At 64.8% G+C, this 103,066-nt stretch carries 102 protein-coding genes, 1 tRNA gene, 2 pseudogenes and 1 riboswitch; of the genes and pseudogenes, 46 read left to right on the plus strand and 59 right to left on the minus strand.

From position 1 onward, the window contains the following. The first annotated feature begins 451 nt into the window (after window positions 1-451). Window positions 452-1,591, plus strand: a complete 1,140-nt coding sequence (locus tag A3M7_RS0123895) for an MFS transporter (protein ID WP_084302454.1) — start codon at window positions 452-454, stop codon at window positions 1,589-1,591. Between the two features lie 107 nt (window positions 1,592-1,698). On the opposite strand, the gene A3M7_RS0123900 is transcribed toward A3M7_RS0123895, so the two are convergent. After that, the gene (locus tag A3M7_RS0123900) at window positions 1,699-2,688 is read right to left on the minus strand and encodes a tripartite tricarboxylate transporter substrate binding protein (RefSeq protein ID WP_027546164.1); all 990 of its coding nucleotides are present in this window, start codon (window positions 2,686-2,688) and stop codon (window positions 1,699-1,701) included. Window positions 2,689-2,983: 295 nt separating this feature from the next. On the opposite strand from A3M7_RS0123900, the gene A3M7_RS0123905 reads away from it, so the two are divergent. Further along, window positions 2,984-5,821, plus strand: a complete 2,838-nt coding sequence (locus A3M7_RS0123905) for a winged helix-turn-helix domain-containing protein (RefSeq protein ID WP_027546165.1) — start codon at window positions 2,984-2,986, stop codon at window positions 5,819-5,821. A gap of 45 nt (window positions 5,822-5,866) precedes the next feature. On the opposite strand, the gene msrA is transcribed toward A3M7_RS0123905, so the two are convergent. From msrA to A3M7_RS47075, 4 genes and pseudogenes are all read right to left on the minus strand, one after another. Further along, complete coding sequence (msrA, locus tag A3M7_RS0123910; protein WP_027546166.1) at window positions 5,867-6,382, minus strand: peptide-methionine (S)-S-oxide reductase MsrA; 516 nt, start codon at window positions 6,380-6,382, stop codon at window positions 5,867-5,869. A gap of 180 nt (window positions 6,383-6,562) precedes the next feature. After that, window positions 6,563-6,985, minus strand: a complete 423-nt coding sequence (locus A3M7_RS0123915) for an OsmC family protein (protein ID WP_027546167.1) — start codon at window positions 6,983-6,985, stop codon at window positions 6,563-6,565. A 279-nt stretch (window positions 6,986-7,264) separates the two neighbouring features. Continuing rightward, window positions 7,265-7,954: a VOC family protein gene (locus A3M7_RS0123920; RefSeq protein WP_027546168.1), complete on the minus strand. Its 690-nt coding sequence runs from the start codon at window positions 7,952-7,954 to the stop codon at window positions 7,265-7,267. A 153-nt stretch (window positions 7,955-8,107) separates the two neighbouring features. After that, window positions 8,108-8,266, minus strand: a pseudogene (locus tag A3M7_RS47075) (sensor histidine kinase); the annotation flags it as partial. Between the two features lie 164 nt (window positions 8,267-8,430). Here A3M7_RS47075 and A3M7_RS0123930 point away from each other — a divergent pair. Both A3M7_RS0123930 and A3M7_RS0123935 read left to right on the plus strand, forming a co-directional pair. Further along, the gene (locus A3M7_RS0123930; RefSeq protein ID WP_027546169.1) at window positions 8,431-9,138 is read left to right on the plus strand and encodes a hypothetical protein; all 708 of its coding nucleotides are present in this window, start codon (window positions 8,431-8,433) and stop codon (window positions 9,136-9,138) included. A gap of 350 nt (window positions 9,139-9,488) precedes the next feature. Further along, the gene (locus A3M7_RS0123935; RefSeq protein ID WP_027546170.1) at window positions 9,489-10,475 is read left to right on the plus strand and encodes a helix-turn-helix domain-containing protein; all 987 of its coding nucleotides are present in this window, start codon (window positions 9,489-9,491) and stop codon (window positions 10,473-10,475) included. Window positions 10,476-10,809: 334 nt separating this feature from the next. Here the strand turns inward: A3M7_RS0123935 and A3M7_RS0123940 are convergent, their stop codons facing one another. Further along, window positions 10,810-13,131, minus strand: a complete 2,322-nt coding sequence (locus tag A3M7_RS0123940) for a molybdopterin guanine dinucleotide-containing S/N-oxide reductase (protein ID WP_027546171.1) — start codon at window positions 13,129-13,131, stop codon at window positions 10,810-10,812. Between the two features lie 354 nt (window positions 13,132-13,485). Here A3M7_RS0123940 and A3M7_RS48820 point away from each other — a divergent pair, with 354 nt between their 5' ends. Next, window positions 13,486-13,704 carry a hypothetical protein gene (locus A3M7_RS48820; RefSeq protein ID WP_027546172.1) on the plus strand — a complete coding sequence of 73 codons (219 nt, stop codon included), beginning with the start codon at window positions 13,486-13,488 and terminating at the stop codon, window positions 13,702-13,704. A 308-nt stretch (window positions 13,705-14,012) separates the two neighbouring features. On the opposite strand, the gene A3M7_RS0123950 is transcribed toward A3M7_RS48820, so the two are convergent. Next, window positions 14,013-14,087, minus strand: a tRNA-Gln gene (locus A3M7_RS0123950). A gap of 255 nt (window positions 14,088-14,342) precedes the next feature. On the opposite strand from A3M7_RS0123950, the gene A3M7_RS0123955 reads away from it, so the two are divergent. Further along, window positions 14,343-16,121, plus strand: a complete 1,779-nt coding sequence (locus A3M7_RS0123955) for an acyl-CoA dehydrogenase (protein ID WP_027546173.1) — start codon at window positions 14,343-14,345, stop codon at window positions 16,119-16,121. 263 nt (window positions 16,122-16,384) lie between these two features. Here A3M7_RS0123955 and A3M7_RS0123960 read toward each other — a convergent pair whose 3' ends face one another. Next, complete coding sequence (locus tag A3M7_RS0123960; protein ID WP_027546174.1) at window positions 16,385-17,623, minus strand: MFS transporter; 1,239 nt, start codon at window positions 17,621-17,623, stop codon at window positions 16,385-16,387. 300 nt (window positions 17,624-17,923) lie between these two features. On the opposite strand from A3M7_RS0123960, the gene A3M7_RS0123970 reads away from it, so the two are divergent. The 9 genes from A3M7_RS0123970 to A3M7_RS0124010 all read left to right on the plus strand — a co-directional run bounded on the left by A3M7_RS0123970 (window position 17,924) and on the right by A3M7_RS0124010 (window position 28,182). Continuing rightward, a complete protein-coding gene (locus A3M7_RS0123970; protein ID WP_027546175.1) occupies window positions 17,924-18,682 on the plus strand; it encodes an enoyl-CoA hydratase-related protein in 759 nt (252 codons plus the stop codon). Between the two features lie 93 nt (window positions 18,683-18,775). Beyond that, window positions 18,776-20,431, plus strand: coding sequence for a bifunctional UDP-sugar hydrolase/5'-nucleotidase (locus tag A3M7_RS0123975; protein ID WP_027546176.1), 1,656 nt, complete (start codon window positions 18,776-18,778; stop codon window positions 20,429-20,431). Window positions 20,432-20,565: 134 nt separating this feature from the next. Continuing rightward, on the plus strand, window positions 20,566-21,495 hold the full coding sequence (locus A3M7_RS0123980; protein WP_027546177.1) for a histone deacetylase family protein: 930 nt from the start codon (window positions 20,566-20,568) through the stop codon (window positions 21,493-21,495). A 75-nt stretch (window positions 21,496-21,570) separates the two neighbouring features. Then, window positions 21,571-21,822: an exodeoxyribonuclease VII small subunit gene (locus tag A3M7_RS0123985; RefSeq protein WP_008132970.1), complete on the plus strand. Its 252-nt coding sequence runs from the start codon at window positions 21,571-21,573 to the stop codon at window positions 21,820-21,822. A gap of 587 nt (window positions 21,823-22,409) precedes the next feature. Continuing rightward, the gene (gene dxs, locus A3M7_RS0123990; protein ID WP_027546178.1) at window positions 22,410-24,338 is read left to right on the plus strand and encodes a 1-deoxy-D-xylulose-5-phosphate synthase; all 1,929 of its coding nucleotides are present in this window, start codon (window positions 22,410-22,412) and stop codon (window positions 24,336-24,338) included. A gap of 39 nt (window positions 24,339-24,377) precedes the next feature. Next, window positions 24,378-24,932 carry a nucleoside 2-deoxyribosyltransferase gene (locus A3M7_RS0123995; RefSeq protein ID WP_027546179.1) on the plus strand — a complete coding sequence of 185 codons (555 nt, stop codon included), beginning with the start codon at window positions 24,378-24,380 and terminating at the stop codon, window positions 24,930-24,932. Between the two features lie 49 nt (window positions 24,933-24,981). Then, on the plus strand, window positions 24,982-25,716 hold the full coding sequence (locus A3M7_RS0124000) for a TlyA family RNA methyltransferase (RefSeq protein ID WP_027546180.1): 735 nt from the start codon (window positions 24,982-24,984) through the stop codon (window positions 25,714-25,716). Then, window positions 25,709-26,956 carry a class I SAM-dependent RNA methyltransferase gene (locus A3M7_RS0124005; RefSeq protein ID WP_027546181.1) on the plus strand — a complete coding sequence of 416 codons (1,248 nt, stop codon included), beginning with the start codon at window positions 25,709-25,711 and terminating at the stop codon, window positions 26,954-26,956. Before A3M7_RS0124000 ends, A3M7_RS0124005 begins: the two co-directional genes overlap by 8 nt. 161 nt (window positions 26,957-27,117) lie before the next feature. Next, a complete protein-coding gene (locus A3M7_RS0124010) occupies window positions 27,118-28,182 on the plus strand; it encodes a Tat pathway signal protein (protein WP_245284309.1) in 1,065 nt (354 codons plus the stop codon). A gap of 4 nt (window positions 28,183-28,186) precedes the next feature. Here the strand turns inward: A3M7_RS0124010 and A3M7_RS0124015 are convergent, their stop codons facing one another. Further along, a complete protein-coding gene (locus tag A3M7_RS0124015; RefSeq protein WP_027546183.1) occupies window positions 28,187-28,789 on the minus strand; it encodes a hypothetical protein in 603 nt (200 codons plus the stop codon). A gap of 254 nt (window positions 28,790-29,043) precedes the next feature. Here A3M7_RS0124015 and A3M7_RS0124020 point away from each other — a divergent pair, with 254 nt between their 5' ends. Beyond that, entirely contained in the window at window positions 29,044-30,102 is a 1,059-nt protein-coding gene (locus A3M7_RS0124020; RefSeq protein ID WP_027546184.1) for a class I SAM-dependent methyltransferase, read from the plus strand. A 6-nt stretch (window positions 30,103-30,108) separates the two neighbouring features. Here the strand turns inward: A3M7_RS0124020 and A3M7_RS0124025 are convergent, their stop codons facing one another. The 4 genes from A3M7_RS0124025 to A3M7_RS0124040 form a co-directional block, all read right to left on the minus strand. Next, window positions 30,109-30,564 carry a GNAT family N-acetyltransferase gene (locus tag A3M7_RS0124025; RefSeq protein ID WP_027546185.1) on the minus strand — a complete coding sequence of 152 codons (456 nt, stop codon included), beginning with the start codon at window positions 30,562-30,564 and terminating at the stop codon, window positions 30,109-30,111. 44 nt (window positions 30,565-30,608) lie between these two features. Beyond that, window positions 30,609-30,992, minus strand: a complete 384-nt coding sequence (locus tag A3M7_RS0124030; protein WP_027546186.1) for a VOC family protein — start codon at window positions 30,990-30,992, stop codon at window positions 30,609-30,611. A 371-nt stretch (window positions 30,993-31,363) separates the two neighbouring features. After that, window positions 31,364-31,999 carry a hypothetical protein gene (locus A3M7_RS0124035; protein WP_027546187.1) on the minus strand — a complete coding sequence of 212 codons (636 nt, stop codon included), beginning with the start codon at window positions 31,997-31,999 and terminating at the stop codon, window positions 31,364-31,366. Window positions 32,000-32,169: 170 nt separating this feature from the next. Then, on the minus strand, window positions 32,170-33,033 hold the full coding sequence (locus tag A3M7_RS0124040; RefSeq protein WP_027546188.1) for a DUF1194 domain-containing protein: 864 nt from the start codon (window positions 33,031-33,033) through the stop codon (window positions 32,170-32,172). Window positions 33,034-33,354: 321 nt separating this feature from the next. Then, window positions 33,355-33,432, plus strand: a riboswitch (Fluoride riboswitch). A 117-nt stretch (window positions 33,433-33,549) separates the two neighbouring features. Between A3M7_RS0124040 and A3M7_RS0124045 the strand changes: the two genes are divergently transcribed. The 7 genes from A3M7_RS0124045 (at window position 33,550) to A3M7_RS0124075 (ending at window position 38,769) form a co-directional block, all read left to right on the plus strand. Beyond that, complete coding sequence (locus A3M7_RS0124045) at window positions 33,550-34,758, plus strand: MFS transporter (RefSeq protein ID WP_027546189.1); 1,209 nt, start codon at window positions 33,550-33,552, stop codon at window positions 34,756-34,758. A 19-nt stretch (window positions 34,759-34,777) separates the two neighbouring features. After that, on the plus strand, window positions 34,778-35,167 hold the full coding sequence (gene crcB / locus A3M7_RS0124050; protein WP_027546190.1) for a fluoride efflux transporter CrcB: 390 nt from the start codon (window positions 34,778-34,780) through the stop codon (window positions 35,165-35,167). A gap of 7 nt (window positions 35,168-35,174) precedes the next feature. Next, window positions 35,175-35,600 (plus strand): fluoride efflux transporter CrcB, encoded by a 426-nt coding sequence (crcB, locus tag A3M7_RS0124055; RefSeq protein WP_027546191.1) that lies wholly within the window; start codon window positions 35,175-35,177, stop codon window positions 35,598-35,600. 2 nt (window positions 35,601-35,602) lie between these two features. After that, a complete protein-coding gene (locus A3M7_RS0124060; RefSeq protein WP_027546192.1) occupies window positions 35,603-35,944 on the plus strand; it encodes a DUF190 domain-containing protein in 342 nt (113 codons plus the stop codon). Between the two features lie 44 nt (window positions 35,945-35,988). Continuing rightward, window positions 35,989-36,294 carry an ATP-dependent Clp protease adapter ClpS gene (gene clpS, locus A3M7_RS0124065; RefSeq protein WP_027546193.1) on the plus strand — a complete coding sequence of 102 codons (306 nt, stop codon included), beginning with the start codon at window positions 35,989-35,991 and terminating at the stop codon, window positions 36,292-36,294. A gap of 124 nt (window positions 36,295-36,418) precedes the next feature. After that, window positions 36,419-37,429 (plus strand): ABC transporter substrate-binding protein, encoded by a 1,011-nt coding sequence (locus A3M7_RS0124070; protein ID WP_027546194.1) that lies wholly within the window; start codon window positions 36,419-36,421, stop codon window positions 37,427-37,429. 35 nt (window positions 37,430-37,464) lie between these two features. Beyond that, entirely contained in the window at window positions 37,465-38,769 is a 1,305-nt protein-coding gene (locus A3M7_RS0124075) for an FAD-dependent oxidoreductase (RefSeq protein WP_027546195.1), read from the plus strand. Window positions 38,770-38,843: 74 nt separating this feature from the next. Here A3M7_RS0124075 and A3M7_RS0124080 read toward each other — a convergent pair whose 3' ends face one another. The 6 genes from A3M7_RS0124080 to fabI form a co-directional block, all read right to left on the minus strand. Then, on the minus strand, window positions 38,844-40,034 hold the full coding sequence (locus A3M7_RS0124080) for an adenylate/guanylate cyclase domain-containing protein (RefSeq protein ID WP_027546196.1): 1,191 nt from the start codon (window positions 40,032-40,034) through the stop codon (window positions 38,844-38,846). 137 nt (window positions 40,035-40,171) lie between these two features. Beyond that, a complete protein-coding gene (aroC, locus tag A3M7_RS0124085; protein WP_027546197.1) occupies window positions 40,172-41,260 on the minus strand; it encodes a chorismate synthase in 1,089 nt (362 codons plus the stop codon). 37 nt (window positions 41,261-41,297) lie between these two features. Further along, window positions 41,298-41,585: an HU family DNA-binding protein gene (locus A3M7_RS0124090; RefSeq protein ID WP_027546198.1), complete on the minus strand. Its 288-nt coding sequence runs from the start codon at window positions 41,583-41,585 to the stop codon at window positions 41,298-41,300. A gap of 503 nt (window positions 41,586-42,088) precedes the next feature. Continuing rightward, window positions 42,089-42,673 carry a hypothetical protein gene (locus A3M7_RS44870; RefSeq protein ID WP_049823654.1) on the minus strand — a complete coding sequence of 195 codons (585 nt, stop codon included), beginning with the start codon at window positions 42,671-42,673 and terminating at the stop codon, window positions 42,089-42,091. A 233-nt stretch (window positions 42,674-42,906) separates the two neighbouring features. Beyond that, window positions 42,907-43,506 carry a histidine phosphatase family protein gene (locus tag A3M7_RS0124100; protein WP_027546199.1) on the minus strand — a complete coding sequence of 200 codons (600 nt, stop codon included), beginning with the start codon at window positions 43,504-43,506 and terminating at the stop codon, window positions 42,907-42,909. Window positions 43,507-43,518: 12 nt separating this feature from the next. Next, entirely contained in the window at window positions 43,519-44,334 is an 816-nt protein-coding gene (fabI, locus tag A3M7_RS0124105; protein ID WP_027546200.1) for an enoyl-ACP reductase FabI, read from the minus strand. Between the two features lie 172 nt (window positions 44,335-44,506). Between fabI and A3M7_RS0124110 the strand changes: the two genes are divergently transcribed. Both A3M7_RS0124110 and A3M7_RS0124115 read left to right on the plus strand, forming a co-directional pair. After that, complete coding sequence (locus A3M7_RS0124110) at window positions 44,507-44,995, plus strand: sigma-70 family RNA polymerase sigma factor (RefSeq protein ID WP_011085414.1); 489 nt, start codon at window positions 44,507-44,509, stop codon at window positions 44,993-44,995. A gap of 106 nt (window positions 44,996-45,101) precedes the next feature. Further along, complete coding sequence (locus tag A3M7_RS0124115; RefSeq protein WP_027546201.1) at window positions 45,102-45,872, plus strand: anti-sigma factor; 771 nt, start codon at window positions 45,102-45,104, stop codon at window positions 45,870-45,872. A 325-nt stretch (window positions 45,873-46,197) separates the two neighbouring features. Here the strand turns inward: A3M7_RS0124115 and A3M7_RS0124120 are convergent, their stop codons facing one another. Further along, complete coding sequence (locus tag A3M7_RS0124120; protein WP_027546202.1) at window positions 46,198-47,160, minus strand: DnaJ C-terminal domain-containing protein; 963 nt, start codon at window positions 47,158-47,160, stop codon at window positions 46,198-46,200. Window positions 47,161-47,270: 110 nt separating this feature from the next. Next, window positions 47,271-47,678 carry an RT0821/Lpp0805 family surface protein gene (locus A3M7_RS0124125; RefSeq protein WP_027546203.1) on the minus strand — a complete coding sequence of 136 codons (408 nt, stop codon included), beginning with the start codon at window positions 47,676-47,678 and terminating at the stop codon, window positions 47,271-47,273. Window positions 47,679-47,791: 113 nt separating this feature from the next. Between A3M7_RS0124125 and pdxH the strand changes: the two genes are divergently transcribed. After that, window positions 47,792-48,433 (plus strand): pyridoxamine 5'-phosphate oxidase, encoded by a 642-nt coding sequence (gene pdxH / locus A3M7_RS0124130; RefSeq protein ID WP_027546204.1) that lies wholly within the window; start codon window positions 47,792-47,794, stop codon window positions 48,431-48,433. Between the two features lie 76 nt (window positions 48,434-48,509). Next, window positions 48,510-49,262 carry an SDR family NAD(P)-dependent oxidoreductase gene (locus A3M7_RS0124135; protein ID WP_027546205.1) on the plus strand — a complete coding sequence of 251 codons (753 nt, stop codon included), beginning with the start codon at window positions 48,510-48,512 and terminating at the stop codon, window positions 49,260-49,262. Between the two features lie 250 nt (window positions 49,263-49,512). On the opposite strand, the gene A3M7_RS47080 is transcribed toward A3M7_RS0124135, so the two are convergent. Together A3M7_RS47080 and A3M7_RS0124140 are read right to left on the minus strand one after the other, a co-directional pair. Beyond that, a complete protein-coding gene (locus A3M7_RS47080; RefSeq protein ID WP_074077209.1) occupies window positions 49,513-49,731 on the minus strand; it encodes a hypothetical protein in 219 nt (72 codons plus the stop codon). A gap of 185 nt (window positions 49,732-49,916) precedes the next feature. Further along, entirely contained in the window at window positions 49,917-50,894 is a 978-nt protein-coding gene (locus tag A3M7_RS0124140; RefSeq protein ID WP_027546206.1) for a magnesium transporter CorA family protein, read from the minus strand. A gap of 337 nt (window positions 50,895-51,231) precedes the next feature. Here A3M7_RS0124140 and A3M7_RS0124145 point away from each other — a divergent pair, with 337 nt between their 5' ends. Then, the gene (locus A3M7_RS0124145) at window positions 51,232-51,912 is read left to right on the plus strand and encodes a L,D-transpeptidase (RefSeq protein ID WP_027546207.1); all 681 of its coding nucleotides are present in this window, start codon (window positions 51,232-51,234) and stop codon (window positions 51,910-51,912) included. Window positions 51,913-51,948: 36 nt separating this feature from the next. Here the strand turns inward: A3M7_RS0124145 and A3M7_RS0124150 are convergent, their stop codons facing one another. Continuing rightward, complete coding sequence (locus A3M7_RS0124150; protein ID WP_027546208.1) at window positions 51,949-53,019, minus strand: extensin family protein; 1,071 nt, start codon at window positions 53,017-53,019, stop codon at window positions 51,949-51,951. A gap of 65 nt (window positions 53,020-53,084) precedes the next feature. On the opposite strand from A3M7_RS0124150, the gene A3M7_RS0124155 reads away from it, so the two are divergent. Both A3M7_RS0124155 and A3M7_RS0124160 read left to right on the plus strand, forming a co-directional pair. Next, a complete protein-coding gene (locus A3M7_RS0124155) occupies window positions 53,085-54,713 on the plus strand; it encodes a fatty-acid--CoA ligase (protein WP_027546209.1) in 1,629 nt (542 codons plus the stop codon). A 219-nt stretch (window positions 54,714-54,932) separates the two neighbouring features. Then, entirely contained in the window at window positions 54,933-55,787 is an 855-nt protein-coding gene (locus A3M7_RS0124160; RefSeq protein WP_027546210.1) for a DUF1499 domain-containing protein, read from the plus strand. 115 nt (window positions 55,788-55,902) lie between these two features. Here A3M7_RS0124160 and A3M7_RS0124165 read toward each other — a convergent pair whose 3' ends face one another. From A3M7_RS0124165 to A3M7_RS0124180, 4 genes are all read right to left on the minus strand, one after another. Next, complete coding sequence (locus A3M7_RS0124165) at window positions 55,903-56,820, minus strand: MBL fold metallo-hydrolase (protein WP_027546211.1); 918 nt, start codon at window positions 56,818-56,820, stop codon at window positions 55,903-55,905. A 189-nt stretch (window positions 56,821-57,009) separates the two neighbouring features. Further along, the gene (locus A3M7_RS0124170) at window positions 57,010-58,224 is read right to left on the minus strand and encodes an acyl-CoA dehydrogenase (RefSeq protein WP_027546212.1); all 1,215 of its coding nucleotides are present in this window, start codon (window positions 58,222-58,224) and stop codon (window positions 57,010-57,012) included. A gap of 133 nt (window positions 58,225-58,357) precedes the next feature. Continuing rightward, window positions 58,358-59,434: a 3,4-dihydroxy-2-butanone-4-phosphate synthase gene (gene ribB / locus A3M7_RS0124175; protein WP_027546213.1), complete on the minus strand. Its 1,077-nt coding sequence runs from the start codon at window positions 59,432-59,434 to the stop codon at window positions 58,358-58,360. Window positions 59,435-59,623: 189 nt separating this feature from the next. Further along, the gene (locus A3M7_RS0124180) at window positions 59,624-61,354 is read right to left on the minus strand and encodes a cation:proton antiporter (protein ID WP_027546214.1); all 1,731 of its coding nucleotides are present in this window, start codon (window positions 61,352-61,354) and stop codon (window positions 59,624-59,626) included. 67 nt (window positions 61,355-61,421) lie between these two features. Between A3M7_RS0124180 and A3M7_RS0124185 the strand changes: the two genes are divergently transcribed. Next, window positions 61,422-61,943, plus strand: a complete 522-nt coding sequence (locus A3M7_RS0124185) for a DUF3124 domain-containing protein (RefSeq protein WP_027546215.1) — start codon at window positions 61,422-61,424, stop codon at window positions 61,941-61,943. An 89-nt stretch (window positions 61,944-62,032) separates the two neighbouring features. Continuing rightward, entirely contained in the window at window positions 62,033-63,265 is a 1,233-nt protein-coding gene (locus tag A3M7_RS0124190) for a PLP-dependent aminotransferase family protein (RefSeq protein ID WP_027546216.1), read from the plus strand. A gap of 7 nt (window positions 63,266-63,272) precedes the next feature. Here the strand turns inward: A3M7_RS0124190 and A3M7_RS0124195 are convergent, their stop codons facing one another. After that, on the minus strand, window positions 63,273-63,545 hold the full coding sequence (locus A3M7_RS0124195; protein ID WP_027546217.1) for a helix-turn-helix domain-containing protein: 273 nt from the start codon (window positions 63,543-63,545) through the stop codon (window positions 63,273-63,275). 170 nt (window positions 63,546-63,715) lie between these two features. Between A3M7_RS0124195 and A3M7_RS0124200 the strand changes: the two genes are divergently transcribed. Both A3M7_RS0124200 and A3M7_RS0124205 read left to right on the plus strand, forming a co-directional pair. Beyond that, window positions 63,716-64,156 (plus strand): hypothetical protein, encoded by a 441-nt coding sequence (locus tag A3M7_RS0124200; RefSeq protein ID WP_027546218.1) that lies wholly within the window; start codon window positions 63,716-63,718, stop codon window positions 64,154-64,156. A 95-nt stretch (window positions 64,157-64,251) separates the two neighbouring features. Then, window positions 64,252-64,476, plus strand: coding sequence for a hypothetical protein (locus A3M7_RS0124205; protein WP_027546219.1), 225 nt, complete (start codon window positions 64,252-64,254; stop codon window positions 64,474-64,476). 66 nt (window positions 64,477-64,542) lie between these two features. Here A3M7_RS0124205 and A3M7_RS0124210 read toward each other — a convergent pair whose 3' ends face one another. The 5 genes from A3M7_RS0124210 to A3M7_RS0124230 all read right to left on the minus strand — a co-directional run bounded on the left by A3M7_RS0124210 (window position 64,543) and on the right by A3M7_RS0124230 (window position 69,683). Further along, the gene (locus A3M7_RS0124210) at window positions 64,543-65,361 is read right to left on the minus strand and encodes an aldo/keto reductase (RefSeq protein ID WP_027546220.1); all 819 of its coding nucleotides are present in this window, start codon (window positions 65,359-65,361) and stop codon (window positions 64,543-64,545) included. 271 nt (window positions 65,362-65,632) lie between these two features. Further along, window positions 65,633-67,198: an alkaline phosphatase gene (locus tag A3M7_RS0124215; RefSeq protein WP_027546221.1), complete on the minus strand. Its 1,566-nt coding sequence runs from the start codon at window positions 67,196-67,198 to the stop codon at window positions 65,633-65,635. 153 nt (window positions 67,199-67,351) lie between these two features. Then, a complete protein-coding gene (locus tag A3M7_RS0124220) occupies window positions 67,352-67,771 on the minus strand; it encodes a hypothetical protein (protein WP_027546222.1) in 420 nt (139 codons plus the stop codon). A gap of 110 nt (window positions 67,772-67,881) precedes the next feature. Beyond that, a complete protein-coding gene (locus tag A3M7_RS0124225; protein WP_027546223.1) occupies window positions 67,882-68,883 on the minus strand; it encodes a nitronate monooxygenase family protein in 1,002 nt (333 codons plus the stop codon). Between the two features lie 62 nt (window positions 68,884-68,945). Then, complete coding sequence (locus tag A3M7_RS0124230; RefSeq protein WP_027546224.1) at window positions 68,946-69,683, minus strand: SDR family oxidoreductase; 738 nt, start codon at window positions 69,681-69,683, stop codon at window positions 68,946-68,948. Between the two features lie 159 nt (window positions 69,684-69,842). On the opposite strand from A3M7_RS0124230, the gene A3M7_RS0124235 reads away from it, so the two are divergent. Further along, on the plus strand, window positions 69,843-70,307 hold the full coding sequence (locus A3M7_RS0124235; RefSeq protein ID WP_027546225.1) for a helix-turn-helix domain-containing protein: 465 nt from the start codon (window positions 69,843-69,845) through the stop codon (window positions 70,305-70,307). A 303-nt stretch (window positions 70,308-70,610) separates the two neighbouring features. Here A3M7_RS0124235 and A3M7_RS47085 read toward each other — a convergent pair. Next, window positions 70,611-70,712 (minus strand): annotated as a pseudogene (locus A3M7_RS47085) (PRC-barrel domain containing protein); the annotation flags it as partial. A 92-nt stretch (window positions 70,713-70,804) separates the two neighbouring features. Between A3M7_RS47085 and A3M7_RS0124245 the strand changes: the two are divergent. Continuing rightward, a complete protein-coding gene (locus A3M7_RS0124245) occupies window positions 70,805-71,032 on the plus strand; it encodes a hypothetical protein (RefSeq protein WP_027546226.1) in 228 nt (75 codons plus the stop codon). A 190-nt stretch (window positions 71,033-71,222) separates the two neighbouring features. On the opposite strand, the gene A3M7_RS0124250 is transcribed toward A3M7_RS0124245, so the two are convergent. Together A3M7_RS0124250 and A3M7_RS49820 are read right to left on the minus strand one after the other, a co-directional pair. Continuing rightward, window positions 71,223-71,414 (minus strand): hypothetical protein, encoded by a 192-nt coding sequence (locus A3M7_RS0124250; RefSeq protein ID WP_027546227.1) that lies wholly within the window; start codon window positions 71,412-71,414, stop codon window positions 71,223-71,225. Continuing rightward, window positions 71,398-71,556: a hypothetical protein gene (locus A3M7_RS49820; RefSeq protein WP_167771294.1), complete on the minus strand. Its 159-nt coding sequence runs from the start codon at window positions 71,554-71,556 to the stop codon at window positions 71,398-71,400. Before A3M7_RS49820 ends, A3M7_RS0124250 begins: the two co-directional genes overlap by 17 nt. Window positions 71,557-71,729: 173 nt before the next feature. Between A3M7_RS49820 and A3M7_RS0124255 the strand changes: the two genes are divergently transcribed. After that, entirely contained in the window at window positions 71,730-71,990 is a 261-nt protein-coding gene (locus A3M7_RS0124255; protein ID WP_027546228.1) for a hypothetical protein, read from the plus strand. Between the two features lie 141 nt (window positions 71,991-72,131). Here the strand turns inward: A3M7_RS0124255 and A3M7_RS0124260 are convergent, their stop codons facing one another. The 3 genes from A3M7_RS0124260 to A3M7_RS0124265 all read right to left on the minus strand — a co-directional run bounded on the left by A3M7_RS0124260 (window position 72,132) and on the right by A3M7_RS0124265 (window position 72,893). After that, window positions 72,132-72,353, minus strand: coding sequence for a hypothetical protein (locus A3M7_RS0124260; RefSeq protein WP_027546229.1), 222 nt, complete (start codon window positions 72,351-72,353; stop codon window positions 72,132-72,134). A gap of 96 nt (window positions 72,354-72,449) precedes the next feature. Next, on the minus strand, window positions 72,450-72,581 hold the full coding sequence (locus tag A3M7_RS51065; RefSeq protein WP_256374878.1) for a hypothetical protein: 132 nt from the start codon (window positions 72,579-72,581) through the stop codon (window positions 72,450-72,452). Window positions 72,582-72,698: 117 nt separating this feature from the next. Continuing rightward, window positions 72,699-72,893 (minus strand): hypothetical protein, encoded by a 195-nt coding sequence (locus A3M7_RS0124265; RefSeq protein ID WP_027546230.1) that lies wholly within the window; start codon window positions 72,891-72,893, stop codon window positions 72,699-72,701. A 95-nt stretch (window positions 72,894-72,988) separates the two neighbouring features. Here A3M7_RS0124265 and A3M7_RS0124270 point away from each other — a divergent pair, with 95 nt between their 5' ends. From A3M7_RS0124270 to A3M7_RS0124280, 3 genes are all read left to right on the plus strand, one after another. Beyond that, window positions 72,989-73,498 carry a DUF4142 domain-containing protein gene (locus A3M7_RS0124270; protein ID WP_027546231.1) on the plus strand — a complete coding sequence of 170 codons (510 nt, stop codon included), beginning with the start codon at window positions 72,989-72,991 and terminating at the stop codon, window positions 73,496-73,498. Window positions 73,499-73,768: 270 nt separating this feature from the next. Beyond that, window positions 73,769-80,056: a HAMP domain-containing protein gene (locus A3M7_RS0124275; protein ID WP_027546232.1), complete on the plus strand. Its 6,288-nt coding sequence runs from the start codon at window positions 73,769-73,771 to the stop codon at window positions 80,054-80,056. 13 nt (window positions 80,057-80,069) lie between these two features. Further along, window positions 80,070-81,560: an HWE histidine kinase domain-containing protein gene (locus A3M7_RS0124280; protein WP_027546233.1), complete on the plus strand. Its 1,491-nt coding sequence runs from the start codon at window positions 80,070-80,072 to the stop codon at window positions 81,558-81,560. Here A3M7_RS0124280 and A3M7_RS50630 read toward each other — a convergent pair. Continuing rightward, window positions 81,557-81,985 carry a hypothetical protein gene (locus A3M7_RS50630; RefSeq protein WP_245284311.1) on the minus strand — a complete coding sequence of 143 codons (429 nt, stop codon included), beginning with the start codon at window positions 81,983-81,985 and terminating at the stop codon, window positions 81,557-81,559. The two genes, A3M7_RS0124280 and A3M7_RS50630, sit on opposite strands and share 4 nt — an antisense overlap. On the opposite strand from A3M7_RS50630, the gene A3M7_RS0124290 reads away from it, so the two are divergent. Continuing rightward, window positions 81,918-82,187: a hypothetical protein gene (locus tag A3M7_RS0124290; protein WP_027546235.1), complete on the plus strand. Its 270-nt coding sequence runs from the start codon at window positions 81,918-81,920 to the stop codon at window positions 82,185-82,187. The two genes, A3M7_RS50630 and A3M7_RS0124290, sit on opposite strands and share 68 nt — an antisense overlap. Before the next feature lie 95 nt (window positions 82,188-82,282). Then, window positions 82,283-82,522 carry a hypothetical protein gene (locus A3M7_RS0124295; protein ID WP_027546236.1) on the plus strand — a complete coding sequence of 80 codons (240 nt, stop codon included), beginning with the start codon at window positions 82,283-82,285 and terminating at the stop codon, window positions 82,520-82,522. A gap of 93 nt (window positions 82,523-82,615) precedes the next feature. On the opposite strand, the gene A3M7_RS49830 is transcribed toward A3M7_RS0124295, so the two are convergent. Both A3M7_RS49830 and A3M7_RS49835 read right to left on the minus strand, forming a co-directional pair. After that, window positions 82,616-82,825 carry a hypothetical protein gene (locus A3M7_RS49830; RefSeq protein ID WP_027546237.1) on the minus strand — a complete coding sequence of 70 codons (210 nt, stop codon included), beginning with the start codon at window positions 82,823-82,825 and terminating at the stop codon, window positions 82,616-82,618. Between the two features lie 19 nt (window positions 82,826-82,844). Beyond that, a complete protein-coding gene (locus tag A3M7_RS49835; RefSeq protein WP_027546238.1) occupies window positions 82,845-83,066 on the minus strand; it encodes a hypothetical protein in 222 nt (73 codons plus the stop codon). A gap of 114 nt (window positions 83,067-83,180) precedes the next feature. Between A3M7_RS49835 and A3M7_RS0124310 the strand changes: the two genes are divergently transcribed. Together A3M7_RS0124310 and A3M7_RS0124315 are read left to right on the plus strand one after the other, a co-directional pair. Continuing rightward, window positions 83,181-83,375, plus strand: coding sequence for a DUF3072 domain-containing protein (locus A3M7_RS0124310; protein WP_027546239.1), 195 nt, complete (start codon window positions 83,181-83,183; stop codon window positions 83,373-83,375). A 93-nt stretch (window positions 83,376-83,468) separates the two neighbouring features. Continuing rightward, on the plus strand, window positions 83,469-83,735 hold the full coding sequence (locus A3M7_RS0124315) for a DUF6496 domain-containing protein (RefSeq protein WP_027546240.1): 267 nt from the start codon (window positions 83,469-83,471) through the stop codon (window positions 83,733-83,735). 12 nt (window positions 83,736-83,747) lie between these two features. Here the strand turns inward: A3M7_RS0124315 and A3M7_RS0124320 are convergent, their stop codons facing one another. Beyond that, entirely contained in the window at window positions 83,748-84,110 is a 363-nt protein-coding gene (locus tag A3M7_RS0124320) for a hypothetical protein (RefSeq protein ID WP_027546241.1), read from the minus strand. Between the two features lie 266 nt (window positions 84,111-84,376). After that, a complete protein-coding gene (locus A3M7_RS0124325; protein WP_027546242.1) occupies window positions 84,377-85,924 on the minus strand; it encodes a Do family serine endopeptidase in 1,548 nt (515 codons plus the stop codon). 213 nt (window positions 85,925-86,137) lie between these two features. Between A3M7_RS0124325 and A3M7_RS0124330 the strand changes: the two genes are divergently transcribed. Further along, complete coding sequence (locus tag A3M7_RS0124330) at window positions 86,138-86,974, plus strand: universal stress protein (RefSeq protein WP_027546243.1); 837 nt, start codon at window positions 86,138-86,140, stop codon at window positions 86,972-86,974. Between the two features lie 19 nt (window positions 86,975-86,993). Here A3M7_RS0124330 and A3M7_RS0124335 read toward each other — a convergent pair whose 3' ends face one another. The 10 genes from A3M7_RS0124335 to A3M7_RS0124380 form a co-directional block, all read right to left on the minus strand. Beyond that, on the minus strand, window positions 86,994-87,206 hold the full coding sequence (locus tag A3M7_RS0124335) for a hypothetical protein (RefSeq protein WP_027546244.1): 213 nt from the start codon (window positions 87,204-87,206) through the stop codon (window positions 86,994-86,996). 387 nt (window positions 87,207-87,593) lie between these two features. Then, window positions 87,594-89,450 (minus strand): bifunctional diguanylate cyclase/phosphodiesterase, encoded by a 1,857-nt coding sequence (locus A3M7_RS0124340; RefSeq protein ID WP_027546245.1) that lies wholly within the window; start codon window positions 89,448-89,450, stop codon window positions 87,594-87,596. Between the two features lie 232 nt (window positions 89,451-89,682). Further along, window positions 89,683-90,420, minus strand: a complete 738-nt coding sequence (rpe, locus tag A3M7_RS0124345) for a ribulose-phosphate 3-epimerase (RefSeq protein ID WP_027546246.1) — start codon at window positions 90,418-90,420, stop codon at window positions 89,683-89,685. Next, complete coding sequence (cbbX, locus tag A3M7_RS0124350) at window positions 90,417-91,349, minus strand: CbbX protein (RefSeq protein WP_027546247.1); 933 nt, start codon at window positions 91,347-91,349, stop codon at window positions 90,417-90,419. The genes rpe and cbbX overlap by 4 nt, the downstream gene beginning before the upstream one ends. A gap of 99 nt (window positions 91,350-91,448) precedes the next feature. Next, window positions 91,449-91,853 carry a ribulose bisphosphate carboxylase small subunit gene (locus A3M7_RS0124355; protein ID WP_027546248.1) on the minus strand — a complete coding sequence of 135 codons (405 nt, stop codon included), beginning with the start codon at window positions 91,851-91,853 and terminating at the stop codon, window positions 91,449-91,451. Window positions 91,854-91,864: 11 nt separating this feature from the next. Beyond that, window positions 91,865-93,325 (minus strand): form I ribulose bisphosphate carboxylase large subunit, encoded by a 1,461-nt coding sequence (locus tag A3M7_RS0124360; protein ID WP_027546249.1) that lies wholly within the window; start codon window positions 93,323-93,325, stop codon window positions 91,865-91,867. A gap of 31 nt (window positions 93,326-93,356) precedes the next feature. Next, a complete protein-coding gene (gene fba / locus A3M7_RS0124365; protein ID WP_027546250.1) occupies window positions 93,357-94,442 on the minus strand; it encodes a class II fructose-bisphosphate aldolase in 1,086 nt (361 codons plus the stop codon). Between the two features lie 12 nt (window positions 94,443-94,454). Beyond that, on the minus strand, window positions 94,455-96,473 hold the full coding sequence (gene tkt / locus A3M7_RS0124370; protein ID WP_027546251.1) for a transketolase: 2,019 nt from the start codon (window positions 96,471-96,473) through the stop codon (window positions 94,455-94,457). Between the two features lie 16 nt (window positions 96,474-96,489). Next, a complete protein-coding gene (locus tag A3M7_RS0124375) occupies window positions 96,490-97,365 on the minus strand; it encodes a phosphoribulokinase (RefSeq protein WP_027546252.1) in 876 nt (291 codons plus the stop codon). A gap of 11 nt (window positions 97,366-97,376) precedes the next feature. Then, the gene (locus A3M7_RS0124380; protein ID WP_027546253.1) at window positions 97,377-98,414 is read right to left on the minus strand and encodes a class 1 fructose-bisphosphatase; all 1,038 of its coding nucleotides are present in this window, start codon (window positions 98,412-98,414) and stop codon (window positions 97,377-97,379) included. Window positions 98,415-98,534: 120 nt separating this feature from the next. On the opposite strand from A3M7_RS0124380, the gene A3M7_RS0124385 reads away from it, so the two are divergent. Beyond that, window positions 98,535-99,512: a LysR family transcriptional regulator gene (locus tag A3M7_RS0124385; RefSeq protein ID WP_027546254.1), complete on the plus strand. Its 978-nt coding sequence runs from the start codon at window positions 98,535-98,537 to the stop codon at window positions 99,510-99,512. 257 nt (window positions 99,513-99,769) lie between these two features. Here the strand turns inward: A3M7_RS0124385 and A3M7_RS0124395 are convergent, their stop codons facing one another. From A3M7_RS0124395 to A3M7_RS0124410, 4 genes are all read right to left on the minus strand, one after another. Further along, a complete protein-coding gene (locus A3M7_RS0124395) occupies window positions 99,770-99,979 on the minus strand; it encodes a hypothetical protein (protein WP_027546255.1) in 210 nt (69 codons plus the stop codon). 138 nt (window positions 99,980-100,117) lie between these two features. Further along, on the minus strand, window positions 100,118-100,537 hold the full coding sequence (locus tag A3M7_RS0124400) for a DUF4118 domain-containing protein (RefSeq protein WP_027546256.1): 420 nt from the start codon (window positions 100,535-100,537) through the stop codon (window positions 100,118-100,120). Window positions 100,538-100,665: 128 nt separating this feature from the next. Then, window positions 100,666-101,859 (minus strand): MFS transporter, encoded by a 1,194-nt coding sequence (locus tag A3M7_RS0124405; protein WP_027546257.1) that lies wholly within the window; start codon window positions 101,857-101,859, stop codon window positions 100,666-100,668. A 51-nt stretch (window positions 101,860-101,910) separates the two neighbouring features. After that, complete coding sequence (locus A3M7_RS0124410) at window positions 101,911-102,465, minus strand: TetR/AcrR family transcriptional regulator (RefSeq protein WP_027546258.1); 555 nt, start codon at window positions 102,463-102,465, stop codon at window positions 101,911-101,913. Window positions 102,466-103,066 lie beyond the last annotated feature (601 nt).

Below are 103,066 nucleotides of genomic sequence, written 5' to 3' on the forward strand. Positions count from 1 at the left end.
TCGACGGAGCCGGAAACCTGCTGGCGAGACGAACCTGTCAGCGCCGTTCGTCCGCACGAAGCCTTGGGGCTCACGGAGAGCAATCCGCCCTGCCCCACGCCTCTCGTGCCCGACGCTGCCGCGTCCACCGCAAGCCCGGCTCGCGAAAATGACGACCACATGATCGCCCCTCAAGGATGAGCCGGGATGGGCGACACATACGACAAATCCGAATTTCGGTAAAGTGGAATATATTTGCAAGAGGGGATTGACGGGGCGGCGAGACAGGGCCGGCGTTTTGCCCGACGGGCGAGCCCTGGGGCCTGCGCCTCCGCTTGCAGCGTTCCTTGCAGCGTTCCTTGCAGCGTTCGGGGAACTGCTGCGACAAATCGTGCACATCAGGACATAAAGTCGCGGCAATCGTCGGGCTTGTCGATCGCGCCCTCCTTGCCCCCTGCTTCCCGGAGTTCTCATGATTTCTGCCGACCGGCCGGCGACACGGCTTGCGACGCGACTTGCCTTCCTCGTCGCGGGCTTCGGCATCGCGTGCTGGGCGCCGCTGGTGCCGTTTGCGAAGGCGCGGCTCGGCGTCGACGACGGCGTTCTCGGCCTGCTGCTGCTCAGCCTCGGCATCGGCTCGGTCGTCGCAATGCTTCTGACCGGAATCATGAGCGCGCGCTACGGCAGCAGGCCGATCATCATCGCCGGCGGGCTCGGTCTCGCCCTGGTCTTGCCGCTGCTGGCCATCGCGAGCTCGCCGGCAGCGCTGGCGCTGGCACTTTTCGGCTTCGGCGCCGCGCTCGGCTCCATCGACGTCGCCATGAACATCCACGCGGTGGAGGTGGAGCGCGCGGCGAGACGTCCGCTGATGTCCGGCTTCCATGCGCTGTTCAGTATCGGCGGCTTCGCCGGATCCGCGCTGATGACCGCGCTGCTCTCCTTGCAGTTCGGCGCCCTCGCCTGCACGCTGATCTGCTCCGTCCTGATGCTGATTGCGATGCTGGTCGCCTGGCCGCGCCTGCTCCGCTCCGTGCAGGTGCAGGACGGGCCGCTGTTCGTGCTGCCGCACGGCTCCGTGCTTCTGCTCGCGCTGCTCGGCGCCATCACGTTCCTGGTCGAAGGCGCGGTGCTCGATTGGGGCGCATTGCTGATCATCGGTGCGGGCCTCGTCTCCGAGTCGCAAGGCGGGATCGGCTATATCGTGTTCTCGATCGCGATGACGATGGGGCGGCTCGGCGGCGACGCCGTGGTTGCGCGCATCGGGGATCGCACGACCCTGTTCTGGGGGAGCATCATTGCGGTTGTGGGCTTCGCGGTGTTGCTCACCGCTCCGGTTGCGGCGGTCGCCATAGCCGGCTTCCTGCTCATCGGCCTCGGCGCCTCGAACCTCGTGCCGGTGCTGTTCCGCCGGGCAGCCCGGCAGACGGTGATGCCCACCGGGCTCGCCGTCGCGGCGATCACGACCGCAGGCTACGCCGGCATCCTCGTTGGTCCCGCCGGCGTCGGCTTCGTCGCACGTATCGGCGGATTGCCGACGGCGTTCTGGCTTCTGGCTGTGCTGATGGGACTCGTGACGCTGTCGGCGCGCATCGTCACGCGCCCCGCGACGTGACTAAAGCGCGATGAGATTGGGATGAATCGTCATCGCGCTTTAGGTTATTGTTTGAGCATGATCTTTTCGGAAAACCGCTTCACACTTTTCCGGATCATGCTCTAGTCTCAAAACCTCTCCAGCCCGATCGATTTGATCATGCGCGCCAGGCTCGCCGAAGTCGCCGCGACAAGGCGCTGGAATTCGGCCGGATTCGAGTCGCTGTCTGGCTCCATGCCCTCGGCACGGTAATTGGCCTGCATCGCCTTGTCGGCCATGGCAATGCGCGTCGCCTGCGCGATCCGGTCGATGATCGCATCGTCGGTCTGCCGGGGCGCGAACAGGCCGAACCAGCCGTCATAGCGGAGGCCCGGCATACCGGATTCGATGGCGGTCGGAATATCAGGGGCCACGCTCAGCCGCTTCTCGGTGGCGACCGCGATCATCCGGATCTTGCTGGCCTCGCTCCACTGCTGCAATTGCACCGACATCACGGCAATGATGAAGGGGATCTGGCCGGCGAGGAGGTCGTTGCTGGCCTGCGCGATGCCCCGATACGGGACATGGACGATGTCCAGCCCGCCCGCCTGCTGCTTGAAGGCTTCGCCGACGAGATGATTTCCGCTGCCGATACCGGGTGTCCCGTAGGACAGCTTTCCCGGATTGGCTTTCGCGTAGGCAACCAGCTCACCCAGATTTGTGACGGGCACCGACGGATGGACAACGAAAACAAGCGCGCTGGTGATGAGGCGGCAGATGGCGCGGAAATCGTCCATCGCATAGGACGGATTTTGCGATAGCAGCGGAATGGCCGCCTGCGTGCTGTCGTTTCCAAGCAGCAGGGAGTAGCCGTCGGGCTTCTCGCGCGCGACCGCCGCCGTCCCGATCGCGCCGCCCGCACCGGTGATGTTTTCGATGAAGACTGGTCCGAGCAGCGACGACATCTTGTCTGCCCAGGGACGACCGATCTGATCGCCCGATCCGCCAGCCCCGTACGGGATCACCAGGCGAATGGGACGTGATGGATAGTCGGCAGTGTGTCCGCTGCACGGAATCGCCGCCAGCGCCGCTGCGCCCGATAACGCATGGACGAATCGTCGCCGCGAGAAGGAAGGCATGTCCGAATTCCGGAAGTCGGTAGTCATTGTCGAGGCGGGACCGGCTCGCGGACCAACCAATCGCAGCAATCCGCCACCGGCGTCAATGCTCCGCCCGGACAAGTCCCGGCACGGTCGCCATGGCGTGGCCACCTAACCCCTTACGTTCCAAGTCTTATTTTCGGCGAGCCGGTGACGATCCAAGCGATCTGCGCAGATCTGCCAGCCATGCTGCTTTCGGACAGTTTACTGTACGCTTCGTTCTGCTAGACCAAAAAGTAATACCTTTTGACTCCCGTGGCGGGGACGATGGCGCGTGCCAGAGCATAACGAAGACTCGGCCATTTCGTTTGGGCCATTTCGGCTGTTCCCAAAGTCCCGGCTCTTGGAGAAGGAGGGCTCGCCCCTTCATGTCGGCGGCCGCGCGCTCGACATCCTCATTTTCCTGGCCGAGCGGCCCGGTGAAGTCGTCGACAAGAGAGAACTGGTCAAGCGCATCTGGGCCGACGTCAATGTCGACGAGGGCAGCCTGCGCTTCCATGTCGCAGCGCTGCGCAAAGCCCTCGGCGATACCGGCAAGTCGGCGCGCTACGTCGTCAACGTGCCCGGCCGTGGCTATTGCTTCGTCGCCTCGCTCACCTCGCCGGCCTCGCCTGCCGCGCAGCCTACCATCGACATCCTGCCTCCCCGTCCCCTCCCTGCGGCGCTCTCGAAAATGGTCGGACGGGAGGAGGTCGTCGAAAAGATATCGAGCGGACTCTCGCTCCATCGCTTCATGACCCTGGTCGGGCCGGGCGGCATCGGCAAGACGGCCGTCGCCATCGCTGTCGGGCATCGCCGCTCCCAGGATTTTCGCGGGCGCGTCTTCTTCGTCGACTTCGGCCCACTCCGGGATGCCAGCCATGTCGCAACCACCATTGCCTCCGCGCTCGGACTAACCATCAGCGCAGAGAATCCGACGCCGGCCCTGCTGACGTTCCTCAAGGTCGGCCCGGCGCTACTGATCCTCGACAGCTGCGAACACGTGCTGGACAATCTGGCCCCGCTCGTCGAGCACGTCGTTCGCGAGGCGCCGCAGCTTCGTGTTCTCGCGACCACCCGCGAATCGTTCCGCAGCGAAGGCGAGCGCATCTTCCGGCTGTTCCCGCTGGATTGTCCGCCCGAGCGCGAGGGGCTCGATGTCGCCGAGGTCCTCGCCTATCCTGCCGCCCAGCTCTTCGTCGAGCGCATCGCGCAGAGCTCCGGCCCGTTCCAGCTCAGCGCGGAGGAGGCACCGCTGGTCGCGAGCATTTGCCGGCGCCTCGACGGCATTGCGCTGGCGATCGAGCTCGCGGCGGGACGGGTCAACGCCTATGGCATCGCCGGCACCGCCTCGCTGCTCGACAGCCGCTTCTCGCTGCAATGGCGTGGCCGGCGCACCGCCGTGCCGCGGCACCAGACCCTCGCCGCCGCGCTCGACTGGAGCTACGACCTGCTGCCTGCGGCCGAGAGCGCGGCCTTGCGTCGGCTCTCGGTGTTCGCCGGGCCTTTCGCCCCGGAGGCGGCTGCCGCGGTTGCATCCGGTGACGGCCTCAGTGCATCGGAAACGCTGGAGGCGATCGACAGCCTGGTCACCAAGTCGCTGATCTCACCGTCCGGCGCGCGGACGCTGCGCTATCGCCTGCTCGACACGACGCGGGCCTACGCGCATGGAAAGCTCAGCGAGCTCGGCGAAACCAGGCAGTTCGCGCGGCGCCACGCGGAGCATTTTCGCGATTTCTTCGCGCACGCGGAGGCCGACACGTCGACGCCGCTGCCCGAATGGCTCGGCATCTATGGCGCCGAGCTGGACAATGTGCGCGCAGCGCTCGACTGGGCCTTCGCGCCCGACGGCGACGCCGAGCTCGGAATCGCGCTGACGGCGGCCGCGGTCACGCTATGGGTGCGGCTTTCCCTGTTCGCCGAATGCCGCGAACGATGCAGGACGGCACTTGCGGCGCTCGGCGACACCGGCGACGACCGTATCCGAATGCAGCTCCTGTCGGCACTCGGCTGGTCGCTGATGTATGGCGAGGGCCGCGCGCGCGAGGCGCGCCCGATCCTCGAGACGACGCTCGAGCTCGCCGACAGGCTCGACGACAAGGATTTCCGCCTGCGCGCGCTCTGGGGCCTTTGCATCGACCAGTTCAACAACGGACAGTTCGGCAAGGCCCGTGCGTTCGCCGATCGTTTTGCGAACGCGGCGGCGAACTCTTCCGACAGGACCGACGTGATGCTGGGCGACCGGCTGACGGCCGTCGCGCTGCACTATCTCGGCGACCAGAACGACGCACGGCTGCGCATCGACCGGGTGCATGCATCGCTGCATGTGCTGGCGGAGAAGCCGAAGATATTCCCGCTCGACCTCAGGATCTCGACGCAATATTTCCGCGCCCGCATCCTGTGGCTGCAAGGCCTCGCCGACCAGGCCCAGGCGCTGGCCGCACGAACCATCGAGGAAGGCCTCGCCAACGGCCACGCGCTGACCTTCTGCAGCGTGCTGGGACAGGCGGCCTGCCCGATCGCCTTCTGGGCCGGCGATTTCGACGCCGCGGAACGCCACGGCACCGAGCTGCTCGAACACACCGAGCGGCACGCGATCCGGCTATGGGGCCTGTGGGCACGCGCCTTCAACGCGGCAGTCGCTGCCAAGCGCGGCGACGCCGCGACCGGCCTGCCGCTGCTGCGCGAAGAGCTCAACCGCGCCGGTGATGCACGCTTCCTGCCGCGCTTTCTTCCTCTGCTCGGCGAACTTGCCGCCTGTTTCGGCGAGGCCGACCAGGCCGATCGCGGCCTGGAGATGGTCGAGGACATATTGGCGCGTTGCAACGACCGCCAGGAACACTGGTATCTGCCGGAGCTGATCCGCATCAAGGCCGAATTGATGCTCAAGCAGACGAAGAGCCTGCCCGCCGCCGAAGCGGCTTTTCGCGAGGCGATGGACATCGCAACGCAGCAGGGCGCGCGATCGTGGGAGCTGAGATGCGCCATCAGCCTTGCCCGGTTCAGACTGGGACAAGGCCGCGATGCAGAGGCGCTGGAGGTTCTGGAAACCGTTTGCCGGCCGCTGACCGAGGGATCCCGCACCGCCGACATGCGCGAGGCCCAAGGTCTGATTGCGCGGCTCCGGAGCTGAGGCTCACCGCTCGGCCTGTCCCCCGGCCATACGCGACGAAGCGATCTAGCCTCCCACGGCGGCCGCGCGCCGCGGCAGCTTCCAGCCGGGCCGGATGAAGTGACAGGTGTAGCCGTCCGGATAACGTTCGAGATAATCCTGGTGCTCCGGCTCGGCCTCCCAGAAATCGCCGGCGGGCGTGACTTCGGTCACCACTTTGCCGGGCCACAGATGCGAGGCCTCGACGTCGGCGATCGTGTCTTCCGCGATCCGCCTCTGCTCGTCGCTCGTCGTGAAGATCGCGGAGCGATAGCTCGTGCCCCAGTCATTGCCTTGACGGTTGAGCGTGGTGGGATCGTGGATCTGGAAGAAGAACTCCAGCATCGTCCGGTAGCTCGTTTTCGCCGGATCGAAGACGATCTCGATCGCCTCGGCGTGGCCCTCGTGATTGCGATAGGTCGCGTTCTTGACCTCGCCGCCGGTGTAGCCGACGCGCGTCGAAATCACCCCGGGCTGCTTGCGGATCAGGTCCTGCATGCCCCAGAAGCAGCCTCCCGCCAACACTGCGCGCTCTGTCGTCATCCGATGCTCCCAATTGATCGCTCCGCTCGCCCGCACCAGCCATTCGATACGCTCTATATCACATGGCGTGAGCCGGGCATTCTCGCAAATCTCCATCCGGCTCTTCTCGGGTCTGCCGAAGCCCGCACAGCTTCAGTCTTCCTGATCAGGGCCGGATGGGCAACTTGTTTGACGACGCGGTCAGGTCAGCTTGGCGTCGAGCGTGATCGCGGCGTTGAGCACCTTCGACACCGGGCAGTTTTTCTCGGCCTCGCCGGCGATCTTGGCGAAACCTGCGTCGTCAAGGTTCGGCACCTTGGCGCGCAACGTGAGCGCCGACTTGCTGATCTTGAAGCCCTTGCCTTCGGGCTCGAGCGTAACCGCGGCTTCAGTCGAGAGCTCGTCCGGCGTGAAACCGGCGAGCTGAAGACCGAAGGCGAGCGCCATGGTGAAGCAGCCGGCATGGGCCGCCGCGATCAACTCTTCGGGGTTGGTGCCCTTCTCGTTCTCGAAGCGTGTCTTGAACGAATAGGGCGTATCAGTGAGCACGCCGGACTCGCTCGACAGATGGCCAGTGCCATCGCGGCCGGTGCCCTTCCAGACTGCTGTTGCTTTGCGGATCATCTCAATTCTCCTTGTTGGTTTCAGCACCGGCGCTCGGTACCGGAGGAAAGCGACATTGGCACGACCGCCTGTCACCATTCCAACCGGCCGAACGCCGCAGCGGTTCCGTTAGTTACCGATCTGCCGACGTGGAAGCCGAGCCGGTTCACGACGCGTTAGCCGTTGCGAGTCTGCGCGATTGAGGCGAACGATCGATGATCTTGCGATGGGCGCGATACAACGCAAAACGGCGCGCGACGACCAAGCCATCGCGCGCCGTGAACGGACAATGCCGCAACTTCAGGACGGCAGTGGCTGACCGGCCTGCTCTCGCACGATGTAGTCGGCGTACCAGTCCGCCCAGTTGTCGTCGTGCCCGCCGGTTCGCTTCTCGTGCTCGCCATGCGCCACCGCCGCGCGGCGCAGTGCCGCCGCCAGATCGGTCTGCGAGGCGAAACTCGCGCCGTCGCCTGCGATGCGTCCGGGCAGTCGTGCGGTGACCTCCTGGAACAGCCAGCCATTGCCGTCGGGATCGCTGAACGAGGCGAAGGAGCTGTAGCTGCCGCGCTTCGGGTCAGCGCCACTGACCCGGACACTGCCGAACAGATATGGCTCGTCCGGCCCGGCGTGAACATCGCCGCCGCCGTGGAACGGTTCGCTGACCGCGATGCTGCGGTCGAGCAGATCTTGTCGCGCGGCCTCCAGATCGGAGACGATCAGATACAGGCCGCGCGCCGAGCCGGGCGCTGCCGCCGTGACGTTCCTGCCGAAGATCACCGAGCAGGCCGAGCCCGGCGGCGTGAACTGGATCACGCGCCAGTCGTCGCCAGAGGCAAAGTCGGCGTCCAGTCGCCAGCCGAGGCGCATGTAGAACGCCTTGGCGCGGTCGACATCGGACACCGGGATGACGACGACCTCGAGCTTCAGATCAACGCCGCGCGGTGGCGAGGGCCTGGTCCCGGCTTCGCGATCAATTTCGAGTGTGGCCATGTCGAACTCCCTGGTGTGAGGCACGGGTTCGCAACCGAACCCATTTCTTTGCAGGCTCAACTTTGCTTTGCAGGCTCAACTTTGCGCAGACCGGCGAATGTCGCTCGTTATCGAATGCTTGGGCTCGTTAGCGGTTCCGGACACAGTCGAACTTCAAGCAGCCGGGATCACGATGGTCACCCGCGTGCCGCCCTCTCCCGCCTCGCCATGCAGCCGCGCGTGGATGCTGCGTGCGAGCCCTTCGAGAAGGCGGCTGCCGGTGCCCTGGAGCGGGCCTGTTGCGCCGACCCCGTTATCGGCCACCGTGCAGACCCGCGATCTGTTAGCTGCCAGGGAGCTCCTGGGTGCGCTGAATTGAGAGTATCTTCAACGAGATACCGCCATACTACCTGCTCGCAACTCCTAACAACTTCTAACACGCCAAGCCGCATGCGCCCCGCCATGGTGGTGACGTTTCACGGTGGATATGGCGGGACATGGCTCTCCTTGACGATGTAATCGATGCCAGCGGCGGTTTGGACCGCTGGAGCAGCTTGAACCGTTTCACGCTCCACCTTTCCGTCGGCGGAACGCTGTTCTCCAGTGCCGGACATGCCAGAGAGTTCAAGGATGTGACCGCGGAAGGCTCGACCCGGACGCAATCCGTCCGCTTCACCGGCATCACCGGGGGAGAACACTCAGGCTCCTTTCAACCGGACGCGATCACGATCGAAAGCCTGGATGGCGAGGTGCTGCGGACCTGGCGCAATCCGAGCCTTGCATTTCCCGAGGCCAGCGCCCCCGCGCTTGCGGACGAACTGCATCTCGTCTTCTTCTGCGGCGTCGCGATCTGGAATTACCTGACGATTCCATTCCTGCTCGCTCATCCCGATGTCGTGTTGGAGGAACTGTCGCCCTGGTCTGAAGGCACTGAGACCTGGCGGCGGCTGCGGGCGCAATTCCCCGCGCACCTGATCACGCTCGCGCCCAAGCAGATCTTCTATTTCGACCAGAACGCTTTGCAGCGGCGGACGGATCACGATCTCTTCGGGATGAAGGTCGCGCATCATTCCTGGGCCCATGACAATTTCGGCGGCATCGTGGTGCCGACGCTTCGGCGCGTGCAGACGCTGCAGGCTGATGGAACCGTGATTGCCAAGCCCATGCTGATGGACGTCGAGATCTTCGACGCCGTGTTCGAGTAGCAGCGGCGACACGCCACCCTCGCAACGTCTACGCGAGGCCCAGTGAACGCAGAGCACGAAACTCACACCAGTGTGTCGATCGCCACGTCGCGTCCCGCCTGCCCTCGCACTACGCCAATCGGCGCAAAGAATTGAAAAGGCTGACAAAGTCGGCCTCTCTGCGACGGGCTGTCACACCATATTCGCGCACACAAAATCTAACACATCCTAATCATCACTAACGGGCTTCTTGTCCGGCTCATGCCTATCCTCCGAGCATCGAAAACCTTCTTGAAAGCCTTGTTGAAAGCTTTGGGCTTGAGAGTTTGCCGGTCGCCGCCAGCGGCCGTGATGCCAAGAGAGGACGAGCGATGTTTACCGACTTGCAGGCGGCGCCTGCCTGGATTGATCTTCAGGCCGCCCCACGCGATCACCAGGTCCGCCAGGCGGCACAGGCGATCCCCAGGGAACGCGGATGGCGCCGCCTCGACCGCAGCCCGGAGGCGGCGGTCGAGGACATCACGATCTCGCGGTGGGAGGATCTCAGAGACAGCTCGTCGCACGACGCGACGACGCCGGAGGATCGTTACTTCGTCGGCATTGCCCTGCAGACCACGCGCGCGAAATTGACCCGCGACCGCCAGGTCATCTTCGACGGCACCATGCCCGCAGGGACACTTTATGTCAGCGCGCCGTCGAAGCCTCTCGCCGCACAATTCCAGGCGCCTTGCGCCTTCCTGCACTTCCACATCTCCGCTGATCATTTCCCGGCGCAATTGCCTGCCGCTGAAGGACTTGGCGACCTCGTCCTGCTGCGCGACCCGCTCGCCGCCGAACTCGCCAGGGCGCTGACCGAGCACAGCGATGCCGCGGACCAGCAGTTCGCACGCTGCATCGGCCGGACCCTTGCGATGCACCTCGCCCGGCTGGAGCCGCCGCGCGCCAGGGTCAACGCCTTGCCGAAATGGCGGCTGCGGCGCGTCGAGCAATACATCGCGGACAATTTCGACCGCTGCATCAGCCTGTCCGAACTCGCCAATGTCGCCGGCCTGTCCAGGATGCACTTTGCAGCACAGTTCCGCGCCGCGACCGGCTACCGTCCGCGCGAATATTTGCTCAATCACCGGATCGAGCACGCGAAGACGCTGCTCGCAACGACCGGGCGGCCATTGGCCGAGATCGCGCTTGCAGTCGGTTTCAGCACGCAGGCGCATTTTTCGACCGTCTTCAAGCGCATCAGCGGCCAGTCTCCGGCACGCTGGCGCCTCGCCAGCAAGGCCGAGCCTCTCGCAGTCGAAGCGATGCCGCGGCGCCGTCCTGCTGCGGACAGGGATTGGATGGCCAGCGCGGCCGCGTAGCGCGTCCTTATCGACACGCCAGGCGACCTTGGAATTGCGGAATACGCGTCTGGATTGGTCTGCAACGTTTCGAACGCAAGTGCCCCTCCACTTGCGCCGGCTCGCGCCCTCCTCCCGGGCCTACGAGCCACTCGGGGCCGTCCCTGCTCCCCCACAGGACGGCCCCCTTTTCTTGTCTGTTGACGGGGATGAAGTTGCGCTCACAGCCTCCACATCGTCATTGCGAGCGCAGCGAAGCAATCCAGGCTGCTACCGCAGAAAGACGCTGGATTGCTTCGCTGCGCTCGCAATGACAGCAGAATGCGCGAAGGCAGTAGAATGCGCGAACTATCCTCTACACCGGATCGAACGCGCGGATCGGCGGCAGATTGCCGGTGAACTTCTCCACCTCCACCGTCGTCAGCTGCCCCGTGCAGCCCTGCGCGAAGGACGAGGTGCCGATGTCGCGGGTGAGCACGTTCGGATTGCCGTGGACGCAGAGCGGCGCGTCGTCCTCGGGGTCCATCGGGTCGTACCAGGCGCCGGTCGGGAGCTGGACCACGCCGGGCGCGATGCCGTCGGTGACGTGGACTGCGGCGAGGCAGGCGCCGCGCGCGTTGAACAGGCGGATAATGTCGCCGTCCTTGATGCCGCGCGCGTCGGCATCGCGCGGGTTCATGCGCGCGACCTCGCGTCCCCGATGTTTGCTTTGAAGCGAATGTCCGCCGAAGTCGAGCTGGCTGTGCAGGCGCGTCACCGGCTGGTTGGCGACGAGGAAGCACGGCGCGCCGGGCGTGGGCATGTCGGTCTTCTCCAGCCAGACCGGATGACCGGGACAATCCGCATCGCCATGGCCGGCGATCTTTGCAGAGAAAATCTCGATGCGGCCGCTCGGCGTCGGCAGGGCGTGAGCGACCGGATCTTCGCGGAAGCGGCGCAACCGGCCGCCGTCGTCGGGCTGTTGCGGCACGACCAGGCTGCCGCGCTGCCAGAATTCGTCGAAGCTCGGGGCCTCGAGGCCGCGCGCTTCGAGCGAGGCGCGGGTCGGCTCGTAGAGATGTTTTAGCCACTCCCGCGACGTGCGTCCTTCGGTAAAGGGTTCGCGAGCGCCTAGACGCTCGGCGAGATCGGCGAAGATCTCGTAGTCGTCGCGCGCGAGGCCAAACGGCTCGGCGATCCGGTGCATCGCGACCATGAGGGGATCGTTGGTGGAATAGCCGATGTCCTCGCGTTCCAGCGTCATGGTCGATGGCAGCACGATGTCGGCATGCCGCGCGGTGGCGGTCCAGGCCAGCTCGTGCACGACCAGCGTGTCGAGTTGCGCAAAGGCCTTGCGCAGGCGGTTGATGTCCTGATGGTGATGGAAGGGATTGCCGCCGGCCCAGTAGACGAGGCGGATGTCCGGATAGGTGCGCGTCTCGCCATTGTAGCGATAGGTGGTTCCGGGATTGAGCAGCATGTCGGCGATGCGCGCGACCGGGATGAAATCACGGACGCCGTTACGGCCCTGCCCGAGCGTCGGCCCCGGCACGTCGTTGACGCGGCGGCCGTAATAGCCGATCGCCCCCAGTGAATAGGCATAGCCGCCGCCGGGCAAGCCGATCTGGCCGAGGGCTGCCGCCAGCACCATGCCCATCCACACCGGCTGCTCGCCATGCTCGGCGCGCTGCAGCGAATGCGAGACGGTGATGAGCGCGCGCTTTCCGGCAAGGCGGCGGGCGAGCGTGCGGATCGTGTCCGCGCCGACGCCGGAGATCGCGGCGGCCCACTCGGCGCTCTTCGGCTGTCCATCGCTGTCCCCGGTGAGATAACGCAGGAAGACGGGCCAGCCCTCGGTGTAGCGATCGAGGAAGGCCTGATCGTGCAGCTTCTCGCTGACCAGCGTGTGGACGATGCCGAGCATCAGCGCGGTGTCGGTGCTGGGCAAGCAGGTCATCCACTCGGCTCCGGCCTCGACCGGCAGGTCTTCACGCAACGGGCTGACCAGGATGAACTCGCAGCCGCGACGGCGCGCCGTTTCCATGGCGCCGCGCTCGACATGCTTGCTGATCGAGCCGCCGGCCACCATGGAGTTCTTCAGCGCCATGCCGCCGAACGCCAGCACGATGTCGGTCTCAGTCGCAATCTGCTCCCAGGTGACGTTGCGCTTGGTGATGTCCTCATAGCCCGCCAGGATCTGCGGCAGCAGCACCGAGGACGCGCCGGAGGAATAGGTGTTCACCGAGCGCACATAGCCGCCCATCGCGATGTTGAGGAAGCGATGCACCTGGCTCTGCGCGTGGTGAAAGCGGCCCGCGCTCGACCAGCCATAGGAGCCGCCGAACACGGCGCCGGGCCCGCGCGTGTCGCGGATGCGGCCGAGCTCGTCGCCGAGGAGGTCGAGCGCCTTCTCCCAGCTCACGGAGACGAATTCGTCGCGGCCGCGGCGATCGTCCGGGCCGGGACCTCGCTCGAGCCAGCCGCGGCGAATCGCGGGCTGGGCGATGCGCGCCTGGTGCCGCAGCGCGCCGGGGAAATTGTCGATGATGCCGTTCGGATCAGGATCGCCCGCATAGGCCCTGACCTCAAGGCCGGCTGCGCCGTTGCGCGCCGAGAACACGCCCCAATGCGAGGTGTGCGGCTTGAAACCGTCGGACAGGTCGAGGCCGGGGTCGGGGAAGCCAATCGTATCGTCCATCGTCTGATCCTTGCTCCGGTGCATGGCGGCAGTATACCGATCTACGTCCCGATGTCGTCGAGATCAGGGTTGACGGAAACGCTGGGCTCCCAAGCGCGACGCAGGCAGGTGGGGATCTGTGGCGGAACGAGCGGCGGCGGATCCGAGATGTTCGTGCACTGCCAGTTCGAGCCGATGCTCTAAAGCCCGGGCGGCGCACCAGCGCTCGAGCCTGGGGCCCGCGGAATAAGAGCACGTTCCGGAAATTCTCGCTCCACAGCACGCAGGTATCCGTACTAACATGACAGCCAAGTCGTTGGTTTCGACCGCGGCTTGATATTTGTGGATGTACCACCCTCGAGGTCACGTCGTTGCATGCAAAAGAGCAACATCAAAGAACTTGAAAAGACGGCGCGTGCTTTGGCCGAGGGAGCTTCCGCCGAAACTCGAAATGCCATTGAGACCGTCATTCGAGAAGCCAGGAAGTACGAAACGGTAAGAGAATCCAACCCCGTCCGCTTACCGCTCTACTTGAAGCTATCGTTATGTCTTGCTGCGTTGATTACCGCGTTGCTGCTGATAGTGATGCGGTGAAGCGGGTCTGGCGTCTGCTATGGCGGATCGTTCATCATTCGCGCAGTACGCTTAACCGATGCAAAGGATCGACGGCTCCTTGTCCGCGAACATCAGAGGCGGGAACGCCACGCGCAGATGGCGTTCAGGCGCTCAGTTCGCTTTTTGAGAAGTCGCGCCGCGTTGTAATTCGGCGAACGCTTCCATGGGCTCGACGAAAACGAACCCAACACAGAATTGCCAAATGCGGGGCAACATGAATTTCCCGACGCGTTGCAGCTTCCAATTCGAATAACGAAATTTACTTAGTCGAATCAGCGCGTTGGCTGTGGCTGGGGCGGGAGGGATCGAACCTCCGAATGGCGGAATCAAAATCCGCTGCCTTACCGCTTGGCTACGCCCCAACAGGCGACCCGGGGTCGGTGGAAGAACTGGCTACCGCAGATTCCCTTCGGTCGCAGCCGGTCTATAGGGTGCGACGCGGCATTTCAACCGCCTGGAGGCGCAAAATACCACAGCTTCCGGGACCAGTCGCACCACACTCTATTCTAGGCCGGGCGAAGGCCCGTTCCGGGCCGGAGCCGTCAGGCGTCCAGGCAGTTGAGACCTCCTGCGTTTCATGGGAAGACGGCGCCAATATCAGTCCACGGGAGTGAGCCATGACCTACCGCGCGCCGATCTCTGACATGCTGCTGTCGCTCAATCACGGCGCCGGCCTGAAGGCCGCCGTGGAAGCCGGCCATTACGGCGATTTCGACGCCGATATCGCGGCCGCCGTGCTGGAGGAAGCCGGCAAGTTCGCAACCGACGTGCTGGCGCCGCTCAACCGTGTCGGCGACGAGCACGGCATCAAGCTCGACGCCGGGAAAGTCACGACCGCGCCGGGCTGGCCCGATGCCTACAAGCGCTGGACCGAGGGCGGCTGGAACGCGGTGTCAGGGCCTGAAGCGTTCGGCGGCCAGGGCCTGCCCGTTGCGATCAACGCCGCCTGCACCGAGATCTGGAGCGCCGCCAACATCGCCTTCGGCCTGTGCCCGCTGCTGACGGCCTCGGCGATCGAGGCACTGGATGCGCATGGCAGCGACGAGCTAAAGAAAATCTATCTCGAAAAGCTCGTCTCCGGCGAATGGACCGGCACCATGCAGCTGACCGAGTCGCAGGCCGGCTCCGACGTCGGCGCGCTGCGCACCCGCGCCGAAAAGCAGGCCGACGGCACCTATCGCATCAAGGGGACGAAGATCTTCATCACCTATGGCGAGCACGACATGACCGACAACATCGTGCATTTCGTGCTCGCGCGTCTTCCGGACGCGCCTGCCGGCACCAAGGGGATTTCTCTCTTTCTTGTTCCCAAGTTCATGGTCAATGCCGACGGCTCGCTCGGTGCACGCAACGACATTTTTGCAAGCGGCGTCGAGCACAAGCTCGGCATGCACGCGTCCCCCACCTGCACCATGACCATGGGCGATCATGGCGGCGCCATCGGTTTCCTGATCGGCGAAGAGAACCAGGGCATGCGCTGCATGTTCACGATGATGAACCAGGCCCGCCTCGGCGTCGGCCTCGAAGGCGTCGGCGTTGCCGATCGCGCCTATCAGCAGGCCTTGTCCTATGCGCAGGAACGCAAGCAGGGCCGCGCCGTCGGCAAGAAGAGCGACGGCTCGGACGCGATCTTCGTCCACCCCGACGTCAAGCGCATGCTGATGCGGATGCGGGCGCAGACCGCGGCGGCGCGCACCATCTGCTACGCGACCGCGGTCGCAATCGACGTTTCGACCCGCGCCAAGGATCCAAAGGTCCGCGCTGACGCGGCCGCGCGCGCGGCGCTGCTGACGCCGATGGCCAAGGGCTACTCTACCGATATCGGCAACGAGGTCGCCTATCTCGGCGTGCAGGTGCATGGCGGCATGGGCTTCATCGAGGAGACCGGCGCCGCGCAGCACTATCGCGACGCTCGCATCACCGCGATCTACGAGGGCACCAACGGCATCCAGGCGATCGACCTGGTCACGCGAAAGCTCGCGGCCAATGGCGGCGCCGCGGTGTGGGCGCTGCTCGACGAGCTCTCGGCCATCGTCAAGCAGGTCGAAGCCTCCAACGATCCCGCTTTCGGCACCACGGGCGCAAAGTTGCGCGAAGCGCTGGACGCGCTGACGCGCACCAGCAAGTGGCTGCTCGAGCGCGTCGCGTCCGCGCCGAACGAGGCGCTTGCCGGCGCAACGCCGTACTTGCAGCAGTTCGGCGCCACGCTCGGCGGCTGCCTGCTGGCGTCCGAGGCCCTCGCCGCGAAGGGCGACGGCCTTGCCGACGCGCCGCGCTATGTCTCGCTCGCGCGCTTCTTCGCCGAGAACATCACGGTGCAGGCGGGCGCGCTGGAGCGCACCGTGACGGAAAGCGCGGAGTCGGTCGCGGCCGCGGATGCGGTGTTGCTGGGGTAAGGTGCTGCGACACATTCGGTGTCGTCCCGGCCTAGTGCGCAATTGCGCACGGGGGGCCGGGACCCATACCGCGTGATCCATCGATGGAGCGCAGCTCGCAGTACCGCGGGAAGACCGCTTAACTGCTAGTCTTCGTCAAACTGCATCCTGGGGTTATGGGTCCCGGCCTTCGCCGGGACGACACCGCATTTTTGACTCCCGCCTTCCCGCTTGCAGATCGTAGCGGGAACGGTCGTCCCGGATTGCGCTTCGCTCCGTCCGGGCTACGAAGCTGCGAGCTTCGCCCGTCTCCCCGGCCGCCACAGCACGATTCCCGCGGCCACGAGATCGAGCACCACGCACATCGCAAACGCCATCGTGTAGTCGCCGGTCAGGCTGCGCACGAGGCCGACGATGCCCGGGCCGAAGGCGCTGACGACGCCGCTGATCGACGTGCCCAGGCCCATCGCGGCGGCAAAGGAACCGGCGCCGATCTCGCGCTGGATGATCAGGGGCGGGAACGTGATCATGTTGCCGATCGAGAAACCGTAGATGGCACAGCACACCAGCAGCGCCGTCGGGCTCGTGCTCTGCACCAGCACGAACAGCGCCGCCGCCTGGCTCGTCATCGACGCCGCGCAGGCCAGTCGCGGATCGAGCCGGTCGACGAACAGGCCGAGCGACAGGCGCCCGACCACCGCCATCGCGGCCATGATGGTGACGGCAAGGCCGGCGCTGGCGCGCCCGATCAGCGGTTCGAGGAACGTCACCTGGTGGATGATGAATCCCATTTGCGCCAGCAGCGCGATCGCGATCGGCAGCACCATGGTCCAGAACGCCGCGTTGGCGAGCAGCGCCTTGCGGGAATGCGCCGGCGCGGGCGCATCACCATCGGCGGGGCGCTCACCCGATGCCGGCGGCAGCCCGGCCGGCCAGCGGATGAAGCCGACGACCACCGGCAGCACCAGCAGCACCATCACCATCGTGGCCGCCAGCATCGCCGAACGGAAGCCGATGCTGCCGGTCAGCGACAGCAGCAGCGGAACGAGGACGATGCCGCCGCAGGTCGCGCCGTTGAAGGCGAGGCTGAGCGCGAGGCCGCGGCGCCGATCGAACCAGGAGTTCAGCACCGTCGCGATCACCACGGTGCCCATGCCGGTCCAGCCGACCGACATCAGCGCATAGGCGAGATAGAGCTGCCAGGGCGTCTGCATCAGCGCCAGCAGCACGGTCGATGCGCCGAGCGCCGACAGGCCGCACAGGATCAGTGAACGCAGCCCGATACGGGCGAGCAGATCGTCGGTGAAGATGACGAGCACGGAGGTCAGGAGAAACGAGAAGGTGCTGGCCGCGGAGACCAGCGTGCCCGGCCAGCCATGGGCGCGCTGAAGTTCGGCGAGATAGACGCCCTGGCCGTAGAGGCCGAAGCCGAACATGAAGAAGGCCATCAGGAAACAGGCCAGCACGACGCGCCAGCCGCGATAATGCAGCGAGGATTCGTCGACACTCGTCGCGGCAATCATCAATCGGGCAATCGGCCAAATGGAACGGCGCGATCGTGCACCACAACCACCGGTTTTTCAAATTAAACATTGTAGCCATTTGTTGCATTGCGCAATGGAGCGTGCAAGACAATACAACCGGCGCGATCTGACGCGATGCGGTTCCGGGACGGAAGTTATGACAGCGGTGTCATCCACCGGGCTCACGGGATCGCTTTCGAAAAGGTCGCGCGGGCGGATTGGCACGCCTGCGAGATGATGTAGGCTGATGTTTGCGAGACTCGCCAAGGTCAAGCGTCGCGGCGAGCGCAGGGGGTCCTTATGCCGAATGGCAATATCATCGTCGCCGAAGAGCGTGGAACGCGCGTGATCACCCTGCGTCGCCCGGGCAAGAAGAACGCGATCACGCAGGACATGTATCGGGAGATGAGCCACGCGATCGACACCGCGCAGAACAACCCGGATATCCGCTGCATGATCATCACCGGCGGCTCCGGCGTGTTCACAGCCGGCGACGACATCGACGATTTTCTGAAGGCCGACACGGCACGCCCGGAGACGCTGTCGAACGGCGCCAGGTTTCTCTATTCGCTCGCCCTCAACGTCAAGCCGATCATCGCGGCCGTCGACGGCGCTTCGATCGGCATGGGCACCGTGATGTTGTTCCATTGCGACTACGTGCTCGCATCGAACGCGGCGACCTTCTCCGCACCCTATATCCACCTCGGGCTGGTGCCGGTCGGCGCCGCCAGCCTCTTGATGCCGAACACGATGGGTTACCAGCGCGCCTTCGCGATGCTGGTGATGGGACGGACCTTCACCGCCGCGGAGGCGCACGCTGCGGGCTTCGTCAACACCGTGGTCTCGCCGGGGCACACCGAGGTCGAGGCGCGCAAGGTGGCGCGCGAGATCTGCCGGCTGCCCGCCGAGGCGGTCGCGATCTCGCGCAGGCTGCTGCGTACCCCACCAGAGGAACTGACCCGCCGCATCGACCAGGAGACCCATCTGTTCGGCGAGCGTTTGAAGTCGGACGACGCCGTGGCTGCATTCAACGCGTTCGCGAACAGGAAGAAGCGATAGAGCCCGTCATTCCGGGCTCGCGACTTCCTCGCGCCCCGAAATGACGGCGAGAACCTTCGTGAAATCTTCGCGCTGAACGACTAATCTGGTTCCATGCGACATCTTCTCCTGACCGTCTTCGCCCTCGCGCTCGCCGCCCTGCCCGCCTCTGCCCAGACCGCCGCACCGGTCGAGCTGCGCATCCTTGCGATCAACGATTTCCACGGCAATCTGCGGCCGCCGCCCGGCGGCATCCGCATCAACGATCCCGAGGATCGAAGCAAGAAGGTCATGGTGGCGGCCGGCGGCGCCGAGTACATGGCGACGCTGGTGAAGCAATTGCGCGAAGGGCACAAGAACACGATCTTCGTGGCCGCCGGCGACCTGATCGGCGCGAGCCCGTTCCTGTCGGCGATGTTCCACGACGAGCCTTCGGTCGAGGCGCTCTCGATGATGGGGCTCGCGATCACTTCGGTCGGCAATCACGAGTTCGACGAGGGCAAGGCCGAGCTGCTCAGGATGCAGAACGGCGGCTGCCATCCGGTCGACGGCTGCCAGGGACCGCATCCCTTCACTGGCGCCAAATTCCACTACCTCGCCGCCTCCACCGTGGAGACAGCGACCGGTCAAAGCGTGCTGCCGCCGTTTGAGATCCGTGAGTTCGACGGCATTCCCGTCGCCTTCATCGGGCTGACCTTGAAAGGCACCGCCGGCATCGTGTCGCCCTCGGGCATTGCCGGCCTCGAATTCCGCGACGAGGCCGAAACGGTGAATGCGCTCGTGCCGCAACTGAAGGCGCGCGGAGTGGAAGCGATCGTCGTGCTGATCCACGAAGGCGGCGAGCCCGCCGGCGACTACAATGAATGCCCGGGCATTTCGGGGCCGATCGTCGAGATCGTGAAGAAATTCGATCGCGCCGTCGACGTGGTCGTCAGCGGCCACACCCATCGCGCCTATGTCTGCGAAATCGACGGACGGCTGGTGACGAGCGGCGACAAGTACGGCACGCTGGTGTCGGCGATCGATCTCAAGCTCGATCCGGCAACGCGCGACATCGTCGGCGCCAAGGCCGAGAACATCATCGTCGCCAATGCCTCGCTGGCGAAGGACGCGGAGCAGACCGCGCTGATCGAGGCCTATGACAAGCTCGCCGCGCCGATCGCCAACCGGCCGGCCGGATCGGTGACGCAGACGCTGTCGCGCATTCCGAACGAAGCCGGTGAAAGCCCGCTCGGTGACGTCATCGCGGACGCGCAGCTTGCCGCGACGAAGGATGCCAAGGATGGCAGCGCTGTCATCGCGCTCACCAATCCCGGCGGCATCCGCACCGATATCGTTCCGAAGGAGAACGGCGCGGTGTCCTTCGGCGAGCTATTCGCAAGCCAGCCGTTCCGCAACCGCCTCGTCACCATGACGCTGACAGGCAGCCAGCTCAAGGAGATGCTGGAGCAGCAATGGCTCGATCCGAAGCGGCCGCGAATTCTTCAGGTATCGAACGGGTTCAGCTATGCCTGGGATGCGTCGAAGCCGTTCGGCGAACGCGTGATGGCCGAGAGGATGACGCTCAACGGCAGGCCGATCGAACCTGGAAGCGGCTACCGCGTCACCCTCAACGATTACCTCGCCGTCGGCGGCGACGGTTTTACGGTCGCCAAACAAGGTACGGTCCCGCAATATGGCAGCTACGACGCGGACGCATTGTTCGCGTTCTTCCGGGCGCACGGGCCGATCGGCCCGCTGCCGCCGAGCCGCATCCTGCGCGTGAATTGATTCGGATCAAACGGGCCGGAACGGGACAACCCTTTGCCATTCCCGGTGAAGCGCATAGATTGGGTTTTGCATTGCGTTTTGGCGCCGGATGCGCCAAGCGACGTCAAGAGCCCGTTCCCAGTGAGCCCGACCTGATGAGCACGCTTCTCCTTTCCCACAAGGCCTGCCTCGACCACGTCACGCCGCCGGGACATCCCGAAAGGCCCGACCGCCTGCGTGCAGTGGAGGAAGCGCTGTCGCACGAGCGTTTCCAGTTCCTCGTCCGCGACCAGGCGCCGGAGGGCGATCTCGATCTCGTGACGCTGTGCCACAACGAGCATTACGTCACCGAGCTGCGCCACATCGCGCCGACCAGCGGCCTCGTCTATATCGACGGCGATACCTCGATGTCGCCGGGCACCTGGGAAGCGGTGATGCGCGGCGTCGGCGGCGCGGTCGCGGCGACCGAAGCGGTGATGGCGGGCGAGCACCGCAACGCCTTCGTCGCGGTGCGCCCGCCCGGCCATCACGCCGAGATCGGTAAGCCCATGGGCTTCTGCTTCTTCGACAATGTTGCGATCGCCGCGCGTCACGCGCAGCGTAAATACGGCATCAAGCGCGCGGCCATCGTCGATTTCGACGTGCATCACGGCAACGGCACGCAGGACATCTTCTGGTCGGACCCCACGGTGATGTACTGCTCGACGCACCAGATGCCGCTGTTTCCGGGCACCGGCGCGAAGGGCGAACGCGGCGACCACGACACCATCGTCAACGCGCCGCTGGCGTCCGAAGACGGTGGCCCGGAATTCCGCAGCGCTTTCGAGAACCTGATTCTGCCGCAGCTCGAAAAATTCAGCCCCGAGCTCCTCATCATCTCTGCGGGCTTCGATGCGCATTATCGCGACCCGCTGGCCTCGCTGAATTTGCGCGCGGAGGATTATGCCTGGGTGACGCGCAAGCTGATGGACCTTGCGGACAAGTCCGCCGGGGGCCGCGTTGTTTCGGTGCTCGAGGGCGGTTACGACCTGCAAGGACTGAAAGAATCTGTTACGGCGCATGTCGGCGCCCTGATGGGCGCCTGACGACACCCGCCACATTAAGCCCGCAAAACCCTGCTTCTTCTGCATGTGAAGCGAATCGGGCAATCGGAAACGGATATGGCCGAAAATACCCAAGTCGACGTCTCCAGGCTCACCTTCGAGCGCGCGATCGAGGAACTCGAGACGATCGTGAAACGGCTCGAGGACGGCAAGGTGCCGCTCGAGGAATCCGTGACGATCTACGAGCGCGGCGAAGCGCTGAAGCGCCGCTGCGAGGAATTGCTGCGCCAGGCCGAAGCGCGGGTCGACAAGATCACGACCGATGCGAGCGGCCAGGCCACCGGCACCGCGCCGCTCGACGTGCAGTAAGCGACGACGACCAAAGCCTCTTTCGGGCATCGGACGCCTGCAATTTTTTCATGATCGCACGCTGCTCGGTGTGCTCACGGGGGCGGACGGCCAGGTACTGAGATCGAAGAGTTCCCGCGTGGGAGCCGTTTGGCCCCGCGAATCGAGCGGAAATGGCCTTCCTCTCGCCCAAAATCCTGCCGGGGAACCGGGCAAGGCAGGAACCTCCCCGCGGGCGCCGCAGTTAACCACTCTGGCCCGGGGGTTGCAGGTGCATGCCCGTAATCGCCCCAACGGGTTGGCTTTGGCCCAAGCTTTGGTGTAAAGCTGCGCGGAGTGTGGCTTTTTGTTAGCCTTGCGTGGGCACCGATTACCGACGACAAGCGCTTCAAATTGCTAATGAAATTGGCTGGGACGGACGAAGCCGATCTAAGTGACAGGGATCACAGAGACTGAACCGGAGCATACTTAAGCTCACCTAAGCTTGAAGACGGGGCCTTGCCCCATGCAGGTGGCTCCGACGGTTTAAGGACTCGCGCTGCGCCGATATTGTGCAAACCCATCGCGCACCGGAACGACCTTCCGGCGCTGACAAATTGGAAATCGCCGTGAACGCATACAGTAAGACGCCGCTTCTCGACACCATCCGGACACCGGAAGACCTGCGCAAGCTCAAGATCGAGCAGGTTCGCCAGGTCGCCGACGAGTTGCGGCAGGAGACCATCGATGCCGTCTCGGTAACCGGCGGTCACTTCGGCGCTGGTCTCGGCGTGGTCGAGCTCACCACCGCGATCCATTACGTCTTCGACACGCCGCGCGACCGGCTGATCTGGGACGTCGGCCATCAGGCCTATCCGCACAAGATCCTCACCGGGCGGCGCGACCGCATCCGCACCCTGCGCACCGGCGGCGGCCTGTCCGGCTTCACCAAGCGCAGCGAGAGCGATTACGATCCGTTCGGCGCGGCGCATTCCTCCACCTCGATCTCCGCCGGCCTCGGTATGGCCGTGGCGCGCGACCTCTCCGGCGGCAAGAACAACGTTATCGCCGTCATCGGTGACGGCGCGATGTCGGCGGGCATGGCCTATGAAGCCATGAACAATGCCGGCGCAATGAACTCGCGCCTGATCGTCATCCTCAACGACAACGACATGTCGATCGCGCCGCCGGTCGGCGCCATGAGCGCCTATCTGTCGCGCCTGTATTCCGGCAAGACCTATCGCACGCTGCGCGAGGCGGCCAAGCAGATCAACAAGCGCCTGCCCAAGATCATCGCCAACCGCGCCAACCGCGTCGAGGAATATTCGCGCGGCTTCATGATGGACGGCGGCACGCTGTTCGAGGAGCTCGGCTTCTATTACGTCGGCCCGATCGACGGCCATAACCTCGACCACCTCCTGCCCGTGCTGAAGAACGTCCGCGACATGGAGGAAGGCCCGATCCTGGTCCACGTCGTGACGCAAAAGGGCAAAGGTTACGGCCCGGCGGAAGCCTCCGCCGACAAGTACCATGCCGTCGTCAAGTTCGACGTCGCGACCGGCACTCAAGCCAAGGCCAAGCCGAACGCGCCCGCCTACCAGAACGTGTTCGGCCAGAGCCTCGTCAAGGAAGCGCAGAAGGACGAGAAGATCGTCGCCATCACCGCGGCGATGCCGTCCGGCACCGGCGTCGACATCTTCAACAAGGCGTTCCCGGACCGCACCTTCGACGTCGGCATCGCCGAGCAGCACGCGGTGACCTTTGCCGCAGGTCTCGCGAGCGAAGGCTACAAGCCGTTCTGCGCGATCTACTCGACCTTCCTCCAGCGCGGCTACGACCAGATCGTGCATGACGTCGCGATCCAGAATCTCCCCGTCCGCTTCGCGATCGACCGCGCCGGCCTCGTCGGCGCCGACGGCGCGACGCATGCCGGTTCGTTCGACAACGCCTATCTCGGCTGTCTGCCGAACATGGTGATCATGGCGGCGGCCGACGAGGCCGAGCTCGTGCACATGGTGGCAACCCAGGTCGCGATCGACGACCGTCCGAGTTCGCTGCGCTATCCGCGCGGCGAAGGCCGCGGCATCGAGATGCCCGAGGTCGGCATTCCGCTCGAGCTCGGCAAGGGCCGCATGATCCGCCAGGGCAGCAAGATCGCCCTGCTCTCGTTCGGCACCCGCCTCGCCGAATGCGAGAAGGCGGCCGACGAGCTCGCCGCCCACGGCCTTTCGACCACGATCGCGGATGCGCGCTTCATGAAGCCGCTGGACACCGAGCTGGTGCTCAAGCTCGCCCGCGACCACGAGATCCTGATCACGATCGAGGAAGGCTCGGTCGGCGGCTTCGGCTCGCATGTCGCGCAGTTCCTGACCGATCAGGGCGCGCTCGACAGCGGCATGGTCAAGTTCCGCACGATGGTGCTGCCCGACGTGTTCCAGGACCACGACACCCCGGCCGCGATGTACGGCCGTGCCGGTCTCGACGCCAAGGGCATCGTCGCCAAGGTGTTCGAAGCGCTCGGCAAGGACGTGAAGACCGAGACGGTCAAGCTCGCCTGAGGGGCGAGCTTCGACCTTCAGCGAAGCAGCGCGACTTTCATGAAAATCTATCTGGCAGGCCCCGACGTGTTCCTGCCGGATGCGGTCGAGGTCGGCCGTCGCAAGGCAGAGATCTGCGCCCGCTTCGGGCTCACCGGCCTCTATCCTCTCGACAACGCGATCGATCTCACCGCGCCCGACGCCTCGCGGCAGATCTTCTGCGGCAACGAGGCAATGATGGATGCGGCCGACGCCATCATCGCGAACCTGACGCCGTTCCGCGGTGCCGGCGCCGATCCCGGGACTGTCTACGAGCTCGGCTATATGGCCGGGCGCGGCAAGGTTTGTCTGGCCTATTCCAACGATGGCGCCGCCTATGCCGACCGCGTCGGCCGCTTCATGGACGTCACCTCCGAGGACGGGCGGCTGGTCGATGCGCAGGGCCTGACGGTCGAGGATTTCGGCCTCGTCGACAACCTCATGATGATCCATGCGCTGGAACTGCACGGCTGCCCGCTGGTGACGCCGGCCACGATGCCGATCGACGTCTGGCACGATCTCGCCGCGTTCGAGGCTTGCGTCCGGATGGCGGCCGCGCGATTGATTGCACCATAAGCGCATCAATCGTCCCAAGAATCGTCAAGAAGCGTCTCATGAGAGCATGATGTCCCCTCCCCGCAAGCGCGCGGATATTCTGCTGGTCGAGCGCGGCCTGTTCGAGAGCCGGGCGCGGGCGCGCGCGGCCATCGAGGCCGGCCTCGTCATGGCCGACGACAAGCAGGTGACAAAGCCGTCGGAGACCATCGCCGAAGACGCGGTGATCCAGGCCGAGCCCGCGCACCCCTACGTGTCGCGCGGCGGCGTCAAGCTCGCGGGCGCACTGGAACGCTACCCGATCGAGATCGAGGACCATGTCTGCCTCGACGTCGGCGCCTCCACCGGCGGTTTCACCGAGGTGCTGCTGGCCAATGGCGCAAGCCTGGTGTTCGCCATCGATGTCGGCACCAACCAGTTGCATCCCTCGCTGCGCGGTCATCCAAAAATCGTGTCGATGGAGGAGACCGACATCCGCGCCTATGAAGGCAAACGCCTGCCGGCGCGGCCCGATATCGTCGTCATCGACGTCAGCTTCATCTCGCTGAAGACCGTGCTGCCCGTGGCGCTGTCGCTGGCGGCTGCACCGATGAGCCTGCTGGCGCTGATCAAGCCGCAATTCGAGGCCGAGCGAAAGCACAACAAGAAAGGCATCATCCGCGACGCCGCCGTGCATCGGGAGATCTGCGACGACATCGCGGCCTTCGCCGCCTCGCTCGGCTGCACCGACATCGAGGTGTTCCCCTCGCCGATCACCGGCGGCGACGGCAACAGCGAATTCTTCCTGGGCGCGCGCCGTGGTTGAGCGCTTGAGGATCGATCACGTCGGCCATCGCGGCGACGGCGTCGCGCTCGACGCCGGCGAAGCGATCTATGTGCCATATGCGCTCGGCGGCGAGACCGTCGAGGTCGACCATGTCGCGGGCAATCATCCCGACCGCCGCAAGCTGCTCGCGGTCGATGTCGCAAGCCCCGAGCGCATCGCGCCGTTCTGCCCGCATTTCGGCGTCTGCGGCGGCTGCGCGATCCAGCACTGGGCGGCCGAGCCGTATCACGCCTGGAAGCGCAGCATCGTGGTCGAGACGCTGGCGCAGGCCGGCATCGATTGCGAGGTTGCGCCGCTGGTCGACGCCCATGGCGTGGGCCGCAGGCGCGTCACGCTGCACGGCCGGTTCGGCACGCATGACATCCTCAAGGTCGGCTTCTCGGCAGCGAGCTCGCACGACGTCATCCCGATCCATCGCTGCCCGATCCTCGATCCCGCGCTCGACGGCGCGCTCGATGCCGCCTGGGCGCTGGCCGAGCCGCTGACGTCCAAAATGCCGGTGACGAAGCCGCTCGACATCCAGGTCACGGCGACCGCCAACGGCCTCGACGTCGACGTGCGCGGCTCCGGCCCGCTGCCGACGCCGCTGGTCACGGCGCTGTCGCGCGTCGCCGAGCAGCATCGCATGGCGCGGCTGACGCGGCATGGCGAGCTGGTGCTGCAACGCCTGCCGCCGACGGTGAAGATGGGGCGAACGGAAGTGACGCTGCCGCCGGGCTCGTTTTTGCAGGCAACCGTCGCGGGTGAAGAGACGCTGGCGTCTCTCGTCGCCGAGCGCGTCGGCAAGGCCAAGGAGGTTCTCGACCTCTTCTGCGGCGTTGGGCCGTTCGCGCTGCGGCTCGCCGAGAAGGCGCGCGTCACCGCCTATGACAACGACGCCGGCGCAGTTGCCGCGCTGGCAAAGGCCGCGCGCGCCCCCGGCCTGAAGCCAATCAAGGCCGAGCCGCGCGACCTGTTCCGCCGCCCCCTGGTGCCGCAGGAGCTGCGCGACTTCGACGCCGTCGTGTTCGATCCCCCGCGCCAGGGCGCACAGGCGCAGGCACTGAAGCTCGCCGCAAGCAAGGTGCCCGTCATCGTCGCGGTCTCCTGCAACGTCGCAACCTTTGCCCGCGACGCACGGCTGCTGATCGATGGCGGTTACAGGATCGACGGCGTCGTGCCGGTCGACCAATTCCGCCACACGCCGCATGTCGAGCTGGTGGCGCGGTTTGCGCGATAGTTGCAAGCCTCGTGGGACGGCCCGCAGCAAGCTCCTCACCAAATTGATCCGACGCCGATCCGAACCTTGATGCCGGTCAACCGCCCGAGCCTCCGGTGGCGCTAGAAGCGTCGTGCGAAAGGACCGTGGAGCGGATGATGGCAATCGACCGGCGACAACTCATGGCCAGCGCGCTCGGACTTTCGGCGGCAGCAGCCACCGCCCGCCCCTCGGCTGCGGCGACGGCGACCTATGAGGAAACGGTGCGAGCGTCGCGGGCACCGCTGCAACCGGCGCCGCGGGACCGCGAGCTCGTGCGTTTTGCGACGCTCGCCGCCAACAGCCACAATACCCAGCCCTGGATCTTTTCCGCCCGCGGCAATGAAATCATGATTGCGCCCGACTTTGCGCGCCGCTGTCCGGCGGTCGATCCGGACGATCACCACCTTTTCGTCAGCCTCGGCTGCGCCGCCGAGAACCTCGTCCTCGCGGCATCAGCGCTCGGCTGGCGCGCCAACCCGATCGTCGACGGCGACGGGATCGTGATCGCGCTGGAGCAAGCGCCGCCCGAAACAACCGCGCTTGCGAACGCGATTCCCTTCAGGCAATGCACCCGTGCAACCTTCGACGGCAAGCCGGTGGCGCCCGACATGCTGCGCCAGCTCGAAAACGCCTGCCGAGAGCCGAACGTCTCAGCAATCCTGATGACCGAACGCGCCGCCATCGCCGATGTCACCGACTACGTGCTCGAAGGCAATTCCGCGCAAATGCGCGACAAGGCCTTCATGAGCGAGCTTGTGAGCTGGATGCGCTTCAACGAGACGGATGCCGTCGCGACCATGGACGGGTTGTTCTCGCGGGCCTCGGGAAACCCGTCCCTGCCGGCATGGGTCGCGCGACCGCTGCTCAGGTTCTTCTTCACGGAAACCGGCGAGAACGGGAAATACCGCGCCGGGCTCGACAGCTCCGCGGGAATCGTCGTGCTTGCCGCCGATCGCAGCGACACCTCGCACTGGATTTCGGTCGGCCGTGCCTGTCAGCGGTTCGGCCTGCAGGCGACCGCGCTCGGGCTCAAATATTCCTTCATCAACCAGCCGGTCGAGGTGCCGGCATTAAGGCGGCAGTTCGCAGCCTCGCTCGGCCTAGGCGAGCGGCGTCCCGATATCGTGATACGTTTCGGAACCGGGCCGGACCTGCCGAAATCGCTGCGCCGCGCCCCGGAACTGGTGATGCGGTCTGCGCAATAGTCGCCTAGCGCCGAAGGCCGCCGAGCGCCGGTGACTCGCCGGGCAGCATGTTCGATCTGATATCGCTATCCATGCGGCTGGAGTCCTGCTGGGTGAACCCGGCCCCGAACGACAGGCTGAGGTTGGAGGTCGGCTTGAATTCGACGCCCGCGAACGCACCGTATCCGGGCGCGGCGCCGGAGGTGAGCGGCGCAAGCGAACTGCCAATGCCGTTGCCGTATTTCAGCGTGTCGAAACCGGCAAAGAACGTGACGGGCAACCCGCCCGCAGTCTTGGTGTTGTAACCGAACTGTGAGCTGTCATAGGAGAGCGCGCTGAAATTGCCGGCCTGTCCAGCCCGGCCGAGACCGCTCCAATTGAGGTTGCCACGCTGGCTGCCGACAAAGAAGCCGTTCGCAAAATTGGCGCGCCCGCCTGCGTCGCTGGCATTGAAGCTCGGAAAATTGCCGTAAGCGTCGGAGCTCTGGCCATCGCTGTCGCCAAAACCGAAAGGTCCGCCCGGTATCCAATACCGCAAGGGAGCAACTTGCGCATGAGCGGGCGCTCCGCCGAGGCAAAGCGCGGCGAAGAGAACTGCGAGACCGCAAGAACCTGCAAGGCTGGACATTCGGGCTACCGTCAAAATGCCCTCAAATTATACCCTCCGGATAGCGCGATTGCCAGCGAAGCAACGACGGTCCTCACGTCCCCGGTTCCGGGGTAGCGTCTTCCTGACGCGTTGAACCTCCAATCCGCCGGATTGACCCACATAGAGGACGCGCAAGCTCGAGCCGTCACCGTGATCGCCGAAGCCTCGCGCGATGCAACAATGCGCAGTTTGCGCTGACCATTGAAAATGCCCGACACAGCATGGAGGCCGTCATGGAGGTCAATTCCGACAGGTTGAACGCGTTCATGGGCAAGATGATTACCGAGGTCGGGGCAGCGATGAACGCATCGCTGGTCCTGCTGGGCGACAAGCTCGGCCTCTACCGCGCCCTTGCCGCCAAGGGACCGATGAACTCCGCCGAGCTGGCGAGCGCCACCGGAACGAACGAACGCTACGTCCGCGAGTGGCTGGCGAGCCAGGCGGCTTCTGGTTACGTCGAATACGATACCGCTTCAGGAAAATTCTCGATGTTGCCGGAGCAGGCGATGGCGCTTGCCGACGAGGACAGCCCGGTGTTCCTCGGCGCAGTCGGCAATGTCATTGCCGCAGCGTTTCTCGACGAGCCGAAGATTACGGATGCATTCAAGTCCGGCAAGGGCGTCGGCTGGAATCGTCGCAGCGAGTGCCTGTTCTGCGGCACCGCCCGCTTCTTCCGCACCGGCTACATGCATCATCTGGTGCAGGAGTGGCTGCCCGCGCTCGACGGCGTCGTGGACAAGCTCGAGCGCGGCGCCAAGGTCGCCGATGTCGGTTGCGGGCATGGCGTTTCGACGCGGCTCATGGCGAAAGCCTTCCCGAACTCCCGATTCTACGGCTTCGACTATCACGAGGGCTCGATCGAGGCCGCGCGAAAGGCGACCAATGAGGCCAAGCTGGGCGACCGGGTCAGCTTCGCTGTTCACTCGGCCAAGACCTATCCGGCCGAAGGCTACGATCTCGTCTGCTTCTTCGATTGCCTGCACGACATGGGCGATCCCGTCGGCGCCATCAGCCACGTGCGCGAATCCATGGCCAAGGACGGCACCTGCATGCTGGTCGAGCCGTTCGCCGGCGACCGCCTCGAAGACAATCTCAATCCGGTCGGCCGCGTCTACTATGCGGCGTCGACCATGATCTGCACACCGGCCTCGCTCGACCAGGAGGTCGGCCTCGCGCTGGGTGCACAAGCGGGCGAAGCAAGGCTGCGCAAGGTCGCGCGCGAAGGCGGCCTGACGCGCTTCCGCCGCGCCGCCGAAACGCCGTTCAATCTGATCCTGGAGGCACGGATCTGACGTCTCTCACGCCGGGCGCGCGGGCCTGTGCGCGACATAGCCGACCCGCAAGCCCGGCACGAAGCCGCACCCCTCGTAGAAGCGATGCACGCGCGGATCCTTGCGGCCGCTTTGCATCAGCACGTGATGGCAGTCCATCGTCCATGCGGCCTGAAGCGCCGCCACGACCACAGCCCGTCCATGGCCGCGGCCCTGATATTCTGGATGTGTCGCGACATTCTCGAGAAAGCCGTGGCGCTGGCCGGCGCGCAACAGGTTCGGCGCGGTGATGAGCATGCAGGTGGCGACGATCCTGTCCGCCTCTTCCGAGACCAATACCGCGAGATCATCGCGCGACAAAATCTGCCGCCAGATGTCCGCCGCTCGCTCCAGCGGATCGGCGGCCGCGCTGACCTCCGAGACGCGAAACAATTCGAGCAGGGCGGGAAGATCGGCTTCCCGGGCAAGCCTGGCGGTCGGCATTGGTCACTCTCCTGACTTGAGCCGGTCGCGCACGGCCGACGATGTCAGGTCGAGGCGTCCGTCCCCGTTCCGAATGTAAGCTGATTCCCGTCGAGATCGACGACGTCGAAATCGCGCATGTCGTAGTCGCGGTCCTGCGGCTGGTTGATCAGCTTGGCGCCGCGTCCCGAGACTTCGGCATAGAACCGGTCGACGTCCCTGACGAAGATGCAGACGCCGCCGTGCCCGGGCAACCGTTTCGTTGCCGCCGCCGCAAGCAGATGCAGCCCGACCTCGTCACGGCAGAGGCAGGCGTAGGACGGAGGCTGACCGTATTCGAAGGTGACCTCGAAGCCGAGCACGTCGCGGTAATAGGCGAGGCTGGCAGTGATGTCGGACACGACGAAGACGGTGGCGAAACCGGCCATCATCGGGTGTTCGTCGGTCATTGCAGTCTCCTCGGGTCGAAGTCTCTTGGGGTAAGGTCTCTTGGAGCCGAAGTCTCTTGGGGTCGCGGCCTCCGCGCAGTCTACCATGCGATCGCGGGGCCGGGGACCGAGCCGCCGCTGCCGCCGCTGGCGGCCAAGTAACTGCGCGCACGATCCACTCCAAATTTGAGAATGGGCTGGGTCATCGAGCACAATTCTATAACCGTCACCCTGAGGTGCGAGCCTTGCGGCGCAATTGCGTCGCGGGGCGAGCCTCGAAGGGCGACGGCCCGGCCGCATCGAGGCCGTACATCCTTCGAGGCTCTCCAAGGAGCGCGCTGCGCCCCTTGGCTCGCACCTCAGGATGACGGATTTGACAGTGACGTCAGAGGCTAGGCGGTCTTGTCGACCGAAGACGATGAATCGGCCGGCGGATATTTCGTCACGGGCACCATGAAGGACTTGGTGCCGACTTGGTAGATGATCTTGCCGTTCTTCCCGTCATCGGTCGCGATCTGCGCCTGCCCGAACATGATGACGTTCTTGTAGACGATGCCGGTGCCCTGGCGCGTGATGCCGTCGGTGGTGACGCTGACCTGCGCTTCGTTGCCGTTGACGGCGAGCACCTTGAAGCTCGCGCTTTTGCCGTTGTCGCTGGAATAGCCGCCCCAGCTTCCCATCAGTCGGCTGTCGGAGGCCGGCGGCGCCTGCTTCTCGAGATTGGCGGTCTGCTTGCCAGCGCCACCGGCGGAGAACAGGAGCACCATGTTCTTGCCGTCCTTGGTGCCGACCGTGACCCCGCCGAAGGTGATAAGCGAGCCCTGGACCTCGCCGAAGCCGCGTTCGGTATGCCCGTTATGGGTATACTCGACCTGCGCCCGGGCACCGCGGATGTTCACGACCTTGAAGCCGACGGGCTGGTTGTTGCCCACCCAATTGCCCTTCCAGTCACCGACCAGAGTGCTCTGGTGAAAGATGCGCTCGTTCGCGGGCGAAATCTGGCTGGTGCTCGATGTGACGATGGCCATTGGGTTGCTCGGCGGACAGGTTTGAAAAACCCGCTTTCGTTCGCTCCAACAATGTCAGGATGCTGGCCGGAAATGAACGGAAACCATCCGATTAGGGCCACGCGCAGGTTAATGAGCGGTTAAGTTCAACCGTCGGCTGAGACGGCAAAACGTCTCAGCCGGGGACTGCCTTAGCGTCCCCAGCGGTCCGACCAGATCTTCTCGCCGATCATGCAGCTGACGCGCGGCTCCTTGTCCGCAACGCGCACCACGGGACGCTCCGGCGTGCGGCCTGCGACCTCCATCAGGAGCTTGGTGCGGATCGCTTCCTTGAACTTCTCGCGGTCCTTGATCGTGATGACGAAGGAGCCGGGGCCGCCGATCACGCAATCCTCGTAGTAGTAGTCGAGATTGTCGATATCCATGGTCGAATAGGACGGCTCCTTGACCATGATCGGCAGGCCGTTGATGACGATGCCTTTCTCGAGCGCGGCGTCGCGCGCCACCGTGACCGGGCCGCCATTGTTGTTGGGACCGTCGCCGGAGATGTCGATGACGCGGCGCAAGCCCCGATAGGGATCCTCGTCGAACAGCGGCATCGCGAACGTGATCGCGCCGGAGATCGAGGTGCGCGAGGCGCGCCGGATCGGCGTCTTCAAGATTTCGGCGGCGACCGCATCCGCGGTCTCAGGTCCGTCGATCAGCCGCCAGGGAATGATGATCTTCTGGTCGCTGGAAGCAGCCCACTCGAAATAGGTCACCGCGATCCTGCCGTTCGGACCGAGCTTCAGCGCCTGCAAGAACTCCTTCGACTGGATCGCCTGCGCATAGCCTTCGCGCTGGATCGCGAGTTCGTCCATGTCCATGGAGTAGGAGACATCGACCGCAAGGACCAGTTCGACATCGACCGTCTGCGCGTCCCTGTCGGTCGCCAGCCGCTGCGGCCGATCCTTCGACGCCTCAAATTTAGGTCCTGGTGCAGCGAAGCCCGCAACATCCCCCCCGGCGAGCACGCCGGCCACCAGCACAGCCCCGATCGAGAACAGCAAGCGCATCGCAGCCTCCCGTCGTATGACGCGATGGTGACATGCAATCGCCTTGCCGCAAAGTGCGAAGATCGCTTGCACTTCACATTCAAGTTAGGAATTTGCGTCGTTGCGGCGACTTGCCGTCGTTTGGCCATAGCGATGACGTCGGAACGCGCGCAATCACCAGCGCCGTCATTCCAGGACTCGCAAAGCACGAAGCTCCGGCGCGCCCCTGCGTCCGGGAATCTCGAGATTTCGAGTTCGATACTGCGCGTCGCCCTGGAATGACGACTCCCGGGATGGAGCGTCCCGCCCACTTGTCCGACGCGATTTCCATGCTAGGCTGGCCGCACAGATGGGGATGGAGTCCCCCGACAACCGCCCGGCGGTCGGTGACCGTGATGGGCTGATGACTCCTGCTTGAGGTGGGGCAATTTTGAGCCTCTGCCTTTGGCGGGAGCATGGACAAACCCGCCGATGGCGGGTTTTTTTGTTGCCTGACGACGAAGGCCAGGACGTGAAGGCCAAGGGGAAATCCGAGGCGTGACGACGACGACACCGAATGCTGCGCGTGCCGGGCTGCCCAGAGGGATCTGGGTGCTCGGCTTCGTCTCGATGCTGATGGACGTCTCCTCCGAGATGATCCACGCGCTGCTGCCGGTCTATCTCGTCACCGTGCTCGGCGCCTCGACGCTCACGGTCGGCTTCATCGAGGGAATTGCGGAGGCGACGGCCTCGATCACCAAGATCTTCTCCGGCGCGCTGTCGGACTGGCTCGGCCGGCGCAAGCTGCTCGCCGCCCTCGGCTACGGGCTGGCCGCCTTCACCAAACCGCTATTCCCGCTCGCACCCAGCGTCGAATGGCTGGTGGCCGCGCGCTTCATCGACCGGGTCGGCAAGGGCATCCGCGGCGCGCCGCGCGATGCGCTGATCGCCGATATCGCCCCCATCGGCCTGCGCGGCGCGAGCTTTGGCCTGCGCCAGTCGCTCGACACCATCGGCGCCTTCGTCGGACCGCTCGCGGCGATCGGCCTGATGTGGTGGACGGCTGACAATTTTACCGCCGTGTTCTGGGTTGCCGTGCTGCCGGCCTTTCTGTCCTTCGGCCTGATCGCCTTTGCCGTGAGCGAGCCGGAGCCGGACCCAAGCCGGGAATCTGCGAAAAATCCGCTCAATCTCGCTGCGATGCGGCAGCTCGGAGCGGTCTACTGGCGCGTCGTGGCGGTCGGAATCGTCTTCACGCTCGCGCGCTTCAGCGAAGCCTTCCTGATCCTGCGCGCGCAGAACATCGGCCTCAATGCGATGTGGGTGCCTGCGGTGCTGGTGCTGATGAACATCGTCTACGCGCTGTCGGCCTATCCGGCCGGCGTGTTGTCGGACCGCATCAACCGGACCGCCCTGCTCGCGCTCGGTCTCCTCTTTCTCTGCGGCGCCGACCTCGCACTCGCGCTGCTGCCGAACCTTGGCGGCCTGGCGCTTGGTGTCGCGTTGTGGGGGCTGCATATGGGATTGACGCAAGGCCTGCTCTCGGCCCTCGTCGCCGACGCCGCGCCGCCAAGCTTGCGCGGCACCGCATTCGGCTATTTCTACCTGTTCACGGGCCTGGCACTGCTGGCCGCGAGCGTGATCGCAGGTGCGCTGTGGGACGCCTATGGTCCGGCCGGCACGTTCCTGGCAGGGCTCGGCTTCGCGCTGGTGTCGCTCGTGGGGCTGCTCGCCGTCGGCAACGGGCTGGCAGCGGAGGGCAAATGATGACGGGGAGCTGTTTGTCGTGTTGAGCGGGGTGCTTGCCATTACGATCGGCAGCGTGCTGGGCGGCTGTGCGCGCTATTTCATCTCCGGCGCGATCGCGCGGCGGCTGGGCGAGACGTTTCCGTGGGGCACCATGACCATCAACGTCACCGGCGCCTTCCTGATCGGCATTTTTGGCGCGCTGGCAACCCATCCCGGCTCGATGTTCGCCTCGCCCAATCCATGGCTGTTCGCGGTGACCGGTTTCCTCGGCTGCTACACCACGGTGTCCTCGTTCAGCCTGCAAACGCTGACGCTCGCCCGCAACGGCGAACCCATGCATGCGCTCGGCAACGTCGTCTTCTCGGTCGGACTGTGCCTCGCCGCCGTCAGCTGCGGCTTCCTGCTCGCTGACGGTCTTGGAGGGTAGCGGCCCGATGAATTCTCCCTCCGCCGAGCGCTGGCGCAGCGCAGTGCTCTATGCCTGGGTTTCCGCCGGCAGCGTCCTCGGTGGCCTGACGCGCTATCTGGTCGGGCTCTTGCTCGATACCGGTCCGGGCTTTCCCGTCGCGACGCTGTTCATCAATGCCACCGGCTCGCTGATCATCGGCTTCTATGCGACGCTGACCGGCCCGGACGGCCGCATGCTGGCACGACCCGAGCACCGGCAGTTCGTCATGACCGGGTTCTGCGGCGGCTACACCACCTTCTCGGCCTTCAGCCTGGAAACCTTCCGCCTGGTCCATGGCGGCATGAAATATACCGCGCTGGCCTATGTCGCCTCCTCCGTCGTCTGCTGGCTGGTATCGGTCTGGCTCGGCCATATGATGGCGAGTCGCTACAACCGCTTGAGAAGGAGCTGACCATGCAAATTCCCAATCAGGCCGTTTCGCTCCGCATCTTCATCGGCGAGAGCGACCATTGCGACGGCAAGCCGCTCTATGAAGCGATCGTGATGAAGGCGCGCGAGCTGCACCTCGCCGGCGCCACCGTGCTGCGCGGTCCGATGGGGTTCGGCAAGTCGAGCCGGCTGCACACCTCGAAAATCCTGCGGCTCTCGGAAGACCTGCCGCTGCTGATCGAGATTGTCGACAGCGAGGACAACATCAACGCATTCCTGCCCATCCTGGATGGCATGATGTCGAGCGGGCTGATCACCTTGGAGAAGGTGCAGGTCCTGCAATATGGTGAGAGGGCCGCGAGCTGATCGCTCCGGCAAGGAACCCTAGCCCGCCGTGTCCAGGAGGCGGAATGAACGACGCCGTCACCAAGCCGAAAACCAGGACCACGACCAAGGTCGAGCGACCGAAGCTGCACAAGGTCATCCTGATCAACGACGACTACACGCCGCGCGAATTCGTCACGATGATCCTCAAGGCCGAGTTCCGCATGACGGAAGATCAGGCCTACAAGGTGATGATCACGGCGCACAAGCTGGGCGCCTGCGTGGTTGCCGTGTTCACCAAGGACGTCGCGGAGACCAAGGCAACGCGCGCCACCGACGCCGGCCGCGCCAAGGGCTATCCGCTGCTGTTCACGACGGAGCCGGAGGAATAAGCCATCCGCGCCTTCCGACTTTGCATTCCCGCCGGAGATCGCCGACAATGCCGCAAAATCGGCGCAGGCCGGACAATAAGCAAAGCGGGAAACGACGGAAGTGGGCATATCAATAAGAAGCTTCGTGACAAGAGGCCAACCGGTCCTGACGCTGGCGGCGATCGCCTTCTTCACCACCGGCACGGCGCAAGCGGCCGAACGGGTCCGCATCGGGCTGTTGAAGCTCTCCTCGGCAGCCCCGTTGTTCCTCGCCAAGGAGCGCGGCTATTTCGAGCAGGAAGGGATCGAGGCCGACCTGAAATTCTTCGATGCCGCCGTGCCGATCGCGGTAGCCAGCGTCTCCGGCGATATCGACATCGGTTTTACCGGCTTCACGGCCGCTTTCTACAACCTCGCGGGCAAGGGCGGACTGAAGGTCGTTGCCGGCACGGCGCGCGAGGCACCCGGCTTCCAGAACACGGCCTATGTCGTCTCCAAGCGCGCACATGATTCGGGCCTGAAGACGCTGAAGGACCTGCCCGGCCATTCCGTCGGCATCACGCAGGTCGGCTCGACTTTCCATTATTCGCTCGGCCTGATCGCCGACAAGCTGAAATTCGACGTGACCTCCGTCCGGGTCGTTCCGCTGCAATCGCTGCCGAATGTCGCGGCGGCCATCAAGGGCGGCCAGCTCGACGCGGCGCTCACCGCCACGACCACGATCAGCCCGGTGGTCGCCTCTGGCGATGCGATCGTGCTCGGCTTCGTCGGCGACGAGACGCCCTGGATGCTCGGCTGCGTCGTGGCTTCGACCGCGACGATCGAGAAGAACCGCAAGCTGGTCGAGAAGGTGCTGGCTGTCTATCGCCGCGGCGCCGACGACTATGCGCGCGTGCTGTTGAAACGCGATGCGGACGGCAAATTCGTCCGCAGCGAGGAAGGTGACGCGATGCTTGCGATCATCTCCAAATACACCGAGCAGAAGGTCGAGCAGCTCCGCATCGGGCTGTCGGTCGTCGATCCCGCGCTCGACAGCGCCGACATCGCCCGCCAGATCGCCTGGTTCAAGCGCCAGAAGATGGTCGAACCCGATATCGATGCCGAGAAGATCATCGACAAATCCTTCGTCCCGGACCGGCCGACGGCGCCGAAATGACTGACGACAACGACAACAAGAACACGGAGCTACCCATGAGCGCGAGCGAAGTCACCGCGGGCACCAAAATCGTCCGGCGTGCCGCGAACCAAAAGCCGTCGCGCGTCGTCGCCGACATCTGCGTGGTCGGCTCGGGTGCGGCCGGCATGTCGGCGGCGATCGAGGGCGCGCGTGCCGGACGTAAGGTGGTGCTGGTCGACAGCCTGCCCGCGCTCGGCGGCCAGGCGGTCAACTCCATCATCGGCACCTTCTGCGGCCTGTTCTCGAACGGCAGCGACGGCTACCAGTTCACCCACGGTATCGCCGACGATCTCCTGGGCGACCTCGGTGCGCAGGAGAACGCGCTGTTCTACCGCCGCGGGCCGCACACCACCGTCGTCTATTACGACGAGGTCGCGCTCGGCCGCTGGGTCGAGAAGGCGATGCTTGCGGCCGGCGTCACCGTGATCGTCGGCGCCGTCATGCGCAATGTCCGTGTCGCCGGCCGGCGCGTGACCGGGATCGATCTCTCCACCCGCTACGGTGACGTTGAGGTCGAGGCGAACGGCTTCGTCGACGCCTCCGGCGACGCCGCGCTGGTGTGGCAGGCGGGCTTTGCCTGCCGCGAGCCGGACGACGGCCCGATCTACGGCACGCAAATGCTGATCGTGGAGAATATCGACGAGAGCAAGGTGCCGAGCCGCGAGGAATTGCCGGCGCGCATGCGAGAGAAGGCCGGCGACTACGGCCTGTTGCGGCGCGAGGGCCTGTCCTTCGTCATTCCCGGGCGCGGCGTTGCCGCCATGAACATGACCCATGTCGAGACGCCACTGGAGCCGCTGGAGGCGAGCCGCAAAGGCATCGAGGGCAAGGACCAGGCCGACCGCGCCTTCGCCTTCCTCAGGAACGAATTCCCCGCCTGCTTCGGCAAGGCGCGCATCCGTGCCTATGGCTTTCCCGGAATCCGCCAGACGCGCTGGATCGTCGGCCGCCAGCAATTGTCGGTCGACGACGTCCGCGCCGGCACCAAATTCGAAGACGCGATCGGCCGCACGGCGTGGCCGATCGAACTGCACGACCACGGCTCCGGCCATCACTGGCACGTCTTCGACAAGGACCACGTCCACTATGTGCCGTTCGGCAGCCTGGCACCGCAGGAAGCCGACAACATCGTCGCCGCCGGCCGCTGCATCGATGCCGACAAGGCCGCACTCTCCAGCGTTCGGGTGATGGGCCCCTGCATGGCGATGGGCGCCGCCGCTGCGCACGCGCTCGACCTCGCCGGCAGCGGCAGCGTGCATCAGATCGACATCGATGCATTGAAGTGGCGCGTGCGCGACAATCTGGAGCGGACGGACTGAGGTGCGCAGCAGCCAGGAGCGGTGGCCGTAGCTCTCTGCTCAGCCGACCGCCGTGATCGTCGATCTGGACGCCCTTAGGCCATCACCACCGGCGTCTCTTCGGCCAGCCCATACACACGCTGCGCCTTCGAAAACCCCGCGATCGGAAATTCGCCGAGCTCACGCCAGTCGTGGCGGCAGGCGTTCGCGAAGACTTCCGAGACCACGACGGTGCGGCCAAGCCGGCCGGCGATCTTCTCCAGCCGCGCAGCGAGATTGACGGCGGGGCCGATGCAGGTGAAGTCCAGCCGGTTGCCGCCGCCGATATTGCCGTAGAGGATGTTGCCGACATGCAGCGCGACGCCGAAGCGGAAGCGCTCGACGACGTCGCCGACCGGATGCGCGAGCGCTTCCACGCTGGCGCGAGACTCGCGCGCGGCTTCCAGCACGCGCGCGCAGACATGCGTGGCATCGCCGACATATTCGTCGATCGGAAACACCGCGAGCAGGCCATCGCCCATGAATTTCAGCACCTCGCCGCCATGGCCCCGGATCGCGGTGACCTGGCAGTCGAAATAATGGTTGAGGATCTCGACCACGGTCTCGGCCGGCAGGCGATCCGACAATGCGGTGAAGCCGCGCAAGTCAGAGAGCCAGATTGCCGCCTGCATGGTGTCGTTGTGGCCGCGGCGGATCTGGCCGCCAAGGATCCGCGCGCCGGCGCGGTTGCCGACATAGGTGTCGAGCAGCATCTCGGCGGTGCGGCGCAGGCTGATGATCTCGCTGACGCGCGCGAGCGGCGTCACGATGGAGCGGATCGCCGCGACGTCGTCGTCGCTGAAGCCGCCGGGATGACGCGTGGTCCAGCTCGTCGCGTGGATCGAGCCGTCGAGATAGTGCATCGGCATCGCGAGGTAGTCGGTCACGCCCTCGGCGCGCATGTCGTCGAGGAACGGAAACCGCCTGCTGTCCGGATCGTCCATCCGTCCCCGGACCTCCAGCCCCTCCTCGAACACGATCCGGAGCGGGCTCCGGGCGAATTCGGGCGTGTCCAGGATATCGAAATCGACGGTGCCGATCTCGACCTTCTGGCCCTGCCGCCAGATGAAGTTGCGGCCAAAGATTTCCGGATGCAGCGTGCGAATGAAGATGCCGAACCGCGACAGCGGCAGGCCGGCCGCGACCAAATGCTCGCAGACCTCGGCGATCATCTCGGAAGGGGTCCCGGACGACCTCGCACCGTCGATCAGCCAGTTGGTGATGCGCTGGATCTCGGAGTTTTGCATGGCCGCATTTGCGGACGAAGTTTTGGGAACGTCAAGCTGCGCGGTGGGCTAGTACCGCGACATTGTAGCTAGCGCATGATCTGTTCGGAAAACCGCTTCACACTTTTCCCGATCATGCGCTAACGCCTCACCCGGCCCTAGCGGCCGACCTGCCCGCGATCCCGAATGAAATGATCGGCGAGCACGCAGGCCATCATGGCCTCGCCGACGGGGACGGCACGGATGCCGACGCACGGGTCGTGGCGTCCCTTGGTGAAGATCTCGGTCTCAGCGCCCTTGCGATCCACGGTGAGACGCGGCTGGAGGATCGACGAGGTCGGCTTCACGGCGAAGCGCACCACGATCGGCTGTCCCGTGGAGATGCCGCCCAGCACGCCGCCGGCGTGGTTGGACAGGAAGCGCGTGCCGTCATTGCCGGTGCGCATCTCGTCGGCGTTCTCTTCGCCCGTCAGCTCGGCCGCGCCGAAGCCGGCACCGATCTCGACGCCCTTCACCGCGTTGATGGTCATCATCGCACCCGCCAGATCGGAATCGAGCTTGGCGTAGATCGGCGCGCCGAGACCCGCGGGCACGCCTTCGGCGACGATCTCGAGCACCGCGCCGATCGAGGAGCCGCTCTTGCGGATGCCGTCGAGATAGGTCTCGAAGAACGCCGCCTTGTCCTTGTCGGGACAAAAGAACGGGTTCCTGGCGACCTCGTCCCAGTCCCACTTCTCACGGTCGATCTTGTGCGGGCCGATCTGCACCAGCGCGCCCCGCACCTTCACGTCGGGCAGTACTTTTCGCGCGATCGCACCGGCGGCAACCCGCGTCGCGGTCTCGCGCGCCGACGAGCGTCCACCGCCGCGATAGTCGCGCAGGCCGTATTTGGCCTCATAGGTGAAGTCGGCGTGACCGGGCCGAAACTTGTCCTTGATCTCGGAATAATCCTTGGAGCGCTGGTCGGTGTTCTCGATCAGGAGCCCGATCGGCGTGCCCGTCGTCACCTGCACGCCGGTCTCCGGATGGGCCATCACCCCGGACAGGATCTTCACCTGATCCAGCTCCTGGCGCTGGGTGGTGAAGCGCGACTGGCCGGGCCGGCGGCGATCGAGATCGCCCTGGATGTCGGCCTCGGTGAGCGGAATCATCGGCGGGCAGCCATCGACCACGCAGCCGATCGCCACCCCATGGCTCTCGCCGAAGGTGGTGACCCGGAACATGTGGCCGAAGGTGTTGAAGGACATTCGTATCTCACTAATTCGGGAACAAGGCTCGATCGGTCTACGCCGAATCCCTCGTGGCCTTGACTGGATGGGCGCGGACGATCTTCCGGGCCGGCTTGGCCTTGAACATCACTTCCTCACCCGTAAACGGGTTCGTTCCCTTACGCGCCTTGATCGCGGGCTCCTTGACGACCACGAACTTGGCAAAGCCAGGCACCAGGAACAGGCCGTTCTTCTTCAGCTCTTTGTGGCCAACGTCCGTGAGCGTCTCCATGATGCTCTTGACGTCGCGCTTGGAAAGCTCGGTGGCGATCGCAATCTTCTCAATGAGAGCCGACTTGGACATTTGCGTGTGCGAGCCGTGCTGGGACACAACCGGACTTGGTGCTTTGCGTCTGGGTTCTGGCACACGCTTCTCTGCAACAGCATGACGCTTGTCGTCTGCTAGACGGCGCTCCAGCGCCGGTTCGCTCTCGCTCAGCTTACGCTTTGCTACCTGGAGAATCGACGAACTCGTCCTGGCTACAGCAGAAGGCGCATCCGCAGATGAGTCATCGAGCGCATCATTCAAAGCAGCGAATATCTTGGGGTCAAAACGATCCTTGAAGACGGCGCCAAAATCGGAAGGTTTCACTCTATCCCAAACGGTCGCTGCTTTGAGCTGCAGAGCGATTCGAATGACGTCATCGAGCTCGACTTCGTGCGGATCCTTGAGATCGGCCAAATACCTCGCAAAGGTCGCGACGACTCCGGCAAGCGCGTCCTTACGATCCGACTGACCTCTTATCGCTTCTATGTCGCTGGGCCGCAAACGATGCAGTCTCTCTAGCGATACCGACGTTGCAGTTTTCACGTTCTATTCCTCGCCATCGTCGGGATGAACACGTCCTGCAGCTTGATGCCGTATCTGGCAAACTCCTTTGCCGCATTGGCCAGGTGATCGGGAGTACGGCCGGGTCGGGTGCCGTATCGGCCGGAACCATTTGTGATGCACCAAACAGCACTTGGCTTACGATCGAGATCGAATAGAATCTCTCCACCAATCCTTCCGGGGCCAGCTTCTATGAGGGCCGGGTGACCAAGCTTTTGCATACCGTCCGCAGTTCGGAAATTGCGCGCTCGTGGAAAAATGTATTCTCGCGTCGTCGCGTTCACGACTTCCTCGATCGAAAACCAAAGCTTGCCTACACTATCTACGACCCAAAGGATCGGCAATTCGGAGTAGACATAACGCGTAACACCAAGACCTTTCTCGGTCACCGTCATCAATTGCTTCAACAGCCGGGCCGTATTGCGCGAAAGTCGGAGCAGACTCTGGGGCCGAAGTTCGCCTTCCAATAAGTCAACTCTGTCGGGAGCTAGCGCTTCTCCAAAAGCCTCATCAAGGGCAAGAATACGCGTACGGCCCCCCTTCCCAAGCATCAATTCTTCCATCGTCGCCGGCAGTATGGTTCGTTCAGGTCTATACCCGCTCCTCTACAGCCAATCGACAGGAAAAGGAAGTTCCCGCAACTTTGGCGCGAAATCCTCCAGAAGGTTATGAAGCGGCTGGACTGCTTTCTTGGCAGATCTAGTGATCGCCGACCACTCATTCAACCCACTGAGATTGTTATAAAATCAGGAACACGCTGGCGGCATCGATCGAGAGACTCGAGGCCGGCGCAAAATTAACTATACTTGTCCACCCGCCCGTCCCGGAACACGTAGACGGCGCCCTGCTCGATATAGAGCTCGGCGGCGCTGGCGGGCGTCTCCAGGCCAAGCGAAACCATCAGGGCCCGGCAGGTCCCGCCATGGGCAACTGCGACGGTGTCGGTCCGGAGCTGGTCGTACCAGGCGCGGACGCGGACCTGCACGTCGGCGTAGGTCTCCCCGCCTGCGGGACCCACCGTCCATTTGTCGGCGAGGCGCCTGGCATAGATTTCGGGATCGGCGGCCTCGCTCTCGGCCAGCGTCAGCCCCTCCCAGACGCCGTAGCCGATCTCGCGCAGGCGATCGTCGAGCGAATAGTCGGCCACGGGCAATTCGAGCTTGCCGCGCGCAAGTTCCATGGTCATGCGCGCGCGGCCGAGCGGGCTCGACACATAGGGCAGCGCCGCCTTGTCGCGGCCGTCGCGCTTGAACAGGTCGGCGAGAATGCCGCCGGCCTGCACCGCCTGGCTACGGCCGCGCGCGTTCAGCGGAACGTCCTTGGTGCCCTGAAGCCGCCCGAGCGCATTCCACTCGGTCTCGCCGTGGCGAAGATAGTAGATCGTGGGCACGGGCATTGCCGGTAAGCGTTAGTCCTTGCCGCCGAACGAAATGTCCGGCGCGTCCGGCCGCTTCATGCCGAGCACGTGATAGCCGGAATCGACGTGGTGCACCTCGCCGGTGACGCCGCGCGAAAGGTCGGAAAGGAAATACAGCGCGCTGCCGCCGACGTCTTCAGTCGACACGTTACGCCGCAGCGGCGCGTTGTGCTCGTTCCACTTCAGGATATAGCGGAAGTCGCCGATTCCGGAGGCCGCGAGCGTCTTGATCGGCCCGGCCGAGATCGCGTTGACGCGGATGTTCTTCTCGCCGAGGTCGGCGGCGAGATAGCGCACGCTCGCCTCCAGCGCCGCTTTCGCCACGCCCATCACGTTGTAATGCGGCATCCACTTCTCGGCGCCGTAATAGGAGAGCGTGATGAGCGAGCCGCCGTCGGTCATCAGCTTCTCGGCGCGCTGTGCCACGGCGGTGAACGAGTAGCAGGAGATCAGCATCGACTTGGAGAAGTTCTCCTGCGTGGTGTCGACGTAGCGGCCGTCGAGCTGCTCGCCATAGGCAATCGCGTGCACCAGGAAGTCGATCTTGCCCCACTTCTCCTTCAGCACCGCGAAGGCGGCGTCGATGGTCGCAGCGTCCGTGACGTCGCAATGGCCGAGCACGAGTCCACCGATCTCGGCGGCGAGCGGCTCGACGCGCTTCTTGAGCGCATCGCCCTGATAGGTGAAGGCGAGCTCGGCGCCCGCTGCGTGGCATGCCTTGGCGATGCCCCAGGCGATCGAGCGGTTGTTGGCAACGCCGAGGACCACCCCGCGCTTGCCTTGCATCAGACCTGAATTCTGCGCCATTTTTGAACGTCCCGTCGAGCTCTCGTTGAGGTCTGGAGGTACACCAGCCCTCCTTCGCGGTACAGTCCTAATACGCGGCGTTAACGCTGTTTCGAGCGCCGGAATAGCCGTTCCGTTCGGGTGTTATGATGGGTAAGGCGCTCGCGCCGAACACCAGGACGTCAAGACGGCAATGAGTGCGTTTCGCCAGAGTGTTGAAGCCATGATCCCGGCGTTGCGCCGCTACGCCCGCGCGCTCACGCGCGATGCGGATGCGGCCGACGATCTGGTGCAGGATACGTTGGTGCGCGCACTGCGTTCGGAGCGCCTGTTTCTCGGAGGCGACGTCAGGAGCTGGCTGTATACGATCCTGACCAACCTCAACAAGAACCGGCGGCGCTCGCTGGCAAGGCGACCGCAATTCATGCAGCTGACGGAGAACAACCCGGATGCCAGCGGGACCGAAGCCGAGGGACGCGACATCGAGAAGGCGCTGGCAACGCTGGTCGAAGAGCAGCGCTCGGTGCTGCTCCTGGTGATGCTGGAGGGCATGAGCTACCGCGAGGTCGCCGACATCCAGGGCGTGCCGATCGGCACCGTGATGTCGCGCCTGGCGCGCGCCCGCGCCCACGTTAAAGCCTCGCTGGAGGGTGAGCGCCCGGCGCTCAGGCGAGTGAAATGATGGCGGGATTGATGCATCGCGTAGTGTCCGCCCGCAGCCTGCCGATGAGGCGAGCGAAGTTGACTCACGAAGGATATTTTGGGCCGCAGAGCCAGAGACGATCGATATGAACGACCGCAATATTCCGATCACCGAAGACGAGTTGCACGCCTATGTCGATGGCGAGCTGCCGGCCGAGCGACGCGCCGACGTCGAGGCCTGGCTTGCCGCCCATCCTGACGAGGCCGAGCGGGTGCAGTCCTGGCGCGCCATGGCCGAGATGCTGCACGCTCGCTACGATTCCGTCGCCCAGGAGCCGGTGCCGGCACGGCTGGAGCTCGAACGGCTGGAGCGCCGTCCCCGGCAATGGCTCTATGGCGCCGCCGCGGCTGTGCTGGTTGCCTTCGTCGCCGGCGGCACCGCCGGCTGGGTCGCGCATGGCGCCGCCAGCGCCCCCTCGACCTTCCAGAGCTTCACGGCGGACGCACTCGACGCCCACCGCCTCTATGTCGTCGAGGTCCGCCACCCCGTCGAGGTCGGCGGCAACGAGCGCGACCATCTCCAGGCCTGGCTGACCAGGCGCTGTGGCTGGACCGTGTTCGCACCGAACCTGGAGGCGAGCGGGTTGAAGCTGGTCGGCGGCCGGCTCCTCCCGGGGCCGAACGGGCCGGCGTCGTTCCTGATGTATGAGGGCGCCTCGGGCGAGCGGTACACGATCTACACCGCCAAGACCGAGAATGGTGCAACGCAGATGCGGTACGCCAGGACGGACAAGGACGGCGCGCTGTTCTGGGCCGAGCGCGGCGTCGGCTACGTCGTCAGCGGCGGCGGCGATCGCGACCGGCTGACCAAGGTGGCGCAGGCCGTGTACGACCAGGCAGAGAAAAACGGCACCTAGACAACCGCACAAGCGCAGTGCCTCGATTCCGTCATTGAAAATTTGGAATCAAGACATCGGCGCGTCTCATTATCGCACCGGATGATCACGCGAAAATGAGTAGCGTTCGATCCGCCGATCGACGCGGGCGGCCTCGATTGGGGTTTTTGGTACCGCGCTGGTCCCCCTCTCGAGGCCGCACCTTTTTATCGGCTGCCCCGCCGGACAGCCGACACGTCGAGCATGTGAGCCGAGAAGCGCTATCGCGCCTCAGGCATATGATGAGCATCATCTCCAGGGAGGATGCTGTAGACCTTTGGAAAACCCCTTCACTTCCGATCGCGCCCTAACCAAGCCCGCTACGTGGATTGTAGGGGTGTTGGTCCCGCCACTTCTCCATCAATGCCTCAAGCTCGGCGTCGTTCCCGTCCGGTAGCATAATCCTGACGGTGACGAAGAGATCCCCGGTTCCGCCCGCTTTGGGCAGACCCTTGCCCTTCAGCCGGAAGGTGCGGCCGCTGGAGGTGTTTTTGGGGACCGAGAGTTCGACCGCATTGCCAAGGGTCGGCACGCGGACCTTGCCGCCGAGCACCGCCTCGTAGAGCGTAACCGGCAGGTCGATCCGCAGATCCGCGCCCTCGACCTTGAAATACGGGTGCGGCGCAATGCCGATGGTGATCAGGAGATCGCCCGGCGGATGGCCCTGGGCGCTCTCGCCCTGCCCGCGCAGCCGGATCTGCTGACCCTCGGTGACGCCGGCCGGGATCTTGACGTTGAGCTCCTTGCCCGTCGGCAACCGGACGCGCTTCTCGCCGCCCTTGACCGACTCCTCCAGCGAGACGGACATGGCGACGTTCACGTCGAGATCGAGCCCGACCCCGCCGGTGTCGAATTCGAACTGCCCGGCGCTGCCGGCCCCGGGCCGCGCGCCGCGCACCCCGCCGCCGAACATGCTGTTGAGGATGTCCTCAAAGGCGCCGCCGCCCTGACCTGGGCCGCCGCCGGAGCGGAACGTATAGCTCTCGAACCCGCCGGGACCCGCGCGGCCACGCGGCCCGCCGCCGCCCGGAAAACCCTGGAAGCGCGGCTTGCCGTCGGCGTCGATCTCGCCGCGGTCGAACTGCTTGCGCTTGTCCTCGTCGCCGAGGATCTCGTTGGCCGAATTGAGTTCGGCGAAACGCTCGGCGGCCTTCGGGTCGTCCTTGTTGCTATCGGGATGGTGCTTCTTGGCAAGCTTGCGATAGGCGCTCTTGATCGCGGCAGCGTTGGCGCTCCGCGGCACCCCCAAGACCTCATAGGGGTCGCGCATCCGTCACGTCTCCTTCAAAGAAATCGAATTGTTCAAAGGGCTCCCCGCCCCACCTGCGAACCATGTGGGGAGAGAGTGGCATTTTTGCAACTAGGATTGCCGGCCGAATCCTAGCTCCGCCACGGCTTTAGCGTATGAATCTCCCAACGGCCACGGCTGCTTTGGCAGCCGGCGCCCTGGAGCCAGCTTTCGGTATTGCCGTTGACGTAGCTCGCGAGGAAATCGCGGCATTTGCGGCCGTCCTCGGCGGCATAGGATTGCGCGATCGGCGTCACCGAGCCGCGCGCCCCGGTCTCCGGATTCTCCCAGTGCTGGCTGGAATCCTTGTCGCCCTTGCTCAGCACGTCGGACGCAGCGTTGCGGGCGAAGGCAAGATCGGTCTCGGTCGGTGCCGCGTCCTTCGCCGGCCGCATGATCGAGCCGGTGAGGTCGCTGTCGTCGGCCTTGGCATAGGCGCTGGTGTCATTGCGGGAAAAGCTGCAACCGCCGGTGCCGAAGCCGATCAGGATCACCGTCATGGCAAAGCCGGACGGCCGGATCGCCGATAGGCCAACGCGTCCCCATGCCCTATATAGGGCGGTAGCGGACAACAACGCGTTTTGGGCCGCGGAACGCAACTCGGACTCCAGACATGACCGACACGACCTCGATGAAACACCAGACACCCTTAACATCCGGTGATTTCACCGCCGCCGACGAGCCTTTTGCGCTGTTCGAGGCCTGGCTGAACGAGGCGATCAAGAGCGAGCCGAACGATCCGAATGCCATGGCGCTCGCAACCGTCGACCCGGAAGGCCTGCCGGACGTGCGCATGGTGTTGATGAAGGGCTTCGATACCGAGGGTTTTGTCTTCTACAGCCACATCGCAAGCCAGAAGGGCCGTGAACTCGCCGCAAATCCTAAGGCAGCGTTACTTTTTCACTGGAAGTCGCTGCGCCGTCAGGTCCGCATCCGCGGCAACGTGACGCCGGTGACCGACGCCGAGGCCGACGCCTATTTCGCCACCCGTCCCAAGCAGGCGCAGATCGGCGCCTGGGCGAGCAAGCAGTCCGAGGCGCTGGAGAGCCGCTTCGCCTTCGAACAGGCCATCGCAAAAGTCGCGGCCAAGTACGTCATCAGCGAGGTGCCGCGGCCGCCGGGCTGGAGCGGCTGGCGCATCACACCGGTCCGCATCGAGTTCTGGCACGATCGCCCATTCCGTCTGCACGACCGCATCGAATTTCGTCGTGACGCCGCCGGCCAGAAGTGGTCCAAGACGCGGATGTACCCTTAGCATTTTGTTTGAGCATGATCTTTTCGGAAAACCGCTGCACACTTTTCCGGATCATGCTCCAACCTGAAAGACCTTCATGCCGCATTCGTCAAACGCACCGCGACGCACGCTGCTCCTGACCGGAGCGAGCCGCGGTATCGGCCATGCCACCGTGATCCGTTTCTCCTCGGCGGGCTGGCGCGTCATCACCTGCTCGCGGCATCCCTTCCCGGAGGACTGCCCCTGGGATGCGGGTCCTGAGGACCACATCCAGGTCGACCTCGCCGACCCCAAGGACACGACCCGCGCGATCTCCGAAATTCGCGACCGCCTCGAGGGCGGCATGCTGCATGCGCTGGTCAACAACGCCGCGATCTCGCCGAAGGGCCCAGGCGGCTCGCGGCTCGGGTCGGTCGACACCGACCTCGATACCTGGACGCATGTCTTCCACGTCAACTTCTTCGCGCCGATCATGATGGCGCGCGGACTGATCGAGGAGTTGAAGGCGGCCAGGGGCTCGGTCGTGAACGTCACCTCGATCGCGGGCTCGCGCGTGCATCCCTTCGCAGGCGCGGCCTATGCCACCTCCAAGGCCGCGCTGGCATCGCTGACGCGCGAGATGGCCTCGGACTTCGGCCGCGTCGGCGTCCGCGTCAACGCGATCGCGCCGGGCGAGATCGACACCTCGATCCTGTCGCCCGGCACCGAGAAGATCGTGGAGCAGCAGATCCCGATGCACCGGCTCGGCACGCCCGACGAGGTCGCCAAGATCGTCTACGTGCTGTGCACGGACACCTCGTCCTACGTCAACGGCGCCGAGATCCACATCAACGGCGGCCAGCACGTCTAGGCCATCCTTTAGCCGTCGTCATTGCGAGCCACCGGGTCCGCGCAAAGCGCGGTCCGATGACAGGCTCCGCGAAACAATCCAGGTTGCCTCCGCAGAGACGGTCTGGATTGCTTCGTCGCACCAGCGCAAAACTGCTTCGCAATTTGTCGCTTCGCTTCTCGCAATGACGGAATTGGAAATAGTGCCTAGGGAAGCAAGGCGATCCAGACAAAGCCGCCGCAAGACCTGGATCGCCCTTACCTTCCGTTCCTCAATCGAGTCGAATCCGACGTGACCTCTCGCGCGGCCGTGGCGTGGCCGTGCTGAATGCGGTCGAGCAGTCGTCGTCGTTCTCACCATCGAGCAGCGGAGCACCACAGTGCCGGCACATGCGTGCCGACATCGACGACGCCTTGCCGTTCGCCAGGGCCTGACGATAGTTCGCCAGATCGATGACGTTCCGGGGCGACGTTATGTGTTTTTCAACCATGGCTGTTCCTCGCGGCTACGCACTACTTATCGCAGACAAGTTTCGCGCAAACGTTCAGCTCACCGCTCAAATTTTACCGGAGGAATTGGGGCGGCAGCCACGCATCACCGCGACGCCGCAATCCCGCTCTATTCTGCGACACCAACCACCGTGTCTCGACGAACGGCGTAAGGTCTCGGTAGGTATCAGAGCCACTTCTTCCACTTGAAGATCCAGTACGGAACGATGGCTGCGATCAGCATCAGCACCAGTGCCATCGGATAGCCGTGCGCCCATTCGAGTTCCGGCATCGCCTTGAAGTTCATGCCGTAGATCGAGGCGATCAACGTCGGCGGCATCAGGACAACAGCCATGACCGAAAACAGCTTGATGATGTTGTTCTGCTCGAGATTGACGACGCCGAGCATGGCGTCGAGCACGAAGGTGATCTTGCTGGAGAGATAGGAGGCGTGGTCGGTCAGCGAGGAGACGTCGCGCTGCATGGTCTTGAGCTGCTCGCGCATGTCCTTTGACCATTTCACGCCCTCCACCACCGCCGAGAGGAAGGCGACGACGCGGCCGATCGAGACCAGGCTCTCGCGAACCTTGGAGGTGAGATCGCCCTTGCGGCCGATCGAGATCAGGATCTGGGAATATTGCTTGGCGTGGCCGTGGCGCTCGCTCTCGGGCTCGAAGATATCGTGCGACACCTGGTCGATCTCGGCGCCGCAGCGCTCCAGAATGTCGGCGCAACGGTCGATCACGGCGTCCAGCAGTTCCATCAGCACCATCTCGCCGGTGATCGCCGGCGTGCAGGAGCGGCCAAGCTTGGCCTCGACCAGGGCGAACGGCTTCGGCAGGTCGTAGCGCACCGTCACCAGGCGGTGGTCGCCGAGAATGAAGGTCACCGCCGTGGTCCGGGGCATGTCGGTATCGGAGTGGCACATCAGCGTCGCGGTCATGTAGCGCGCGCCGTTCTCGATATAGAGGCGGCTGGAGATCTCGATCTCCTGCATGTCCTCCCGGGTCGGAATGGCGATGCCCGCCAGCCGCTCCACCGCCTTGTCCTCGGCCGCACTCGGACTGAAGAGGTCGATCCAGACCGCGCTCTCCGGCAACGCCGTGAGATCCTCGATGACAGCCTTCTTGAGGGAGGACTCGGAGGGAACAAACACCGAAAACATGAACAACTCCAGAGAACCTGCGACAGAATGACAGCCTTTAGCGCGATTCTGACAAGTTCATCATGACAAGCACATTAACGGAGCGTTTGCATTTGTGGCGACGCCGTGGCCTAACCGTGGCACGGAATCGACAGTTCGGCACGCTTTGCCGCAAAACCCGCGCAAAGTCGAAAAACTTGCGGCAAAAAAGCCACAGCTGAGGTCTCGCAGCGCGGGAAAAGGCCTTGAGTGCTGGAATTGTGGCAGATTTCAACGATAATGGGATTAACGGAGTCGAGGAACTTGGGCGCTAAGCTCAGGCTTTCCCGCGCGGTATTGTTTTGATTGGAACCAAATCATGTCGTCGCTGAGAGTTAAGTTGGGGATTTTGGCCGCCGGCCTGATGCTGTCGGGCTGCATGCAGGCCACGCATTTCGAGGCGACCGACACCAAGGCCTTCAAGCCGAAGGACAAGGAACTGCTCGCCAAGGTCCGGTACGAAAACACCCCGGTCGCAGAGCCGTTCCGCCGCGCCATCGTCGACTACCACCGCAAGGAATCGCCGGGCTCGATCGTGGTCGATTCCGACAACCACTACCTCTACTGGGTGATGGATGGCGGCAAGGCGATCCGCTACGGCATCACCGTCGGTGAAGAAGCCATGGCCTGGTCCGGCATCGCCAAGGTCGGCAGCATGACCGAGTGGCCGGCCTGGCACCCGACCCCGGGCGAGATTTCGCGTCTGGGCGTGCCGACTTATGTTGCGCCCGGTCCGGACAATCCGATGGGCTCCCGCGCGATGTACCTCTACTCGGGTGGCAAGGACACGCTGTTCCGCATCCACGGCACCAACCAGCCGGAATATATCGGCGCCTCGATCTCGTCGGGCTGCATCCGCCTGACCAACGAGGACGCGATCGACCTCTACAACCGGGTCAAGGTCGGCACCATCGTCGTGGTGCTCGAGCCGAAGCACGGCGACTCGCCCTACAATTCGCGCCTTGCGCTCCAGGGTGGCGGCTCCAATTCTTCCTACTAAATCGGCCTTTCCCGAGGCTTTTCAAAAGCGCCGGTTTTACCGGCGCTTTTTTGTTGCGGGCTTGTGCGGCGGGACCTTGTCGCCGCCGGCCGCCGACTTGTCCGCAGGCGCGGGGGATTTCTCCGCCGCCTCGTCATCAGCTCCATCCTTTGCCTCAGGCTTGGACGCAACCTCGCGCGGCGGCGCCTCCTCAGGCCGTTCCGCCGGCAGCAGCGGAGCGATCTGCGGCAGGGGATCCCAGACGTTCCACTGGCAGATCCGGTAGTCGTTGCGCCGCTGCGCCAGGTCGAGATGGATATGGTCCTCGTGGTACCAGTCCGAGCCCGGGCCGAGCACGGTGGAAAAGCGCGCGCACACCGAATGCAGCACACGCTCGCGCACGTCACGCGCCATGGTGCGATCGGTGAGGCCAATCGACTGCCCGTTGGCGAGCTTGATGGCGCGGACGTCGAGGGCGTTGGCCTTGCCGTGCTCGGACAGCATCGCGCCGGCGATGCGGTTGCGGCCGCGGCACTCGAAGCTATCGAAATTGTCGAGATCGGCGATGGTCGAGCCGAGGCTGGTGGCCAGCGGCACCATGTCCTTGCGCACCCAGTCGGCGATCGCAGACGCCATGGTGCAGCGAAGGATCGCCGCCGGCTTGACTGCCACCTTGCGCTTGTCCGGCAGCACGATGGCCTCTAGCCGCACCAGATCCTCGCCGCCGCAGGCGCCGGGGCCGCGGATATCCGGAATGGAGGGGGCAATCGCGATCTCCTCGGTCAGCGCGAGCCGGCAGGCCGAGACCTGCTTCTCGGGCGGCGGCGCGGCCTCGGCCGGCTTGTCCGGGGAAGGCTTGCCGTCGGCCTCCGGTGCCGCCTCGTCCGGTGCTTTGGGGGCTTCCGCAGGGCGTGGTTTTGGTAGCGGTATCTTGGCGGCATGAACCGTCGCGCGCGGCCGTGACGGACCAAAGCCAAAGATATCGAGCGGCGCAGCATATTTTCGCGCCTCCGCCCGGTCCGCCAGCGCAAGCGTTAGCCCGAGCGCGGCGGTAACCATTGCCGCGCCGGCGGACATATAGCCGCGACAAGACCATTTGCGGCGAAAGTCCGGCAGGCTAAAACTCATGACAATTCTTTGGCCCAACGCTGAGAGCGATAACGCGTCCAGCGACTTCTCGGAGGAACGTCGGAATGCTTGGTTTGATGCAAGACTGGCCCCTGCTCTGCCACCGGATCATCGAACACGCCGCCAGGATTCATGGCAAGCAGGAGGTCGTTACGCGATCGGTCGAGGGACCGATCCATCGCACCACCTACGCCGAGATCCACAAGCGGGCGCTCAAGGTCTCGCAGATGCTGGAGCGCGACGGCATCAAGCTCGGCGACCGCGTCGCAACGATCGCCTGGAACACCTGGCGCCATCTCGAGGTGTGGTACGGCATCATGGGAATCGGCGCCATCTGCCATACCGTCAATCCCCGCCTTTTCCCCGAGCAGATCGCCTGGATCATCAACCATGCGCAGGACCGCATCGTGATGACCGACATCACCTTCGTTCCGGTCCTGGAGAAGATCGCCGACAAGCTGCCAAGCGTCGAACGCTACGTCGTGCTCACCGACAAGGCGCACCTGCCTCAGACCACCCTGAAGAATGTCGTCGCCTACGAGGACTGGATCGCGGAGGCCGACGGCAAATTCAAATGGAAGGACTTTGACGAGAACACGGCGGCGGCGATGTGCTACACGTCGGGCACCACGGGCGATCCGAAGGGTGTGCTGTATTCGCATCGCTCCAACGTGCTGCACGCGCTGATGGCCAACAACGTCGATGCGCTCGGCACCAGCGCCTCCGAGACGATGCTGCCGGTGGTGCCGCTGTTCCACGCCAACAGCTGGGGTATCGCCTTCTCCGCGCCCTCGCAAGGCACCAAGCTGGTCATGCCCGGCGCCAAGCTCGACGGCGCCTCGGTCTATGAATTGCTCTCGACCGAGAAGGTGACCCACACCGCGGGCGTGCCCACGGTGTGGCTGATGCTGCTCCAGCACATGGCCGCCAACAATCTGAAGCTGCCTGAGCTGAAGATGGTGATCTGCGGCGGCTCGGCGATGCCGCGCTCGATGATCAAGGCCTTCCTCGACATGGGCTCGAACGTCCGCCACGCCTGGGGCATGACCGAGATGAGCCCGATCGGCACCGTCGCGGCGCTGAAGCCGCCGTTCCAGAACGCGACCGGCGACGCGCGGCTCGACGTGCTCCAGATGCAGGGCTATGCACCCTTCGCCGTCGAGATGAAGATCACCGACGATGCCGGCAAGGAGCTGCCCTGGGACGGCAAGACTTTCGGCCGCCTCAAGGTCTCCGGCCCCGCCGTCGCCAAGGCCTATTACCGGGTCGATACCAACATCCTCGATGAGGACGGCTTCTTCGACACCGGCGACGTCTCGACCATCGACGAGGACGGCTACATGCGGATCACCGACCGCTCCAAGGACGTGATCAAGTCCGGCGGCGAGTGGATCTCCTCGATCGACCTCGAAAACCTCGCGGTCGGCCATCCGGCCGTGGCGGAGGCCGCCGTGATCGGCGTGTTCCACCCCAAATGGGACGAGCGGCCGCTGCTGATCGTTCAGCTCAAGCAGGGCCAGCAGGCCAGCCGCGAGGACATCCTGAAGTACATGGACGGCAAGATCGCCAAATGGTGGATGCCGGACGACGTCGCCTTCGTCGACGGCATCCCGCACACCGCCACCGGCAAGATCCTGAAGACCGCGCTGCGCGACCAGTTCAAGGATTACCGCTTCCCGAACGCGGCGGCGTAGGACTCATTCCGGGGCGATGCCAACGGCATCGAACCATGGTTCGCAATTGCGAACCTGAGAATCCCGAGATTCCGGGTTCGCCCTTCGGGCGCCCCGGAATGACGGGCATTAGCAACCCGGTATCCCTTGAATTTGCCGCCGGGGCGTGGTCTCAACGCCTCCTATCGTCGCGCCAGATCGGCGCGGCACCGCCTCGAAAACCCCGGCAGAGCTCACCCGATGGCCCGCAGGATTTCCGCTCCCTACCAGTCGGAGCCCGTGTCCAGCCTCGCCAGCTGGGCGCGCAATCTGGCCGTGTTCGCGGTGGTGGCGGTGGCGGTGTCGATCCTCGTCGTCCGGTTCGGCTTTCTGGAGCCGAAGCCCGCGCTCGTCACCTTCTTCGGCGGCCTCGCCATCGCCGCACTTTCGATCCTGTTCGGCCTCGCCGGCTTCGCCGCGATCTGGCAGAACGGCTCGCGCGGCATGGCGCGCATCCTGCTCGCCTTCCTGATCGACGGCATGATCCTCGCCTACCCCGCCTATCTCGGCCTGCAATACCGCAAGCTGCCGGCGATCCACGACGTCACCACCGACCCGATCGACCCGCCCCGCTTCGACGCGCTGGCGCGCCTGCGCGCCGGTGAAGGCGCCAATACCGCGGTCTATGCCGGCCTCTATTCGGCCGAGCAGCAGCGCCATTTCTATCCTGATATCGAGCCGATCGAACTCGAGATCCCGGTCGACCGCGCCTATGCGATCGCGCTCCAGCTCGTCAACAAGCGCAAATGGCTCGTCATCGACGAGCGCGCGCCGCAGCCGCCGCGCCGCATCGGCCGCATCGAGGCGGTGGCGCGCACGCCGATCATGGGTTTGCGCGAGGACATTTCCATCAGGGTCGTGCCCGACGGCGACGATTCCCGCGTCGATATCCGTTCCGCCTCGCGCTATTTCGATAGCGACCTCGGCAGCAACGCCGCGCGCGTCAGGAAATTCATCGACGATCTCAACACCGCCGCCGATGCGGACGCGCTGAAGCCGGTGAAGAAGACCCCGGTGACGCCGCCGAAGGCACCGGCGAAGACGGTGAAGAAGTGACGCGCTAGCGTCATTCCGGGGCGGTCCGCAGGACCGAGCCCGGAATCCATCCATCCACCAATGCTGCTGCCCGATGGATTCCGGGGTCGCGCTGACGCGCCCCCGGAATGACGAGCTAAGCCATCCGATACGTCCCACCGATCACGGGATCGCCATCCGTCGCCACCACGCCGCGGGCGACCAGATCTTCCAGATGCGCCAGCACGGAATAGCCGGCAGCCGTCGTCAGCCGTGGATCGATGCCGATATAGATCGCGCGCACCATGGTCGGGATGTCGGCCTCGCCCTTGGCGAGGCGATGCAGGATCGAGGCTTCGCGCGCCTTGCGGTGGCGGATCAGGAAACGCACGAAGCGCGGGCCGTCCGGTATCTCGGGGCCGTGGCCCGAGAAATAGAGATCCTCCTCGCGGGCGGCCAAGCGGTCGAGCGATTCCATGTAGTCGATCATCGAGCCGTCGGGCGGCGCAACGATCGAGGTCGACCAGCCCATCACGTGGTCGCCGACGAAGTTGAATTTTCGCTCGGGCCAGGCGAAGGCGAGATGGTTGGCGGTGTGGCCCGGCGTCGCCACCGCCTCGAGGCGCCAGCCCGCGCCCTCGACGACGTCGCCATGGGCGATCCTGGTATCGGGCGCGAAATCGCGATCGACGCCGGATTCCGGATTGTGCTTCTCGCTCTCGAAGCGCGGGCGCGAGGCGCGGTGCGGGCCCTCGGCATAAACAGGCGCACCGGTCGCCTGCTTGATCCGCGCCGTGTTCGGCGAATGGTCGCGGTGGGTGTGGGTAACGAAGATATGGCTCACCGTCTCGCCGCGCACGGCATCGAGCAGCGCCGCCGCATGCGCCGCATCGTCCGGACCGGGATCGATGATCGCGACGTTGCCTGTGCCGACGATGTAGCTGACCGTACCGGTGAAGGTGAACGGGCTCGGATTGTTACAGAGCACGCGCCGCACGCCGGGGCGGACTTCCTCGACGACGCCGGCCTTGAGTGGAAAGTTGCGGTTGAACGGGACGTCGTCGCTGTCGGACATGGGACTTCCTGTGCACTGCTGCCGCACCCCTCGCCGTCATTCCCCGCGAAAGCGGGGTATCCAGTACGCCGTAGCGTCCGTGGCCAAGGCGAGATCTCTGGGATACTGGATCGTCCGCTCTAGTGCGCAATTGCGCACAGGGCGGACGATGACAGCCGAGCAAAACAACGGCCACGGAATACGTGGCGACTAGAAAAACGCCTGAATGCCCGTGATGGCGCGGCCCAGGATCAGGGCGTGGACGTCGTGGGTGCCCTCGTAGGTGTTGACCGTCTCGAGGTTATGGACGTGGCGCATCACGTGGTACTCGATCGAGATGCCGTTGCCGCCGTGCATGTCGCGCGCGACGCGGGCGATGTCGAGCGCCTTGCCGCAATTGTTGCGCTTCATGAGCGAGATCATCTCGGGGGCGAACTTGCCCTCGTCCATCAGGCGGCCGACGCGCAACGAGCCCTGGAGGCCCAGCGCGATCTCGGTCTCCATGTCGGCGAGCTTCTTCTGCACGAGCTGCGTCGCGGCAAGCGGCTTGCCGAACTGCTTGCGGTCGAGCGTGTACTGACGGGCACGGTGCATGCAGTCCTCGGCCGCGCCGAGCGCACCCCAGGAAATACCGTAGCGGGCGCGGTTGAGGCAGCCGAACGGGCCCTTGAGGCCGGAGACGTTGGGCAGCAGCGCGTCTTCCGGAACCACGACGCCGTCCATCACGACTTCGCCGGTGATGGAGGCGCGCAAGCTCAGCTTGCCGCCGATCTTCGGCGCGGAGAGGCCCTTCATGCCCTTCTCCAGCACGAAGCCCCGAATCTGGTTGTCATGCGCGGCCGACTTGGCCCAGACCACGAACACGTCGGCGATCGGCGCGTTCGAGATCCACATCTTGCTGCCGGTCAGGCGATAGCCGTCCGAGACCTTCTCGGCGCGGGTCTTCATGCCGGCCGGGTCGGAGCCGGCGTCCGGCTCGGTCAGGCCGAAGCAGCCGACCCACTCGCCGCTGGCGAGCTTCGGCAGGTACTTCTTGCGCTGGTTCTCGTCGCCATAGGCGTAGATCGGGTACATCACCAGCGAGGACTGCACCGAATTCATCGAGCGATAGCCGGAATCGACCCGTTCGATCTCCCGCGCGACCAGGCCGTAAGCGACGTAGCTCGCATTGGCGCAGCCGTACTCCTCCGGCAGCGTGATGCCGATCAGGCCGAGTTCGCCCATCTCGTTGAAGATCTCGCGATCCGTCGTCTCTTCGAGATAGGCCTTGGCGACGCGCGGCATCAGCTTGTCCTGGGCGTAGGCCCGCGCGGTATCGCGCACCATGCGTTCGTCTTCGGTGAGCTGCTCGTCGAGCAGGAACGGATCGTCCCACTGGAAAGAAGCCGCAGCCGGCTTGTCCTTGGTCTGAGGGCGCACGCTCATGAAACGTCCTTTCGCGTCTGGTTCCGTCAACAATTGCCCGACAAAGTAAAGCGCCGCGGCAACAAGTTCAATTGCATCCTGGTTTCGGTCATTCCGGGCCCGCGCAACGGCGCGAGCCCTAAAAGCGACGCCGTCAGATTTCGAGCTGCTCGTTGGCGACGATCTCGATGCCAAAGCCGGACAGGCCCTTGTAGTCGTGCACCGAGGAAGTGAGATGCCGGATCGAGGTGACGCCGAGGTCGCGCAGGATCTGCGCGCCGACGCCGATCTCGCGCCACTGGCGGTTGCGGTCGGCCTCCGTCGACGTCTCGTCCTCCAGCGGAGAGACGGGCACACCGGCCGCACCGTCGCGCAAATAGACCAGCACGCCGCGGCCGGTCTTCTTGAAATGCTCGAGCACGACCGCCATGCGCTTGTGGCCTGTAAAGGTGTCCTTGACGATGTTCGGCTTGTGGAAGCGCGTCAGCACGTTCTTGCCGTCACCGACGCCGTTATAGACGAAGGCGACGTGGGCGATGGAATCGAACGGCGAGCGGTAGGCATAACCCTGCAAGGGGCCGATCGGGCTGTCGGTGACGAAGGTCGAGACCCGCTCGATCAGCTTCTCGCGCGCCTGGCGGTAGGCGATCATGTCCGCGATGGTGACGTGCTTGAGCTTGTGCTGGGCGGCGAAGCGGGCGACCTGCTCGCCCTTCATCACGCTGCCGTCGTCGTTCATCAGCTCACTGATGACGCCGACCGGCGGCAGGCCGGAGAGCTTGCAGAGATCGACCGCGGCCTCGGTATGGCCGGAGCGCAGCAGCACGCCGCCGTCCTTGGCGATCAGCGGAAAGATGTGGCCGGGCCGGGCGAAATCGTTGGCGCCGACATTGGGATTGGACAGCGCGCGGCAGCACGAGGCGCGCTCCTCGGCGGAGATGCCGGTGCCGCCGTCGGGCTTGTAGTCGATCGAGACCGTGAACGCGGTGGTGTGCGCGGAATCGTTGTGGGCCACCATGGGATCGAGCCGCAGGCGGCGCGCGTCCTCCGTGGTCACGGGCGCGCAGACGATGCCGGAGGTGTGTCGGATGATGAACGCCATCTTCTCGGCGGTGCAGAGCGAGGCCGCGACGATCAGATCGCCCTCGCCCTCGCGGTCCTCGTCGTCGGTGACGACGACGAGCTCGCCCCTGGCAAAGGCCTGCAAGACTTCCTGGACGGTATCGGGCATTTCCCAATCTCTATCGGTTATGGGCCGGGGGCTCAGCCGGACGCCTTAGCCGGACTTGGCCCCAAGCGCTAGTGTCCTGGACGCAACCGCATATGCCTGATGGCGGGCAGGGCGGCGGGTTTCAGGCTTGCACCGAAGATACCAGGGATATAGGCGCACAAAGCCCGGAAGGAAGACGGCCGGACGCCGTCAGGGCAGAACCTCTCGCCGCTCGCCGAGCCGCAGGTCGAGCTCGGCGCGCTTGTCCGCGAGCAGGCCGGCCTGGGCGGCCTCGATCACGGTAAACAGCTCGTGGGCGTCGCTGAGCCGGGTCACGGTGACGTAGCTGGCGCCGGCCTCGTAGAGCTCGCCGACGTCCGACAAAAGATCGGCCGTAGCCACGATCATAGCGGTCGGGTTGAGGGTGCGGACGTGGCGGACCAGCTTCTCGTTGCTGGCGCCCTTGAGAAGCGCATCCGGCACGCTGAGGATGATCATCTCGGACTTGCCGACGCCGGCATGGAGCAGCGTGTCCGCGCTGCTGATGTCGCCATAGATCACGTGCAGACCGCGCGAAAGCAGGGTCTGGTACACATTGGGGTTGAAATCGACCACGGTGATCTGCTCGAGCAGCACCGGCGCCTGCCGTTCGATCTCGGCCAGCAGCGCGCTCGCCGCGCGGAAAAAGCCGAGGATGACGATGCGGCGGGCCTCGCCATGGCCGCCCTCGTGGCCCTCCTCGGCATGGCCGTTGCCGTGATCGAGATCGCGCAGGCCGATCCGCTTCAACGGGCCGATCGCCCAACGGGTGATCTCGTCGCTGCGGGTCATCACGAAGGTCGAGAGCACGGCCAGCACCACGAAGGCGAAGGAGGCCGCGTTCGCCGTTTCGGCGGCGATGTGGTTGTCGGTGACCCCGGTCTGGATCACCACCAGCGAGAATTCCGATATCTGGGCGAGGTTGAGGGCCGGCAACAGGCTGGCACGCAGCCCCTGCTTCATCAGGTAGAGCGGCGTGAATGTCGTGACGAGCCGGCTCATCACCGTGAATGCCGCGATCATCAAGGCAAGCCCGATCACGGAGAGGCCGGGCACGGGAATAGTCATGCCGAGCGCGACGAAGAACAGCGTGATGAAGAAGTCGCGCAGCGTGGTGACCTTGGCGGTGACGTCGAGCGCATAGGGAAAGGTCGAGAGCGAGACGCCGGCGATCAGGGCGCCCATCTCGCGCGACAGCGACAGCCGCTCCGCAGTCTCGGCGACGAGAAAGCACCAGGCGAGCGCGCCGAGCAGGATCAGTTCGGGCCGGCGGGCGATCTGGTGGAACAGGCGCGGCAGCACATAGCGGCTGACCAGCAGCGCCGCGGCGACCAGCACCGCGACGCGGCCGATCGAGAGCAGGATGACGCTCACTTGCAGATTGGCAAGACTCGGCTGCACGGCCAGGAACAGGATGGCGAAGATGTCCTGGAGCACCAGCACGCCGAGCGTGATGCGGCCGGGCAGCGTGTCGAGCTCACGCTTCTCGTAGAGCACCTTGACGATGATGACGGTGCTCGACAGCGCGCAGGCGATACAGAGATAGACGGCATCGAAATGGCCGCCGCCGAACGACAGGCCGATGCCGGCGAAGAACAGGGCCCCGAGCAGGCAGCCGCCGAGCAGCTGGCCGCCCGCCGCGAACAGGATCACCCTTCCCGCCCGCACGATCTTCTTCAGGTCGATCTCAAGGCCGATCATGAACAGCATGAAGATCAGGCCGAGCTCGGAGATGACGCTGATCGATTCCTGCGACTTGACCCACCCGGCACCGAATGGACCTATGCAAAAGCCGGCGATAAGGTAGGCCAGGATCAGCGGCTGCCGGGAGAAATGGGCGAGCAGGCCCAGCATCCAGGCAAACAGGATACAGAGAGTGATGTCGCGAATGAGCTCGTGCATGCCAAATTGGTCCGTTTCGCCGCACCCTAGAGACGGGTTGCGCCGCGGCAAGCGAGCAATTCGTCACATGCGGATCGTGCTCTGGTTGATAGCCCTGCTAGGCGCGTCCGCTTTGCCGGCCGCGGCCCAATCCAAGGTCAATATCGAACAAAACTTTGCCGATTCGCTCACCGCGCTGCCGAAGGAGGAACTGGCCGTCGCCGGCGGGTTCTATGTGCCGGCCTATTCCAGCGTCGCGATGAGCCAGGGCAAGCTGCGCGTCGATTTCTCGGTGACATTGAGCGTTCACAACGCCTCCGAGACCCAGCCACTGGTGGTCAAACGCATCGCCTATTTCGACACTGCAGGCAAGCAGGTCGAAAGCTATCTGAAGGCGCCGGTGGCCTTGAGGCCCCTCGCCACCGTCTCGATCTTCATTCCGACCGACGACGTGCGCGGCGGGACCGGAGCAAATTTCCTCGTCGACTGGGCGGCAACCGGCGAGATCGCCGAGCCGGTGGTCGAGGCCTTGATGGTTGGCGGCGTCGCCAATGCGCATTACGCTTTCATCAGCCAGGGACGTCCGACCCGGACGGCCACAAAGAAGTAGAGGGTCGCCCGACCCGGACGGCCAGCAAGACGTAAAGCAGGCCGGCGCAAAGCCGGTCGCTCAACAAGAACAAAACGAGGAACGCTCCCATGACGTCCAGCTTCGATTTCGCGCCCCTGTTTCCCGCAGGGCTGCCGGCCCCTTCCGCGCGCTGGACGGGCCTTGCCAAATACAGCTTCGTCGGCGGCAACAATGATTCCGAGCAGGTGCCGCTGGACGAGCTGATCGCGGCGGCCAACCTCGCCCTGCAACGCGAGGGCCGATCGCTCGCCACTTACGGTCTGGCGCACGGGCCGCAAGGCTACCTGCCCTTGCGCGAATTCCTGGTGACAAAACTGAAGCGCGATGCCGGCATCAACTGCACGGTCGACGATCTCCTGATCGTCTCCGGCTCGCTCCAGGCGCTCGACCTCGTCAACAATACGCTGCTCGCCCGCGGCGATACCGTGATCTTCGAGCAGGACAGCTATCAGGGCTCGCTGAACCGCCTGGCACGGCTCGGCGTCAACGTCGTCGGCATTCCGCTCGATGCGGACGGCATGCGCATGGACCTGTTGGCCACGACGCTGGCCGACCTGAAGAGCCGCGGCATCCGCCCAAAATACATCTACACCATCCCCACGGTGCAGAACCCGACCGGCAGCATCATGCCGGAGAGCCGCCGCGCCGAGCTGGTGCGGCTCGCCGCCGAGTATGGCGTGCCGATCTTCGAGGACGACTGCTATGCCGATCTCGTCTGGTCGGGACGGCGGCCGCCGGCGATCTACGCGATGAGCCCGAACGGCGGCGTGATCCATATCGGCTCGTTCTCGAAATCGATCGCGCCGGCGCTGCGCGTCGGCTTCGTCGTCGCGCCCTGGGATGTGATGTCGCGGATGCTGTCGCTGAAGACGGACGCCGGCTCCGGCGCGCTGGAGCAGATGGTGCTGGCGGCCTATTGCAAGCCGCATTTCGCAAGCCACGTGCCGGCCCTGACGAAGGTGCTGCGCACCAAGCTCGATACGCTGATGGAAGCCCTCAATGAGCAGTTCGGGACGGCAGCGGAGTTCGAAGAGCCCAAGGGCGGCATCTTCCTGTGGGTGAAGCTGCCCGACCAGGTCGATACGCTGAAGCTGTACCAGGCCGCGCTTGCTGCCGGTGTCTCGATCAATCCGGGGCCGGAATGGTCGACCAACAAGGGCCATTCCAGCTCACGCCTCAGGCTGTGCTTTGCCAGCCCCTCGCATCAGCAGATCCGCGAGGGCGTCGCTGTGCTGGCCGAGGTCTGCCGCAGGGAGTTCGGCGTGCCGGCCCGCAGCGCCAATGTGGAGAAGCGGGCTTAACGCCTCATCAAGCCGCCTGGGGCTGGCTGCCGTGGATCGCGGAGGCCAGCCGCAGCAACAGGACGATCGAGACGTTGCCCTTGCCGGCCTCGATCTGTGCGATATAGCGCTCGGAAATCCCGGAGCGGCGGGCCAGCTCCCGGCGCGACAGGTCGCAGCGCATGCGCGAGGACCTCAAGCGGTCGCCCAGCTCGGCCAGAAACGCGGTCTCCGAATAAGGCGGCACGGCACAGCTGCCCGGCAGCACTTCGCCCGCAAAATCCATGACTTGATTCAGCATTGGTCTATCCACGTTCGCCTTCGGGAAGCGCCATCCTAGCCTGGAAGCGGCCGGCCTCATTGACGCGGATCAAATTCGCGCGCGATCGGCGGCTGCCGTGGACGACGGCGGGCGGGATGCTACACTTTGGAATTCTTCGAGGTGGGGCTTTTCGGGACATGACGCGTTGTATGAGCCGCTTGACCACGGCTGCGGTGGTGTGGGTCGCGTTCACGTCCACGGCCAGTGCCGAGACGCTTGCGGCGACGGTCGAACAATGGGGCCTGCTCGGCTCATGGGCGGTCGATTGTGCGGCCCGGCCCGACCGCGACAAGGGGGCGCTCCTGACTTACGAAATCCAGAAGGACGGCCGGGTGATATACCGGCGCAATTTCGGCGAGGCCAAGGACGAGAACGAGGTCGTGTCCGCCACGGTCAACGCCGAGGGCCTGCTCAATGTGATGGTGTACTTTCCATCGCTGCATCAGACCCGCGAGTTCGGGCTGCTGCTGGCCAAGGACGGCAGCCTGCGCGCGATCTACAATCGCAGCGAGCGCGGCGCGTACACGATCAGGGACAGCAAATACGTCGCCACGGGCGCGCCGACACCTGCGCAGCAACGCTGCGATTGAGCATCTGAACATCCGTTCAGAATTCTCTGCCAGTTCTTCCGGAACGTTCGCACGCACGCGCCGTTCTCATCTGCATTGGATTGGAGGAGGACATCATGAAGAAGCTTGGTTATATGGTTGCAGCTCTCGGTGCGCTCGTCATCGCGGCGCCGACGCTGGCGAGTGCGGAGACGGTGGTGATCAAGCGCGATCATCACGGCCCTTACGGCGCGCGCGCCGAATTCCGCGAGCATCGCGATCATGGCTGGCATCGCGGCTGGCACCATCGCGACAACGTCGTCGTGATCAAGCGTGGCGGCCATCACCACCATTGGGACTAACGCGCAACGCAACATGGAAATGGCCCCTTGCGGGGCCATTTCTTTGTGTTCGCGACATGCGCTTGGTCAGTCCCATGCCGGTGCAAAGCCGGGATTGACGCAGCGCCTGTCCTTCGGCAGCGCGGCGATCTTCTTGCGGTCGGCATCGTCGAGCGTGATCTTCAGCGCGTCGAGATTGGCCTGCTGACTCTCGCGGCGCGAGGCCTTCGGGATCGCCGCGACGCCGCCCTGGTCGAGCAGCCATTTCAACGCAACCTGCGCAGCGGTCGCGTTGTGCTTGGTGCCGATCTCCGCCAGCACCGGATCGGAGGCAACGCGTCCCTGCGCCAGCGGGCAATAGGCGACCAGCGGGATCGACCTCGCATTGAGATAGGCCAGCACCTTCGATTGATCGAGCATCGCGTGATATTCGATCTGGTTGCAGGCGATCGGCGCCCTGATGTCCTCGACCGCGATCTTGAGCAGCGCCGTGGTGAAATTGGCGACGCCAATCGCCCGCGTGCGCCCCTCCTCCTTCAGCTTCATCAAGGTCTCGAACACCGCGCCCCAGTTCGCGGACTTGGACGGCCAGTGCACGAGATAGAGATCGACATGGTCGAGCCGGAGTTTGGTCAGGCTGGCGTCGAAGGCCCGCCGGATCGCATCCGGCGCCAAATTCTCGTGCCAGACCTTCGTCGTGACGTGCAACTCGCCGCGCGGCAGCCGGGCCGCGGCGAGTGCGGCGCCGATCGGTTCTTCGTTGGCATACATTTCAGCCGTGTCGATGTGGCGATAGCCGACCGACAGCGCGCTCTCGACCGCGGCACGGCAGGCATCGCCCTGCATGCGGAAGGTGCCGAGGCCGAGCTTGGGCATGCTGATGCCCTGTGTCTTCAGATGATCCATGGGTCAACTCCTGACGTATTTCAGCCGCCGAACACACGGTGGGGCCGCGAGGGCAGACTCTTCGGTGATGGAAAAGAGGTGGCGGGAGCGGACAGTATAGCGCGGGGGAAGCGGGGCGGCCAATCAAGATCGGGTTAGCGTCGGCGCACTGAGTGCCTCCCCAACGTCATGGCCGGGCTTGACCCGGCTCCGCCAAGGCTTCGCCGGGCATTCGGTGTTGGGCCGGCGAAGCTTCAGCGAAGACGGCAAGCCCGGGCATGACGAACCGGCCTCACGAATGCTGCGCGACCACGGTCGGGCGCGCCTGCGACTGCGGCACGATGTCGACCGACCAGAGGTCGCGGTTGTCCACGTCCTTCAGCGTCACGGTCATCACGCCGGTCACGCCATCGATATCGACGCGGCCGAAGAACTGCAATCCGAAGCAGGGCGCGAGGTTCTCGCCCTGCGCCTCGCTGCAGCCGTTCTGGTACATCGCGACCGGACCAAAAGTGTCGTCGAGCTCGCCCGGACCCCAGGTGCCGGCATGCAGCGGGCCGGAGACGAACTCCCAGAACGGCTCGAAATCCTGGAATTGCGCCCTGTTCGGATCGTAGTAATGCGCGGCGGTGTAGTGCATGTCGGCGGTGAGCCAGACGACGTTGCGCACGCCGGCGCGCCTGATGGAGCTGAGCAGATCGGCGATCTCGTGCTCGCGTCTATCGGGCGGCCCATTACCGAGCGCGACCGCATCGAGGCTGATCAGGCCGATCGGCAGGTCGGCCGCGATCACCTTCCAGGTCGCGCGCGAGGCAGCGAGTTCCCGCTTCAGCCAGGCCAGCTGCTCGGCGCCGAGGATCCAGCCGCGATGGTCGTTGCCCTTGTTCCAGCTGTCATCGCGAAAGCTGCGCATGTCGACCATGAAGACGTCGAGCAGCGGTCCATAAGCGATCTTGCGATAGACCCGCCCCTGCCGTGCGCCGACGTCACGGATCGGCATGAAGTCGAAGAAGGCGCGGCGGGCGCGCGCGACCAGGCGCGGCGTGCCGTCGTCCTCATAGCCAGCCTCGTCATAGCTGCCGGACGGTGACCAGTCGTTGCTGACCTCGTGATCGTCCCACTGCGCAAACATCGGCACGTTCGCGTGGAAATCGCGAAAATGCGCGTCGAGATGATTGTATTTGTAGTTGCCGCGGAACTGCGCCAGCGTGTGCGCGACCTCGGATTTTTCTTCCGTGACAATGTTGCGCCAGGTCTCGCCGTTCGGCAGCTTCTGTTCGGATGGTACAGTGCAGTCGGCGTAGATGTGGTCACCGGAGTGAATGAAGAAGTCAGGGCGGTTGTCGAGCATGGTGCGATAGCTGCGATAGCCGCCGCGCGAGACGTCGATGCCCCAGCCCTGCCCCGCGGTATCGCCGGACCACAGGAACGAGATCGATTGGCCTGCGGCCGGCGCAGTGCGGAAATGGCCGACGCGGCTTTCGCCCGCGATGCCGGTTGCGATGTCGTCGAAGCGGACGCGATAGACGATGTCCTGTCCGGGCGGCAGATCGCTCAGCAGCAGCTTCGAGGTGAAGTCGGCGTCGGGCAACGCGTCGCTCGAGGCCGCCGCGATGATGGTCTTGAAACTCTCGACGGTGGAGCATTCCACCTGCATGCGCGCGGCCCGGTCGGCGCGCGCCCAGATCACGGCGGAGCCGTCCGAGACGTCGCCGGACTGGATGCCGCCGGCGATCCGCGGGCGGTCGGCGGCACGGCTGATGGATGGCTTTGCGAGCGCGGCCAAGGCGAGGCCGGAGGTGGAGCGGACCAGGAATTGCCGCCGGGTCCATGCGCGCGGGGCGCGGAGCGTTGCCATTCAGGAGACCTTCGTCGAATCGCGACGGAAGGTGCCTGCGCTCCTTGACTCCTACCCTTACGGTTTCTTGACTCCGCGCCGACGGTTTTACGACGTGGGGATGACGGTCGATGGTCTACTCCCTCTCCCCGTTCTTACGGGGAGGGCGAAGACTCAGCGCTGCCAGTTGCAGATGCCGCCGGAGCGGCACGGCCAGGTCTGGATGCGGGTATCCCTCGCCTGCGCATCCAGCGGATTGCCGTGGCGATGCGCGAGCTTGGTTCGGGCCGCACCGCGCGGCTGCGCGGGCTTGACGCGCGCGACCTTCGGCTCCGACACATGCACGCGTTCGGCGGCAACCTTCTTCGGCACGTCCACGGGCTCGGCGCGGGCCTGCGCCTCGCTGCCGCCGCGGGCCTCGAGTGCGACCGGTGCGAACCGCGTCTCCGGCCCGAGCCGCTTCGGCGACAACACCGCCTTGGACAGATCGAGACCGAGATATTCATCAGGCTTGTAGTCATCAGCGCGCGCGACGCCGCCCCATGCCAGCACGAGGGCAACGGCGACAGCAAAATGAGCGCTCTTCAGGACCACGGACGCCTCCTGAAATTGATTTATCAAAGGGGTAATTTACCCCTATTTAGGAAGCGTCGCGCGCAATTCCAGCGTTCAAGTGCCGCCGTGGTTAAGAAGTTTGGCGGTGTTCAGGCGACCTTTCGCGTCGCCCCCGTCCCGTCCAGGAACCCCATCAGGCGGCTGCGGATGATCTGTTCCGCCTCATTCATAATGCGATCGACCAGTTCCTTGCAGGAGGGGATATCGCGGATGAGGCCCGCGACCATGCCGCAGCTCCAGGCGCCCGCGTCCATCTCTCCGTCCAGCATGATCCTGGGATATACGCCCGCGACCTGGTCGTGGATGTCGTCGATGGTCAGCTTGTCGCCCTTCGCGCGCTCGATGTCGAGCAGACGATCGACATTGGCGTTCTTCAGGACGCGTTCGGTATTGCGCAAGCTCCGCATGATCAGACGGGTGTCGAGCTCGGTCGCGGCGACCAGCGCATTTTTCACGTTCTGATGCACCGGCGCTTCCTTGGTCGCGATGAAGCGCGTGCCCATGTTCATGCCGGCCGCGCCCAGCGACAGCGCCGCGACGAGGCTGCGCCCGTCGGCCATGCCGCCGGAGGCGACGAACGGGATCTTCAATTCCTCCGCTGCCCGCGGAAGCAGGATCATGTTCGGAATGTCGTCCTCACCGGGATGGCCGCCGCACTCAAAGCCGTCGACGCTGACGGCGTCGCAGCCGATGCGCTCGGCCTTCAGGGAATGGCGGACCGAGGTGCATTTGTGGATCACCTTGATGCCGGCCGCCTTCAGCGCCGGCATATACTGTTCCGGGCTACGGCCTGCAGTCTCCACTGACTTGACGCCACCTTCGACAATGGCCGCGATGTATTCGGGATAAGGCGGTGCCGAGAAGGCCGGCAGAAAGGTGAGGTTCACGCCGAACGGCTTGTCGGTCATGTCGCGGCAGCGCGCGATCTCTTTTGCCAGCAGCTCCGGCGTCTTCTGCGTGAGACCCGTGATGATGCCGAGCCCGCCGGCATTGGAGACGGCGGCGGCCAGCTCGGCAAAGCCGACGAAATGCATGCCGCCCTGGATGATGGGGTGCTCGATGCCGAACAGTTCGGTGATCGCGGTCTTCACGCAGGCTTCCTCCCGGATTTCGGTTTGTATGGGAACAGTCTAGCCGCAGGCTCGTGCCGCGGTCACCATTTCTCTCCGAAGGGCCGGATCTCCATTTCGAAGGTCCAGGCGCTCTTCGGCTGCTGATAGAGCTGCCAATAGGAATCGGCCACCGCCGACGGCGGCATCAGCAGGTCGGGATTATCCAGCGCGTTCGGGCCGAGCGCCTCGAGACGGCGCTGCCGCACCCATTCGGTATCAACGCCGGAATCGATGATGAGATGGGCGACGTGGATGTTCTTCGGCCCAAGCTCGCGCGCCATCGCCTGCGCCACCGCGCGCAGGCCGAATTTGGCGCTGGCGAACGCGGCAAAGCCGCTGCCGCCACGCAAGGAGGCCGTGGCGCCGGTGAAGAAGATATTGCCGCCGCCGCGCGGAAGCATCAGCCGCGCCGCTTCCCGGCCTGCGAGGAAGCCGGAATAGCAGGCCATCTCCCACACCTTCCGGAACACGCGCTCGGTGGTGTCGAGGATCGGGAAATTGACGTTGGCACCGACGTTGAAGATGCAGACTTCCAGCGGTGCGTGCTTGTCGGCATCGTCGAGGAAAGAGATGACCTCTTCCTCTTTCCGCGCATCGAGCGAGCGCGCGTGGATTTCGCCGCCGGCAGCCTCGATGTCCTTCACCAGCGGCGCCAGTTTGTCGCCGTTGCGGCGTCCGGCGAAGACCGAAAAACCCTCGGCTGCGAATTTCTTGGCAATCTCGGAGCCGATGAAATCGCCGGCCCCGATCACGGCGGCTGTCGCGTTTCGCTTGGGCAAGGTCGCCTCCTCAGGTGCGCAGTGTTTGAAGCGAAGGCTATAGTTCTAAAATAGAACTGTCAAATCGCGAGGCAGGATGCTAGCTTCAAGGACAAATTGCATTGATCATTCAAGTCAGTTCCTTTTTCTGACTTACTGAGCCGCGCCGGAGACCGGATCATGAAGTGGGACACGCTGGACGAAGAGCCCTGCTCGCTCTCCCGTACCGTCGCCGTGGTCGGCGATCGCTGGACGCTTCTGATCCTGCGCGAATGCTTTTTGCGCGTGCGACGGTTCGAGGGATTTCAGTCCTCGCTCCAGATCACCAGGCATCTTCTGTCGGAACGGCTGAAGAAGCTGGTCCGCTTCGGCATCCTGCGCCGCGTCCCCTATTCCGAGGCGCCCAAGCGCTACGAATATATCCTGACGCAGAAGGGTCTCGACCTCTACCCGATCATCATGGCGATGGTGCATTGGGGCGACGCCCACATGGGCGACGAGCGCGGTCGCCCGCTGCTGCATGAGCACAAGACTTGCGGCAAGCTGTTCGACCCGGTGATGGTGTGCTCGGAATGCGGCGAGGTGCTGCATGCGAAGCAGGTGCATGTGCATGCGGGGCCGGGGCGGAGGGAAGCGGTGGGGTGAGTGGCGCTGACGCGCGCAGCATCGCCGCCGTGGATCGTCGGCACGGCTGACGATCGCGGGCGAAACCGCGGTGCCGATGCCGCAATCTTCGTTCGTGATACTTTCAGCCTCGGCGCACCTTGGTCAGTGCGTCTTGGTGGTTTGCCACTTTTCCAGATCGGGCTTCGCCTCGCCCGATCGCTGCTCCTTCCCGGATTGCCCTTCCAGGGCTTGTCCGTCTGGGCGTGCGATCCCCAATCGTTCTGCTGTCGGGGATCGTCGGTGGGCTTTTCCTTGCTCATTGGATCTCCTCAGGTGCGGAGCCTACGCGAAGGGAACGCCATAGTAGGAGTTGATGCCGCGCACCGCCGCATCGTCACCCCAGTTCCAATCGCTCTGCTCGCCATATTTCGGCGCGCCTTGCAGCTCGATGGTGATCGTTCCAAAGCGGGGTCGGCGACTTATCAGGAACATCGCTGGAAACGAGGGGTTCTCTGAGTCCTCAGAGGACATGAACCATGAGCGACTTTCGCGACATCCAGCACGGCGTCAACGATCCCGTCGACGGGCTCGACGTGAAGCGGCACATCAACTCCACCCAGACACCGCATGAGCGCGCGCAGCATCATGCCGACGTACGGTCAGCGCCGTCGGCCTCGCCGGAAGAACCGTTCCTGCCGGAGCGATTGCGGCGCAAGCCGACCGACCCCATCAATCCGCGCACCGGCCGCAATCCGGCCGACTAGCCGCTTGGAACATCGGCTCCGGCGCTGTGCAGCTCGCGGCTCGGCAGCCGGCCTGCCGCCGGCGCCGCGCCGGCTTGTACGCTCCGTCGCAGCCGTCGCAACCCGGGCCGCGGTCTCGGTGTCGATCTGGTGGCTGAGGCAAAAGCTGCGCATCGTCTCCCGATGCTCAACGTCCTGACGCTGGCCGCCGTCAGCGAGGCGCCAGAGCTTCCCGGGGCATCAGGAATTCAAACATCTCGGCCGCGGTCTGAAGCTGCTCGATGCGCGCGGCAACGGAATCGCGCTGAACGCCGACCGGCAAGCTCGCAAGCTCATGCTCGAGCCGCAGCCGCTGCGCGTCGAGGCGTTGCTCGAATGTGTGGGGCTCAGACCGTCTTCGCATCGTCCGTCCTCGGGGGTTGCAGGCCCGGGCTGTTGGCCCAGCGCTCGACCTGCTCAATGACCTTCTGATGGCTTGGACGCACCGGCCTTGGTGCTTCGCGTTCCTCGGAAAGCTTGCGGGGTAACCTGACCTCGTCCGTCATGGCGGATCTCCCTTTCCCTATGAGAATGCGTCTCCGCGCGAATAGTTTCAATTAACCTATTGATTTATTTAGACTATATTGCTCAACCGACGCTTTTTGGGACTCCTGTGGAACTCTCGGCAAATTGGCTGGTTTAGCAAATTACTCATCTTGCTCAATTTGCGTGATTGACCATGAACGACCTTCGCGACGAGCGGCTCCAAGTCATGCTTTCGCCGGAAGAGCTGGCCGCAGTGGATGATTTCCGGTTCAAGCACCGCATGCCAACGCGTGCCGCGGCAGTCCGCGAGCTGCTCAAGTTCGGACTCGCAGCCGCGGGCATCGAGACGAGCATCGACCCGTCAACGGGCGTCAAATCAAGCGAGTTTGGTGTATTTGGCCGGGGGCCAGACGGACACACGCCGGGAAAATCCGAGAACGACGCCGAGGATTGATTTCAGCAGCCTCGCAAACAAAACGACCCCGGCACAGTGGGTGCCAGGGCCGTCCTTGGAGATTGCTTCCGGCGCACCGGGGGCATGACAACCGAAAGCAATCCGTCGACTCTTCGTGCAGGGAATCGTTCCTTGCGAGAACTAGCCCGTCGGGGCGTCGCCGGAATCGTCCGGCATCACGCCCGATCCCGGCGTCTTGTTGTTGTCGTTGAGCTTGGGATCGCGGGTCGCCTCACGCGACGGCGAGCCCCTTGAGCCTGTCTTGTGCGAGCCCGTCTTGTGCGCGGTCTGCGCGCGCTGCTTGTCGCGCGGTTGATCCTCCGCGCGCTTGTCCCTGACAATACCGTGGTCGGAATGCGCCATGATGTCCACTCGCCTCTCCAGTTGTCCTGCCAGATGTCCCGAAGCGCTTACGCGCCGGCGCGTCGAATGTTCCGGTTCAGACGAGAGGCCGCGGCGCTAGCTATGCGCCGCATGGATCGGGGCCGATGCATTTTCCAGATGCACCTGCCGCACCGTCGTCACCGTCGCGAACGCTACCGAGACGCCAAAAGCGAGAATGAGCGAAAGAAGAGCAAGACGTGGAGCCATTGCAAAATCTCCTTCTGGAATCGAAAATCAACGCGATTGACTGTTCCCGAATGATCCTGGATTGACGCTTGCATTCCGTGCGCACTCTCACACTCCGATTCACGAGAACGAGAGCGCCTATGCATCCTGCCTGTGGGAGGTACGGACCGTTACGGGCGGAATTTCGCCATCGAGCCAGTCCTGTTCTGTCGCGAGCGCGGTCCAGGCGTCCGCCATGCGCGAATAGCGCTTATGGGCAGGCTTTCCTTCCGCTCGCTCGGCGAGCTGCAGGCAGTTGTCGGCGTTGTCTCTGAAGATGTCGGACTGTTTCATGAATCAGACGTAGGGACGGAACTGTCGCGTCGCAACCGCCCCTTACCGGATCGTAACGTTCGCGGAACTTTGCATGCCATCCGTCATTGATATCGATGCGAGTTCTTGTCGCGATCATCCTGATGTTCATCAGCACCGCAGTGCTTGCCGACAGCACCGGCGAGCGAAGGCCGGGCGACCGCACGCCGACGGCGAGCGACGTCATCAACGGCCTCTACGCGTTCAGCCGCTTCCAGCAGGGTCTTCTCGAAAGCACCGATCTGAAGGGCAATGCGGAGGTGAAAAACCTCGCCGTCCTGCGCGCCGAGGAAGCGGCGAAGCGCGACAAGGTCTTGAAGGACATTCAACAGGCGCTCGGCGCCGAGCCGCGCGTCGGTAAGACAACGGCGAGCGCAAGCCTCGGCGAACCCGACAATTCGGAGGGACCAGCCTTTGTGCGAACCTTCTACGCCGCGCAGATCCCCGAATATGAATCCACCATCGCCCTGCTCGAGCACTATCTGAAAGCTCCCGACAATGCCGTCCTTGCCGCCTTTGCCCGCGACCAACTGCCGGTGCTGCGTTCGCAGGTGAAGGATGCGGAGCGGACGATGGCAGACAAATAGTCCCCCGTTCGTCCGCCGGGCGGCCGCCCCGCCCGCGGTGCCCGCCCGCCTGGCATGGACGTGGCCGCAAGGACGGCGAATCAGTCCAAAATTCTTTGGAACCGGTTGGAACTAATCGCCTTTATCGTCGTTGTTGCGGTCGGGCTGAGCAAAGCAGGTTCCATTTCCCGGCGTCGCAACCTTGGCGCTTGATTTCGAATTTGGCTGACGCTCTAGTTTGACTAATTGCGTCACGCCTTAGATTCGGCCGACGCCTGCGGGGGAATCAGTATGAGCGACCTCGATCCCGGATCTGCATCACGCTCCGGTCGTCGCGTCCCAAAGCCAAGAACTAACGGTACGTCAGAGCCGGATTCCCGGCCGGAATTGCTACTCGCCTTGCAGGCCATGCGTAGCGGCGATTTCTCGGTGCGTATGAGCGGCGATTATCTCGGTATCGACGGCAAGATCGCCGACACTTTTAATGAAATCATCGCCGCCAACCAGCGCATGGCGCAGCAGCTCGAGCTGGTCGGCCAGGTGGTCGGACGCGAGGGCAAGACCCGGCAGCGTGTGAAGTTCGGCCTCGCCTCCGGCTCCTGGGCCGACATGGAAGGCTCCGTCAACACGCTGATCGACGATTTGTTGTGGCCGACGCGCGAGGTGACCCGCGCGGTCGCGGCGGTGGCGCAAGGCGACCTGCTCCAGACCGTCAAGCTCGACGTCGACGGCCGTCCGCTCCGCGGTGAATTCCTGCAGTCGGCGAACATCGTCAACACCATGATCAAGCAGCTGGGCGTGTTCACCTCCGAGGTGACGCGCGTGGCGCGCGAGGTCGGCACCGAAGGCAAGCTCGGCGGCCAGGCCCAGGTGCCCGAGGTGACCGGCGTCTGGAAGGATCTGACCGAGAGCGTCAACTCGATGGCGAACAACCTGACCAACCAGGTTCGCAACATCGCCGAGGTCACGATCGCGGTCGCCAACGGCGACTTGTCCAAGAAGATCACCGTCGACGTCCGCGGCGAGATCCTTCAGCTCAAGGAAGCCATCAACACGATGGTGGACCAGCTCCGCTCCTTCGCCTCCGAAGTGACGCGCGTGGCGCGCGAGGTCGGCACCGACGGCAAGCTCGGCGGCCAGGCGATCGTGCCCGGCGTCGCCGGCACCTGGAAGGATCTCACCGACTCCGTCAACGCGATGTGCGGCAACCTGACTGCGCAGGTCCGTAACATCGCCAACGTCACCACCGCCGTGGCGCGCGGCGACTTGTCCCGCAAGATCACGGTGGACGTGCGCGGCGAAATCCTGGAGCTGAAGGACACCATCAACACCATGGTGGACCAGCTCAACTCCTTCGCCTCCGAAGTGACGCGCGTCGCACGCGAGGTCGGCACCGAGGGCAAGCTCGGCGGCCAGGCCCAGGTGCCCGGCGTGGCCGGCACCTGGAAGGACCTCACCGACAACGTCAACTTCATGGCGTCGAACCTGACCGCGCAGGTCCGCAACATCGCCGACGTCGCCACCGCCATCGCCGGCGGCGACCTCTCCAAGAAAATCACCGTGAACGTGTCGGGCGAGATTCTTCAGCTGAAGGAAACGCTCAACACCATGGTCGACCAGCTCAACGCCTTCGCCGGCGAAGTCACGCGCGTCGCGCGCGAGGTCGGCACCGAGGGGCGTCTCGGCGGTCAGGCCAACGTGCTCGGCGTCGCCGGCACCTGGAAGGACCTTACCGAGAGCGTCAACTCGATGGCGTCGAACCTGACCGCACAGGTCCGCAACATCGCCGAGGTGACGACCGCGGTCGCGGGCGGCGACTTGTCGAAGAAGATCACCGTGGACGTCCGCGGCGAGATCCTCGAGCTGAAAGATACCATCAACACCATGGTGGACCAGCTCAACGCCTTCGCCGGCGAAGTCACGCGTGTCGCGCGCGAAGTCGGCACCGAAGGCAAGCTCGGTGGCCAGGCCCAGGTGCGCGGCGTCGCCGGCACCTGGAAAGACCTGACCGACAGCGTCAACTCGATGGCCTCGAACCTGACCGGTCAGGTCCGCAACATCGCCGAAGTCGCCACCGCCGTGGCCAAGGGCGACCTGTCGAAGAAGATCACCGTGAACGTGTCGGGCGAAATCCTTCAGCTGAAGGAAACGCTCAACACCATGGTGGACCAGCTCAACGCCTTCGCCGGCGAAGTCACGCGCGTCGCGCGCGAGGTCGGCACCGAGGGCAAGCTCGGCGGCCAGGCCGAGGTGCCCGGCGTCGCCGGCACCTGGAAGGACCTCACCGACAGCGTCAACTCGATGGCCGGTAACCTCACCGCCCAGGTCCGCAACATCGCCGAGGTCGCAACTGCGATTGCCGGCGGCGACCTGTCGCGCAAGATCACGGTGGACGTGCGCGGCGAGATCCTTCAGCTCAAGGACACGCTGAATACGATGGTCGACCAGCTCAACCGCTTCGCGGGTGAGGTGACGCGCGTGGCGCGCGAGGTCGGCACCGAGGGTCGTCTCGGCGGCCAGGCCAACGTGCCCGGCGTCGCCGGCACCTGGAAGGATCTCACCGACAGCGTGAACTCGATGGCGGGCAACCTCACCGCCCAGGTCCGCAACATCGCCGAGGTCACCACCGCCGTGGCGCGCGGCGACCTCTCGCGCAAGATCACCGTGGACGTGCGCGGCGAAATCCTCGAGCTGAAGAACACCATCAACACCATGGTGGACCAGCTCAACGGCTTTGCCGGCGAAGTGACGCGCGTCGCGCGCGAGGTCGGCACCGAAGGCAAGCTCGGCGGCCAGGCCGAAGTGCCCGGCGTCGCCGGCACCTGGAAGGACCTCACCGACAACGTCAACTTCATGGCGTCGAACCTGACGGCCCAGGTCCGCAACATCGCCGAGGTCGCGACCGCGATCGCCGGCGGCGACCTGTCGAAGAAGATCACGGTGGACGTGCGCGGCGAGATCCTGCTGCTCAAGGACACCCTGAACACCATGGTCGAGCAGCTCCGCTCCTTCGCCGCCGAAGTGACGCGCGTGGCGCGCGAGGTCGGCACCGAGGGCCGGCTCGGCGGTCAGGCCGTCGTGCCCGGCGTCGGCGGCACCTGGAAGGACCTCACCGACAACGTCAACCTGCTGGCCGCGAACCTCACCACGCAGGTCCGCAACATCGCCGAAGTGACCACCGCCGTCGCCCGCGGCGACCTGTCGCGCAAGATCACCGTCGACGTGAAGGGGGAAATTCTCGAACTGAAGAACACCATCAACACCATGGTGGACCAGCTCAACGCGTTCGCCGGCGAAGTGACGCGCGTCGCGCGCGAGGTCGGCACCGAAGGCGAGCTTGGCGGCCAGGCCCAGGTGCCCGGCGTCGCCGGCACCTGGAAGGACCTCACCGACACCGTGAACTTCATGGCGGCCAACCTGACCGAACAGGTCCGCGGCATCGTCAAGGTCGTGACCGCCGTCGCCAACGGCGACCTGAAGCAGAACCTCACCGTGAAATCGAAGGGCGAGGTCGCAGCACTCGCCGACACCATCAACAACATGACCGAAACGCTCGCGACCTTCGCCGACCAGGTGACGTCGGTGGCGCGCGAGGTCGGTGTCGAGGGCCGGCTCGGCGGCCAGGCCGACGTGCCCGGCGCCGCCGGCACCTGGAAGGACCTCACCGGCAACGTCAACCTCCTGGCGGCCAACCTCACCTCGCAGGTGCGTGCGATCGCGGAAGTGGCGACCGCGGTGACCAAGGGCGACCTGACGCGATCGATCCAGGTCGACGCCCGCGGCGAAGTCGCGGAGTTGAAGGACAACATCAACACGATGATCACGAACCTCCGTCTCACGACGGACGTGAACACCGAGCAGGACTGGCTGAAGACCAACCTCGCGAAATTCACCAACATGCTTCAGGGCCAGCGCGACCTCGCCACCGTCGGCCGGCTGCTGCTGACCGAACTGTCGCCGCTGGTGAACGCGCATACCGGCGTGATCTACCAGGTCGAGAACGAGGACAATCCACAGCTCCTGCTGCTCGCCTCCTACGCCGGCGACGGCGTCTACCCCTATCAGCGCGTACTGCCGTTCGGCGACGGCCTGATCGGCCAATGCGCGCTCGACCGGCGGCCGCGCGTGGTCGCGGATATTCCCTCCGACGTGGTGCCGATCAACTCGGCGCTGTTCCGCGTCGCCCCGAAGAACCTCGTGGTGCTGCCGGTGCTGTTCGAGGGCCAGGTCAAGGCCGTGATCGAGCTCGCCTCGCTGACCTCGTTCACGACCTCGCAGATGACCTTCCTGGAGCAGCTCACCGACTCCATCGGCATCGTGCTCAACTCGATCGAGGCGACGATGCAGACCGAAGGCCTGCTCAAGCAGTCGCAGCAGCTGGCCGGCGAGCTTCAGACCCAGCAGCGCGAATTGCAGCAGACCAACGACCAGCTCGAACAGAAGGCGCAGCAGCTCGCCGAGCGCAACGTCGAGGTCGAGCGCAAGAACCAGGAAATCGAGCAGGCCCGCCGCGCGCTCGAGGAGAAGGCGACGGAGCTCGCGCTCACCTCGAAGTACAAGTCCGAATTCCTCGCCAATATGAGCCACGAGCTGCGCACGCCGCTGAACTCGATCCTGATCCTGGGACAGCAGCTCACCGACAATCCGGACGGCAACCTCTCGGCCAAGCAGGTCGAATTCGCCCGCACCATCCACGGCGCCGGCACCGACCTGCTCAACCTCATCAGCGACATTCTCGATCTCTCCAAGATCGAGTCCGGCACGGTGACGGTGGACGCCGAGGAAATCCTGACTGCGAACCTGCTCGAAACCGTCGGGCGGCCGTTCCGGCACGAGGCGGAGAACCGCAACCTTTCGTTCAAGATCGACGTCGACCCGAACCTCGCACGCAGCATCGTCACCGACTCCAAGCGCCTGCAACAGGTCCTGAAGAACCTGCTCTCCAACGCCTTCAAGTTCACCGCCGAAGGCGAAGTGCGCCTGAAGGTCGGCGGCGCGCTCGGCGGCTGGGGAACGGATCACCCGGTGCTGAACTCCGCGCCGGCCGTGATCGCGTTCGAGGTGTCCGATACCGGCATCGGCATTCCCCTGGAGAAGCAGAAGCTGATCTTCGAGGCGTTCCAGCAGGCAGACGCCGGCACCAGCCGCAAATATGGCGGCACCGGCCTTGGCCTCGCCATCAGCCGCGAGCTCGCCAGCCTGCTCGGCGGCGAAATCCATCTGCGCAGCGCACCGGGCAAGGGCTCGTCCTTCATCCTTTATCTGCCGTTGAAATATTCCGGCCCAACGCTTGCGCCGCGCGCCACGCCACAGCAATACAGCCAGCCACCGGCGCTGCAACCAACGGCGCCCGAGCAGCGCGTCATCGAGCAGCTTCCCGACGACCGCCTCAATCTCGAACCCGGCGACAGCATCCTCCTGATCGTTGAGGACGACCCGCATTACGCACGCGTGCTGGTCGATCTCGCGCGCGACAAGGGTTTCAAGGTGCTGGTCGCAGCTCGCGGTGCCGAGGCGCTGGAACTTGCCAAGCAATACCAGCCGAGAGCGGTCTCGCTGGACGTGTTCCTGCCGGACATGCTCGGCTGGACGGTGCTGAGCCAGCTCAAGCACAATCCGCTGACGCGCCACATCCCCGTGCAGATCATCACGCTCGACGAGGACCGCCAGCATGCGCTGGCGCGCGGCGCGTTCTCCTTCGTCAACAAGCCGACGACGACCGAGGGGGTTTCGGCCGCGCTGGCGCAGATCAAGGAATATGCGCGGCCGCGGCGCAAGCGGCTCCTGATCGTCGAGGACAACGAGGCCGAGCGGCTCTCGATCCGCGAGCTCCTGCATCACGACGACATCGAGATCGTGACGACCGACACCGGCGCCGGCGCACTCTCGACGCTGCGCGAAGCGCCCTGCGATTGCGTGGTGCTGGACCTGCGCCTGCCCGACATGAGCGGTTTCGAGGTGCTGGACCAGATCCGCCACGACGAAGCACTTTCGAACATTCCGGTGGTGGTGTTCACCGGCCGCGAGCTCTCGGCGGAGGAAGATGCCGAGCTCCACACCATGGCGCGCAGCATCGTGGTCAAGGGCGTGGAATCGCCCGAGCGCCTGCTCGACGAGACCGCGTTGTTCCTGCACCGCGTGATCACGGAACTGCCGGTCGAGAAGCAGCGCATGCTGGAGAAGCTGAACAGTTCCGACGAGGACCTGATCGGCAAGACCGCGCTGCTCGTCGACGACGACGCCCGGAACATCTTCGCGCTGTCGAGCGTGCTGGAACGGCGCGGCATGAAGGTGCTGACGGCGACGACCGGCCGCGAGGCGGTAACGCTGGTCGAGTCCAATCCGGAAATCGCCATCGTGCTGATGGACATCATGATGCCCCAGATGGATGGCTATCAGACCATCGGCGTGATCCGCGAAAATCCGGCCTTCGCGCGCCTGCCGATCATCGCGTTGACCGCCAAGGCAATGAAGGGCGACCGCGAGAAATGCCTGGAAGCCGGCGCGTCCGACTACCTCGCCAAGCCCGTCAACACCGATCAATTGCTGCTTGCGATCCGCATGTGGCTGCACCGCTGAGCTGGACGCGCGAATGGACCACGAAAAGGTCAACATCCTCCTCGTCGACGACCAGCCGGCCAAGCTGCTCGCCTATGAGGTGATCTTGAAGGAACTGGGCGAGAACCTCGTGATCGCCTCGTCCGGCCGCGAGGCGCTGGAGGTGCTGCTCAAGACCGAGATCGCGGTGATCCTGGTCGACGTCTGCATGCCCGAGCTCGACGGCTTCGAGCTCGCGGCGATGATCAGGGAGCATCCGCGCTTCCAGAAGACGGCGATGATCTTCATCTCGGCCATTCAAGTGAGCGACATCGACCGGTTGCGCGGCTATGAGATGGGCGCGGTCGACTATGTTCCGGTGCCAGTCGTGCCGGAGGTGCTGCGCGCCAAGGTCAAGGTGTTTGCCGAGCTGTACCGGAAGACCCGCGAGCTCGAACGGCTGAACCAGGATCTCGAAGACCGTGTCCGTGCACGCACCGCGGAATTGGAGAACTCCACGGCAAAGCTGCGCGAGAGCGAAGAGCGTCGCAGCATGGCGATCGCCGCCGGCAAGATGGGATCATGGGACTGGGACTGGGTCAGCGGCGACTGGATGTGGGACGAGGGGCAGTATCGCATCTTTGGCGTGAGCCCGGAGAGCTTCGAGGTCAATCCGGCCAACGTTCAGGCACTGTTGCATCCCGATGACGTCGACCAACTGCGCAAGGCGATCGCCGAATTCAGCAAGGGCACACGCGCCTATGAGACGGAATTCCGCATTGTGCGGCCCGACGGCGATGTGCGCTGGTGTGTCGGCACGGCTGCCGCCACCGCCGACAATAGCGGCCGCGTGGTGCGCGTGAGCGGTGTCACCGTGGACATCACCGAGCGCAAGCGGGCCGAGGAGCGGCAAAATCTGCTGGCGCGGGAAGTCGATCATCGTGCCAAGAATGCGCTGGCGCTTGCGCAATCGATCGTGCGTCTCACCCGTGCCGACGAGGTCAAGGCCTATGTCAACGCCGTCGAGGGGCGTATCAACGCGCTGGCGCGCGTGCATACGATCCTGTCGCTGTCGAGCTGGCAGGGCGCCGAACTCTCGAAGCTGATCGACGAGGAACTCGCGCCCTATTCGCTCGGCGGCCAGATCAAGCTGGCGGGGCCCGAGGTTCAGTTGCTGCCGGCAACCGCCCAGACGCTTGCTCTCGCGCTGCACGAGCTTTTCACCAACTCGGCCAAGTATGGCGCGCTCTCGACGCGGTCGGGCCGGCTCATGATCGGCTGGCAGGTCGAGGAGGACCACCTCACACTGATCTGGGAGGAATCCGGCGGTCCGCTGGTGAGGACGCCGAAATCTCGCGGCTTCGGCACGCGGAGCCTGCTCGCGAGCGTCGAGTCCCAGCTCGGCGGAAAGGCGCAATTCGATTGGCGCGCCGAGGGTCTGTTGTGCCGCCTGGAAGTGCCGTTGACCCGGAAGACCCCGACCGCGGCCGCGCATGGCAAGTTCGACGCCACCACCGTCCTCGCGCTCCAGCGCGCGTCGGGTTAACCCGACGCGGCGACCTTCATGCGCCGCACCGGCTGAGGTTCATGGCCGACGCGCCCTTCGAGCCAGGCTTCCGTTTGCGCGAGATCGCGTAACGCCATCGCATAGCGGCGGGCCGCGCTTCGCTCGGCACCGCGCGGCAGCTTGCGCGCCTTGCGCAGCATATCGGCGGCCGCGTTTCGATAGGCCAGTGAGCGATAGAGAAAGACAACCTTACCCATATCGAATGTTCCCGTGTTGACGGCTTCCATGGTCGCAAGGTCGGCATGAACGTCGGATGAAGCCCGACGTGACAAATCGTTCATGCCGATGGAACCCGAAATCGCCGGCTGCGTTGCACGGATGAACGAGGTCGGTTCCATGCGTGCGAGAAAGTCGCCGAAAAAGTCGCGAAGTCTGATCTCTCCTACCGGCATCATCACGATCATGACGCATGCGATGATGGGCGCGGCGCTCGGCCTCGCCTTCGGTCTCGCGCTCGTTCTATCCAACCCGCCGGTCGCAAATTTGCTGAAACACGGCGGAGATTCGGCCGCTGCCGTTTTCGTCGTCACGTTAGTGACGACATTCGCAATCGGCGCGATGCTCACAGGCATCGTGTTCATCATCGCCGAGGACAAGGAATCTTGAACCGCGCGTGAAACCTGTGAGTTGCTTTGTCGGGAACTCCGGCGGCGGATGGCGGTTGGCTGCCTGCGTCATTTTAACTCAGGGAGTTCCCGCGCATGAAGACGACCAAGCTCGCCCTCGCCATGATGTTGGCAACCGGCCTCGCCGCCGCCCCGTTCGCCGCGCAGGCGAAGTCGCACAAGGCGAAACATGAATCCTCGACGTCGTCCTCGCAGACGACGGGGGCCAACACGAAATCCAAGAGCGCCGATCCCTCCGGTCAGGGCGGCTCCGGTCCCGGCTCCGACCAGGGCGGCACCATGACGAACAACAAGGGCACGACCAACGCCAAGTAGGCTCGCCGCCGTTCATCGAAGGCCCCGCGATCGCGGGGCCTTCTTGCTTTGGTGTTCGATCCAATCCTTCTCACGCCATCGTCCGCGCACGCCTTAGCTGCGCCGGATGTCGGCGATGTTCAGGCCACCGCCCGCGGAGTTCGTCTTCACGAGATGATCGAGCTGCGCCCGCTTGCGTGCGATCAGAAGCTGGGCCGCGGCATCGTCGAGACCCTCGCGCTGCAATTGCCGGATCGCGGACCCCAGTTCGAGGATCTCGGCGCGCAGTCTCAAGATCCGGTACGTGTCCGGGTCTTCCTCCATGGCGCGCTCCCAAAATGTCTCAGCGGCGCGCGATTGCGCGCACGGGACCCGCGGCTTTCTTGAGGGAACGAAGACGTACACGATCGCGAACATCCGGCAGGACATTGCCACCGCCAGCCGCCTTCCATTCGCCGATCAGCAGATTGATTTTCCGGCGCAGATCCATCTGCGCCAGGGCCTTTTCTGAGCAGTCGCGATCGCGGTCGACGAGACCGCGCACGGTCGCCTCGACATCGGCCATTTCCAGCCTCAAGGCGCTGATCTTACGTCGAATTTCATTAATTCTGTTGTCCATGGCTTGTTAGAACAAAATAAGAACATATAGTCAAGTCACATTTCAGAACGGAGAAGCCAGATGCAGGTTCAAGGTAAATACGACGCCAGGGTTTTCCTCGCGGAGCAGATGACGAGGTCACAGGGCCTGAGGTTGAAGCGGCTCAGCGAGGAGGCCTATCAGCCCGCGCAATACGATCGCGATCTGTCCTTTACTGAAGCTGCGCGTCGCATCCAGGTGCTCGAGGCGGAGATCGAACTGGCGAACTCCTTCTAGCCAGCCTGCATTGCGCATCCGGAACGTTGCGGGCGCGCTTTCGGAACCATGCTTATGCCGAATGGGTTTTCTCCCGGCCAAGGGAGAATCCGAATGGCACGGAAGGCAAAGAAACGCCGCTACTCGCGCAGCGCCGGCAGCGACGTCGAAAGCGAAATGCGGCGCTACAAGAAGGGCACGGCAAAGAGCGGCCCCGGTGGTCGCGGCGGACGTGTGAAGAGCCGCAAGCAGGCGATCGCAATCGGCCTGTCGAAGGCGCGCAAGAAAGGCAAGAAGGTCCCGAAGAAGGCCTCGAAGCGGAAGGCATCCAAGAAAAAGACGAGCAAGAGAACGTCCAAACGCAAATCCGTCAAGCGATAGCGGCAATCGGCGCTAGATCATGCTGCCCGGCATGAAGCAGCGGATCGAGATGCCAAACGCGGTCTTCACCGGCCACACCATGGTGCGGCCGGCGCGGTTCGGCTCGGTGATGACGGCTTCATCGGGCACATCGACCCACTGCCCATCGAGGCGCACGCGATAGTGCCCGTCATGCGACTCCCAATCCGGATCGGAGACGGCAAATCCGTCGGCGTCCGAGCAGCACGGGCCGAGATGGCTGCGCAGGCTGTCGAACCAGGGCTTGAGCGGCGAATTGGCGTAGCGGCCGTCATCGCGCCCCAGGGCACTTCCAGCCGACAGCACGAGCGGCGCCACGAGCAGCGCAAGTCTCAGCGAAAGCTTCAATCGATCCATGTCGGCACCGATCAAATACGAACCGCCGGTTCCACAAGACGGCCGGACGTCCGAAGTTCCACTCTTGCAATCGCCTGGGCGCCTTCATTGCCGCCAAGGCAACACGCGATCGAATTCTGACGAGCGAACGCGGCTTTTTCGGACGAACCTGTCACCAATGCTGCCGTTGACGAGAATGTTATCGGCGACCTGTGGGTATCTCGGATGCCAACGAGAAAAGGCGGCCCGAAGGCCGCCTTTTTGGATTTGCGCCGGAAGAGCTCGACCTACGCGAGTGGCACCGCGACAAATCGGGTCGCGTCCGCACTTTTGACCTGCAACAGCACGCTGGTCTTGCCGGACGATTTGGCCTGCGCCAGCTCGGCGCGGACGTCGCCGACATTGGCGACGGGCTTGCCGCCGACATTGAGGATGACATCGCCGGTCTGAATGCCGCGCTGCGCCGCCGGCCCTCGCGGATCGACCTCGGTGACGACGACGCCCTTCTGGCCGGCGCCCTGCACGTCGCCGGCCGGCGCCAGGCTGAGCCCGAGGCGCGGCGTGCCGTTGCCCGGCTGCGCCTTGCCCTCGTCGGCCTTTCCGTTTCCTTGGGCCTGCCGCTCGTTGGGCAGCTCGCCGAGCGCGAGGGTCACCGTCTTGCTCGCGCCCTTGTGGAAGACGTCGAGCTTCACGGACGTGCCCGGCGCCAGCGTGGCGATGGTGCGGGCGAGATCGCGGGAGTCCTTGATCGCGGTACCGTTGACGGCGGTGATGACGTCGCCCGCCTCGATGCCGGCCTTTGCCGCCGGGCTATTGTCCTGCGGATTGTCGACGATCGCGCCGCGCGCCTCCTTCAGGCCGAGGCTGTCGGCGATCTCTGACGTCACCGGCTGCACCTGCACGCCGAGCCAGCCGCGGGTGACCGCACCCTTGTCCTTCAACTGCGCGACGACGAGCTTTGCGGTCGTGGCCGGAATGTCGAAGCCGATGCCGACCGAGCCGCCCGACGGCGAGAAGATCGCGGTGTTCACGCCGATCACGTTGCCGTTCATGTCGAAGGCCGGGCCGCCGGAATTGCCCTTGTTGATGGGCGCGTCGATCTGGATGAAGTCGTCATAGGGCCCGTTGCCGATGTCGCGGCCGCTGGCCGAGACGATGCCGGCGGTCACGGTGCCGCCGAGGCCGAAGGGATTGCCGACCGCGACCACCCAGTCGCCGATCCGCGGCTTCTGGTCGGAGAACTTGACGAAGGGAAAATCCTTCTTGCCATCGACCTTGATCAGCGCGAGATCGGTTTTCGGATCGGTGCCGACCACCTTCGCGGTGTAGCTCGTCCCGTCATCCATGGTGACCTGCACGGACTCGGCGTGGTCGACGACGTGGTTGTTGGTCACGGCATAGCCGTCGGCTGAGATGAAGAAACCGGAGCCTTCGCCCGTGACCATCTGGTGACGCTGGCGCGGCATGCCGTTCATGCCCCCCTGGCCGCGGAAGCCGAACTGCCGCGAAAACTGGTCGAACGGGGAGTCCTCGTCCGAATCCATCCGGTTCTGTTGCAGCATCGCGCTCTTGTCGTTGTCCTGGTCGATCTTGACCCGCACCGAGATGACGGCAGGTTTGACCCTGGCGACGAGGTCGCCGAAGCCCGGCGGAGTCGCAGCGCTTTCCGCGGCCTGGGCCGGCGCGATGAAGGAGGTTACGCCGAGCGGCGAAGCGCCGGGAGAAGCAGCCAGCACGGCCACGCCAAGCGCGGCCACGGTGCCAAGCAGCGCAAGCCGGCGCGGCTTCAGGATCGTGCGGGACGTGGTGATGTCGGAATTGACGCGGTCATTCATGTCGAAATGTCCATGTTGGGTCAGGTGTCGCCTTGCACGCAACATGGCCGCTCGCACCTTACGGTGTCCCGTCCACGCGATTAAATCTTGGCAAAGGTGGTGCGGTCGGCGGCACGGCCGAAAATCACGGCTGCACATTTGATACAGCTCAACGCTGCGCCCCCGCGCGGTGAAAGACTGCGACCACCGAACGATGTCCATCGGAGGCGCACCATGTACAAGGATATTCTCGTCCACATCCCGACCGAGCGCCCGATGCGTCCCGTGATCGACGGCTCGGTCTCGCTCGCAGCGCATTTCAACGCCCATCTCGACGCGGCCGCGGTCGGCTATGTCGCAGCCGGTGCAGCTTATGTCATGGACGGCGGGGCCGCCCTGGCGAGCGTGTTCGAACTGGAACGCGAGCGCGCGGTTGAGCGGGCCGAGACTGCGCTCGCAGTGTTCGGAAGCGAGGCGGCGAACGCCGGCATTTCCTACACATGCCACCCGCTCGGCGCGATCCCGGTGGATGCGGCCAGGTCACTCGGCGAGATGGCGCGGCTGCACGACCTCAGCATCGTGCTTCAGCCGGATCCGGCGCAAAGCTCGTTCGACAACGAGGTGCCCGGCGAGATCCTGTTCCAGGCGGGCGGCCCGGTGCTGTTCCTGCCGTACACTTTCCGAGGAGCCTTCAAGGCGAGGCGGATCGGCATCTGCTGGGACGGCAGCAGGCTCGCCGCCCGCGCGATGCGCGACGCGGCACCGTTCCTGGCGCGCGCCGAAGAGATCGTGATCATCACGATCAACGAAGCCGACGTGGTGCCCGGCGAAGTGTCGGCAAGCAATCTGGCAAGACATCTCGGCCGGCGCGGGCTCTCGACCCGCACGGCCGGCCTGTCAGCCACCCGCTCCGAGATCCAGCCGACCATCCTGTCGCTGGCGGCCTACGAGAGCCTCGATCTCCTGGTGATGGGCGGCTACGGCCATTCGCGATTGCAGGAGCGCGTCCTCGGCGGTGTCACCCGCGCCATGCTGGAAGCCATGACGGTGCCGACGCTGATGTCGCACTAGCGAAGCAGGCCCGACGCTCTCACGCCGCAGCGGGGGTCTCCCATCCAGCGGTTGCGGTGGCGTTCTCGTCGCGTTGCACATTGCACGCATCGAAATGCGCCTTCAGCGCGAGCTCGGCGAGATATTCGAAATGTTCGGCCTGGCCGAGGAGTTCCCAGTTCTGGAGCGGCCGGTAGGCCGCCTGCTGGCGACAGAGGGACGCCAGCGCACGGTAGCGACGTACGTTCTCCATGAGAATCTCCCTCTCGGTCACACCCGGCTTATTTCTCCGGTTTGCGTCAGGGGCATTGCACTTGTGCGAAACTTTTTCTGCGCAACGCCAGTCGGTCTCGGGAATGTTAACGTGTGCTGCAACGCGGCCGCTTTGCTTTGGCGCAAACTTTACAAATGTTTGGCGATGGATCTCAGCAGCGTACCGCTCAACGCAGAACCAGCCACAAAGTTACGGCATGTGTGAGGCAAAGCACAGCCCCACGTCCTTATCGGGCGTATAAATTTTTGCGTATGGCCGCAAACAAGGTAACGGCGGTACACCACGGCTACGCTATCAACGCAGCCTGCGACTTTGGAGCCGTGCGGGCATGGAACCGGCGGCTCATTTCGTTTCGGGCGGCGATGGCTAGGCGTAAAGGCGGCGCTCCACGGTCACGCCGACCAGGTCGAGATAGCGCTCGATCAGGTCGGGTCGGCCGACGAGATAGCCCTGCATCTGCTCGCAGGCCTCGCGCGCCAGGAAGGCACGCTGCGCCTCCGTCTCCACCCCTTCAGCGATGACCGGGATATTCAGCGCGTGCGCGAGGCTAAGGACCGCGCGGACGATCTCGGCCGATTGCGGCGTCGCCTCGAGGTTGGAGATGAAGCTGCGATCGATCTTGATCTTGTCGAACGGAAACGACTGGAGATAGGACAGCGAGGAGTAGCCGGTGCCGAAATCGTCCATCGCTATGCGGATGCCGAGTGCCTTTAGCCGCCGCAGCAGATTGAGCGCGCGGGTAAAATCGCCGATCAGCACGCCTTCTGTGATCTCGACCTCGAGCCGCGTCGGCGTAAGCCCCGTCTCCAGCAGAACCTGGTGGATCGAGCGTTCGAGGTCGCCGGCCTGGAACTGGACCGGCGACAAGTTGACCGCGACCTGCAGCGGCCGTGGCCAGGATGCCGCCTCGCGGCATGCTTCGCGCAGAACCCATTCGCCGATCTGGATGATCAGCCCGTTCTCCTCGGCGAGTGGAATGAACTGGTCCGGCGGCACGAAGCCCCGCGTCGGGTGATTCCAGCGCAGCAGCGCCTCGAAGCCGATGACCTCGCCCTCCATCCGCGCCTGCGGCTGGAAGTAGAGGAGGAACTGGTTCTGCTCCAGCGCCTGTCGTAGATCGTGCCGCAACAGCCTGCGATCACGCAGCTCCTGGTCCGTCTCGGATTCGAAGAAGCAGACCCGGGCCCTGCCCTCGCGCTTGGCGCGATAGAGCGCGGAATCGGCGTTGGCGAGCAGCGTCGCGGGATCCACGCCGTCATCGGGGTAGATGGCGATGCCGACGCTGACGCCCACCTGGGAGAGATAGTCGTCGACGTCGAGCTCCTTGCCGATCACCTCGACCAGGCGCTCGGCCAGCGTCAGCACGTCCTCGCGGCGCGCGTTATCGGGCATCAGGATCATGAACTCGTCGCCGCCGATGCGGGCGACGAAGGCGCCGTCGGCTTCCGCGGCAAGACGATCCGCCGCCGCCCGCATCAGCATGTCGCCGACGGGGTGGCCTAACACTTCGTTGACCTCCTTGAAGCGGTCGAGATCGAGGCTGAGCACTGCAAAGCCGGTCGATGCCTCCTGCGCCCGCCGCAGCCGCTCGTCCAGCTCCGCGTTGAAGGCACAGCGGTTCGGCAGGTCGGTCAAGGCATCATGATGGGCAAGATGACTGATGCGCTCATGGTTCGTGACGCGTTCGGTGACATCCTCGATCACGCCGACCAGATATTGCGGATCGCCGGCGCCGTCCCTGATCAGCATCTTGCGCGAATTGACGACGCGATCGTGGCCCTTGACGCCGACCTCGAGCAGGTGCTCCTCGAGGAACATCGGCATTCCACTGGCGACGACCCTGCGGTCCTGCTCGTTGACCACGTGGGCAACGTCTGCCGGAAAAATCTCCTCGGGAGTCCTGCCCAGCATCTGTTCGCGGGGCAGGCCGTAATAGTCCTCGCCGGCGCGGTTGAGCAGAATGTAGCGGGAATCCTTCGCGCACTTTGCGAACACGGCAATCGGGATATTCTCGACGATCGTATCGAGGAACTCGCGGGTCCGAAGCAAGTCCTCTTCGACCTGATCGTGCGTCTGGGCGCGCGCGTCGGCCATCCGCTGGCGATCGCGGTCGCTTGCCTCGTAGGCCGCGCTGACGAGTTCGCCCAACTTGTCGAGATCGACCTGTCCGGTCGCTTCGGTGGCACAGCGAAGCTGCTCAGCGAACAAGCGATGCATGCTCATGCCACCCCAACTGGCCGAGTGCAGGCCTCATGCCCGCAGATATCTCGCGTTCCTGAACCGCAGATTGAGACTCTTAGCATTGCGCGGGCGTTAATCGAACGTTCGCCTCGGACGCGGTGGTTACCCCGGCCTGAAGGAATCCGATCGCCTTGTGAGGCAAGTTCCGTGGAACCCCGGAGCAAAGTGGCACGCGTTGGCACAAGCGACACCTGGAGTGCACGGCTTCCGTAGTCTACCGGAGACGCGCGCTTTCGCCGACACGCAGCGGCTGCGCGGAATTATCCTGCGATTGTGGAACCCGGCCCGCTTCCGCGGCGACGCGAATGGCCGCGATATTGCCGGCATAGTCGGCGCTGCTCTTGCCGCGGAACACCGCGGAACCCGCCACGAGCGTATCGGCACCCGCGGCGGCCACGGCAGCAGCGTTGTCGCGCGTGATGCCGCCATCGACCTCGAGCCGGATCGGCCGGTCGCCGATCATGGTTCGAATGCGCCTGATCTTGTCGAGCTGGGATTCGAGGAAGGACTGGCCACCGAAGCCCGGATTGACCGTCATCACCAGCACCAGATCGACGCGATCGAGCACGTATCCGATCGCGCCTTCCGATGTCGCCGGGCACAGGCTGACACCGGCCTTTTTCCCGAGCGCGCGGATCGCCTGCAGCGTGCGGTCGAGATGCTGGCCCGCTTCGGCATGAACGGTGATGACATCGGCCCCGGCCTTCGCGAACGCCTCGAGATAAGGGTCGACCGGCGCGATCATCAGATGCACGTCGAAGATCTTCTTCGTCACCGGCCGGATCGCCTTGATGACATCGGCGCCGAAGCTGATGTTCGGGACGAAATGTCCGTCCATGACGTCGCAATGGATCCAGTCGGCGCCGGCCGCGTCGATGGCTGCGATCTCCTCACCGAGACGGGCGAAGTCTGCGGCCAGGATCGAGGGCGCGATAAGGATCTCGCTGGTCATGGCTTTGCACTCCGCACGTCGGCCCCGCCGCTGAAGACGCGGCTTGCCAGCACGTCCACGGGATCGATGGTTTCGAGATCGGCAATTTCGAGCATCCGGTCGAGATCGGACACCAGGCGATCGGCCTGCCGCAAGCGGATGCGGTCGACGGCATTGCGGATCGAGCGCGCGTTGGAGAAGAACGGCTGGGTCCGGCGCAGCGCGATGTACTTCTCGAACGCCTCGCGCGCGGCCGCCGAGAAGCGATAGCCGCGCTCCTTCAGCATCAGCTCGGCAATGACGAGCAGCTCGGCTTCCGCATAGTCCGGAAATTCGATGTGGTGGGCGATGCGCGAACGGAAGCCGGGATTGGAGGCGAAGAAGCTGGTCATTCGCTCGCCGTAGCCCGCAAGGATCACGACGAGATCCTCGCGCTGGTTCTCCATCACCTGAAGCAGGATCTCGATCGCCTCCTGGCCGTAGTCGCGCTCATTGTCCGGCCGGTGCAGATAATAGGCCTCGTCGATGAACAGCACGCCGCCCATCGCCTTCTTCAGGATCTCCTTCGTCTTCGGCGCGGTGTGGCCGATATACTGGCCGACGAGGTCGTCACGCGTCACGGAGATCACCTGACCGCGCCGCGCGAAACCGAGCCCGTGCAGGATCTTCGCCATGCGCAGCGCCACGGTGGTCTTGCCGGTGCCGGGATTGCCCGTGAACGACATGTGCAGCGTCGGCGGCGCGGAGGCGAGGCCCGCACGTTGCCGGATGCGCTCGATCAGCAGGAGCGAGGCAATCTGGCGTACGCGGTTCTTGACCGGCCGGAGGCCGACCAGCTCCTGCTCGAGCTGCTGCAGCGTATCCGTGATCCCGGCCGCTTCGGCTTCCTTGCGGAGATCGAAATTGGTCTCGCCGCCTTCGGCGGTCGTCGCATGGGGCACATCAAGCATCGGCACCTCGAAGAAAAGAGCTTCGCCGCGGGGGGAAGCGGCGAAGCAGTGGTCCGCCAAGGATACGGAGCAGGGAGAGCTCCGCGCGGAAACGGATGACTAGGACACGTGTGCAGGCGCCTTGCGCACGGTGGTGTAGCGGATCGCGCGCCCCCCCACTTCCTGGCGCACCAGCTCGAATTCCGCTTCCTGCGGCGGCCGGTTGACCAGGAACGAGATTCGCACCGACTCCCAGCCATGGCTGGAATCGAAGCCGCTGATACGGATGTATCGGTCACCGTACACCCTGCGGCATTGGGCGAGCTCCATCATCACGCCGGCGGCGTCCTGGAGGTCGAACATCGGCAGGCCCCACATCTCCCAATAGGTGTTGCGGGGATGCGGATCGTCGGTGAACTCGATATTCACCGCCCAGCCGTTGGCGAGGCAATACTGCACCTGCTTGGCGATCTGGTCGTCGGTGAGGTCGGGCAGGAACGAAAAGCAGCCCTGGGTGAGTTTCATGTTGCGTCTCCTCAAACGGTTTCGAGCGCGGTCGGCACGAAGTCCGGCGTGTCGGTGGATTGATAGTTGAAGGTGACGTCCTTCCAGACTTCGAGCGCCGCCTTCAGCGGCGTGCAAGTCTCGGCCGCCCTGGCCAGGATCTCCGGCCCTTCATGGACGTAGTCGCGGCCCTCGTTGCGGGCGAGGATCATCGCCTCCAGCGCCACGCGGTTGGCGATCGCGCCCGCCGCGATGCCCATGGGATGGCCGATCGTGCCGCCGCCGAACTGCAGCACGACGTCTTCGCCCAGGAGATCGAGCAGCTGGTGCATCTGGCCGGCATGGATGCCGCCGGAGGCCACCGGCATCATCTTGTTGAGGCTCGCCCAGGACTGGTCGAAGAACAAGCCATGCTCGAGCTTGGTCGGGTTGAAATCCTCGCGGCAGACATCGTAATAGCCGCGCGTGGTGTTCGGATCGCCTTCGAGCTTGCCGACCACCGTGCCGGCATGGATGTGATCGACTCCGGCAAGCCGCATCCATTTGGCGATGACGCGGAACGACACGCCGTGGCTCTTCTGCCGCGTATAGGTCGAGTGACCGGCGCGGTGCAGATGCAGGATCATGTCGTTGCGCCGGGCCCATTTGGCCATGGACTGGATCGCGGTGTAGCCGATCACGAGGTCGATCATGACGATGCACGATCCGAGCTCCTTGGCGAATTCCGCGCGCTCGTACATGTCCTCCATCGTTCCCGCGGTGATATTCAGGTACGTGCCTTTCACCTCGCCGGAAGCGGCCTGCGCACGGTTCACCGCCTCCATGCAGTAGAGGAAGCGATCGCGCCAATGCATGAAGGGCTGCGAGTTGATGTTCTCGTCGTCCTTGGTGAAGTCGAGCCCACCCTTCAGCGCCTCGTAGACCACGCGGCCGTAATTGCGCCCCGAAAGCCCGAGCTTCGGCTTCACGGTTGCGCCCAGCAGCGGCCGGCCGAACTTGTCGAGCCGCTCGCGCTCGACCACGATGCCGGTCGCCGGCCCCTGGAACGTCTTCACATAGGCGACGGGGAAACGCATGTCCTCGAGCCGCAGCGCCTTCAGCGGCTTGAAGCCGAACACGTTGCCGATGATCGAGGCCGAGAGGTTGGCGATCGAGCCCGGCTCGAACAGGTCGAGATCGTAGGCGATGTAGGCGAAATACGAGCCCGGCGTGCCCGGCACCGGATCGACGCGATAGCATTTCGCGCGATATTTTTCGGCAGCCGTCAGCCGGTCGGTCCACACCACCGTCCAGGTCGCGGTCGAGGACTCGCCGGCAACCGCAGCGGACGCCTCGATCGGATCGACGCCTTCCTGCGGCGTGACGCGGAACAGCGCGATGACGTCGGTGTCCTTTGGCGTGTAATCGGGCTCCCAATAGCCCATGCGCTTGTATTCCATGACGCCCGAGCGATAGCGCTCCTTGCCGCGAACCGTGCCGGTATGTGCGTTCATGACTCTCTCCTGTTCTTCTCTCTCTGAATGACTAGGCGGCGACTGACTCTCGGGCGTCGACGCGCGGGTCGAGCTCGCCGGCGCGATAGCGCCGCGCCATCTCGCTCAAGGGAACGACCTTGATCCTGCTGGCGTGGCCCGCGGTGCCGAACTGTTCGAAGCGCTCGCGGCAGAGCTCGCGCATCGCGTCCATCGCCGGCTTGAGGAATTTGCGCGGATCGAACTCGGAGCGCGCCTGCGCGGCCACTTTCCGGAACACCGCGGTCATCGCCAGGCGGCAGTCGGTGTCGATATTGACCTTGCGCACACCGCTCTTGATGCCGCGCACGATCTCTTCCACCGGCACGCCCCAGGTCTGCGGCATCTCGCCGCCGAACTGGTTGAACATGTCCTGGAGCGGCTGCGGCACCGAGGACGAGCCGTGCATGACGAGATGCGTGTTCGGCAGCCGGCGGTGTATCTCCTCGACCACCCGCATCGCCAGGATATCGCCATCGGGCTTGCGGCTGAACTTGTAGGCGCCGTGCGAGGTGCCCATCGCGATGGCCAGCGCATCGACTTTCGTCGCGCGGACGAAATCGACGGCCTGGTCGGGATCGGTCAGCAGCTGGTCGTGGCTGACCTTGCCCTCGACGCCATGACCGTCCTCCTGCTCGCCGCCGCCATGTTCGAGCGAGCCGAGCACGCCGAGCTCGCCTTCGACCGAGGCGCCGACCCAATGGGCGAGATCGACGACGCGGCGGGTGATCGCGACGTTGTAGTCGTAATCGGCCGCGGTCTTGGCGTCGGCTTTCAGTGAGCCGTCCATCATCACCGAGGTGAAGCCGTGCGCGATGGCGGACGCGCAGGTCGCCTCGTCATTGCCGTGGTCCTGGTGCATGCAGAGCGGGATGTCGGGATAAGTCCGCTCCAGCGCGTCGATCATGTGGGAGAGCATGAGATCGCCGGCATAGCTGCGCGCGCCGCGCGAGGCCTGGATGATCACGGGCGCATCGACCTCGGCGGCCGCCTGCATGATCGCGATCCCCTGCTCCATGTTGTTGATGTTGAACGCCGGCACCGCGTAGCCGTGGCTGGCGGCGTGATCGAGCAGTTGACGAAGGGTGATACGGGCCAAGGGTCGTCCTCCTTATTGGCTCTTGCGGGCGATCGCCCGGCGGGCGGCTTCCGCAATGTTTTGCGGCGTGATGCCGAATTCGCGATACAGCACCGGCGCCGGCGCCGAAGCGCCGAAGCCGCGCATGCCGACGAATTCACCGTCGGCGCCGATCCAGCGCGGCCAATCGCCGGGCACGGCCGCCTCGATCCCGACACGCGGCACGGTGCCGAGCACGGCGGCGCGGTAATCCTCCGGCTGCTCCTCGAAGAGCGCGAAGCAGGGCGCCGAGACCACGGCCGCGCGGATGTGCTCGGTCGCGAGCAGGCGGGCGGCTTCCAGCGCGATCGAGACTTCCGAACCGGTCGCCATCAGCGTCACATCGCGGCCGCCATCCGGCGAGACCACGAGATAGGCACCGCGCGCGACACGGTTTCTGCCGCGCGCATCACTGCGGAACGTCGGCAAGGCCTGCCGCGACAGGCAGAGCACGGAGGGACGATGCTCCGCCGCAAGGGCGCAGTCCCAGGCCTCCAGCGTCTCCACCGCATCGGCGGGGCGGAACACCAGGAGGTTCGGGATCACGCGCAGCGCGGCGAGATGCTCGACCGGCTGGTGCGTCGGGCCGTCCTCTCCGAGACCGATGGAGTCGTGCGTCATCACGTGGATGACGCGCAGCCGCATCAAGGCCGCAAGGCGGATCGCCGGCCGGCTGTAGTCGGAGAACGCGAGGAACGTGCCGCCATAGGGAATGAAGCCGCCGTGCAGCGCGAGGCCGTTCATCGCGGCGGCCATGCCGTGCTCGCGAATGCCGTAGTGGATGTAGTCGCCGGCGAACGCCCCACTCTTGACGGGAGTTTGCGCCTTGGCATGGGTCAGGTTCGAATGCGTCAGGTCCGCAGAGCCGCCGACGAGGCCGGGAATTGTCCCGGCGATGCCGTCGAGCACCTGTTGCGAGGCCTGCCGCGTCGCGAGCTTCGGCCGCTCGCTCGCAAAGCGTTCGCGCAATTTCGCCGCGGCCAGCGCATAGGCGGCCGGCAGGGCGACGACCTTGCCTTCGACGAACAGATCGCGCTGCTCGGGCGAAGCACTTTCATAGCGATCGAGCCAGGCGAGACGCTCGACCTGTCCCCGCTGCCCGATCATGCGCCACGCCTTGAGGATCGGGATCGGCACCACGAACGGCTGATAATCCCAGCCGAGCGTCCGGCGCGCCGCCGCGGTCTGCTCGGCGCCGAGCGGGGCGCCATGCGCCTTCTCCGTGCCCTGCCGGTCCGGTGCGCCATAACCGATGACGGTGCGGCAGGCGATCAGCGACGGCCTCGTGGTCTCGCGCTCTTCGGCGATCGCCTGCGCAACTGCTTCGGGATCGTGCCCATCGACGCGGCGCACCGACCAGCCGGAGGCTGCGAAGCGCGCGAGCTGGTCGTCCGATGTCGCAAGCGACGTCGGCCCGTCGATAGAGATGCCGTTGTCGTCGAACAGCACGATCAGCCGGCCGAGCCCGAGATGGCCGGCAAGCGAGATCGCCTCCTGGCTGATGCCTTCCATCAGGCAGCCGTCGCCCGCGATGACATACGTGAAGTGGTCAACGAGCCCATCGCCATGCCGCGCATTGGCCATGCGCTCGGCGAGCGCCATGCCGACGGCCGTGGCAATCCCCTGCCCCAGCGGCCCCGTCGTGGTCTCGACCCCTGGCGTATGGCCGTATTCGGGATGGCCCGGCGTCTTCGAGCCCCATTGCCGGAAGGCCTTGATGTCATCGAGGCTGACGGCGCCGCCGGTGAGATGGAGCAGTGCATAGAGCAGCATCGAGCCGTGGCCCGCGGAAAGCACGAAGCGATCGCGATCCGGCCAGTTCGGGTGCGCCGAGTCGAACTTCAGGAAGCGCGAGAACAGCACGGTCGCGACATCGGCCATGCCCATGGGCAGGCCGGGATGGCCGGACTGCGATCTCTCGATGGCATCGACCGCGAGGAATCGGACGGCGTTGGCGAGATCGTTATGTGCGACAGCCGTGAGGTCGGCTTCGGCATGGACGGAGATGTTCATCGCATTCTCTCCTTGTTCACTTCAGGTTTCGCTTGCGCTCGATGAGCTGCATGATCAGCGGCGTCAGGATCAGCTGCATCGCGAGGTCCAGCTTGGCGCCGGGGCACACGATCGAATTCGCGCGCGACATCCAGCTGTGCGGCAGCATCGAGAGCAGATACGGGAAGTCGATGCCGCGCGGGTTCTTGAAGCGGATCACGACCATCGATTCGTCCGGCGTCGGGATCCAGCGCGCGATGAACGGATTGGAGGTGTCCACCGTGGGCACGCGCTGGAAATTGATGTCGGTCTCGGTGAATTGCGGACAGATGTAGTGGATGTAATCCGGCATCCGCCGCAGGATGGTGTCGGTGACGGCTTCGGTCGAATAGCCCCGCGCGCTGCGGTCGCGGTGCAGCTTCTGGATCCATTCGAGATTGATGACGGGCACGACGCCGATCTTCAGGTCGGCGTAGCGCGCAACGTTGACCTTGTCGGTGACGACGGCGCCGTGCAGGCCTTCGTAGAACAGCAGGTCCGAATTCTCCGGCAGCCGCTCCCATTCCGTGAAGGTGCCGGGAGGCGCGCCGTGCAGCGCGGATTCCTCGGCATCGTGCACATAGTGTCGCGTCACCGCCGTGCCGGTCTCGCCGTAGTCGCGGAAGGCACGCTCCAGCTCCTCGAACAGGTTGGTCTCGGGGCTGAAATGGCTGAAGTGCCTGTTGCCGCGCTCGGCCTCCTTCGCCATCTGCGTGCGCATCTCGGCGCGGTCATAGCGATGGAAGGCGTCGCCCTCGATGTAGACGGCGTTGACCTTCTCGCGGAAGAATATCTGCTCGAACGTCTTCTTGACCGAGGTCGTGCCCGCGCCGGAGGAGCCGGTGATGGAGATGATCGGATGCTTCCTGGACATGTGTCCCCTCCTCACAGCCGGAAGAAGCCGCGCCGCGCGAACAGCGGCGCCGAGACGCTGGCAACCAGCAGCGGATCGCAATGCAACTCTTCGACGCGCCGCACCTCGTTGCTCGAGCCCATGATCAGCGGCACGCGCTGGTGCAGGCTTTGCGCCGACAAATCGAGGATGCGCTCGCGTCCGGTCGAGGCCGAGCCGCCGGCCTGCTCGATGATGTAAGCCATCGGATGCGCCTCGTAGGTGAGGCGCAGGCGGCCGTCGCCATAGCCGGGCCGCGCGTCCGAGGGATAGAGGAACACGCCGCCGCGGGTGAGGATGCGATAGGTCTCGGCGACCAGCGAGCCAATCCAGCGCATGTTGAAATCGTGATTGGCGAGGCCTTCGACGCCGGCGAGGCACTCGTCGATGAAGGCGCGCACCGGAGGATCCCAATGCCGGCGGTTGGACGCGTTGATCGCGAACTCCTCGCCCGCCTCGGAGATCTGCACGGCGCTGCGCGCGTGGCGGAAGCAGCCGGATTTGCGATCGAGCGTGAAGATGTCGACGCCGTCGCCGAGCGTCAGCACCAGCGAGGTCTGCGGACCGTAGGTGACGAAGCCCGCCGCGAGCTGCGCCGAGCCGCGCTGATGGAAGGCGAGCGCGAGATCGTCAGGCGCGGGCAGGATCGAGAAGATCGTGCCGACGGTCATGTTGATGTCGATGTTGGAGGAGCCGTCGAGCGGATCGATCGCGACGCAGATCCTGGCCGCGCGGTCGACGATCTGCGGCTCGCGCATCTCCTCCGACGCCAGCGCTGCGATCGGCAGCTTGCCGAGACAGCGGCGCAGGATCGCATCCGCCTGGACGTCGAGATCGCGCTGGACGTCGCCGTCGCTGTTGCGGCCCGTGGTCAGGCCCGAGGCGTCCGCGAGATCGCCGGTGCCGATGAGGTCGGCGATCTCGATCGCCGCCGCCGCGATGGCATCGACCGCGGTCGCCACCGCCAGCGCGAAGGGCGCGGTCTCCGAGTACCGTTGAAGGTGGTCGTCCAGCCTGAGTTGCCCGGTCATCTGCGTCCATCCCCTGGCCGGCGCCGCATCCATTTTCCTCCAGGGTGGAGGCAGGTCGCGGTCGGTCCCGGCATGAGGAGATTGACAGGGGTGGCTTAATAAGGAAAATTTCTATTCATAATGAGCGCCAAAGAATTTTCTTATAATGGCCCTGGCCATGCAGCGGCGCAGCTCCGGCATCTGACGATCCGGCAGCTTCGCTCGCTCGCGGCGGTTTCAGCCAAGGGCAGCGTGACGGCGGCCTCCGGCCATCTCGGCCTGACGCAGCCGGCCGTGACCCAGCAGTTGCGCCAGCTTCAGGACCTCGCCGGCCTGCCTTTGGTGCAGCGAACCGGCGACGGCATGCTGCTGACGGAGGCGGGCAAGGAGGTTCTGGCGCTCGCCGAACGCGTCGAAGCCGCGATTATGGACTGCCAGGGCGCGCTCGACCTGCTCGCCGGGCGGACCGGCGGCACTGTGCATCTCGGCGCGGTCTCGACCGCGAAGTATTTCGTCCCGCATGCGATTGCGGCATTCACCAAGCGGTACCCGAAGATCGAGATCAGGCTGACCATCGGCAATCGCGAGGAGATCCGCGAGGCCATGCACGGCTACGACCTCGATTTCGCGGTGATGGGTCGGCCACCGGCCGACGTCAGCGTCGACGTCCGTCAGCTCGGGCGCAATCCGCACATCATCGTCGCCCGCAAGGGGCACTGGCTGGAGAAGGATTCCGGCCTCAGCCTGACCGACCTCGTGCACGAGACCTTCCTCACCCGCGAGCCGGGATCGGGCACGCGCACGCTCATGGAGGGCATGTTCCAGAAGTCGGACCTCGAGCCGGTCATCGGCATGGAGATGAGCAGCAACGAGACCATCAAGCAGGCGGTCATCGCCGGGCTCGGCATCGCCTTTATCTCGGCCCACACCGTGGCGCACGAGCTTGCCGAGGGCCGCCTGATCGTGCTCGACGTCGCCGGCCTGCCGATCGTGCGGCAATGGTACGTGATCCGCCGCAGCGACAAGGTGCTGCTGCCGCCGGCGCAGGCGATGTTCGATTTTCTGGGCTCGGAGGGGTCGAACTATCTGCCCGACGTGCCGGAGTTCGGCGAGCGCTAGCCCGCCGATGCTTACCCCATCAGCTTCATTGCAATCGTCGCCGCGAGAATGACGATGATCTGCAGCAGGCGCTCTGTCGTGAAGATGCGGTTGAAGGTGGTCATCGCTCGCCCCCGGCCGACGTGAAGGAGATCCGGGCGGCTTGCTATCATACGCAGGCGCCGGGGTAACCCCGTAGTCGCCACGGATTCCGCTCCCGACCAGAACCGGCGATCGCCGATGTTCGCCGGCGATCTCGTTGCGGCGATGGTTAACGATCAGGCCGCGCGCGGAGCGGCGTAATCCATGCGCGTGGCGAAATAGGCTTCCAGCTCCGACAGCGCCCGCGCTTCCCAATCCTTCGCCTGCTCCAGCAGCGACCAGCTCTGGCCCGGGCGGAATGCAGCGGTCTGGCGATAGAGCGATGCGATGCCGCGATAGCGGCGCACGTTCTCCAGGATGGCGTGCCCGTTTGCTTGGCCGTTCATGTCCGAAAACTCCCTCGTCATTCCCGGGGGAGAAATTGCGGCCAAATCTTTTTCGAAAAGTTAGCGGCGCGCGGCAAGCTCGCGAATGGTTGCCGGACTGTTGCGCGGGCGCAACGTCGGCGCGCGCGCATCGCCGATTTATTGCGAATTCGTTGCCGCGCTCTCGCCCGAACGCGTCAGCCCGCCGCGGCTGATGATCGACATCGTTTCGCGGCAGAGATCGGCAAGGCCGATCAGGAGCACGGCGAGGAGGCAGAACAGGTTGATGGAATCCGCATTGGCGCTGGACAGCGGGGTGAACTCGAAGAAGGGCGGAATGAACGCCCACCACACCAGCGGAACGGTGAGCAGCGCGGCGAATGCCGCCGCCGGCGCACCCGCGACTAGTCCGAGCACGAACAGGCCGGGCAGAAACGCCGCGAAATAGAGTTTTGCGCCGAGCGCGACGCAGATGCCCTGAAGCACCGCCGATAGTCCGACGACGACTAATCCCAGCAGAAACGCCTGCCACGACCATGGCCGTACCCGCGGTACGGCAAACAGCCCCGCACGTCTCATCAGCCTCCCCCTGCCGCCCGTTAACTGGGCCCGCTTGCGACCAAAGTACTACAGCGGAAGGAAAATCGCGAGGCGGAAAACGCATGCCCGACCGTTTGGTAAACAGCCGCATCGCACAATTTTCACCGCTACTCCGTGGCCGCATAGAGCAGGCCCGCGACGGGCAGAGCGAGGCCGATTCCCGATGCGAGGGCCCAGCCGCCTTGCGCGAAGGCCCAGGCGCCGATCGCGGAGCCGGCAGCGCCGGCGGCGAAGAACGTCGCCATGTAGAGGCCGTTGAGGCGGCTGCGATGTTCATGCCCGAGCGCGAAGATGGCGCGGAAGCCGAGCACCACGTTGCCCTGGACGCCGATATCGATGGCGATCGCGGCCACCACCAGGCAGGCAAGATTCAGCATCGAGCCGGCCGCGCCGATATAGGTCACGAGGAAGCCCGCAGCCGCGAGCAGCATCGCAATCAGCGTCGCGATGCGGCTATAGCCGCGATCGGCGAGCCGTCCCGCGATTGGCGCGGCGAACACGCCGGCGACACCGGCGAGGGCAAACAGCGCGATGCCGCGCTGGGAGAAGCCGAACGCGCCGGCAAGCTGGAGTGGCGCGACCGTCCAGAACAGGGTGAAGCAACCGAACAGGCTCGCCTGGTAGAGCGCGCGGCGCCGGAGCAGCGGCATGGTGCGCACCAGATGCGGCATCGACAGCAGAAGCGTGCCGTAATGCATGCGCGCGACGGGCTTGCGCGTCGGCAGCACCATCCAGAGCACGGCTGCGAGCACGATCATCAGCGCGGCGGAGGCGAAGAACACCGCATGCCACGACGACGCGGCGGTGACGAAGCTCGACACCGGCCGCGCCAGCATGATGCCGAGCATCAGACCGGTCGAGACGTTGCCGACGACGCGGCCGCGGATGGCCTCGGGCGCCAGATGCGCCGCATAGGGAATGATGATCTGCACCGCGACCGAGCCGAGCCCGATGAACAGCGCGGCGATCAGGAACGGCAGCGCGTGCGTCGCGAACGCGGCGGCGAGCAGCGCCGCGGCGCCGAGCGTGATGACGGAGCAGATCAGGGTACGGTTCTCGACGAGGTCGCCGAGCGGCACGATGAAGAGCAGCCCGGTGCCGTAGCCGATCTGCGTCATGGTGACGATCAGCCCGGCGGCGGCATGCGACAGGCCGAGCGCAGCGCTGATCGGGGCGATCAGCGGCTGGGCATAGTAGATATTGGCGGCGACCATGCCACAGGCCGCGGCAAGCACGAAGGTCAGGCGCTGCGACACCGCATCCGGCTCGGGTGCGGTCTCGATGGTGGCATTCATCGTCATCGACACGGTCTCCATAGATTGGGAACGATCGTTCCCTAATATGACAGGAATTCAGGCGAGCAGTTTCATCGCGACGCCGACGAGGCGCGTCCCGTCCAGTGGCAGGCGCGCCTTGCCGACGACGCGCATTCCCTGCGTGATGCAGATCATCAGCCGCGCGGTGTCGTCGGCCGCGACATGGCGGGGAATCGAGCCGTCCGCCTGGCCTTCGCGAATGAGGCCGGCGATGAAGCTCTCGTTGGTCGCGAGCTGCGCATTGACGCGGGCGCGGACCACCGGATCGACCGCGGAGAGCTCGACCGCGCTGCCGACCACGATACAGCCGCGGCGCCCCTCGCGGCCCTGGGAGTGCTCGACATAGGACAGCAGCACATGGCGCAGCCGCTCGCGGCCGTTCGCACCGCGCGCGGCCGCGCCGCGGGTCTGCTCCCGGCGCACCGTGGCGTAGCGCTCGAAGGCGGCGAGGAACACGGCATGCTTGTCGCGAAACGCCTTGTAGACGCTGCCGGTGGCAAGCCGCATCGCGGCGGTGAGGTCTCCGATCGACGTGGCATGATAGCCGCGCTCGCAAAACACCCGCACCGCCCCGTCCAGGGCAGTGTCCATGTCAAACTCCCGGGGACGGCCGGGTGGTTGAGCTACAGCTTGCGATCGGCGGGCGGATTTTTGCATTGCGGGATAATAGGGAATGATTGTTTCCTAATCAAGACACCTGGTTGTGATTGGGGGAGAGACTGGCGGCATGCCGTTGCCTGACGGTGATGGAGTGGCGCTCGTTGTCGCAATGACGGAGCATGAGGCATCGACTTCGTCCTCCAGATACAACCGTCATTCCCCGCGACCCGGCTACGCCAAGGCTTCGCCGGGGTTGAGGTCCAGGGGCGCCGAAGCCTTAGCGTAGGCGGCAGGCGGGGAATCCAGTACGCCGCAGCTTCTCGATTCAATCACCGCCGTCTCAGAGTACTGGATCGCCCGGTCAAGCCGGGCGATGACAGCGAGCAGTTGGATGCAGACATGCCTTCCCGTTCTCGCGGCGCAATTCGCCCGAGCTTTGCTTCGTCTCTCCACCCTCTTTGTCCAAGAGGGCGCAGGGAAGGCCGGGTGCTGACCTAGCACCCGCGGTCTGCTGCGCAAAAGGCACACGCAGAAAACCGCACAGCAGCATACAGGTGTAGCCAATCACTCGGCCTTCCCTGCGCAGTGGTTG

The organism is Bradyrhizobium sp. WSM2254 (assembly GCF_000472645.1).
Lineage (GTDB): Bacteria > Pseudomonadota > Alphaproteobacteria > Rhizobiales > Xanthobacteraceae > Bradyrhizobium > Bradyrhizobium niftali.

Coding starts and splice junctions, on each gene's coding strand:
- A3M7_RS0123895 (WP_084302454.1), top strand. CDS start 452: ATGATTTCTGCCGACCGGCCGGCGACACGGCTTGCGACGCGACTTGCC.
- A3M7_RS0123900 (WP_027546164.1), bottom strand. CDS start 2,688: ATGCCTTCCTTCTCGCGGCGACGATTCGTCCATGCGTTATCGGGCGCA.
- msrA (WP_027546166.1), bottom strand. CDS start 6,382: ATGACGACAGAGCGCGCAGTGTTGGCGGGAGGCTGCTTCTGGGGCATG.
- A3M7_RS0123915 (WP_027546167.1), bottom strand. CDS start 6,985: ATGATCCGCAAAGCAACAGCAGTCTGGAAGGGCACCGGCCGCGATGGC.
- A3M7_RS0123920 (WP_027546168.1), bottom strand. CDS start 7,954: ATGGCCACACTCGAAATTGATCGCGAAGCCGGGACCAGGCCCTCGCCA.
- A3M7_RS0123930 (WP_027546169.1), top strand. CDS start 8,431: ATGGCTCTCCTTGACGATGTAATCGATGCCAGCGGCGGTTTGGACCGC.
- A3M7_RS0123935 (WP_027546170.1), top strand. CDS start 9,489: ATGTTTACCGACTTGCAGGCGGCGCCTGCCTGGATTGATCTTCAGGCC.
- A3M7_RS0123940 (WP_027546171.1), bottom strand. CDS start 13,131: ATGGACGATACGATTGGCTTCCCCGACCCCGGCCTCGACCTGTCCGAC.
- A3M7_RS48820 (WP_027546172.1), top strand. CDS start 13,486: ATGCAAAAGAGCAACATCAAAGAACTTGAAAAGACGGCGCGTGCTTTG.
- A3M7_RS0123955 (WP_027546173.1), top strand. CDS start 14,343: ATGACCTACCGCGCGCCGATCTCTGACATGCTGCTGTCGCTCAATCAC.
- A3M7_RS0123960 (WP_027546174.1), bottom strand. CDS start 17,623: ATGATTGCCGCGACGAGTGTCGACGAATCCTCGCTGCATTATCGCGGC.
- A3M7_RS0123970 (WP_027546175.1), top strand. CDS start 17,924: ATGCCGAATGGCAATATCATCGTCGCCGAAGAGCGTGGAACGCGCGTG.
- A3M7_RS0123975 (WP_027546176.1), top strand. CDS start 18,776: ATGCGACATCTTCTCCTGACCGTCTTCGCCCTCGCGCTCGCCGCCCTG.
- A3M7_RS0123980 (WP_027546177.1), top strand. CDS start 20,566: ATGAGCACGCTTCTCCTTTCCCACAAGGCCTGCCTCGACCACGTCACG.
- A3M7_RS0123985 (WP_008132970.1), top strand. CDS start 21,571: ATGGCCGAAAATACCCAAGTCGACGTCTCCAGGCTCACCTTCGAGCGC.
- A3M7_RS0123995 (WP_027546179.1), top strand. CDS start 24,378: ATGAAAATCTATCTGGCAGGCCCCGACGTGTTCCTGCCGGATGCGGTC.
- A3M7_RS0124000 (WP_027546180.1), top strand. CDS start 24,982: ATGTCCCCTCCCCGCAAGCGCGCGGATATTCTGCTGGTCGAGCGCGGC.
- A3M7_RS0124010 (WP_245284309.1), top strand. CDS start 27,118: ATGGCCAGCGCGCTCGGACTTTCGGCGGCAGCAGCCACCGCCCGCCCC.
- A3M7_RS0124015 (WP_027546183.1), bottom strand. CDS start 28,789: ATGTCCAGCCTTGCAGGTTCTTGCGGTCTCGCAGTTCTCTTCGCCGCG.
- A3M7_RS0124020 (WP_027546184.1), top strand. CDS start 29,044: ATGGAGGTCAATTCCGACAGGTTGAACGCGTTCATGGGCAAGATGATT.
- A3M7_RS0124025 (WP_027546185.1), bottom strand. CDS start 30,564: ATGCCGACCGCCAGGCTTGCCCGGGAAGCCGATCTTCCCGCCCTGCTC.
- A3M7_RS0124030 (WP_027546186.1), bottom strand. CDS start 30,992: ATGACCGACGAACACCCGATGATGGCCGGTTTCGCCACCGTCTTCGTC.
- A3M7_RS0124035 (WP_027546187.1), bottom strand. CDS start 31,999: ATGGCCATCGTCACATCGAGCACCAGCCAGATTTCGCCCGCGAACGAG.
- A3M7_RS0124040 (WP_027546188.1), bottom strand. CDS start 33,033: ATGCGCTTGCTGTTCTCGATCGGGGCTGTGCTGGTGGCCGGCGTGCTC.
- crcB (WP_027546191.1), top strand. CDS start 35,175: ATGAATTCTCCCTCCGCCGAGCGCTGGCGCAGCGCAGTGCTCTATGCC.
- A3M7_RS0124060 (WP_027546192.1), top strand. CDS start 35,603: ATGCAAATTCCCAATCAGGCCGTTTCGCTCCGCATCTTCATCGGCGAG.
- clpS (WP_027546193.1), top strand. CDS start 35,989: ATGAACGACGCCGTCACCAAGCCGAAAACCAGGACCACGACCAAGGTC.
- A3M7_RS0124075 (WP_027546195.1), top strand. CDS start 37,465: ATGAGCGCGAGCGAAGTCACCGCGGGCACCAAAATCGTCCGGCGTGCC.
- A3M7_RS0124080 (WP_027546196.1), bottom strand. CDS start 40,034: ATGCAAAACTCCGAGATCCAGCGCATCACCAACTGGCTGATCGACGGT.
- aroC (WP_027546197.1), bottom strand. CDS start 41,260: ATGTCCTTCAACACCTTCGGCCACATGTTCCGGGTCACCACCTTCGGC.
- A3M7_RS0124090 (WP_027546198.1), bottom strand. CDS start 41,585: ATGTCCAAGTCGGCTCTCATTGAGAAGATTGCGATCGCCACCGAGCTT.
- A3M7_RS44870 (WP_049823654.1), bottom strand. CDS start 42,673: ATGGAAGAATTGATGCTTGGGAAGGGGGGCCGTACGCGTATTCTTGCC.
- A3M7_RS0124100 (WP_027546199.1), bottom strand. CDS start 43,506: ATGCCCGTGCCCACGATCTACTATCTTCGCCACGGCGAGACCGAGTGG.
- fabI (WP_027546200.1), bottom strand. CDS start 44,334: ATGGCGCAGAATTCAGGTCTGATGCAAGGCAAGCGCGGGGTGGTCCTC.
- A3M7_RS0124110 (WP_011085414.1), top strand. CDS start 44,507: ATGAGTGCGTTTCGCCAGAGTGTTGAAGCCATGATCCCGGCGTTGCGC.
- A3M7_RS0124115 (WP_027546201.1), top strand. CDS start 45,102: ATGAACGACCGCAATATTCCGATCACCGAAGACGAGTTGCACGCCTAT.
- A3M7_RS0124120 (WP_027546202.1), bottom strand. CDS start 47,160: ATGCGCGACCCCTATGAGGTCTTGGGGGTGCCGCGGAGCGCCAACGCT.
- A3M7_RS0124125 (WP_027546203.1), bottom strand. CDS start 47,678: ATGACGGTGATCCTGATCGGCTTCGGCACCGGCGGTTGCAGCTTTTCC.
- pdxH (WP_027546204.1), top strand. CDS start 47,792: ATGACCGACACGACCTCGATGAAACACCAGACACCCTTAACATCCGGT.
- A3M7_RS0124135 (WP_027546205.1), top strand. CDS start 48,510: ATGCCGCATTCGTCAAACGCACCGCGACGCACGCTGCTCCTGACCGGA.
- A3M7_RS47080 (WP_074077209.1), bottom strand. CDS start 49,731: ATGGTTGAAAAACACATAACGTCGCCCCGGAACGTCATCGATCTGGCG.
- A3M7_RS0124140 (WP_027546206.1), bottom strand. CDS start 50,894: ATGTTTTCGGTGTTTGTTCCCTCCGAGTCCTCCCTCAAGAAGGCTGTC.
- A3M7_RS0124145 (WP_027546207.1), top strand. CDS start 51,232: ATGTCGTCGCTGAGAGTTAAGTTGGGGATTTTGGCCGCCGGCCTGATG.
- A3M7_RS0124150 (WP_027546208.1), bottom strand. CDS start 53,019: ATGAGTTTTAGCCTGCCGGACTTTCGCCGCAAATGGTCTTGTCGCGGC.
- A3M7_RS0124155 (WP_027546209.1), top strand. CDS start 53,085: ATGCTTGGTTTGATGCAAGACTGGCCCCTGCTCTGCCACCGGATCATC.
- A3M7_RS0124160 (WP_027546210.1), top strand. CDS start 54,933: ATGGCCCGCAGGATTTCCGCTCCCTACCAGTCGGAGCCCGTGTCCAGC.
- A3M7_RS0124165 (WP_027546211.1), bottom strand. CDS start 56,820: ATGTCCGACAGCGACGACGTCCCGTTCAACCGCAACTTTCCACTCAAG.
- A3M7_RS0124170 (WP_027546212.1), bottom strand. CDS start 58,224: ATGAGCGTGCGCCCTCAGACCAAGGACAAGCCGGCTGCGGCTTCTTTC.
- ribB (WP_027546213.1), bottom strand. CDS start 59,434: ATGCCCGATACCGTCCAGGAAGTCTTGCAGGCCTTTGCCAGGGGCGAG.
- A3M7_RS0124180 (WP_027546214.1), bottom strand. CDS start 61,354: ATGCACGAGCTCATTCGCGACATCACTCTCTGTATCCTGTTTGCCTGG.
- A3M7_RS0124185 (WP_027546215.1), top strand. CDS start 61,422: ATGCGGATCGTGCTCTGGTTGATAGCCCTGCTAGGCGCGTCCGCTTTG.
- A3M7_RS0124190 (WP_027546216.1), top strand. CDS start 62,033: ATGACGTCCAGCTTCGATTTCGCGCCCCTGTTTCCCGCAGGGCTGCCG.
- A3M7_RS0124195 (WP_027546217.1), bottom strand. CDS start 63,545: ATGCTGAATCAAGTCATGGATTTTGCGGGCGAAGTGCTGCCGGGCAGC.
- A3M7_RS0124200 (WP_027546218.1), top strand. CDS start 63,716: ATGAGCCGCTTGACCACGGCTGCGGTGGTGTGGGTCGCGTTCACGTCC.
- A3M7_RS0124205 (WP_027546219.1), top strand. CDS start 64,252: ATGAAGAAGCTTGGTTATATGGTTGCAGCTCTCGGTGCGCTCGTCATC.
- A3M7_RS0124210 (WP_027546220.1), bottom strand. CDS start 65,361: ATGGATCATCTGAAGACACAGGGCATCAGCATGCCCAAGCTCGGCCTC.
- A3M7_RS0124215 (WP_027546221.1), bottom strand. CDS start 67,198: ATGGCAACGCTCCGCGCCCCGCGCGCATGGACCCGGCGGCAATTCCTG.
- A3M7_RS0124235 (WP_027546225.1), top strand. CDS start 69,843: ATGAAGTGGGACACGCTGGACGAAGAGCCCTGCTCGCTCTCCCGTACC.
- A3M7_RS0124245 (WP_027546226.1), top strand. CDS start 70,805: ATGAGCGACTTTCGCGACATCCAGCACGGCGTCAACGATCCCGTCGAC.
- A3M7_RS0124250 (WP_027546227.1), bottom strand. CDS start 71,414: ATGCGAAGACGGTCTGAGCCCCACACATTCGAGCAACGCCTCGACGCG.
- A3M7_RS49820 (WP_167771294.1), bottom strand. CDS start 71,556: ATGACGGACGAGGTCAGGTTACCCCGCAAGCTTTCCGAGGAACGCGAA.
- A3M7_RS0124255 (WP_027546228.1), top strand. CDS start 71,730: ATGAACGACCTTCGCGACGAGCGGCTCCAAGTCATGCTTTCGCCGGAA.
- A3M7_RS0124260 (WP_027546229.1), bottom strand. CDS start 72,353: ATGGCGCATTCCGACCACGGTATTGTCAGGGACAAGCGCGCGGAGGAT.
- A3M7_RS51065 (WP_256374878.1), bottom strand. CDS start 72,581: ATGGCTCCACGTCTTGCTCTTCTTTCGCTCATTCTCGCTTTTGGCGTC.
- A3M7_RS0124265 (WP_027546230.1), bottom strand. CDS start 72,893: ATGAAACAGTCCGACATCTTCAGAGACAACGCCGACAACTGCCTGCAG.
- A3M7_RS0124270 (WP_027546231.1), top strand. CDS start 72,989: ATGCGAGTTCTTGTCGCGATCATCCTGATGTTCATCAGCACCGCAGTG.
- A3M7_RS0124275 (WP_027546232.1), top strand. CDS start 73,769: ATGAGCGACCTCGATCCCGGATCTGCATCACGCTCCGGTCGTCGCGTC.
- A3M7_RS0124280 (WP_027546233.1), top strand. CDS start 80,070: ATGGACCACGAAAAGGTCAACATCCTCCTCGTCGACGACCAGCCGGCC.
- A3M7_RS0124290 (WP_027546235.1), top strand. CDS start 81,918: ATGCGTGCGAGAAAGTCGCCGAAAAAGTCGCGAAGTCTGATCTCTCCT.
- A3M7_RS50630 (WP_245284311.1), bottom strand. CDS start 81,985: ATGATCGTGATGATGCCGGTAGGAGAGATCAGACTTCGCGACTTTTTC.
- A3M7_RS0124295 (WP_027546236.1), top strand. CDS start 82,283: ATGAAGACGACCAAGCTCGCCCTCGCCATGATGTTGGCAACCGGCCTC.
- A3M7_RS49830 (WP_027546237.1), bottom strand. CDS start 82,825: ATGGAGGAAGACCCGGACACGTACCGGATCTTGAGACTGCGCGCCGAG.
- A3M7_RS49835 (WP_027546238.1), bottom strand. CDS start 83,066: ATGGCCGATGTCGAGGCGACCGTGCGCGGTCTCGTCGACCGCGATCGC.
- A3M7_RS0124310 (WP_027546239.1), top strand. CDS start 83,181: ATGCAGGTTCAAGGTAAATACGACGCCAGGGTTTTCCTCGCGGAGCAG.
- A3M7_RS0124315 (WP_027546240.1), top strand. CDS start 83,469: ATGGCACGGAAGGCAAAGAAACGCCGCTACTCGCGCAGCGCCGGCAGC.
- A3M7_RS0124320 (WP_027546241.1), bottom strand. CDS start 84,110: ATGGATCGATTGAAGCTTTCGCTGAGACTTGCGCTGCTCGTGGCGCCG.
- A3M7_RS0124325 (WP_027546242.1), bottom strand. CDS start 85,924: ATGAATGACCGCGTCAATTCCGACATCACCACGTCCCGCACGATCCTG.
- A3M7_RS0124330 (WP_027546243.1), top strand. CDS start 86,138: ATGTACAAGGATATTCTCGTCCACATCCCGACCGAGCGCCCGATGCGT.
- A3M7_RS0124335 (WP_027546244.1), bottom strand. CDS start 87,206: ATGGAGAACGTACGTCGCTACCGTGCGCTGGCGTCCCTCTGTCGCCAG.
- A3M7_RS0124340 (WP_027546245.1), bottom strand. CDS start 89,450: ATGAGCATGCATCGCTTGTTCGCTGAGCAGCTTCGCTGTGCCACCGAA.
- rpe (WP_027546246.1), bottom strand. CDS start 90,420: ATGACCAGCGAGATCCTTATCGCGCCCTCGATCCTGGCCGCAGACTTC.
- cbbX (WP_027546247.1), bottom strand. CDS start 91,349: ATGCTTGATGTGCCCCATGCGACGACCGCCGAAGGCGGCGAGACCAAT.
- A3M7_RS0124355 (WP_027546248.1), bottom strand. CDS start 91,853: ATGAAACTCACCCAGGGCTGCTTTTCGTTCCTGCCCGACCTCACCGAC.
- A3M7_RS0124360 (WP_027546249.1), bottom strand. CDS start 93,325: ATGAACGCACATACCGGCACGGTTCGCGGCAAGGAGCGCTATCGCTCG.
- tkt (WP_027546251.1), bottom strand. CDS start 96,473: ATGAACATCTCCGTCCATGCCGAAGCCGACCTCACGGCTGTCGCACAT.
- A3M7_RS0124375 (WP_027546252.1), bottom strand. CDS start 97,365: ATGTCCAGGAAGCATCCGATCATCTCCATCACCGGCTCCTCCGGCGCG.
- A3M7_RS0124380 (WP_027546253.1), bottom strand. CDS start 98,414: ATGACCGGGCAACTCAGGCTGGACGACCACCTTCAACGGTACTCGGAG.
- A3M7_RS0124385 (WP_027546254.1), top strand. CDS start 98,535: ATGAGCGCCAAAGAATTTTCTTATAATGGCCCTGGCCATGCAGCGGCG.
- A3M7_RS0124395 (WP_027546255.1), bottom strand. CDS start 99,979: ATGAACGGCCAAGCAAACGGGCACGCCATCCTGGAGAACGTGCGCCGC.
- A3M7_RS0124400 (WP_027546256.1), bottom strand. CDS start 100,537: ATGAGACGTGCGGGGCTGTTTGCCGTACCGCGGGTACGGCCATGGTCG.
- A3M7_RS0124405 (WP_027546257.1), bottom strand. CDS start 101,859: ATGACGATGAATGCCACCATCGAGACCGCACCCGAGCCGGATGCGGTG.
- A3M7_RS0124410 (WP_027546258.1), bottom strand. CDS start 102,465: ATGGACACTGCCCTGGACGGGGCGGTGCGGGTGTTTTGCGAGCGCGGC.